The sequence below is a fragment of the Larkinella punicea genome, assembly GCF_003334855.1.
GTDB classification, from domain to species: Bacteria; Bacteroidota; Bacteroidia; order Cytophagales; family Spirosomataceae; genus Larkinella; species Larkinella punicea.
This window is the reverse complement of sequence record NZ_QOWE01000035.1, coordinates 1-92,702: the sequence shown is the minus strand read 5'-3', so window position 1 is coordinate 92,702 and position 92,702 is coordinate 1. Positions and strand designations below refer to the sequence as shown.

57 protein-coding genes, 1 pseudogene and 1 riboswitch are annotated in these 92,702 nt (G+C 52.6%); of the genes and pseudogenes, 19 read left to right on the top strand and 39 right to left on the bottom strand.

From position 1 onward, the window contains the following. Nucleotides 1-190 precede the first annotated feature (190 nt). Nucleotides 191-2,803: an ABC transporter permease gene (locus tag DUE52_RS30235; RefSeq protein WP_222930347.1), complete on the top strand. Its 2,613-nt coding sequence runs from the start codon at nt 191-193 to the stop codon at nt 2,801-2,803. Between the two features lie 175 nt (nt 2,804-2,978). Here DUE52_RS30235 and DUE52_RS30230 read toward each other — a convergent pair whose 3' ends face one another. The 3 genes from DUE52_RS30230 to DUE52_RS30220 all read right to left on the bottom strand — a co-directional run bounded on the left by DUE52_RS30230 (nt 2,979) and on the right by DUE52_RS30220 (nt 9,936). After that, on the bottom strand, nt 2,979-4,070 hold the full coding sequence (locus DUE52_RS30230) for a hybrid sensor histidine kinase/response regulator (RefSeq protein WP_114409875.1): 1,092 nt from the start codon (nt 4,068-4,070) through the stop codon (nt 2,979-2,981). A gap of 37 nt (nt 4,071-4,107) precedes the next feature. Beyond that, on the bottom strand, nt 4,108-7,416 hold the full coding sequence (locus tag DUE52_RS30225; RefSeq protein ID WP_114409874.1) for a PAS domain S-box protein: 3,309 nt from the start codon (nt 7,414-7,416) through the stop codon (nt 4,108-4,110). A gap of 120 nt (nt 7,417-7,536) precedes the next feature. Further along, on the bottom strand, nt 7,537-9,936 hold the full coding sequence (locus DUE52_RS30220) for an ABC transporter permease (RefSeq protein WP_114409873.1): 2,400 nt from the start codon (nt 9,934-9,936) through the stop codon (nt 7,537-7,539). A 73-nt stretch (nt 9,937-10,009) separates the two neighbouring features. Between DUE52_RS30220 and DUE52_RS30215 the strand changes: the two genes are divergently transcribed. Beyond that, the gene (locus DUE52_RS30215; RefSeq protein WP_114409872.1) at nt 10,010-10,453 is read left to right on the top strand and encodes a hypothetical protein; all 444 of its coding nucleotides are present in this window, start codon (nt 10,010-10,012) and stop codon (nt 10,451-10,453) included. A 56-nt stretch (nt 10,454-10,509) separates the two neighbouring features. On the opposite strand, the gene DUE52_RS33040 is transcribed toward DUE52_RS30215, so the two are convergent. Then, nucleotides 10,510-11,397 (bottom strand): ABC transporter permease, encoded by an 888-nt coding sequence (locus tag DUE52_RS33040; protein ID WP_310587839.1) that lies wholly within the window; start codon nt 11,395-11,397, stop codon nt 10,510-10,512. A 49-nt stretch (nt 11,398-11,446) separates the two neighbouring features. Between DUE52_RS33040 and DUE52_RS33035 the strand changes: the two genes are divergently transcribed. Next, a complete protein-coding gene (locus DUE52_RS33035; protein WP_310587838.1) occupies nt 11,447-11,656 on the top strand; it encodes a hypothetical protein in 210 nt (69 codons plus the stop codon). Nucleotides 11,657-11,712: 56 nt separating this feature from the next. Here DUE52_RS33035 and DUE52_RS33030 read toward each other — a convergent pair whose 3' ends face one another. The 8 genes from DUE52_RS33030 to DUE52_RS30180 all read right to left on the bottom strand — a co-directional run bounded on the left by DUE52_RS33030 (nt 11,713) and on the right by DUE52_RS30180 (nt 26,390). Continuing rightward, complete coding sequence (locus DUE52_RS33030; protein WP_310587837.1) at nt 11,713-12,048, bottom strand: ABC transporter permease; 336 nt, start codon at nt 12,046-12,048, stop codon at nt 11,713-11,715. Between the two features lie 15 nt (nt 12,049-12,063). Then, nucleotides 12,064-12,255 (bottom strand): hypothetical protein, encoded by a 192-nt coding sequence (locus DUE52_RS33025; RefSeq protein WP_310587836.1) that lies wholly within the window; start codon nt 12,253-12,255, stop codon nt 12,064-12,066. Nucleotides 12,256-12,383: 128 nt separating this feature from the next. Next, nucleotides 12,384-15,023, bottom strand: coding sequence for an FtsX-like permease family protein (locus tag DUE52_RS30205; protein ID WP_222930346.1), 2,640 nt, complete (start codon nt 15,021-15,023; stop codon nt 12,384-12,386). 111 nt (nt 15,024-15,134) lie between these two features. Further along, on the bottom strand, nt 15,135-17,741 hold the full coding sequence (locus tag DUE52_RS30200) for a permease prefix domain 2-containing transporter (RefSeq protein WP_222930345.1): 2,607 nt from the start codon (nt 17,739-17,741) through the stop codon (nt 15,135-15,137). A gap of 115 nt (nt 17,742-17,856) precedes the next feature. Next, nucleotides 17,857-20,502 carry an ABC transporter permease gene (locus DUE52_RS30195; RefSeq protein WP_114409871.1) on the bottom strand — a complete coding sequence of 882 codons (2,646 nt, stop codon included), beginning with the start codon at nt 20,500-20,502 and terminating at the stop codon, nt 17,857-17,859. Between the two features lie 84 nt (nt 20,503-20,586). After that, a complete protein-coding gene (locus tag DUE52_RS30190) occupies nt 20,587-23,193 on the bottom strand; it encodes an ABC transporter permease (RefSeq protein WP_222930344.1) in 2,607 nt (868 codons plus the stop codon). A gap of 130 nt (nt 23,194-23,323) precedes the next feature. After that, nucleotides 23,324-25,963, bottom strand: a complete 2,640-nt coding sequence (locus DUE52_RS30185; protein ID WP_222930343.1) for a permease prefix domain 2-containing transporter — start codon at nt 25,961-25,963, stop codon at nt 23,324-23,326. Nucleotides 25,964-26,051: 88 nt separating this feature from the next. After that, nucleotides 26,052-26,390: a PadR family transcriptional regulator gene (locus DUE52_RS30180; RefSeq protein WP_114409870.1), complete on the bottom strand. Its 339-nt coding sequence runs from the start codon at nt 26,388-26,390 to the stop codon at nt 26,052-26,054. A 215-nt stretch (nt 26,391-26,605) separates the two neighbouring features. Between DUE52_RS30180 and DUE52_RS30175 the strand changes: the two genes are divergently transcribed. Then, entirely contained in the window at nt 26,606-27,847 is a 1,242-nt protein-coding gene (locus DUE52_RS30175; RefSeq protein ID WP_165841064.1) for an alpha/beta hydrolase family protein, read from the top strand. Here DUE52_RS30175 and treF read toward each other — a convergent pair. Further along, entirely contained in the window at nt 27,844-29,418 is a 1,575-nt protein-coding gene (gene treF, locus DUE52_RS30170) for an alpha,alpha-trehalase TreF (protein WP_114409868.1), read from the bottom strand. The two genes, DUE52_RS30175 and treF, sit on opposite strands and share 4 nt — an antisense overlap. Before the next feature lie 118 nt (nt 29,419-29,536). On the opposite strand from treF, the gene DUE52_RS30165 reads away from it, so the two are divergent. Continuing rightward, a complete protein-coding gene (locus DUE52_RS30165) occupies nt 29,537-30,007 on the top strand; it encodes a hypothetical protein (RefSeq protein WP_114409867.1) in 471 nt (156 codons plus the stop codon). A 107-nt stretch (nt 30,008-30,114) separates the two neighbouring features. Here the strand turns inward: DUE52_RS30165 and DUE52_RS30160 are convergent, their stop codons facing one another. From DUE52_RS30160 to DUE52_RS30145, 4 genes are all read right to left on the bottom strand, one after another. Further along, on the bottom strand, nt 30,115-31,248 hold the full coding sequence (locus DUE52_RS30160) for a mannonate dehydratase (protein WP_114409866.1): 1,134 nt from the start codon (nt 31,246-31,248) through the stop codon (nt 30,115-30,117). A gap of 135 nt (nt 31,249-31,383) precedes the next feature. Continuing rightward, nucleotides 31,384-33,747 (bottom strand): ABC transporter permease, encoded by a 2,364-nt coding sequence (locus tag DUE52_RS30155; RefSeq protein WP_114409865.1) that lies wholly within the window; start codon nt 33,745-33,747, stop codon nt 31,384-31,386. An 87-nt stretch (nt 33,748-33,834) separates the two neighbouring features. Continuing rightward, on the bottom strand, nt 33,835-36,243 hold the full coding sequence (locus tag DUE52_RS30150; RefSeq protein ID WP_114409864.1) for an ABC transporter permease: 2,409 nt from the start codon (nt 36,241-36,243) through the stop codon (nt 33,835-33,837). A gap of 125 nt (nt 36,244-36,368) precedes the next feature. Beyond that, complete coding sequence (locus DUE52_RS30145) at nt 36,369-38,750, bottom strand: ABC transporter permease (protein WP_114409863.1); 2,382 nt, start codon at nt 38,748-38,750, stop codon at nt 36,369-36,371. 54 nt (nt 38,751-38,804) lie between these two features. On the opposite strand from DUE52_RS30145, the gene DUE52_RS30140 reads away from it, so the two are divergent. Both DUE52_RS30140 and DUE52_RS30135 read left to right on the top strand, forming a co-directional pair. Next, nucleotides 38,805-39,254: a hypothetical protein gene (locus tag DUE52_RS30140; protein WP_114409862.1), complete on the top strand. Its 450-nt coding sequence runs from the start codon at nt 38,805-38,807 to the stop codon at nt 39,252-39,254. Nucleotides 39,255-39,288: 34 nt separating this feature from the next. Next, nucleotides 39,289-39,732, top strand: a complete 444-nt coding sequence (locus DUE52_RS30135) for a Uma2 family endonuclease (RefSeq protein WP_114409861.1) — start codon at nt 39,289-39,291, stop codon at nt 39,730-39,732. 91 nt (nt 39,733-39,823) lie between these two features. Here the strand turns inward: DUE52_RS30135 and DUE52_RS30130 are convergent, their stop codons facing one another. The 4 genes from DUE52_RS30130 to DUE52_RS30115 all read right to left on the bottom strand — a co-directional run bounded on the left by DUE52_RS30130 (nt 39,824) and on the right by DUE52_RS30115 (nt 50,098). Beyond that, nucleotides 39,824-42,241: an ABC transporter permease gene (locus tag DUE52_RS30130; RefSeq protein ID WP_114409860.1), complete on the bottom strand. Its 2,418-nt coding sequence runs from the start codon at nt 42,239-42,241 to the stop codon at nt 39,824-39,826. 104 nt (nt 42,242-42,345) lie between these two features. Then, the gene (locus DUE52_RS30125) at nt 42,346-44,700 is read right to left on the bottom strand and encodes an ABC transporter permease (protein WP_114409859.1); all 2,355 of its coding nucleotides are present in this window, start codon (nt 44,698-44,700) and stop codon (nt 42,346-42,348) included. A 430-nt stretch (nt 44,701-45,130) separates the two neighbouring features. After that, nucleotides 45,131-47,509: an ABC transporter permease gene (locus DUE52_RS30120; RefSeq protein ID WP_114409858.1), complete on the bottom strand. Its 2,379-nt coding sequence runs from the start codon at nt 47,507-47,509 to the stop codon at nt 45,131-45,133. Between the two features lie 150 nt (nt 47,510-47,659). Continuing rightward, nucleotides 47,660-50,098, bottom strand: a complete 2,439-nt coding sequence (locus tag DUE52_RS30115) for an ABC transporter permease (protein WP_114409857.1) — start codon at nt 50,096-50,098, stop codon at nt 47,660-47,662. Nucleotides 50,099-50,375: 277 nt separating this feature from the next. Between DUE52_RS30115 and DUE52_RS30105 the strand changes: the two genes are divergently transcribed. Both DUE52_RS30105 and nhaD read left to right on the top strand, forming a co-directional pair. Beyond that, nucleotides 50,376-51,677, top strand: coding sequence for a M20/M25/M40 family metallo-hydrolase (locus DUE52_RS30105; protein ID WP_114409855.1), 1,302 nt, complete (start codon nt 50,376-50,378; stop codon nt 51,675-51,677). Between the two features lie 90 nt (nt 51,678-51,767). Then, complete coding sequence (gene nhaD / locus DUE52_RS30100) at nt 51,768-53,063, top strand: sodium:proton antiporter NhaD (protein ID WP_114409854.1); 1,296 nt, start codon at nt 51,768-51,770, stop codon at nt 53,061-53,063. Between the two features lies 1 nt (nt 53,064). Here the strand turns inward: nhaD and tenA are convergent, their stop codons facing one another. From tenA to thiM, 4 genes are all read right to left on the bottom strand, one after another. Beyond that, complete coding sequence (tenA, locus tag DUE52_RS30095; RefSeq protein ID WP_114409853.1) at nt 53,065-53,715, bottom strand: thiaminase II; 651 nt, start codon at nt 53,713-53,715, stop codon at nt 53,065-53,067. Next, the gene (thiD, locus tag DUE52_RS30090) at nt 53,712-54,533 is read right to left on the bottom strand and encodes a bifunctional hydroxymethylpyrimidine kinase/phosphomethylpyrimidine kinase (protein WP_114409852.1); all 822 of its coding nucleotides are present in this window, start codon (nt 54,531-54,533) and stop codon (nt 53,712-53,714) included. Before thiD ends, tenA begins: the two co-directional genes overlap by 4 nt. Beyond that, complete coding sequence (gene thiE / locus DUE52_RS30085) at nt 54,530-55,156, bottom strand: thiamine phosphate synthase (RefSeq protein WP_114409851.1); 627 nt, start codon at nt 55,154-55,156, stop codon at nt 54,530-54,532. Before thiE ends, thiD begins: the two co-directional genes overlap by 4 nt. Before the next feature lie 103 nt (nt 55,157-55,259). Continuing rightward, nucleotides 55,260-56,048: a hydroxyethylthiazole kinase gene (thiM, locus tag DUE52_RS30080; protein WP_114409850.1), complete on the bottom strand. Its 789-nt coding sequence runs from the start codon at nt 56,046-56,048 to the stop codon at nt 55,260-55,262. 84 nt (nt 56,049-56,132) lie between these two features. Then, nucleotides 56,133-56,225: riboswitch (TPP riboswitch) on the bottom strand. A 132-nt stretch (nt 56,226-56,357) separates the two neighbouring features. Here thiM and DUE52_RS30075 point away from each other — a divergent pair. Continuing rightward, the gene (locus DUE52_RS30075) at nt 56,358-56,837 is read left to right on the top strand and encodes a Uma2 family endonuclease (RefSeq protein WP_165841063.1); all 480 of its coding nucleotides are present in this window, start codon (nt 56,358-56,360) and stop codon (nt 56,835-56,837) included. A gap of 421 nt (nt 56,838-57,258) precedes the next feature. On the opposite strand, the gene DUE52_RS30070 is transcribed toward DUE52_RS30075, so the two are convergent. The 3 genes from DUE52_RS30070 to DUE52_RS30060 form a co-directional block, all read right to left on the bottom strand. After that, entirely contained in the window at nt 57,259-59,724 is a 2,466-nt protein-coding gene (locus DUE52_RS30070) for an ABC transporter permease (protein ID WP_114409848.1), read from the bottom strand. A 171-nt stretch (nt 59,725-59,895) separates the two neighbouring features. Next, nucleotides 59,896-60,504, bottom strand: coding sequence for a hypothetical protein (locus DUE52_RS30065; RefSeq protein WP_114409847.1), 609 nt, complete (start codon nt 60,502-60,504; stop codon nt 59,896-59,898). 71 nt (nt 60,505-60,575) lie between these two features. Next, complete coding sequence (locus tag DUE52_RS30060; protein ID WP_114409846.1) at nt 60,576-62,930, bottom strand: ABC transporter permease; 2,355 nt, start codon at nt 62,928-62,930, stop codon at nt 60,576-60,578. A gap of 38 nt (nt 62,931-62,968) precedes the next feature. On the opposite strand from DUE52_RS30060, the gene DUE52_RS30055 reads away from it, so the two are divergent. After that, complete coding sequence (locus DUE52_RS30055) at nt 62,969-63,427, top strand: PDDEXK family nuclease (protein WP_114409845.1); 459 nt, start codon at nt 62,969-62,971, stop codon at nt 63,425-63,427. Between the two features lie 48 nt (nt 63,428-63,475). Here the strand turns inward: DUE52_RS30055 and DUE52_RS30050 are convergent, their stop codons facing one another. Both DUE52_RS30050 and DUE52_RS30045 read right to left on the bottom strand, forming a co-directional pair. Then, entirely contained in the window at nt 63,476-65,869 is a 2,394-nt protein-coding gene (locus DUE52_RS30050) for an ABC transporter permease (protein WP_114409844.1), read from the bottom strand. 85 nt (nt 65,870-65,954) lie between these two features. Further along, a complete protein-coding gene (locus tag DUE52_RS30045; protein ID WP_114409843.1) occupies nt 65,955-66,155 on the bottom strand; it encodes a hypothetical protein in 201 nt (66 codons plus the stop codon). Nucleotides 66,156-66,817: 662 nt separating this feature from the next. Here DUE52_RS30045 and DUE52_RS30040 point away from each other — a divergent pair. From DUE52_RS30040 to DUE52_RS30020, 5 genes are all read left to right on the top strand, one after another. Continuing rightward, the gene (locus tag DUE52_RS30040; RefSeq protein ID WP_229312361.1) at nt 66,818-69,997 is read left to right on the top strand and encodes a SusC/RagA family TonB-linked outer membrane protein; all 3,180 of its coding nucleotides are present in this window, start codon (nt 66,818-66,820) and stop codon (nt 69,995-69,997) included. Nucleotides 69,998-70,019: 22 nt separating this feature from the next. Then, nucleotides 70,020-71,870: a RagB/SusD family nutrient uptake outer membrane protein gene (locus DUE52_RS30035; RefSeq protein ID WP_114409841.1), complete on the top strand. Its 1,851-nt coding sequence runs from the start codon at nt 70,020-70,022 to the stop codon at nt 71,868-71,870. Nucleotides 71,871-72,094: 224 nt separating this feature from the next. Beyond that, nucleotides 72,095-75,463 carry a VCBS repeat-containing protein gene (locus DUE52_RS30030; protein ID WP_114409840.1) on the top strand — a complete coding sequence of 1,123 codons (3,369 nt, stop codon included), beginning with the start codon at nt 72,095-72,097 and terminating at the stop codon, nt 75,461-75,463. Nucleotides 75,464-75,572: 109 nt separating this feature from the next. Next, nucleotides 75,573-76,868 (top strand): vanadium-dependent haloperoxidase, encoded by a 1,296-nt coding sequence (locus DUE52_RS30025; RefSeq protein WP_114409839.1) that lies wholly within the window; start codon nt 75,573-75,575, stop codon nt 76,866-76,868. Nucleotides 76,869-76,920: 52 nt separating this feature from the next. After that, nucleotides 76,921-78,030, top strand: coding sequence for a DUF5700 domain-containing putative Zn-dependent protease (locus DUE52_RS30020; protein WP_114409838.1), 1,110 nt, complete (start codon nt 76,921-76,923; stop codon nt 78,028-78,030). Between the two features lie 13 nt (nt 78,031-78,043). Here DUE52_RS30020 and DUE52_RS30015 read toward each other — a convergent pair whose 3' ends face one another. Next, nucleotides 78,044-79,267 (bottom strand): cation:proton antiporter, encoded by a 1,224-nt coding sequence (locus tag DUE52_RS30015; RefSeq protein ID WP_114409837.1) that lies wholly within the window; start codon nt 79,265-79,267, stop codon nt 78,044-78,046. 168 nt (nt 79,268-79,435) lie between these two features. Next, nucleotides 79,436-79,660 (bottom strand): hypothetical protein, encoded by a 225-nt coding sequence (locus DUE52_RS30010; protein ID WP_114409836.1) that lies wholly within the window; start codon nt 79,658-79,660, stop codon nt 79,436-79,438. A 330-nt stretch (nt 79,661-79,990) separates the two neighbouring features. Here DUE52_RS30010 and DUE52_RS30005 point away from each other — a divergent pair, with 330 nt between their 5' ends. Continuing rightward, the gene (locus DUE52_RS30005) at nt 79,991-80,191 is read left to right on the top strand and encodes a hypothetical protein (RefSeq protein ID WP_114409835.1); all 201 of its coding nucleotides are present in this window, start codon (nt 79,991-79,993) and stop codon (nt 80,189-80,191) included. Here the strand turns inward: DUE52_RS30005 and DUE52_RS30000 are convergent. The 7 genes and pseudogenes from DUE52_RS30000 to DUE52_RS29965 all read right to left on the bottom strand — a co-directional run bounded on the left by DUE52_RS30000 (nt 80,188) and on the right by DUE52_RS29965 (nt 88,205). Continuing rightward, nucleotides 80,188-80,745, bottom strand: coding sequence for a cupin domain-containing protein (locus DUE52_RS30000; protein WP_114409834.1), 558 nt, complete (start codon nt 80,743-80,745; stop codon nt 80,188-80,190). The genes DUE52_RS30005 and DUE52_RS30000 overlap by 4 nt on opposite strands. A gap of 37 nt (nt 80,746-80,782) precedes the next feature. Beyond that, nucleotides 80,783-82,123, bottom strand: a complete 1,341-nt coding sequence (locus tag DUE52_RS29995) for a hypothetical protein (protein WP_165841062.1) — start codon at nt 82,121-82,123, stop codon at nt 80,783-80,785. A gap of 193 nt (nt 82,124-82,316) precedes the next feature. Beyond that, a pseudogene (locus tag DUE52_RS33160) lies at nt 82,317-83,017 on the bottom strand (RloB family protein). Then, nucleotides 82,998-84,314, bottom strand: coding sequence for an AAA family ATPase (locus DUE52_RS29980; protein WP_114409830.1), 1,317 nt, complete (start codon nt 84,312-84,314; stop codon nt 82,998-83,000). The pseudogene DUE52_RS33160 and the gene DUE52_RS29980 overlap by 20 nt, the downstream one beginning before the upstream one ends. A gap of 82 nt (nt 84,315-84,396) precedes the next feature. Next, nucleotides 84,397-85,719, bottom strand: coding sequence for a sugar MFS transporter (locus DUE52_RS29975; protein ID WP_114409829.1), 1,323 nt, complete (start codon nt 85,717-85,719; stop codon nt 84,397-84,399). A 50-nt stretch (nt 85,720-85,769) separates the two neighbouring features. Next, nucleotides 85,770-87,122, bottom strand: coding sequence for a Gfo/Idh/MocA family protein (locus DUE52_RS29970; RefSeq protein WP_114409828.1), 1,353 nt, complete (start codon nt 87,120-87,122; stop codon nt 85,770-85,772). A 63-nt stretch (nt 87,123-87,185) separates the two neighbouring features. Further along, nucleotides 87,186-88,205, bottom strand: a complete 1,020-nt coding sequence (locus DUE52_RS29965; RefSeq protein ID WP_114409827.1) for a Gfo/Idh/MocA family protein — start codon at nt 88,203-88,205, stop codon at nt 87,186-87,188. A gap of 107 nt (nt 88,206-88,312) precedes the next feature. On the opposite strand from DUE52_RS29965, the gene DUE52_RS29960 reads away from it, so the two are divergent. Continuing rightward, the gene (locus DUE52_RS29960) at nt 88,313-90,562 is read left to right on the top strand and encodes a monovalent cation:proton antiporter family protein (protein WP_114409826.1); all 2,250 of its coding nucleotides are present in this window, start codon (nt 88,313-88,315) and stop codon (nt 90,560-90,562) included. A 141-nt stretch (nt 90,563-90,703) separates the two neighbouring features. Then, entirely contained in the window at nt 90,704-92,476 is a 1,773-nt protein-coding gene (locus DUE52_RS29955) for an ABC transporter ATP-binding protein (RefSeq protein ID WP_114409825.1), read from the top strand. Nucleotides 92,477-92,702 lie beyond the last annotated feature (226 nt).

Sequence of the window (92,702 nt, the reverse complement as noted above, 5' to 3'; positions counted from 1 at the left end):
TTTTTCAAAGAACTACAAGCCAACGTCATTCTGGAAGTCCTCGACTTACCCAACGGCGTTGAGCTACTCAGAAAATACTTAGCACACCAAGCCCGAAGGAGTTAAACCAATCCTTCGTACAGTACTGGTTATGAATTAAAAATGCATCAGCCAACCCTTCATTCTTAACTCATAACTCTTAACTAAAACTATGAAGCCAACCCAGCCATCGCACCATCATCCACCCCGCTGGGCTTCCACTCTGCTCGACTGGCTGGGTGATCCCAACACCGTGGAGGAGGTGCAGGGTGATTTGCTGGAACTCTACGATTACTGGGTCGAAACCGTGGGGGTGCGAAAAGCGCGCTGGCGGTATGCCCTGAGTGTTTTAAAGTTGCTGCGGCCGTTGGCCAAAGCAAAAAAAGCCGATTCCTCACCCTTTTTTCTGAATCCCGATATGATCCGGAATTATGTTAAAATCTCTCTGCGAAATCTCATTCGCAACCAAGCCTTTTCGGCCATCAACATCGCCGGGCTGGCTCTCGGCATGGCTTCCAGTCTGCTGATTTTCCTCTGGATTCAGGATGAACTTCGTATTGGAACGCACTATCCCAACGCGGCTCACTTATACCGCGTGATGGAGCACGAAATTACGGATGGCCAAATTGTTACCGATGATAATACGCCCGGCATTCTGGCCGATGAACTCAAAAAACAGTTTCCGGAGGTAGTTTATGCGGCCGGTTTCTCCGGAGGAGAGGACCACGTTCTATCGGTGGGCGACAAAGTAGCCAGACAGTCGGGGTGCTTTGTCGGAACCGACTGGTTAACGATGTATAGTATCCCATTGGTCGCGGGTTCGGTCAAAACGGCTCTCAATTCGCCCACGAGTCTGGTCATCTCGAAAAAGCTGGCCGAAATTTATTTCGGTAATGCGCAGGCAGCCTTGGGTAAGTCCATCCGATTCGATAACAGGAACGACTACCAGGTGACGGCGGTTTTCGAAAATCAGCCAGCCCACTCGCCCGATCAGTACGATTTTCTGCTAAACTGGGAGGGCTACCTGAAACGGGAACCCTGGCTCAACAAGTGGGACAATTATGGACCCGGAACCCGCCTGCAACTCCGCGCCGATGCTGACCCCAATCGGTTAAATGCAAAGCTGAAAACGTTCCTGAAAGGCCGGAACAAAGACATTGGGCCGAATTTTAACATTGAAATGTTTCTGCAACCGGAGACGGAAGCGTTCCTGTATTCCAACTTCAAAAACGGCCACCGCGATGGCGGACGCATCGATTATGTGCGGCTTTTTATCATCGTGGCGGTTTTTGTGCTGTTTATTGCGTGCATCAACTTCATGAATCTGGCCACGGCGCGGTCGGTCAAGCGGGCGCGGGAGGTCGGCGTCCGGAAAGTGGTGGGCGCCGAACGGTCGTCGCTGATCGGGCAGTTTATGGGCGAAGCCATGCTGTTGACAACGCTCTCGCTCGGGCTGGCGGTTGGGCTGGTGATGCTGGTCTTGCCGGTATTCAACCAACTGACGGAGAAACACCTCGCCCTGCCGGTCGATCAACCGGTATTCTGGGCCGCGTTGGTGGGGCTGTTGATCGGAACCGGCGGGGTGGCCGGGAGCTATCCAGCCCTGTTTCTGTCGTCGCTCAATCCCGTGCGTGTTCTCAAAGGAGCCTTGCGGTTTGGGGCCAGCGCGCAATTATTCCGGCGTGGGCTGGTGGTTTTCCAGTTTGTGCTGTCGATGCTGCTGATTAGTGGAACGGTGGTTATTTATCAGCAACTCCGGTACATACAGACAAAAAATCTGGGCTACGACCGCGAGAATCTGATCAGCATTCCCAGCGAGGGTGAGATCGCCCAAAAATTTATGCTGTTTAAAGCGGAATTGCTTCAATCGCCCGGCATTCAGGCCGTTTCGAGCATGCAGACGAATCCGTTATACAATGGAAACACGACGGAAAGCGTCAGTTGGACCGGGAAAGACCCGAGTGCGGTTATTTCGTTCAACAACACCGCCGTTGGCTATGATTTTGCGAAGACCCTGAACGTTAAATTCATTCGTGGACGCGATTTCTCACCCGATTTCAGGACTGATTCAACCAATTACCTCATCAATGAAGCCGCAGCCCGGCGCATGGGCTACAAAGATCCGGTGGGGCAGCCGCTGACGTTCTGGAACAAACCGGGGAAGATCGTGGGCCTGATCGAAAACTTTCATTTCAACTCCCTGCACGACCCCATCAAACCGCTCATCATTCGTCTGGCGAACCGTCCTTTCGGAAACATTCTGATCCGAACCCAGCCCGGCCAGACCAAACAGGCACTGGCCAGTATCGAGGCTCTTTACCAGAAACTGAACCCCAAATTTCCGTTTACCTACTCGTTTGTCGATACCGAGTATGAGAAGCTCTACAGAAGCGAAACCGTCGTGGGGACGCTATCCACCCTTTTTGCGGTATTGGCTATTTTCATCGCCTGCCTCGGTCTGTTTGGTTTAGCCGCCTTTATGGCCGAGCAACGCACGAAGGAAATTGGCGTTCGGAAGGTACTCGGCGCATCGGTTTCCAGCATCGTAACGCTGCTCTCACAGGATTTTCTGAAACTGGTTCTGATTGCCATCGTCATCGCGTCGCCCCTGGCCTGGTATGCCATGAACCGGTGGCTCCAGGGTTTTGCTTACAAAATCGACATCGACTGGTGGGTTTTTGCCCTGACCGGCTTGCTCTCGGTGGGCATTGCGTTGCTAACCGTCAGCTTCCAAAGCATCAAAGCGGCATTGATGAATCCGGTGAAAAGTCTGCGAAGTGAATGAAAATCAAGGGAATAGAAAATAACGAATATTGAACACTGAATATTGAATAACGAAGGCTGGACGTCGGCGAAGCCTCTTCGTTATTCAATATTCAGTGTTCGTTATTACATTTTGATCAGATGGGTGGCTCTAGCCGTTTCTTATTCGTTATTCAATATTCAGTGTTCGTCATTCCCTATCCATTATTAACCCCCTGAAAAACAGCCGTTACCGACGTCTCTCCCGTTGGCAGGCTTTCGATTTCGAGGGCATTTCCCGTTGCTTCCAGCAGTTTTTTGACGATGGCAAGGCCCAACCCGGAGCCTTGCTGTTCGTAGCTTTTGCGGTCGAACTGGACGTACGGCGCAATGCGGGCGATGTCTTCCGGTTTGAACGGTTGTCCACGGTTTACAATCGTCAATCGGTAGGAATCGCCCTCCCGGCGACCCGTGATCCGAATGGGGTTTGACCCATCCGAAAACTTGTGGGCATTGTCGATCAACTCATCCAGCACAATCCGCAGACCGGTTTCTGAAATAGAGATCGGAGCCCCTGCCATCTCGATCTGACATTGAATAGGCTGATCGTGTCGCTCATTAACCGTGCGGATGTGATGATTTACCACAGCAGAATCCAGCCGTGACATCCCCTTGATAAACTGGATGGACGCCGGATTTTCCTGAAGGTCTTCCATAAGCCGCAGGTTGTCCAGAGAACGTTTCAGCCGCAGCCCACAGGTTTTGATCATGCCCAGCATCGACAGGCTATCTTCCTGATCGAATTCGTTGTAATGCTCCATCAGCAACGTAACGAACCCGAGAATACCGCTCAGGGGCGTATTGTATTCATGATTGGACATCCGGGTGATGGTCCGGCGGAGTTCTCCCAACCGGCTTTGCAGATCGGATTCCCGCAGTGCCTCGCGCTGGAGACGGCTTTCGATGGCCAGCAGCAGGCTCTCCAGCGTAAACGGTTTGGTCAGGTAATCATCAGCCCCCGAGATCATACCCCGGCGCACATCGGCTTCCTCCGTTTTGGCCGTCAGAAAAATGAAGGGAACCGTTGCCAGTGACCGGTTGCTCCGAATGGCTTCCAGCACCTGGTATCCATCCATCTCCGGCATCATGATGTCGCACAGGATGAGGTCAGGCTGTGATACCATCGCCAGGCTAATGCCCTCCCGCCCATTGGGAGCCGATTCCACGTCGTAGCCTTTCAGACTCAGTAAGGTGGTTACATTGTCCCGAATCGGGGTTTCATCTTCAATCAGTACGATTCGCGTAGCCATAAGGGGTGGATTTTTAAGTAGGATGAACAGGCCGTGATTACGCCGGTGGACTGGAAGGACTGATGGGTTCGATGGGCAAACTAATGGTAAATGTTGATCCTGCCGTTTCCTGACTTTCGACGGTGAGCGTTCCCCCGTGAAGCTCCACAAACTGACGGGCAATCACCAGACCGAGTCCGGTGCCCTGAATGCTGGCCGTATTGCTGGCCCGGAAAAAGGTTTGGAAGAGAGAAGAAAGTTCGTTAGCCGGAATGCCGATGCCTTCATCGGTGACCTGAATGACCAACGTCTGCTGCTCAAACCGGATCGTCAGACCGGGGTTGGCTTTTGAAAACTTAAAGGCATTGGACAGTAAATTGACCAAAACGTGGGTCATCAGTTTTTCATCCAGATAGGCGCGGGACGACGGCCCGACCAGCGAAACACGGACGGTTCGACCGTCGGGCTGGTGGCTGAAATGACTGCCGATGATCTGCTGACACAACGCCAGCACATCGACCCACTGGGGATTGAAAGCCACTTTGCCCGATTCAATTTTGCCGATGGTGAGCATATCCGAGAGCAAACCGGTATAGTTCAAAACCTGCTGCTGAATCACCTCCAGGTATTTTTTGATGGCCGGTTTGGCGGTTTCCGGCGGTTGTTCCAGATACAGATGAATCAAATCGACACTGGTCTGGATCGTGGCCAGTGGTGTCCGGAACTCGTGCGATGCCGTCGAAACGACCTGCGACTTTAGCTTGCTGAGTTCCTGTTCGCGGGCCAGCGATTGTTGCAACACCAGTTCCTTTTCTTTCTGGCTGGTGATGTCGTTGGCAATCCCGATATACCGAACCGGCATGCCCTGGTTGTCTTTCATGACAAACGTCCGGATCAGAAGCCACCGGATCGCCTGGTGTGTGCCTTTCACCCGGCATTGAACCGTCACTTCCTGCCCCTGCCGGTATTTTTCAAATTCGACCAGCGTTGCGGCCCGGTCTTCTTCCAGAATCGTGTCCAGAAAAGAGTGCTCATCCTTGAGCGCATTCTGGCGCACAATCCCAAACACGCGTTCGTACGCCGGATTGATATACAGCAACCTGAACGGCTCCACCGAGTGAATCCAGAAGACCTCATCTACATTTTCGGCAATCTCGCGAAACCGTTGTTCGCTCTCCCGCAGGGCATCTTCGGCCAGTTTCCGTTGGGTAATGTCCCGGGCCGACCCATACACCAGCTTGTCGATTCCAATAGCATTCCACTCGATGATTCGGTAGGTACCGTCTTTTTTGCGAAACCGGTTAATCTGGTTGCGAACCGGCCGGTGCAGAATGCCCGTCAGCAGGTGTTGAAAAACGAACTTCTGTTCGTCGGGATGCAGCAAATGCAAAAACGGAATGGCCATCAGTTCGGCTTCCGTATACCCCAGTGCAACCTGAAAAGCCTGGTTAATTTTCGATATGTTTCCCTGGCTATCGGAGATGCAGTGCATGTCCAGCGCCCCCACGAAGAAGGTATTCAGCTCCCGGTTTTTCTGTTTCAGTTTTTCTTCAGCCTCCTTGAGCAACGAAATATCCGTCGCCATGCCCACATACCCCGTAATCTTCCCTTCTTCATTCTGCAACGTGCTGGTGGTCAACAAAACCGGAACCCGCTTTCCCCCTTTGCCCTCAATCAGGCATTCGGTCTGAAAATAGCCCTGTTCCTGCAGGATCGGCTGAATCAGAAAAGTAGGCGGGGCACTGGGCAATTCGGCCTGGTAGGTCAGAATGGGAACCGAGGCTTCGGAAATGTCAAACCGTGTCTGGGGATGTCGGCCAATGAGTTCGTCGGCCCGGTAGCCCGACACCTGTTCAACGGCCGGATTCGCCGTCAGAACCACGCCCTGCGTATCAGTTGAGATGATGGCCTGCCCGGCATTTTTGAGAATGGCATTTTGCAATGCCAGAAGTTGGCCGAGTTCCCGGGTCCGCTCCGCCACCCGCTGTTCAAGTTGTTCGGTATGCTGCTGAAGTCGTTCATTCAGGTATTGCTGGTAGATAACGATGGCTAGCTGGCTGGCCACCTCGCCGGCAATCTGGCAGTATTCTTCCGTAAAAAACCGGGGGGTGTGCGACAGCAGCACAAAAGCGCCGATGTATTGCTGCTGGCTGAACAGCGGAATAACGAGCAGCGACCGAAACCCCCGTTTATACAGGTTCAGTTCGGGTGGAATGCCTACGAAATCCGGTTGCAGGTGATCCAGCAGCCAGGATTGCCCACTCAGCAACGGTTCGACTTTAAACAGATGAATGGGTAATCCGGAAGCCGTCCGGGTGGCCATTTCATTGCCAACCAGCCAACTTTCGGCCTGCGCCAGGCCCGTTGCCTCGTTAAACCGGAAAACCACCAGTTGCTCGCACGGCACCAGTTCCCGGACGTGCAGAAGGGCGGCTGCTTCCGGTCCCTGTTCGGTCAAACTCTGGTTGAGTAAGGCCCGCTCAATGGCCTGAAACCCCTGAAGGCGCTGGTTTGTCCGGGTTAAAGCCTGATTGATCCGGTGCAGTTGCTCATTTTTCTGGTGCAGCAGATCGGCCTGCTCCCGCAACGCCTGCTGCTGCTTTTGCAGGGGTGTATTGTCCAGATACGTCAGCAACACCCCGTCGCCGATCCGGGTCAGATGGCCTTCTACCCACAAATCCAGCCCATCGGCCTGGTAATGCGCTTCGTAGTGTTTGGGAATCCCGGTTTGTAACACGTCCACGAGTCGCCCGAAGGACCCCTGTTCACGGGCCGAAGGGAAAATATCAAGTATGCTGCGGTTGATCAGTTGCTCAACGGAAAGACCCACCGTCCGGGCGTTGACGGGATTGGTTAAGGCATACCGAAAGTCCGTGATGTCATCAGCCTCGTTCCGAACCGGGTGAAACAACGCCAAACCGGCCGGTAAATGCTCGACAATCGTTTGCAGCAACTGGGTTTGTTGCTCCAGAGCCAGTTGGGCTTGTTTGGATGCAGTAATATCGAGGGCGGTGATGATGATCCCTTCGTATTTTTTGCTCACCGTCACATCCACCCACTTAACGCCGTTGCCAATCGGGTGTTGCCGTTCAAAGCGCTGGGTAATGCCGGTTTCCCAGGCCTGGACATACCGGCTGAACACCCCCGTATCGACGAAACTGGGGAATACCTGGAGCATAGTCATCTGGCTAAACTCACCGGGACTTAATGCGGCCATGTTCAGAGCGGCACGATTTCCCCAGATGTAGCGAAAGTCCGCGACCTGGTTGTTTTGAACAACAGGCTGGCAATACAATACCGCAACCGGAATAACCTCCTGAAAGCTCTCTAATTGTTGAGCCCGAAAGGTTTCATTGTGAAAAATCATACACGCTGAGTACCCCGTATATAGATCAACAGGAGCTTTGCCTACAAAGGGGTAAGTACCTGATTACGGCAAAAATTGAGCCAGATCGCAGGCCCTTTCCGTAATCCTTGCGTGCTCATTTCATTCGGAACGCAGCGACTTCACGGGATTCCTGAAAGCGGCTTTGACGGACTCGTAGGACACCGTGAGCAGGGTGATGCCCGCGGTCAGCAGAGCGGCCAGCGCAAAAATCCACCAACTCAGCTCGATCCGGTATTCATAGCCCCGGAGCCAGTGGGTCATGAGCCACCAGCCCAACGGAGCGGCCACCAGAAAGCCCAGCAAAACCAGCTTGCCAAACTCCCGGCCAAACAGCCACAGAAGCTGGGCCTGGGTGGCTCCAAGCACTTTCCGAACCCCGATTTCCTTTGTTTTCGATTCGGCCATGAACGCCACCAAACCGTAGACACCCAGACAGCCAATCAGAATGGCCACCAGCGAAAAGACCTGAATCAACCCCAGCAGAATCCGTTCGGTCAGATAAAACTCATTCACCAGATCGTCCACAAAAACCGCTTTGAAAACGTTTTCGGGAAACTGCCCATTCCAGGCTTTCTCAACCGCCTGAACCGTAGCGGGCCGGTTGCCCGGAGCCACTTTCAGGGCGGCTATGGCAAAATCCGTATGCAAATTGAGCAGGGCCGTGGGTGGCACACTGCCGTGGACTTTGCCGATCTGAAAATCATTCAACACGCCCACCACGATTTGGCTTCTCCCAAAAACCGTGAGCCGTTTGCCCAGGATAGCCGCAGGGGTCGGAAGCCCCAGTTGTTTGATCATGGCCTGATTCACCAGCACTTCGTTGTTCGTCGAATCGTTGGTGCGGAAGTTCCGCCCCGCTACCAGCTTCAGGTCGAACAGCGGAACGTAGTCTTTGTCGCCCACTTTCACATTGACCGGAAACTTCTCCGGTTCCGGATGACTGTCGTAAGTAAACGGAACCGGGGGCCGACGGTACGAAGCGGGGGGATCGCCCGCCAGCGCCACCTGCTCAACGCCGGGGAGCTGAGCCAGTTGTTCGCGCAGGGTCTGTTGCTTCAGCGGGTTGGTAGTCGGCACCGGAACCGTTAGCACCGATTCTTTCGTAAAACCCAGATCGGCCTGCTGCATGTGCTGCACCTGCCTCGTCATGACAATGGCCCCAATCACGAAAAGTTGCGTAATGAAAAACTGAACGACCACCAGACCGCGCCGAACCGAAACGCCACCGACCTGCTGCGTCGTCAGCCGCCCGCGCAACGCCATCACCGGATTGAACCGCGACAGAATCAGGGCCGGGTAGAAACCGGCCAACAGAATAACCGCCAGAATCAGACCGCCAAACCACCACAACGCGTCGGGCCGAAACACATTCAGCACCGAGAGATCTGCGTTTAGTTTGTCCAAAGCCGTGTTCAACAGGGGCAGGTTGAGTTCGGTCAACAGCAGGGCCAGCCCGACTGCCGCCAGCACCACCAGGGTGGTTTCGGTCAGAAACTGGCCGATCAACTGCCCGCGCGTGCTCCCGATGGCTTTCCGAACGCCCACTTCTTTCGACCGTTTGATGGCGCGGGCCGTGGCGACGTTGACGAAATTGATGCAGGCAGCTCCAACCAGAAAGCCGCCCAGGATGATCAGCGCATAGAGAATTGGGCGCGGGGCATGACCGCCGTATTGCGGATTGTGGTTCAGGTCGCTCAGGGGCAGGGCTCGAAAATCAAGCCGTTTCGCTTCCGGCCCGGCCAGGTACTTCCGGCGAATGGCCGGAAAGGCCCGGGTCAACTGGGCAACAGAGGCTCCTTCCCGAAGCGTTACAAAGCACAGGGCAGCGGGCGCACTCCAGCGTTGCATGGCGTGTAAATCGCCCGTTAACACGGGGAAAGTTGCGTAGGAAACCAGCATCTCCAGGGGCAGCTTGGTATTGGACGGCGGGTTTTTAATGACGCCCGTAACGGTTAGATCCGTCTGGTTATCAAACCGCAGTGTGCGGCCAATGGGGTCGGCGTTGTCGAAATATTTGTGGGCATAACGTTCCGATAAAACAACCGTGTTCGGCGCGTTCAGGGCGGTTTTCGGACTCCCCTTCACCCATTCCACCCCAAATACCTCAAAATACTGCGGTTCGACAAAACCGATGTTGCGCGACTCTTCGAACTTCTTGGCCAGACCGCCTTTTCCGTCCGGTATCCCGATGATTTTCCGGAACGCCAGTTCCAGGCGGACGACGGTTTCCACAAACGGATAATCCCGGCGCAGCACATCGCCCAGCGGCCGGGGTGTGGCATCGCTCGGAACCACATGATCGTGCCGGATGTCTGTCACGACCCAGTAGGTTCGGTCGGCTTTGGCGTGATACCGGTCGAAGCTGAATAGCCAGTCGACCAGCAGAAAAATCATCAGGCCACTCGCCAGACCGACGGCTAATCCAACCGTACTGATGGCGCTCGAAAGCCGGTTGCGCCAGAGGTTCCGCAGGGAAATGAGGAGGTAATTGCTGAGCATAGTTGGGTTTAGAATATAGGATAACTGCTATTCACCTGGATTTATAGTAAATTTGTTTAAACCCACGAGCACTATGTATATCTCCACCACTTCCCATCTTCCTTTCGTTGGTGAAGAAATGGCCATTTATGGCCCGAAAGCGCACCAACGGATCATTTCAAAACTAAATTCCGGCTTGGGCCCGCTTTACTACCGCGAAGGTCGGATCACGCTGGAACCCTTACCGGAAACCATGCTCAATGAAGGAGAAGCCAGCCCCGTTCCCGACCTGATTTTGTACGATAACGAGACCCGTCAAACACCGATTATTATTGAGATTTGTCATACGGAAGGACTTAAAAAAGACCTCAAAAAAGTGGTTCTACTTACGAACGAAGACAATTATGGCATTCTTGAAAGTTTCGTTTACGACTACACTGCCCGGCAATGGTTTCGGTATCGCAAAGGTGATGAAAGCGTCGTCTATTCCTCGTCGTTTTCGGAGATACTTCAACTGGATTTGAATAGCTTTCTGTAGTTAAGAGTTAAGAGTTGCTCTGCCTCTTTAACTCTTTATTCTTAACTCTTAACTACTCATTCGGAACGCAGTGAGGCAACCGGATTCATCAAAGCCGCTTTAATCGCCTGATAACTGACCTTCAATACCGTAAGCCCCAACGCGCCCAAACCGGCAGCGATAAATATCCACCCGGATAGCTCCGTCCGGTATTCGTATTTCTGCAACCACTCGTCCAGAAAATAGTACGCGATGGGCGCCGAAATCAGGCCGGAGATGATGACCAATACGACAAAATCTTTTGATAATAATCCCCAGAGATTCGCGACCGACGCGCCCAAAACCTTGCGAATACCGATTTCTTTGGTTCGTTGTTCGGCGATAAAAGACGCCAACCCAAACAGACCCAGACAGGAAATAAAAATAGCCAGCGCGGTAATAAAAGAAGCCAGTTTCCCAATGCGCTCTTCGGCAGCAAACTTGAGTGCAAACTCGGCATCGACAAAATCATAGTTAAAAGGCGCCGTGGGGCTGTATTTTTTAACGACCGCTTCAATCGCTGTCAGAGCCGCATTCGCACTGGAACCGGGATTGATGCGGATCGTCACAAAATTACCGGCCCGTCTGGGGATAAAATAGATCGTTTGTTTGACCGGTTCGTAGGGCGACGACATGAGCATATCTTTCACCACCCCGATGACTTTAAAACGCCGGTCGTTCCATTGAACGGTTTCGCCAACCGGGTGTTTCAGTCCCATAAACCGGGCGGCCGTTTCGTTCAGTACAAATCCGGACGAATCGCTGGCGAAGGCCCGGGAAAAATCCCGTCCGTCGACAAACTGCCAGCCAACCGTTTTTCCGAAGTCGTGGGAGACGCCAACGGTTGCAAAATCGGCCTGCAAACCAGGGCTTTTACCGGCCCAGGTAAAACCGGTATTGTTCGACCAGACGTCAAAGCCAGACAAACTGAATGCGACCACCCGCACTAACGCCGTTGATCCATTCTGAATACAGATGCCAGCGGCTCATGGGATGCAGGAAAATTTCGGGTTTGAACTTCAGATCTTCCTTGTCGCCCAGATCGGTTTTAATCGTTTTTATTTTCCCGGAAACACGGGCCAGATCGGCCTTGTCGGCAAGCTGGACGAAAATCTGAAACGAGTTATTGCCCCATTCATGCTGATCCTGCGCGGCTTTTACCCAATCCGTCGAGGCTACTTATAAATCCCAGGGAGCCACAAACCGCAGTGGCTGAAAGTCGGTATTGTCCGGCAAATCTTCTAAACTCCGGTGACTTTTACGTCCAGTTTATTGTCGATTTTCACCAGTTTATTCATCGGATCTCCATCGCCGAAAAGCGCTTTGGCGGTCGATTCAGACAGCAGAATGGAAGCCGGTTCTTTCAAACCCGCCTGCGTACCTTTCAGCATTTTTAACGACAACACTTCCGGCGCTTCCGGCGACATGAAATTACCGGTTTTGGTGAATTTGGCATCGCCAAACGTCAGAACATGCCGGGTGGTCCACGACGATAACAGAATGTGCTTAAATTCACTTCCGTAGTGGGTACGCAGGGCAGCAGCCAGCGGAATCGGAACGCCCTGCCCGGTTTTCACCTCACTGTTGAGAGTCTACTGGTGCATGACCTGCGCAATCCGGTTGTAGTTTTTATGGGATGTATTGAACGACAGTTCGTCATGCATCCACAACCCAATCAGCATGGCAATGGCCATTCCCACCGCCAGTCCGCCAATGTTGATGACGGAATATCCCTTGTTGTTAACCAGGTTTCGAACAGCGATTTTCAGGTAATTTCGAATCATAAGGCAGAACGGTTAGGACAATTATTGAAGGGGTCAAAAACGAATATTGAATATTGAACACTGAATAACGAATAATGAAAGGTCGCCAGCGGGATTACTTCGTTATTCAGTGTTCAATATTTCATTTTTCATTCGCTTCGCAATGACTTCACCGGATTCATCAAAGCGGCTTTGATGCTCTGGAAACTGATCGTTAGCACGGCCACTGAAACCGCCAAACCAGCCGTCAAAACGAGCATCCACCATTCCATAGCAATCGAGTAGGCAAATCCTTCCAGCCACCGGCTCATCGCCCACCAAGCCAGCGGTGAAGCCAGCAACGTTGCGATGATCACCAGGCGGAGAAAGTCTTTGGACAGCAGAAGAACCACGCCCGAAACCGTTGCGCCCAATACCTTGCGAATCCCGACTTCTTTGATGCGCAGTTGAGCCGCGTAGGCCGATAAACCAAACAGGCCCAGACAGGAAATAAAAATCGCAAAAACCGCAAAAACCGTCAGCACATGGCCCACGCGCTGTTCTGAATCATAAAGCCGGGCCAGTTTTTCGTCCAGAAAAGTGTAGCTAAACAGGCTTTTGGGCGATAAACGAGCCAGGGTCGCTTGCGCAAACTGGACCGTTTCGGGCAATTTGTCACCTTTTATTTTCAGTAAAAAGTAGTTGGCCTGACCAGGATGCTGAACAATCACCAGCGGTTCGACGGCGCTATGCAGGGAAGCAAAATGAAAATCATTGACAACGCCCACAATCTCGCCTGTATCTCCCAGTGAAACCATTTTCTGCCCAATCGGCGACTGTAATTTAAGCGCTTTCACAGCCGCTTCGTTCAGAATATAAGGGAAGTGAGCACTTCCGGTTTGCCGCCCGAAATTGCTACCGGTTTTCAGTCCGATTTTCAGCACCGGAAGCATGTGTTCGTCGGCCCACATAAACCGCATCTGACTGGCATCGTCGGCTTTTGCTAGCGGGGTGAGCATATCGGTACTAAACCGGTCGCCGGGCAGAACCGAAATCAGGGCGACATCTGTGATGGCCGAGTTTTGTCGCAACTCATTTTGAATTGTAGACACTTTTTCGTGCATTTCCTGTCCATAAAGTTTTACGGCTACGACCTGTTCCTGATCGAAGCCCAGCTTCTTGTTCTGGAAAAACTGCATTTGCCGGTACACCACGATGGTACTAAAAATCATGAATACCGAAACGGCAAACTGAAAGACGATCAACCCTTTGCGCACCAGCGTCACCGACGAAACCGTACTTTTCTTGCCTTTCAGGGACGTAACCGGCTCGAAACTTGAGATGAACCACGCGGGATACAGGCCGGCAACCAGGCTGATCAATCCGGCCAGCAGCAGCATAATAACGACGTTTGCCGGGTTGAACAACTGCCCAAACTGAAGGTTTTTAGCCGTGAGCGTGTTGTAAAACGGAATCGCCAGCCGGAACAGCAGGAGTGCCAGAACCGCAGCCGTCAGCGTCAGCAGGAACGATTCGCCCAGAAACTGTTTCACCAATTGTCCTTTTCGCGCGCCCAGCACTTTCCGTACACCGACTTCCTTCATCCGGTTAAAGGCCTGCGCCGTTGCCATGTTGATGAAGTTGACCGACGCCACCAGCAAAATAAACAGAGCCGCCACCGCAAACACATACACGTACAGAATGTCGCTGTTGGGTCCCATTTCCTTTTCCAGCTTCGAACGCAGGTGAATGTCCGTAATGGGCTGAAGGTGCGTCTTCCGGGTCGTCAGAATGTCTTTCCGGGTTTCGCCCGCTACCTCATAGAATTTCACCATAAACGCCGGTATCCGCGCTTCCACTTCCGACAGCGAGGCATTGCGGTTCAGCAATACGTAGTTATAAAATCCCGACCAGCTCCGGTTTTCCAGCGATCCTTTATCGGCAAAGCTATAGTAAGTGGACATGGAAATCAGGTAGTCGAATTGCAGGTGGGTCGGAAACGAAAAGTCGCTGATCACCCCCGTCACGGTCAACGGGCGTTTGTCCAGATTATCCTGAATCACTTTGCCCAGCGGTTCGTCGTCGCCGAAGTATTTTTTGGCCGTTGCTTCGGTCAGCACAATCGCATCGACCTGTTTCAAAGCCGTTTGCGGATCTCCTTTGGCAAACGCCAGGTCAAACACCTCGACCACCGTCGAGTCGGCATAAAAACCGCGTTTCTCTTCAAACTGCCGAAGTTCACCGCCCGACGGTGCGTAACTGAATACCCGATCCGGATAGTGACGGTGGAACCGCGCCAGGGTCTGAATAGCGGGAATTTGCTGCTTCATTTCCACCCCGATGATGGGCGATGTAGCGGCCCAGATCCGGCTTTTCTCACCGATATTCTCCGTGGTAATCCGGAAAATCCGGTCGGCTTTCGTAAAACCTTTGTCGTAGCTCAGTTCCTCCTTGACGTGGAGAATAATGAGCAAACCGCACGCCAGCCCCAGTGCCAGTCCAGTGATGGTAAGCGTGCTGTTCAGCCGATAGCGAAGCAGGTTTCGCCAGGCGATTTTGAAGTAATTCCGGATCATCATCGGGTTCGTTAATGAGGTTGTTGAATCGTCGCTCGATTTTCTTTTTAGGGCAAACTGGATGACAAACCCCAGCACATCCCACCAATACCGTCCTCTTGCCCGCCGTTGGCCGATGCGTTTCACCTGATACGCAAACTCCTCCTGCAAATCGCCCTGAATCTCCTCCAGGTGGTGGGGAGAGCAGAAAAATTTGAGAAGCTGGTCGGCGAGTTTTGGGGGAGCAGGTATCACTTCAAACTTTTTAATTTAAAATGTTAAATGATGAATATTGAATATAAAAGGATGATCACAGCCTACCTACTTTGACATTCATCATTTGAAATTTATTATTTAAAATTCTTTTCATTCGCTTCTCAGACTCTTCACCGGATTCATTAAAGCCGCTTTCACGGCCTGATAACCGACTGTTAATAAAGTAATTACTATAATCGACAATCCGGCGATGATGAATACCCCCAGCTCCAAATCGACATGGTAAGCAAAGTTGTGTAGCCATTGATTGAGTGCCCAGCCGATGACCGGAAAAGCGATCACCAGCGCAATCAGCAACAGCTTCAGGAAATCCATCGACAACATCAGGGCAACGTTGCCCACCGTGGCGCCCACCACTTTCCGAATGCCGATTTCCTTCTGCCGCCGTTGGGCCGTAAAAGCCGCCAGGCCGAACAGACCCAGACAGGAAATGAGGATGGTGAGTCCGGCAAAATACCGTGACAGGACGCCGATCCGGCGCTCGGCGGCATAAAGCGTCTGGTAGTTTTCGTCCAGAAACTGGTAGTCAAAAACGAGTCCCTGGTGATGGGCTTCGAATACCTTCTGAATGCGCGCAATCGTCTGTTGTTCCGTGCCGCCCTGCATCTTCACCATGATGTTGGGCATGACCGGATAGACCTGGAAAAAGCACGGTTTCACGGTTTCGTACAGCGATTCGAAGTTGAAATTTTTGACCACGCCCACAATCTGCCGCTCCCGATCCCAAAATTTGACGATTTTGCCAATCGGATCTTTTAATCCCATGCTTTTAATGGCCGCTTCGTTGAAAATAATTTCATTGTACGAACCCGGATTATTGGAAAAACCGCGCCCATCTTTCAGTTCCATGCCGAGGGTTTCGATGAAGTTATAACCCACTTCCAGATTGGAAAACTCGATGTCTTTACCCCGTGGTTTTCCCGGCCATTGAAAACCGGAAATCGCCCCGTGGTCGCCGGTCAGGTTGTGGTAATAACTCGACGCGTTGACCACGCCCGGAATCGTTTTGATTTCCGCCAGAAAGCCCTCTGCCGATTTCAGCTTGACGGAATCCATTTCCAGCGGAATTTCGAAATGAATGATGTTTTCCCGGTTATAGCCCAGATTTTTGGTCTGGATGTAGTCGATCTGCCGATACACCACCAGAACCGAGACGATAAACAGAATCGAAACCGTGAATTGAAAAACCACCAGGCCTTTTCTGACCAGCAACTCGCCGACCGATGTTTTGAGTTTGCCTTTCAGAACCGCCGTCGGATTGAAACCGGAAAGATACAAAGCTGGGTAACTCCCCGCGATTAAACCGGTCAATACGGTAATGCCAACAATCGACAGAAGCATCGTGCCGTCAAACTCCAGACGGATGTTTTTGCCGGTAATGAAATTGAATTGTGGAAGCAACAGAATCAGGAGAAAAATCGCTACGACCAGCGACAAAAAAGCCATTAAAAGGGATTCGCCCAGGTATTGAAAAACCAGCGAACTGCGCAGGGCACCCACCACTTTTTTGATGCCTACTTCTTTGATTCGCCCCGACGCTTTTGCCGTCGACAAATTCATAAAATTGATGCAGGCAATGAGCAGAATGAAGACCGCGATGATCGAAAACAGCTTCACATAGGTAATCCGTCCGCCAGCTTGTTTGCCATTTTCAAACTGCCCGTGGAGGTATTTATCGGAATACTGAATGGTGAATAACTGAGCCGTCTGTTTTTTATCTTTAGATTGTAAATAATTCCTGATTTTGGCATTGAACCGATCCAGATCCGTGCCTTTTCTGACGATCAGGAACGTGCTGGGATCACTATTTCCCCAGGATTCCATGCCGGGGCGTTTGACCACGAACACGTTGAAGTTGAACAGTATATCAAACGGTTCGGTCGAGTTGGCCGGGCTGTTGGCGAAAACACCACCCACGCGGTAGGTTCCGCTGAATTCCTCGTGATCCCATTTGACGGCCTTGCCAAGCACATCTTTCGTAGTACCAAACAGTTTTATAGCCAGTTCCTCGGAAAGTGCAACGGTATTGTTATCCGAAAAAATGCTGTTTTTATCTCCCTGAAGAAACGGACAGGTAAAGACATTAAAATAATCCTTCCCAACAAACTGCCCACCCGCTTTTAGCCGGGTTTCGCCCACAGAAATGATCCCTTTACTGGAAAACCAGGACGCCGGAACGACGGTTACCGCATGCTCCACTTCGGGCATTTCGGCCGCCAGCGCATCCGCCAGCAAACCGGGCGTATGGTTGATGGTGTTCACGTCATCTTCGTGAAAATGATTGGCCATGACCTGAAAAAGCTGCTCATCTTTTTCGTTGTATTTATCCATGCGTAATTCATCCTTTACCCACAAATAAATCAGCAATGTACAGGCTAAACCGGTGGATAAACCGACCAGATTAAGCGCCGTAAACTGACGGTCTTTCGTCAAATTTCGCCAGGCAATTTTGAAATGATTCCGGAACATAATCGGGTTCGTTCGATGCGTTGTTGAATTTTCTTTTGACATTCTTTTACTCGCAAACGATAGCACAAATCCCAGCACATCCCACCAATACCGCCACCGGGCTCGCCGTTCGCCGATGCGTTTCACCTGATACGCAAACTCCTCCTGCAAATCGCCCTGAATCTCCTCCAGGTGGTGGGGAGAGCAGAAGAATTTGAGAAGCTGGTCGGCGAGTTTTGGGGGATTCATCGTTTTTTTAAAGTTGATAGGAACGCGGATGAAACGGATTCGGACGGATCAAAACGGATTTTAATCGGTGCAAATCTGTTCAATCCGCTCAATCCGTGTTGCCATCACCTCTTCGTTATTCGCTTTTCAAACTCTTCACCGGATTTACCAAGGCCGCTTTGATGCTCTGGAAACTGACCGTGAGCAGCGCAACGGCCGCAGCCAGCAAACCGGCCAGCCCGAAAACCCACCATTCCAGATCGATCCGATAGGCAAAATCCGCCAGCCACTCATTCATCGCATACCAGCCAAGGGGTGTGGCAATCAGGATGGCGACGAACACCAACCGCAGAAAGTCTTTGGAAAGCAGTACCACGATGCTGGCAATGGATGCACCCAGCACCTTGCGAACGCCGATTTCCTTGGTGCGCTGGAGGGTGGTAAAAGCGGCCAGCCCGAACAGGCCCAGGCAGGCGATAAAAACCGCCAGCCCCGCGAAAATGCCAAACAGTTCTCCAATCCGCTGTTCGGACTCGTACATCTTGTTAAACCGCTCATCCAGAAATGAATACGAGAAAGGTGTATCGGTTTCGGCTTTCCAGTTTTGCTCCAACGTTTTGAGCAAAGCGGGGACGTTGTCGGTGCGGATTCGCAAGGCCATCTGGTACTGGTCTCCGCCGTAATACATGATCAGGGGCGCAATGTGCTGGTGCATGGATTCGAAGTGAAAATCTTTCGTTACCCCGACCACCGTGTAGGTTTGCCGGTCGCCCGGACTGCCGTCGCCCACGGTTGTAATGCGCTGCCCAACCGGGTTTTTCCAGCCAAACTGCCGGACGGCGGCTTCGTTCACCAGTACTCCAGCACTGTCGCCCGAAAACGCTTTGGAGAAGTTGCGGCCCAATGCCACCCCAATGCCCAGCGTGGGCAGATACTGCTCGTCAATCCGGTAGGTTTTCAGCCGGAAAGGCACCGTTTCCGTGGGTGCGTTCACATCCCGAAAACCGTCGACGCCGTTGTTGGAACGGCCCGCCGGCAGATAACCCGCCAGACTGGCACTGACGATTTGTGATTGCTTTGCCAGTTCGTTTCTGAATGTCTTCAGCTTATCGCCCAGTACGTACGTATCGTGCAGAATCAGCACCTGTTCTTTGTCGAAACCGACTTTTTTATTCTGGATAAACCGCAGTTGCCGATAGACGACCAGCGTTCCGATGATCATGCCGATGGAAACGACGAACTGCACCGTAACGAGGGTATTCCGTAACCAGCCGCTGCGCACCCCGGACACGAGTTTGCCTTTCAGCACACTAACCGGGTTGAACGACGACAGGAAAAAAGCCGGATAGCTGCCCGCCAGCAGCCCAACCAGCAAACTGCCCATCAGGGTATAGCCAATCATGCGGGCATTCAACAGCGTACCCAGATCGAACGCTTTATTAGCCAGTTGATTGAACGTCGGCAGCGCAACAACCACCAAAACACCAGCCACCACGAGCGCCAGAAACGTGATCAGCACCGATTCGGACAGGAATTGGCGAATCAACTGCTGCTGCACCGAACCCAGCACCTTGCGAATGCCGACCTCCCTGGCCCGGTTGGCCGACCCGGCCGTCGAGAGGTTCATGAAATTGATGCAGGCCAGCAGCAGAATAAAAACCGCAATGGCCGAAAAAATATAGACGTATTTGGGATCGCTGTTGGCTTCGAGTTCGTTTTCCCAATTGGGTCCCAGGTGAATGTCGGTGACGGGCTGAAACCGGAACCCCATCCGGTCGCCTTTCCGGAGGTATTCGTCGTAGGTCATGCCCAGAAACTCCGGCACCTCCGGCCCCATATATTTGCGAACAATGGTTGGGCTTTGGGCCGCCAGTTGCGCCACCGAATAGCCTTCCCGCAGCAACAGGTACGTATGCGACCCGCTGGCCAGCCACTTTTCCCCCTGTCGAATCGAGCGGTATGAGCCGAAGAAGTCGTAGTGAAAGTGGCTATTGGAAGGCACATCCCGGCAAACCCCGGTGACCCGAAAAAGACCCTTGGTGCCCATCGTCAGGCTTTTGCCCACCGGATTCTGATCGCCAAAATACTTCCGGGCGGTCGATTCGGTGAGGACGACGGTATTGGGTTCGGTCAACACCGTCTTTACGTTCCCTTTCAGCAGCGGAATCGAAAAAACCGCGAAGAAATTGGAATCAGCAAACACCACCCGTTCTTCCTTAAACCGTTCGTTGCCGTATTTGACCACAAACGTCCCTTCGCTTTCCAGCCGCGTGAAAGCTTCGACGCCCGGATAATCGCGCAACATAGCGGACCCCGCCAGCGCGGGGGCATACGCCATGTTCATTTCCTTGCCGCCAAGGCGGATGTGCATCGTCATGCGAAAAATCCGGTCGGCTTTCGCGTTGTAGCGGTCGTAACTCAGTTCATGTTGCACAAACAGTACAATGAGCAGGCAGGTGGCCAGACCGACGGCCAGACCAACGATGTTGATGGCCGAAAACGCCTTTTTCCGCCAGAGATTCCGCCAGGCAATTTTGAAGTAATTCTGAATCATCGTCGGGTTTGCTAGATGCGTTGTTGAATACTCAATTGACTTTCTTTTAAGCGCAAACGATAGAATAAATCCCAGCACATCCCACCAATACCGTCCTCTCGCCCGGCGTTCGCCCACCCGCCGAAGCTGGTATTGAAACTCCTCGTGCAAATCGCCCTGCACCTCCTCCAGCCGGTGGGGAGAACAGAAAAATTGGAGGAGACGGTCGGCGAGTTGGGGCGGTTTCATATTTTTTAGTGAAGAGTGAAGAGTTAGGAGTGAAGAGCTTTTAAGCTTGTGTCAGCCAACTCATCACTCTTCACTCCTAATTCTTCATTCCGACCGAAGTGAGGTTACCGGATTCATCAAAGCGGCTTTGACGCTCTGGAAACTGACGGTCAGTAGCGCGATTACCACCGTCAGCAAGCCCGCCAGCGCGAAGACCCACCACGCGAGATCAATCTGATACGCAAAGCCTTGCAGCCAACGGTTCATGGCATACCAGGCAACGGGAAACGCGATGAGCATGGCGATGGCGACGGGTTTCAGGAAGTTGGCCGACAGCAGGGCCACGATGTTGGGAACCGATGCGCCCAGCACCTTGCGAACGCCAATTTCTTTCGTGCGCTGCTCGGCCATAAAAGCCGCCAGCCCAAACAAACCCAGGCACGAAATGAAAATGGCCAGAAAGGCAAAGGCATTGGCGAGTTGGCTGACCACCTGTTCGCTGTGGTATAATTTGGCGTATTCCAGATCTGAAAACTGGTAGGTAAACGGAAAATTGGGATTCAGTTCTTTGCAGATTTTTTCCAGACTGGTCAGCGCTTTCCGGGTTTTGCCGGCTTCGGTCCGAACCAGAATACTGCCCCACTTCTGCTGTTCGTCCAGCCGGACAATCAGCGGTTCGATGGCCTGGTGCATGGAATTGAAGTGGAAATCTTTCAAAACGCCGATGATTTTCCCCTCCCGGTTTCCCCACCACATCGACTTCCCGATCGGGTTTTTGTAGCCAATTTTCCGAACAGCCGCTTCATTGACGAGGTAGCTGGCCGAATCGGTGCCGAATGCGCGGGAAAAATCGCGCCCTTCGGCCAGTTTCAGGTTCATGGTTTTCAGGAAATCGAAACCCACCACGGCGTCGGCAAACGGCACCGACAGATTCGGCTCTTTGCCAACCCATTCTATATCGCCCCGGTGGTGGCCAATCAGGGTGGGGGATTCCTTCATCCTCGAAATGGTCAGGATGCCCGGCCGCTTCCCTGCTTCATCTTTGAACAGATTATATTTCTGAACCAAATCCCCTTCGATGGGAATGTAAAGCAGATTTTCGCGATCATACCCAATGTTTTTCGACTGGATATAGCCCATTTGGCGGTAGATCACGATCATGCCCACGATGAGAATCATGGAAAGCGAAAACTGAAAAACCACCAGGCTTTTCCGGAAAAACGTTGCGCCAAATCCCAGACGCGCCGACAGCATTCGTCCTTTCAAAGCCCGGATCGGATTCATGGACGATAGAAACAGGGCCGGATAACTCCCCGCTACCAGGCCGGTCAAAAGCAGGAGTCCGGCGAGACTGGCCCAGAAAACCGGCTGTCCGAACGGCAAAAACAGGCGCTTTCCGGTCAGTTCATTAAAGGCGGGCAAGAGAATGAGCACCAGCATTACCGCCAGCACCACCGCAAAAAACGTGAGCAGAATGGCCTCGCCCATAAACTGCCCGATCAAGGCGGAACGAACCGCCCCGACCACCTTCCGGACGCCCACTTCCTTCGCCCGTTTGGTGGAACGGGCCGTGGCCAGGTTCATGAAATTGATGCAGGCAATGAGCAGAATAAAAACCGCCACGACGCTAAAAAGCCGCACGTACTCAATCCGTCCGCCATCGACCTGACCGTTTTTAAAGGTGGCATGGAGGTACTTTTCGGGGTACGGCTGCAAGGCGAGTTCGGTATGCGATCCGGCGGTTTTCGTCGTATACTGGTAGATGAACTCTTTGATTTTGGCCTCAACTTTTGCGGGGTCGGCTCCCGGACGAAGTTGCACGAACGTGGATGGACTCGTATTGCTCCAGTTATGAACCCACTGATTTTCTTTCACATACGCTTTCCAGCTCCGCAAAAAATCAAATTGCTGCGACGAGTTGGCGGGCAGATCCTCGAAAACCGCCGTCACCATCAGGTCGTCCTGGTTCTGGTAACGAATCGTCTGGCCGACGGCATTCTCCGGTTTTCCAAAAAACAGTTCGGCCATCTTTCGCGAAATGGCAATGCCTTCCGGCGTGTTCAAGGCGGTTTCGGTCGTTCCCTGCACCAGCGGATAGCTGAACATGCTGAAAAAATCGGCACCCGCAAACGAACCATCGGCCTTGTTGATTTTCCCGGCCACTTCAAACGTGACCGTCCGGCTTTGCTCCAGACCGCTGGCCCGTTCCACTTCAGGTACCACGCGTTTTAATTCCTCCGCCAACAGGCCCTGCGTATAATAGGAGGCTTCCACCTTGCCGTCATAAAAACCGCGTTCGTAGACCTGAAAAAGCCGGTCGCCGTTGGCGTGAAAACCGTCGACGCTGCGTTCGTCCTGCACCCACAGCAGAATGAGCAGGCTGCACGCCATGCCGAGGGCCAGCCCGAGGATGTTGATGGCCGAAAAGGCTTTGTTGCGAACCAGATTCCGCCGGGCGATTTTAAAATAGTTACCGATCATCGTTGGATTCATCGTATGAGTTGTTGTTGGATATTTCGTTGACTTTCGTTTGATCGCAAATGGTTTCAGAAAGCCCAGGACGCCCCACCAATACCACCTCCTCGCTTTCTGTTTCCCTGCCCGCCGAAGCCGATACACAAACTCCTCATGCAAATCCCCCTGCACTTCCTCCAGCCGGTGGGGAGCACAGAAAAATTTGAGGAGACGGTCGGCGCATTGGGGCGGTTTCATAAGACTTATAATTTCAAATATTAAATTTCGAATGATGAATGATAAAGTGTTTCCGCACATTCACGACCTCCTCGATCATCAGACTTTTACATTCATCATTTGAAATTTATTATTTATTATTCCCTTTCTTTCACTCACTTTTCAAACTTTTCACCGGATTCATCAAAGCGGCTTTGACACTTTGGAAACTGACCGTTAGGGCCGCCACGATCACCGTCGCCAGCAAAGCGATTCCAAAAATGCCCGGCCCGATGTCGATCTTATAGGCAAAATCCTGCAACCAGTGCGTCATCACCCACCACGCCACCGGTGTTGCCACCACGAAGGCCACGGCAATCAGCCGGGCGAACTCCTTGCCAAACAGCCACAGGATATTACTGATGCTGGCTCCCAGCACCTTGCGGACGCCGATTTCCTTCGTTTTTTGATTCGCCATAAACAACACCAGTCCATATAGCCCCAGACAACCGATTACAACGGCGATTCCGGCGAAGAAATCGACCAGCTTGGCCATCGTTTGCTCCTGTACATAGTTTTCCTGCAATTGCTCATCGACGAATTGCGCGGTGAAATAACTGTCGGGATAGACCTGGTTATACTCTTTTTCCAGTTGGTGGATGACCCGCTCAAAGTTGCCGTTGTGTAACTGCAGACTGGCGTAATAATAACTGGTCGCCCGGGTGGTCATGTAGAGCGGAAAAATCCCACTTTTCAGATCGCGCTCATTGAAGTCTTTTACAACGCCCACGATTTCCAGTTTTCCGGATGTATGCAGGATTTTCCCCAGCACCTGGGCCGGATTACGAATGCCCAACTGCTTGACGAAGGTTTCATTGACCAGCGCTTCCCGCGACGTATCCGCGGGTTGAAGATTTCGCCCGGCCACCAGTTTCAACCCGTACAAATCGACATAAGCGGCATCGATATACTTTTGCTGGGGTGTAAACTTTTCCGGTTCGGGGCGGGTGTCGAATTTGATAAATGTCTGGCTGATCCAGCCCGTTTGGGGTGGGCCACTCATGGAATAACTCAATTTCTCAACCTCGGGAATGGCCATAGCCCGGTGGCGAAAATTTTCCATTTTGCCGACGTCCTGCTGGGGTGATGAAGGCAATCGAACCGTAAGAATGGCTTCTTGCCGGAAACCGAGGTCTTTCGTCTGGATGTACTGCAACTGATTGGCGACCACGACCATACCCACAATCAGCATCTGTGAAATAGCAAACTGGGTGACCACCAGACTCCGGCGTATGGAAAAACCACCCACCTGCCGGGAGGTGATCCGCCCGGCCAGGGCCAAGGCCGGTTTGAAGCCCGTCAGCACCAGAGCGGGATAAAAACCAGACAGGAAAATGACCCCAGTCACGATCAGTACCAACCAGCCAATGACGGATGGATCGTAATAGAAAGTAAACCGGAAAACACCGTGTAAATATTCCTGCGCCAACTGCTGACCAACCTGAAAAAAGAGGAGTGCAATGGCCGTGGCCGTGAGGGTTAACAAGGCGGTTTCGCCCATGAATTGCCAGAACAATTGGGGCCGCGTACTGCCCAGCACTTTCCGGACGCCCACTTCCCGGGAGCGATTCAGGGCCTGCGCCGTGGCCAGATTGACAAAGTTGATGCAGGCCGTGATGAGCAGAAAAATTCCGATGGCAAACAACGACCAAATTAAACCCGAACTCACGCCACCGGTTTCGGTCGAGAAGTGAATATCCCGCAGGGGCTGCATCGGAAACCGGGTATCCTTGACACCGTGCGGTTTGTACTTTTTCACAAAAGCCAGCATCTGCCGATCCCAGTCGGCTTTCGTAAAGTGGTTGTTCAGGCTCACAAAGCACTGAGTACCACTGTCGATGTTGTCAAAACCGTCGTTCAGCGGGCGGTCATGAAATTCGGGCAAACTGGCCCAGGATGCCATTAGGGAATAGGCAAAATCGGTGTTATCCCGGTAGTCTTTAAACACCCCAACAATTCGGGCATTCAAGGTTGCATTGATTTTAATGATTTTACCAAGTACCTGCGTCGTCCCAAAGTACCTGATGGCATTTTCAGCACTGAGAACCACCGTATTGGGTTGAGCCAGCCCGGTTGGTCCGCCAGCCAGCCACTCATAATCGAAGATTTTAAAATAGGAAGGCTGCACAAAGGCCCCCATTCTGTGAGCGTCTTTAAACTTTCGGTCGGGTTCATTGGCTACGGGAATGGCCACCAAAGGGTCCCGGTAAAGCTCGATCATCGCCAGATTTTCGATGTCCGGATGGTCATTCCGAAGGGCTTTTCCCAGTTCGTAAGGGACACCAGTTACGTTAAAATTGCCTTCAGGCGTAACAAACTCGGTTGTTACCCGGTAAATGGAAGCGTATTTCTGGTGGTGTGTATCGATGGTATGATGGTAGCGAACGAGCGAAAAAATCAGCAGCGCAGCACCAATGCCCAAAGCCAGCCCCGTAACATTGATCAAGGCGTAGGTCTGGTTTTTAATCAAATTCCGCCGGGCGATTTTGAAATAATTGCTAATCATGGTTGGGTTCATCGTATGAGTTGTTGAATACGCAGTTGATTTTCGTTTGATGGCGAACGGCCATCCAGCCGGGGGTTTCAGAAATCCCAGTACATCCCGCCAATACCGTATCCTGGCCCGCCGTTCACCGATCCTTTTCACCTGATAATCAAACTCCTCGTGCAAATCGCCCTGCACCTCCTCCAGCCGGTGGGGAGCGCAGAAAAATTGGAGGAGACGGTCAGCTAAACGGGGCGGTTTGGTCATAATGATGAATGATGCGTTATGAATGATGAACTGCGGAGAGAATTTCGTATGATTTATAATTCATCGTCCATAATTCATCATTTATTTCCTACAGGCTCGTGGCCGGTTTAAACGGATTCAGCAAACGCGCCCAGAAGCTGACGCGGACTTCCTGGATTTCCTGCAACGTCCGACGACCATAGGCCGTCACCGTAAACAGCCGTTTCCGTCGCCCCCCACGCTCGGCGGTAGGCTCGCCCATTTCCGATTTCAACATACCCTTATCTTCCAGCCGTTCCAGGGCCGCGTGGACCTGATTCAGCCGCACCGAACGACCGGTCTGCTCGCTGATTTCGTGGGTGATCGCAACGCCATACGCTCCGCCTTCCATGACGGCCACGGTTAGTAATACGATTTCTTCAAACTCGCCCAAGTAGCTGCGTTTCATCGCTGTCAATTAGTTCTATCTTTGCTGATCAAATGCCTTGCCAACTTCCAAAATCTGCCTTAGCAGCGATTTTAGGCGGATTGTAAGCGGGAAAGCTGTACGATTTCGGACAATCTCTGTCCGCTAGTGTACAGGGAGATAGATGGGCGCGGATGGGTAAAAACCGCCCCCAAATGCCTTACACTGGTTTCCGGTTCCTGAATCCGACTTTACCCATGAAACGCTTCCTTTTTCTGCTGCTCCTCAGCACAACCGCCGGGTTTGCCCAAAAGAAAACCCCGCCGGTCATCGATGCCCGCGTGATCAAAGTCGACTCGCTGCTGTGGGATCTCAAGGCACTGAGCAAGGCTCCGGCGGTGGAGTGGCTGAGCCAAACCGGACCAGTTCGCTCGCTTTTGTATAAAAGCGTCGATTACGAAGGCAAACCGACGCAGGTCTTTGCGTATTACTCCAATCCGGATTTGATCCGGGGAAAACCGGTCAGCAAGCGGAAATTTCCGGGCGTCGTGCTGATTCACGGCGGGGGCGGAAAAGCGTTTAAAGAATGGGTGGAAAAATGGGCCGCCGATGGCTACGCAGCCATCGCGATGGATCTGGCGGGGAAAGGAGAAGACGGAAAACGGCTCGCGCAGTCCGGACCCGATCAGGGCGAAGTCGATAAATTCTCGAAACTGGAAAAAGCCGCTTTGCGCGATCTATGGACGTACCAAGCTGTTTCGGGAGCCATTCTGGCGCATTCGCTGCTGCTGAGTTTTCCCGAAGTCGATGTCACCAGAACGGCGGTTACCGGCATCAGTTGGGGCGGTTATCTGACCTGCCTCGTCGCCAGTCTCGACAACCGGTTCAAGGCGGCCGCGCCGGTGTATGGCTGCGCGTATTACGACGAATCCGATGTTTTCAAAACCTCCATCCTCAAGCTTTCGCCAAGCGGTCAGCAGAAGTGGATGCGGTATTTCGATCCGTCTGTGTATTTGCCGTTTGCCAAACCGCAGTTTCTGTTCGTCAATGGCAACAAAGACCGGTTTTACAACGTCGTTCCCTACCACAAAACCTACAGCCTGATTCCTCCAAAGCAGCGGACGATGTGCCTGATCCCGGACATGAAACACGGCCACGAAGCGGGTTGGGAACCGCACGAAATCCGGTATTTCTTCGAGAGCATCCTCAACGATGGCGTTCCGCTGGCGGATGTCGGGCCGGTTTTAGCAACCGACTCGACCCTTCGTCTGTCCTACCAATCACCGGTTACGGTGTATACCGCCGAGTTTTATTATTCCAATGACACGACATCAGTGAACGAAAACCGGGTCTGGTCAAAGCAGAAAGCGACCCTCGATCGCAACGCCCGAACCGTGACCAGCCCCGTGCCGAAAGAAGGTTTCCAATACGGTTTTTTCTATCTGAAAGACCACCGGAATGTTTCGGTTTCGAGCCCGTTCCTGCTAAAAGGGAACTAGGATTTCCCGTTCGCCGGTCCCGTGCTGTCGCTGGCTTGTAAGGCTAAGTAAATTCCGTTGGTCCAGCCAAAACCGTCCTGGTTGGGGTATTCTCCCCCACCCGCCGGTAAATCGGTGTCCACGACATTGTACTTTTCCATCATTTTGCCGGTATTCCGGAACACCTTGTCATTGAGCGCCATCCAGCGTTTCCGGATTTCAGCGGCTGTCTGCGTAAACCCATAGCGCAACAGACCCTGGTGCGTGATCCATTGCAGCGGTGCCCAGCCATTCGGAGAATCCCATTGCTGCCCGCTTCGCTGAAGCGTTGAAACCACTCCGCCTTCTTTCAGAAAGCTTTTTTGGATATGCCCGTGAACCTGAGATGCCTGTTCGTCGGTCGCCAGCCCAAAGAACAACGGAAACAGAGCCGCCAGCGACCAGACCGGCGTTGGCTTGTGCAAAACGACGTTGTAATCCATGAAAAACTGACTTTTTTCGTCCCAGAGATACGTCATGATGGCTTTCCGCCGGGTCTCGGCTTTTTGCCTGAAATGCTCATACGGTTCCTGGAACGAACTCTGGAGATAGGCGTCCGACAGGGTTATTTCCAGGTCATACATCAGGCAGTTCAGATCCACCGGAATAATATCCGTGGTGTGAATGGTGGCCAGGCGCTCCGGATCGCCAAACCAGCGGCAACTGAAATCCCAGCCGGATTCGCAAGCCGCCCGGATGTGTCGGTACAACGTTCCGGGTGCAACGCCGTAGGGTGCCGCTTCGCGGGCCAGCTCCACATCTTCCCGGTAGGATTCGGGGCGGGGGGCGGAGAGGTCATCCCAATAGCGGTTTAGGATACTGCCATCGGGCAACACCACCACGCGCCGGAAAGCGCCTTCGTGATCGTCGAGCCGAAAGTAGCCATCCATCCAGTAATTGTATTCTTTCTGCATGTGGGGCAGGTAGCGAACGAGGACGTCCGGGCCGTCGATTTCGGAAAGCAGCCGGACCATCAGGGCAAAAAACGGCGGTTGCGACCGGGTCAGGTAATAACTCCGGTTGGCATTCGGAATGTGACCGTAGGTATCGATCAGATGGGCGAAATTAGCGACCATGTGCCGGATCATTTCGTTTTCGCCCGACACCCGCAGCCCCAGCATGGTAAAGTAACTATCCCAGTAATAGAGCCCCCGAAAACGCCCGCCGGGAACGATGTAGGGTTTCGGAACCGGTAACATGGAACAGAACGATTCTGACTGTCGCTTGAAAAGCGGCCACATCCGGTTCAGATGCACGGCTGTCGGCAGCGACTGGTCACTGACGTGGTTGGTTTCCAGGGTTTTCGGCAGGTGAAAATAGGCATGAACAAAGTCTTCTAACCGAAATCCATCCCGGTGTTTCTCAATTTCGTACTGGCTCAGGATTTCTTCCGGCGCCCGCCGGGGATAGCAGTCGGCAAAGGTGATGGAGTCGGCAAATACCGGCAGCATCTGCACATCATGAAACAAAGGGCCAAATAGTTGGTCGGGAGGTAATATGGCCGGTACTACGCTGTATATTTGGGGGGGAAGTTGGGGAGTCGTATCTGCCATAAAATCAAATTGCGTTTAGTAGTAAACCCAACACCATAGGGTTGGTTCACCAATTCCCGGAATAAGTCCCCTGTTTTCTCCTATACCTTTATTTGTTAAACCAGTCAGAAAAATCGTTATGTGGACCAATTCCCCACACTCCGGCAAGACCATTCAGGCGGTTTTGCTCCTCTTCTGGGCACTCTATTTCTCCCTCGTGCTGTGCAGCAACAGCACCGACGCCCTCAAAGCCCTCGGCCTGCTGCCGGCCAACTGGGTTTTTGCTTCAGGGAACTTCGCCTTGGTTCAAAAAGTGGTTGGGATTTATCATTCACCGGTCTGGCTCGCGGGCCTGTTTTACACCGGTGTTCTTGTCTGGCAGGCCGTTGGCGCGGTGCTGCTCTGGAGCGCGTTCGCGGCCACTGTCCAGCAAACATCACAGTATCAGGCGACTGCATACCGGGCGCTCACCGTTACGATCAGTTTGTGGGCGGCTTTCATCCTCGCCGATGAGTTCTTTCTGGCCTACGAGATGAGCGGTTTATCCGCCACCCATTTCAGCCTGCTCATCGCCGAAATCGGCACACTTTTAGTTTTTAGAAAGAATTAGGGCTTTCGCCCCTAAATCCCCTAAAGGGGACTTTTAGCATCCGGATTATTATGTGTCCAAGTCCCCTTTAGGGGATTTAGGGGCGAAAGCCCTAGAATAACTCATCATTAAGTTCTCCGCTTACTCACGGCTTCCATCAACCCCCGCGTGTAGCCCAGCGCATACAAGGTGCCGATGGTACTGTAACCGGGGTTCTGGTTGCTGTCGCCGTACATGGTCGGAACGTGATCGGGGCGAATCGGGCCTTTGAAACCGACCGCATAATAGGCTTTCATAGCCTGGTACATGTCGATAATGCCCTCATCGTGAAAGGTTTCCTCGAAGGCAAACTTGTCGCCCCGCACATTCCGGAAATGCACAAAATGGATTTTCTTCCGTTTCCCGAAGTAGTCGATGAGTGCTGGAATAGGGCTATCGTCGCCCATCAGCGCAAAATTGCCCTGACACATCGTAATGCCGTTGCTCGGACTGGGGTAGAGTTCCAGCAGTCGTTTGAACGAATCGACGGTATTCATGATGCGGGCGATGCCCCGAACACTGTCTACCTGCGGATCGTCGGGGTGCATGGCCAGTTTCATGCCGATTTTCTCCGCTTCCGGAATGACGGCTTTCAGGAAATAAGCCAGATTTTTCCAGAGCGTTTCCTTCGACACTTCGCCGTATTGCGTCAACGGCAGATTCTTGATGGCTTCGTAATCGAATGCCGTGACCAGCGCCCCTCCCCGACCGGGGCGGTCGTTCTGCGTGCGATACCAGCCAATCACCGGCATCCAGTTGTAGCAAATCGTATCGATCCCGACCTGTGTCAGGTTTTTCATCAGGGTAATAAAATTGGCAATTTCCTCATCCCGACCGGCCAGCCCCAGCTTGGTTTTTTCACCCAGTGCGGGCGGCCCTTCGATGACGCGTAGTTGCAGACCCACCTTGTCCCAGGCTTCCTTCACCGCCAAAACCGCCTTGTATTCCCAGGGCTTCACGTCTTTCAGGCCGACCATGCCGGGATTGATGCCGCCCACGGCCCCCAGCACCGCCATCTGCTTCGTCAGCGCGATTTTCTGTTCGTTCATCCCGCTGAAATACGCTTCGCAGAGCTGCATTCCGGCATCTTTCAGCACCGCCTTATCAACAGCCGGTTTTACCCCGACCCGTTGTTCAGACGCCTGAGCCGATGAGATTCCGCCTACTGTCAGGGCGGCCAGAGAGGTGCTTTTTTTGAGAAAGTCGCGACGTGAAGTTTCCATGTAAGCGAAAGAAAACCACGCCTGTTATTTACCTATACACCGAATGATGCGTTATGACGGGGCCGCCCGCGCGGTGATGAGCGATGAATTGTGTCAGCTCGTTCATCACCGCGCGGGCGGCCCCGTCATAACGCATCATTCGGTCTTAAGGCTCTTCACCGGATTCATCAAAGCGGCTTTGATGCTCTGGAAACTGATGGTAAAGAGCGCGATGGCGAGCGAAGCCAGAACGGCGACGACAAACATCCACCACTCGATTTCGATGCGGTTGGCGTATTTTTCCAGCCAGCTATTCATCGCCCACCAGGCCACCGGAAGCGCCACCACCGACGACAGCAACACCAGCAGCAGAAAATCTTTGGAGAGCATCAGCACGATGTTGACAATGCTGGCTCCCAGCACCTTCCGGATGCCGATTTCTTTCGTACGCTGCTCCGCCGTGAAAGCTGCCAACCCAAACAGTCCGAGACAGGAGATGAAAATGGCCAGAAACGCAAAGTAGTTCGAGAGCTTGCTGATGATGTTTTCGCTCTTGTAGTTGTTGCCAAATTCCTGATCCGTGAACTTGTATTCGAACGGATAGCGCGGATTAAATTTCCGGAAGGTTCTTTCCAGATTAGCAATGGCCTCTTTGGTGCGGCCGCCTTCGGTCCGCACCAGCACAACTCCGTCGAATTCATTCCGCTGCATGTGCAGAATGAGCGGTTCGATGGCGACGTGCAACGAGTTGATGTGGTAATCTTTCACCACGCCCACAATGATGCCCTTTCGACCCCAGAACGTCAGCTCCTGCCCCACCGGATTTTTGTAGCCAATCTTCCGGGCCGACGCTTCGTTGATGAGGTAGTTGGTGGTATCGGTGCCGTAATCCGGTGAGAATTCGCGCCCCTCTTTCAGCCGAACGCCCATCGCCTTGAGGTAGTCGTAATGCACGGCGGTCTGGTTGAACAAAATCCGTTGTGTGGTGTCTTTGCCCCGCCAGCCAACGCCGATGGTCGAGCTGCCGACCTCCAGCGGGTCGGCCCACGAAGCCGAAACCGCCTGGATACCCGGCTGGGTCAGCAATTCGCTGCGGAACGTCTGGTAGTTCTTTTTCAGATCACCTTCCAGCGGCATATACACCAGATTGCCCTTGTCGAACCCCAGGTTTTTGGTTTGGATGTACTGAATCTGCCGGTAAATGATGATCATTCCGACAATGAGAATGATCGACAGCGAAAACTGGAAAACCACCAGCCCCTTGCGGAAGATGGTCGCACTCGGTTTAAATTTCAGCACGCCTTTCAAGACCACCACCGGTTTCAGCGACGACAGGAACAAGGCTGGGTAACTGCCCGAAACCAAGCCGGTTATGAGGGTCAGGCCCAGCAAAACCAGCCAGAAAAACGGATCGGCAAACTGAAACGTCAGGTGTTTTTCCGTCAGCTCATTAAAAATGGGCAGCGTTAGCGCCACCACCAAAACCGCTACGAAAAGCGACAGCAACGAGATGAGCAGCGATTCGCCCACAAACTGCCCCATCAAAGACCCCCGCTCGGCGCCCACCACTTTCCGAACGCCCACTTCCTTCGCCCGCTTGACCGAACGCGCCGTGGCCAGGTTCATGAAGTTGATGCAGGCAATGACCAGAATAAAAACCGCCACGATGATAAACAACCGCACGTATTCGATCCGACCGCCGTCGGGCTGCCCATTTTTGAAATTGGAATGCAGATAAGCCTCGCTGTTTTTTTGCAGGAACAACTCGATATTATTGGTCTGCTTGTTGGTCTTCTGCTTGATGTAATCCTTGATTTTGGCCGATACTTTATCCGGATCGGCCTTTTTACTTAGCAGCACGAACGCCCGTGGTCCGTTGTTACCCCATTCTTTCACCCAGGCGTTGTATTTCACGAACCGTTCCCACGAAATCAGGTAATCGAATTTCAGGGAGCTGTTTTCCGGCACTTCCGCCATCACCCCCGTCACCATCATGTCGTCGGTATTGTCCACCCGGATCACTTTCCCGAGCGCATCCTGATGGGGGAAGTATTTCTGCGCCAGCTTTTCGGAGATCACAATACCGTCCGGACGCGCCAGGGCGGTTCGGGCGTCTCCCTGTATGAGCGGAAACGAGAAAATAGTCAGAAAATCGCCACTGGCAAACCGTCCTTTTTCTTTGCCAAAGGTGTTGCCGACCGTCAGCAGAATGTTTTGTTCCCACGTCATCATGGCGGCTTTCTCGACTTCCGGGAAATCCTTTTTCAGGTTTTCGGCCAGAATACCGGGTGTCGAGGGCGTTGTACTGACGTCCTGACCCGCCCAGGCCTGGTTTTCCATGACCCGATAAATCCGGTCGTCGTTCGTATGAAACCGGTCCATCGCGCGTTCGTCCTGCACCCACAGCAGAATAACCAGACTGCAGGCCATTCCGAGCGCCAGACCGAGGATGTTGATCAGCGAAAACGTTTTGTTGCGTTTGAGATTACGCCAGGCGATTTTCAGGTAGTTGCGGAACATAAACGGGGATGATTAGCGCAGAAAAACAGGAAAGCGATCTAAAGATGCAGAGCGACGGGCCTTCGTTGCATGGTGTACCCACGGACGTTATTCACTCTTCAAACTCTTCACCGGATTCGTCAAAGCCGCTTTCACCGACTGGAACGAAACCGTCAGCAGGGCGATCAAAACCGCCAATGCCCCCGCCAGCACAAAAACCCACCAATCGATGTTGATCCGGTAAGCAAAATCCTGCAACCACTGATGAATCGCATACCAGGCGATGGGTGAAGCAATCAGGATGGCGATGAACACCAGCTTCAGGAAATCCCGGGAAAGCAGCGCAATGATCCCCGCCACCGAAGCGCCCAGCACCTTGCGAATCCCGATCTCCTTGATGCGCCGTTCGGCCGAAAACGATGCCAGCCCGAACAGACCGAGACAGGAAATGATGATCGCCAGCGACGCCAGAATGCCGACAATTTCGCTCACCTGGCCATCGGCCCGGTAGAGTTCGGCAAAATGCTCATCCAGAAACGAGTAATCAAACGGCTGATCGGGTGCGAGTTTGGCCCAGACGGATTTGGCGTAGGCAATGGCTTCCGGAGCATTTTTACCGCTGATCCGGATCGATAGTTCGCTGTAGCCCCAATCCTTCTGGTCGAAAATGCAGAGCGTTTCGATTTTGTGGTGGAGCGAGTTGAAATTGAAATCCTTCGAAATTCCGACAATCCGTCCCAGCGAATCCATTCCGCTGAAGCCGAAATTCCGGCCGATCAGCGATTGCATCGTGGCTTTCGGCTGTTCTTTCAGCAGTTCTTTTGCCAGCGTTTCGTTGATGATATACGCCCGTCCGTTGTCGGTTTTGCTGTCTTTCAAAAAGTTGCGACCAGCGATAATCGGAATTTTATACAGCGTCAGGTAATCCGGATCGACAATCACCTGCGAGGTCGCCAAGTCACGAACCGGCCCGTCGCCGTGAAACTTGACCCCGGTTTGGTGCAGGTTATTCCCCAGCCGTTGTTGCGAACCCGTCACCGCCGTGATCAGCGAATTGGACAGAAGTTCCTGCTTAATGGCATCGTATTTCGGCTGCGTCGTGGAATTCAGCGGAATCACCATCACCTGATCGCGGGAAAAACCGGGGTCACGCTCCTGCATAAACCGCAGTTGCTTCACCACAAAAGCCGTGGCAATGATCAGAAAAACCGCCCCCGTAAACTGGCCGATCACCAGCATGTTGCGGAAGGACCCTTTGTTTTTACCGATTTCCAGACTGCCTTTCAACACCTTTGTGGGCTGATACGACGACAGAAAAAAGGCGGGATAACTGCCGGAAATGACACCGATTAAAATGGCAAAGGCGGTGAATGCAAGCAGAATCAACGGATTACTGAACAGTGCTAAATCCAATTCCCGCTGACTGAGTTCGGTGACGAAGGGCAGACAGAGTTTTACCAGCAGAACCGCAAAAACCAGAGCGATAGACGACAGCAGAATGGATTCGCCGATGAACTGAGCCGCCAGTTGCGTTCGCTCCGCCCCCACCGACTTCCGAATTCCGACTTCCTTCGCCCGGCCTGACGATTTGGCCGTCGACAGATTCATGAAATTGATGCAGGCAATCAGCAGCACGATCACCGCGATGACCAGAAAGATGTATGTATAATTCTTGTCGAACTTTTGAAAATTGAGGTAATCATGTGTGATTGCCATCGAATTATCGTGAACTTCGTTCAGGGGCTGAAGAAACAGTTCGTAATATTTCCAGCCCTCGCCGTTCATGTGCCGTTTGAGGAAAGCCGGAAATTTTTTCTCCAGGGCCGCAATGTCGGCATTGTTGGCTAGTTCCAGATACGTCACCAGCCAGTTGCCACCCCAGTTGTTCATGGCGTCGGCTTTAACAAACGAATTAAACGAGAATAAACCGTCGAACTGTAGGTGCGAGTTTTTGGGGGTATTTTCAAGAATACCGGTCACTTTAAAGCTAATCGTATCTGAATCATACCGCACGAGCGTTTTGCCGATCGGATTTTCGTTCCCGAAGAATTTAACCGCGCTTTCTTCCGTCAGCACCACACTGTTGGGACTCTTCAGGATAGTTTTTGCGTCACCCTGAAGCAGTTTATAGTCGAAGAGCTGCAAAAAGGACGAATCCGCCCACAGCATTTGGGGCATCACGATCTTTTTATCACCATAGGTTAGCCGCACCTCCTTATTGGGGCGAACCCGGACGAAACTGCGAATTTCGGGGTATTCTTGGGTCAGGGTCGGCCCCATCGGAAACATCGACAACGCCACGTTTTGCGGGGCCACCATGCCCGGAAATTTCTGCACTTCATCGAGCCGGTAGATGTTCTTTTTATGAATCCCGTCGAAACTCGTTTCGTACGTTACGAACAGCATAATCAGAATGCAGGCGGCCATTCCAATGGCCAGTCCGATGATGTTGATGGCTGAAAAAACCTTGTTTTTCCACAAATTCCGCCAGGCGATTTTGAGATAGTTTTGTAGCATAGTTTTTTTAGTTAAGAGTGAATGATTTTCGCTTTCTGCCCCTAAATCCCCTAAAGGGGACTTGGACGCAGCTTAATCTGGATGCAAAAAGTCCCCTTTAGGGGATTTAGGGGCAGAAAAGCTCTTCATTCCAAACGAAGTGACTTCACCGGATTCGTTAACGCGGCTTTCACCGACTGGACCGAAACCGTCAGCAGGGCAATCAGTCCGGCCAGACCACCGGCCAGCGCAAAAACCCACCAGTCGATGTCGATTTTGTATTGGTATTCCTGCAAAAACCGGCTCATGGCGTACCAGCCAATGGGTGCGGCAATCGCAAAAGCGACCAGCACCAGTTTCAGAAAGTCTTTCGACAATAGCGAAACGATGCTGGCAACGGTCGCACCCAACACCTTCCGGACGCCGATTTCCTTGGTCCGCTGCGTCACGACAAACGAGACCAGACCGAACAATCCCAGACAGCCGATCAAAATGCCAACAGCAGCAAAGAGCGTCAGGAAGTTGGTCAGTTTGCGTTCGTCGTCGTAGAAAGCCTGAATGTCCTGATCGAGGAATTTGGCTTCAAAATAATAGTTCGGGAAAACCGCTTTCCAGTGTTGTTCAATGTGTTGCAACGCATTGGCCTGCTGCTTCGGATCGATCCGGATACTGGCTTCCTGGAAATTCCAGTCGGCATACAGGAAAACGTGGGGGACAATGGACGACCGCAGGCTTTGCGAATGGTAATCTTTAACGACGCCCATCACCGTAAACGGCTGGTTGCCATCCAGGTTAATTCGTTCGCCAATCGCTTTTTCAGGATTTGCATACCCGAAATCCCGAGCGGCTTTTTCGTTGATTATCGCGACCGTGTTCGTATCGACGCGAGTCCACGACCGACCGGCGACCAGTGGAATTTTGAAAAAATGGAAGTAGTTCGTATCGACATATTGAAAGCGGAACGTCTGCTCGCCATTGGGCAGGTTGTGATGCTGAACGGTTCGCCACCACCAGTTGCGGTTGCTTGAGGGTGTGGTCAGGGCAAACGCCACATCCTTCACTTCGGGATGTTCCAGCAATTGCTGCCGGAACCGTTCGCGCAGAACCCCGTTGCCCCGCTCCGGCATGGTAACGGTTACAACCGCTTTCTTGTCAAAACCGAGATCGGTTTCGTAGAAATACCGGATTTGCTTGCTGCCGATCAACGTGCAGATCACCAGCACCTGAGCGATGACAAACTGCGTCACGACCAGCGACGAGCGCAACGAAAATCCTTTTGGATTGGCGACATAAAACCGCCCCCGCAACACCTTCACCGGCTGAAAACCGGACAACACCAATGCCGGATACAAACCCGCCAGAAGCGTAACGGCAACACCCAAGCCCAGCAGAAATGCAATGGCTCCGGCATCCCAAACGTTCGACTGCGCGACCTGCGTGTTGAGCAACTGGTCGGCGTAACGAATCAACTGCGTGGCCAGCAAACCGCCCAGACCGATGGCGGCAAAAACCAGGAAAGCGGTTTCTCCGAAAAATTGAATCATCAACTGTTTCCGGCTGCTGCCCAACACTTTCCGAACGGCAATTTCGCGGCTCCGCTGAACAGCCTGCACCGTGGCCAGGTTGACAAAGTTGATGCAGGCGATGATCACCAGAAACAGACCGATGGCGGCCAGTGTGTTGAGCATCCACTGCGGAATGACGTAATTGAACGGGTCGGGGTCGGTTTCCGTATTGCGATGCACCTCCGTAATCGGCAGAAGCTCGAATCCGGTCAGAGCAGAATGTTTCTGGTGTTGGAGAGCCAGTTTTTTGAGCATTGCTTCGATGGCAGAAGGCGAAACACCCGGTTTCAGAACAACGTAGCCGTGGTGCATCGAATCGCCCCCGCCCCAGTATTCTTCGTTGGTATACTCGTGCTCGATGCGTTTCAGCGTCTCGCGGGAAGCCAGCACCTGAAACTGAAACTCCGAGTTGACCGGCGCTTTGCGAATGATGCCCGACACCACCAGATCAGTCTGGTTATTAAACCGGATGGTTTTGCCCATCGGGTCGCTTTCGTTGAAAAACCGCCGGGCCGTCGGTTCGTCCAGCACCACCTGATAGGGCTGGCTGAGCGACTGTTTCGGCGAACCTTTCACCCATTCCACATCGATCATGTCCAGAAACCGGGGTGGCGCAAAAAAGAGGTGTTTGATGTTAAAAAGCTGTTGCCCGACCCGCAATCCGTTGGAACCGTGACCGTAGGCATTGGCCGCGTTTTCGACCCCCGGAATTTGCTCATTGAGCGCCTTGATGACGCCCTGCGGAACGGAGGTGCCCTTTTCGCCGTACTTATCGACCGCAATGAGCCGGTATAGCTGGTCGACTTTTTTGTGGTACGTGTCGAAGCTGTATTCAAACCGCACAATCCAGAACAACACGATGGCAACGCCCAGTCCCAGGGTCAGCCCGGTGAGGTTGATAAGGGCGTAATTCCGGTTGCGAATCAGGCTGCGCCAGGTGGTTTTGAGGTAATTGCGAAGCATGTGCTTTTTCGGTATGTTTGTTTAATCAAATCAGTCTATCTTCTCTGAATAGCCATGTATATCCCTCCACCACGCGCCAGCAAGTTTTTTGTCAATGAAGATGAGATGGGCGTCAATGCGCCGGTCATTCACCAACGTATCATTGCAAAATTGACTATAGGCTTGGGAAATTTGTACCACGGCAACCACAGTATTCCGTTAGAACCCTTGCCCGAAATGATGTTGGATTTTACCTACAGCAGTCCAACACCGGATGTTATTTTATTTGATAATGAAGCCGATCAAACCCGCATCATTATTGAAATCTGTCATACTAGTGGTTTAAAACATGACCTTGCCAAAACGATTCGATTAATCGACGAAGATGATTATGGCGTCCTTGAAGGCTTTGTTTACAATTACAAAACCGATCAGTGGTTCCGGTATCGCAAAGGCGATGGCGGACTAACCGAACCCTCCTCCTTCTCCGAAATCCTGCAACTTGATTTGAATAGCTTTTTATGACTTTCCCATCGTGATCCCTTAAAACCGTAATAGCATGTATTTTCCATCCACCAATCCTCTATCCAGCGTTCATGAAGATCAGGGTGTTTGGGCGCCTGTCGATCACCAACGCGTTATTGCCAAGCTGATGATGGGGCTGGGCGTGCTTTTTCACCGCGAAAAAACCATCCATCTGGAACCCCTCCCCGAAACGATGCTCGATGAAGGCAAAGCCAGCCTCGTACCGGATCTTTTACTACGCGACAATGAAACGGCTCAAACGCCAATCATTATCGAAGTATGTCATACCAACGGATTGCAAGGTGATCTGCATAAAGTTTTTCAGTTAATCGATCAGGGTTTTTACGGTATCCGCGAAGGATTCATTTACGATTACCGAACCGGCCAATGGTTCCGCTACCGCAAAGGCGACGGTGGCTTGACCGAAAATTCTTCCTTCTCCGAAATCCTGCAACTCGATTTGAATAGCTTTTTATAGTTAAGAATGGAGAGTTAAGAGTTAAAAGGAATGCGTCAGCCAACCGCGCGGGCAGGCCCGTCTTAACTCTTCATTCTTAACTCATCACTCTTCATTCTGCCCGCAGGCTTTTGACCGGATTCATCAAGGCCGCCCGGATGCTCTGGAAACTGACCGTCACCAACGCAATCGCAGTTGCCATCACACCCGCCAACGCAAACATCCACCACTCGATGTCAATTTTATACGCAAAATCCTGAAGCCACTGGTTTGTGAAATACCAGGCAATGGGTGCGGCAATCAGCAGGGCGATCAGCACCAGTTTCAGGAACTGGAACGAGAACAGCCCAAAAATGTGCGAAGTCGATGCGCCCAACGCTTTCCGAATGCCAACCTCCTTCGTCCGCGACTCCGCCATAAAAGCCACGACCCCGTATAAACCCAAACAGCCGATAAAAATGGCGATACCGGCCAGCAACCGGAACAAGGCATACAGGCGTTCCTCAGCCGCGTAGAAATCGGCGATGGTTTTGTCCAGGTAATCGTATTTAAACAGAAAATCCGGAAAAGTAGCCGCCCAGGCCGCTTCCACTTCCGCCAGCGTTTTGCTTACCTGCGCCGAATTACCCGACACTTTGATACCCAGACTTGAATAGGCATCCCGATGCGTAGTTAGAATGCACGGCTCGGTTTCCTGATGCAGCGAAAACGTGTTGAAATTTTTTATGACACCGACGATGGGCAGCCGCCGGCCGTTCAGCAGAACCGTTTTGCCCAAAATCTCGTTGGGACTCTTCATGCCCAGCTTCGTCATAAACCGCTCGTTGACCAGCACTTCCCGCATCGTGTCGGCGGGCAGGTTGATCCGCCCGGCCATCAGTTTCAGCCCATACGTCCGGACGTAGGACGTGTCGGAAGGGCGCATCACCACGCCGTACTCCTCATCTTTTTCGCGGTTTTCATAGCGAAAACCGGTCCACCAGTTGCCCCGGGCCGAAGGCGAGGAAATCCCGAAGCTCATTGAGCTGATGCCCGGCAAGCCCGTTAGCTTAGCCTGCAACGATTCCATTTTTCCCGGTTTTTTCTCCGGAATCGGAATCATCACGATGGCATCTTTCCGAAAACCGAGGTCGGCGTTCCGAAAATAATCCATCTGGTTGTAAACGATCACGGTACCAATGATGAGCGTTTGCGAAATCGTGAACTGGAGCACAATCAGCGTCCGGCGAAGCGTCAACTGCCCGCTACCCGAACCCCGAATTTTGCCTTTCAGGGCCAGAACCGGCTGATAACCCGACAAAACCAGGGCCGGATAGAAACCCGCCAAAACCGTGGTAAAGACCGCCAGCAGCAGTAAAAAGACGATTACGACCAGATCATTGAAGAGCGTCGTTTGGAGTTTAATGTTGAGTAAATCAGCCACCGACGCCAGGGAGAAATTGGCAATCAGCAAGGCCAGCAGAACGGCCAGGCCGGTCAGAAAACCGGTTTCGCCCAGAAACTGCCGCACCAACTGCATCCGCGAACTGCCCAAAACCTTCCGAACACCCACTTCTTTCGACCGGCGGATGGCCTGCGCTGTGGCCAGATTGACGAAATTGACACAGGCGGTTACCAGCAGAAAAAGCCCGATCAATGCCATCGCCCAGATCATGGATTTACTGATTGTTCGGCCGCTGTAGTTACTCATTTCGGTGCTGTAGTGAATTTCCGTCAGCGGTTGCAGTTCGAACCGCTGGTCTTCAGCATCTTCCGCACGCACGTATTTTCGGAGAAAAGGCACCAGCTTCTGTTCCATTTGGGCCGCTGACGTGTTTTCCGGTAACGTCAGATACAATTGTGCGCCCGTGTAGGAAGAGACCCAGTCGTCCCAGTTGGTGTTGGCCCCGTATTCTTTCAGCGAAGCAAACGAGATCAGCATTTTGAACGGGATGCTGCTCGTAACCGGCGGGTTTTGCACCACGCCGGACACCAGAACGGTCAGCTTATTATCGATTTTCAGCGTGCGCCCCATCGGATCGTCGTCTCCAAAATACTTGCGGGCCAGTTCTTCTGTCAACACCACCGTACCCGGGCGATTCAGCGCCGTGGCCGGGTTCCCACTGATCCACTGGTAGTCGAATAATCGAAAATATTCCGGCTCGGCAAAAGCAGCCACTCCGCCCGTTTCCTGAAAACGGCGCATCGTTCCTTTCTCCCGCCTGTCTTCAGCGGCAATCACGGGGTTTCGAACGTCATGAATAAACGTCAGTTGGTGTTTCAGATCTGGAAAATCGTTTCGCATCGCAGCCAAAAACGGCAGCGGTATTCCCACATTAAAACCGTCTTGCGGTGCCGTATAATGACTCACTAGCCGGTAGGTCCGATCGGCGTTGGCGTGGTGCCGGTCGAAACTCCGTTCGTACCGAATGACAATGAACAACAGCAGACAACACGCCAGACTGAGCGTCAGACCCACGACGTTGATCACGGAATAATTCCAGTTGCGCCGGAAAGCGCGGAAGGCGGTGGTGAAGTAACTTTTTAGCATTGTTGTTTGAGTGAAGAGTTATGAGTTATGAGTTATGAATGAAGAGTGAAGAGTTGGCTGACGCACCCTTAACTCTTCACTCATAACTCTTCACTCCTATCTGACTATTCCGAACGAAGTGAGGTTACCGGATTCATGCGGGCGGCTTTGATCGACTGGTAGCTCACGGTGAGGAAGGCGATGAAAACCGCCAGCACCCCAGCCGTCGCAAACAGCCACCACGACAGCTCGACCCGGTATTGAAACGTGTCCAGCCATTGTGAAATCGCCCACCACGCCAGCGGAGAGGCCAGCAGCAGCGCGACAAGAACCAGTTTCAGGAAGTCTTTTGAAACCAGTGAGACAATGCTGGATACCGACGCCCCCAGCACTTTCCGAACGCCAATTTCTTTCATCCGCTGCTCTGCCGTGAAAGCCGCCAGCGCAAACAGTCCCAGACAGGAAATCAGGATGGCGAGTGTTCCGAAGTAATTGATGAGTGTATTGACCTGCTGTTCACCGCGGTACAGTTTCTCGTAGGCATCATCCAGAAAATGATACTCAAACGGATAACTCGGATTGAATTCCCGCGTAACCCGTTCCAGTTCGTCGATGGCTTCGGTGGTTTTTCCTTTCTCCGTCCGCACCAGCAGATAGCTCGTATTACCCGGAATCAGGGTTAAAATCAGGGGCGTAATCGGACTGTGCAACGATTGCAGGTGGAAATCTTTCATCAACCCGATGATCGGGCCTTTGCCCATCCAGAAGCCGACCTGCTGGCCCACCGGATTCTTCATGCCCATCATTTTAGCGGCCGCTTCATTGATGATGTACGACGCCGAATCGGCTTTGCGGGCACTCGAAAAATCCCGGCCCTCCACGAGCTTAATATTCATGGTCTTGATAAAATCATAGCCCACAGACATGGTCGCTGCATTCGAATTCTGATCCGGTTTTTGACCCGGCCAGGTCAAATCGCCGGAGGTAGACTCAATATTGACGGGTAAGCTCATCGTTACCGAGGCCGAAGCAATCGACGGTGTGCGAATCAGTTCCTGTCGAAAGGCCTCCATTTTCGCATAGGTATCCCCTTCCAGCGGCACATACAGGACATTTTCGCGGTCAAGACCCAGATTCTTCGTGCGGATGTATTCCATCTGATGCGCCACGGCCAGCATACCGATGATCAGAAAAATCGATAACGTAAACTGAAAAATGACCAGCGTCCGGCGAAACAAAACCGCTCCGGAGCCAAATCGCAGCGTTCCTTTCAGAATGCGGATGGGTTGCAGCGACGACAGGAACAAAGCCGGATAACTGCCCGACACAAAGCCGGTGATCAGCACCAGAATCAGGATGCCCAGCCACAGCGTCGGGTCTGCCAGATTCAGCGTAAGGTGTTTGGAGAAAACGGCATTGAAGGTCGGCAAAACTACGCTCACGATGCTCAGGGCCAGAAAAACCGCCAGCAGGCTCGTCAGTACCGACTCACTCATGAACTGCCCGATCAGCGAAGACCGCAACGCGCCAACCACCTTCCGGACGCCCACTTCCTTCGCCCGCATGGCCGAGCGGGCCGTGGCCAGGTTCATGAAATTGACGCAGGCAATGAGCAGAATGAACAGGGCTACCAATGCAAAAATCCGCACATATTCGATCTTGCCCCCAACGGCCTTTCCATTCTCATACTTAGCATATAAATGCACATCCTTCATGGGCTGAAGCGTTGGCACAGGCACTTCCTTCCAGTCGGTATTGCGCCGGTAAATCCCCTTCATGCCGGCTTCCGCCTTGGCTGGTTCGGCCTTTGGGTCCAGCCGGACGAAGGTCATAAACGAGCTGTTGCCCCATTTTTTTTTCCAATCCTCCTCCTGCACATCGTAATTGATGATCCAGTCGAACTGAAAAGTCGAGTTGCCGGGCAAATCTTCAATAACAGCTCCAACGGTGTAATACGTTTTATTATCAAATTGCAGGCGTTTTCCGAGCACCTGGGTCGTGCCGAAAAACTTCTCAGCGACCCTCCGCGTAATAATAATCTGATCCAGCTTCGAGTGAGCCACCAGTGGACTCCCGACAACGGCGGGATAATCGAAAAGCAGAAAAAAGTCTTTCGTTGCATAAAACCCCTGTTGCTTCACCGATTTCTCGCCCACTTTCAGGAGTTTTTCTTCTGGAAACTGCACTTTGGCCGCGTAGAGCACTTCCGGCACATCGCGTTTCAAAACTTCAGCCAGCGGGCCCGGTGTGACGGTACTGGTATAGATGATACCCTGATCGGTATCAGTGCTATTGGTCCGTACGAAGAAGATGTTGTCGAGATGGGGTAAAAACCGGTCATAGCTCAACTCGTCATTGACCCAAAGACCAATCATCAGGCTGCACGACATGCCGAGAGCCAGGCCAAAAATGTTGATAAAGGAAAAGAGCTTGTTTTTTAGCAGGCTCCGCCAGGCAATTTTAAGGTAGCTCGTCAGCATCGGTTTCAGCAGAGTAGGAAGACGTATCTGTGCTTACTCCCAAATGGCATACCAGAATCAATAAAACACTCACTATCAATTTCTTACTGAAAAGCGAATAAAATAAAATGTCCGCAAACGGACGGTTTTCCGGCCATTTGCGGACAAGGGATTATTTCACACTGAACTCGACCCGGCGGTTTTTCGCCCGGCTATTTTCCATCTCAGAAGGCGGTCGAAACCGGTACCACAGAAAAAACAGAAAAAATCCCGTAAGGATGACCCATCATGTAGGTACGAAATGAACCGTCCCTACGGGACTCATACCTCCATTTAGACGGATATGGTGACTACAAAATGGCCCTTCCCGACGGGAAGGAGGGAAAACCGGGGATTCCACAGGAAGCTAAAAACGACTTCTTAACTCTTCACTCTTCACTCTTCACTCTTTTCATTCCGAACGAAGTGAGGTCACCGGATTCATCAAAGCCGCTTTGATGCTTTGGAACGAAACCGTCAGCAACGCAATCAGAATCGCCAGACCGCCTGCCAGCACAAATACCCAGACACTCAGGCTAATGCGGTAATCAAACTGCGAGAGCCAGTCGTTCAGGAAATAAGCCGCAACGGGCGACGCCAGCAGACAGGCGACGACGACCAGCCCGACAAACTCGCGGGACAACAACCCCCACAGGCTGGCAACACTGGCTCCCAGCACCTTGCGAATCCCGACCTCTTTGGTTCGTTGTTCGGCGAGAGAAGCCGCCAGCCCAAATAGCCCGAGGCAGGCAATGAAAACGGCCAGAATCGCAAACACGCCCGCCAGTTTTCCGATCAGTTCTTCCTGCCTGAACTTGCGGTTGTAGGCATCGTCGACAAACTGGTAATCAAAGGGAAAAGCCGGGTTGAATTTCTGAAAAATGGGTTCGATCCGCGCCAGGGCTTCGGTCGTGCTGAGATTCGCAGCCAACCGGAAAATCACGTAACGTTCAAACGGACGACCAGTGATCAGAATCAGCGGATTGACGGGCGTGTACGGCGATTCGATGATCGAATTTTCGACCACGCCGACGATCCGCAGCTTCGTGCCGGGGTCCCAGACAAAGCTCAGTTCCTGATTCAAGGGATTTTTCAACCGCATGGCCTTCACGGCGGCTTCGTTCAGAATAGCCGACACCGAATCCGTGCCGGTGGCATAAAAATCGCGACCGGTTTTCAGTTTAATTCCCATCGTTTTCAGGTAATCCGGGGTAGCGGCAATCAGGTTGAGCCGCATGATTTCGTCGGGGGCTTTACCCGACCAGTCAACCCGGGTGTCGCCTGTGATGGTGGTGGCCGGACTCGACGCTTTCGTCACGCTTTCAACCGCGCCGGAACCCAGCAATGCATTCCGAACGGCCTCGTAATTCCGGTTCAGATCGTTGGTTAGCGAAACCGTTAGTAATCGATCAGGATTGTAGCCCACCGGGCGGTTTTTCGCGTATTGAATCTGCTGGTAGACCAGGATGGCACTGATGATGAACGCAATACAGCCTGTAAACTGAGCGACCACCAGCACTTTGCGCGGCCAGTTCGCGTTTCGTCCAACGCGAACACTGCCTTTCAACACCCGCACGGCATTGAACGACGACAGGTAAAAAGCCGGATAACTCCCCGCCAAAACGCCCGTCAGCAGCGTGAAGCCCAGCGACAGCAGCCAGAAACCGGGTTTAAGTCCCGGAAACGAGAGCTGTTTTTGGGTGATTTCGTTGAATACCGGCAGAAAAACCAGCGTCAGAATCAACGCCAGCACCAGTGCCAGACCGGCAATCAGCAACGATTCGCTCAGAAACTGACCGATGAGCTGCGACCGAAACGAGCCAACGGCCTTCCGGACGCCCACTTCTTTCGCCCGTTTTTCGGACCGGGCGGTGGCCAGGTTCATGAAATTGATGCAGGCAATCAGCAAAACCGCCAGACCGACGATGCCGAAAAGCCGCACGTACCGGATGAAACCGCCGGTGTTTTTGCCATTCTCGAACTCGCCGTATAAATGCCATTTTTCAACCGGGTGCAGGAAAGCCTCAAAAACCGATTCCGGGTTATGCCGCTTGATAAGACCCCGCAGTTTTTGGTCGACCTTCGCAGGATCTGCATTCGGATGCAGTTCGACCACATATTCAATGACGTTGTTGTTCCAGTTCGTGCGGCTGCTTTCAATCCAGGGCGCATTAGCTTCCAGGTGACTGAATGGCACCAGAAAATGAAAATCCCAGGCCGTATTGGTCGGCAGTTTTTTCAGGACACCGGTCACTTTCAGGTCAAACGCGTCGTTGAGCCGGACGGTTTTTCCCATTGGTTCCGTCTGGCCAAACAGGGCATCGGCGGTTTGTTCGGTCAAAACGATGGAGTTCGGTTCCTGCAAGGCCGTCGTCGGACTGCCCTGCAACAGGGGAAGATCGAATAGGTGGAAAAACGAATTTCCGACATTCTGGCCTTTGCGAATCAGTTTTTTATCTCCGACTTTCAAACCATCTTCCGGTCTCAAATTGGAGCTGAGCGTTTCGACCACCCGCCTGATTTCCGGAATTTCGGTTCGCAGCACATTTCCCAGCGGCAGAGCCCCGTTGGGCTGGGTGGTGGTTTCGCCGTTGGCGGTCCGGTTGAGCATAATCCGGTACAGATTCGCTTCGTTTTTATAAAACCGGTCGAAGGTCAGTTCGTCCCAGACCCAGATGCCGATCAGCATGGCGACGGTCATGCCGACCGCCAAACCCAGGATGTTGATCAAGCTGAACCCTTTGTTTTTACGCAGACTGCGCCAGGCGATTTTAAAGTAATTTTGTAGCATGAGTTGTTCGTCCTTGATGGCGCTTCAAGGTACGGACAACCCGCAAAACCGGGGCGTTAAAAAAAGTTAAGAGTGAAGAGTTAAGAATGAAGAGTTGGCTGACGCATACACAACTCTTCATTCTTAACTCTTCACTCTTAACTCTTCATTCTATTCCGAGCGGAGTGAGGAAACCGGATTCATCAAAGCCGCTTTGATGCTCTGGAACGAAATGGTTGCCAGCGCCACCAGCACAGCGGCTCCGCCCGCCAGCCCGAAGACCCACCATTCCAGATCGATTTTGTACTCGAAATTCTGCAACCACTGCCGGGTGGCATACCAGGCAATCGGTGAGGCAATCAGAAACGCGCCCAGCACCAGCTTCATGAAATCTTTCGACAGCAGCGTTACGATGCTGCCCACCGAAGCACCCAGCACTTTCCGGACACCGATTTCCTTCGTCCGTTGCTCGGTCATAAAAGTCGCCAGCCCGAACAGACCCAGACAGGCAATGAAAATGGCCAGTAGCGACGCCGAGACGAAGATCTTGCCGTATTGCTGTTCGGTCTGGTATTGCCGGTTGTAATTCTCGTCCACAAAAAAGAATTCGAACGGATTGCCGGGATAGGTGGCTTTGTAAAGCATCTCCAAAGCCGCCATCCGGGTCTGAATCTGATCCGTGCCTAGCTGGATGGTGAGCCAGTTGCCATACTGGCTGGGCATAAAAATGATCGGATCGATGGCTTCCCGAAGCGACTGGTGGTGGTAATCTTTCACGACACCCACAATTTCAAAGGCCTGCCCCCAGTTGATGATTTTCCCTACCGCGTCGGCAGCCGATGGGAAGCCCAGTTGCCGGGCTCCGGTCTCATTCACCATCAGTTTGCTGCTTTTCACGTAACCAGCCTCGCATTCGGTGGTCAGAAAATTCCGCCCGGCAGCCAGGGTAATGCCGTACGTTGTCAAATACCGGTGGTCGATGAAACCCATCGAATACACGATTTTGTCAGCCTCTGCCTGCGGATTTTGCTTGACAATACCGCTGGTTGAAAAATTGTAAAAATTCCCCGGTACGATTCCCGAACTGGAAAAATTTTTGATGGAAGGCAATTGCTCGAGTTCGTGTTGAAAAGCCGCCGTCCGCGCTTGAAACGACGCATCTTTCCCGACTTCCGGGCCGTGAATCACGACGCGTTGCTCCAAACTGACGCCAAGGCGCTGGTTTTGCATAAACTGCAACTGCCGGTACAGCACGAACGTGCAAATGATGAGCACCACCGACACGCTGAACTGAAAAACAACCAGTGATTTCCGCAGCGAGCCGCCTTTGGCACTGTTTCCAAACGCGCCTTTCAAGGTTTGAAGCGGCTGGAAAGAAGATAACGCAAAAGCCGTATAACCGCCCGATGCCAGCGCACCGAAAAGAAGCAAGCCCAAGCCGATTAACCAGAAGTTATTGGAAGTCAGAATATCCAGCGATAAATCTTTTTTGATTAATTCATTGAATACGGTTTGCAACCCGCTGATCAATAGAATCGCCAGACCGAAACCGAGCAAATTGAGCAGGAACGATTCGCCCAGAAACTGACCGATCAATTGCCGCTGTCCGGCCCCGACGACTTTCCGGACGCCCACTTCTTTCGCCCGTTTCAACGCTCCCGCCGTTGAGAGATTGACGTAGTTGAACCAGGCAATCGCCAGAATCAGCACGGCAATCCCGCCCAGCAAATAGACAAAAGTCAGTTTGCCGGTGGTCGGATACGGATCGCTGAGCGACGCGCCCAGGTGGATGTTCGCGGCCGGCTGTAACACCATCCGGTTCGCATCTTCGGGGCGGATTTTCTTTTTCAACCGATCGAATTTATCCTCCAGTTTTCGGGTATTCGTGCCTTCGGGCAATTGCAGATACGTCATCAGGTACGACCCGTCGAAACTGTCAAGCCGTGCCCAGTCGTTGCCGTTCAGGTTGGCCGGGTTCGCCAGCGTTTGCAGCGAAAACACCATGCCGAACTGCATATCCGAATTTTGGGGCATGTCGGCATACACCGCCGAAACCGTAAAAGGTGTTGTTCCGAACTGATTGTTCATCGTCACCAACTGACCCATCGCCTTCGTATCACCAAAATACTTGCGGGCGTAGGATTCGGACACGGCTACCGTATTGGGGCGGGTCAGCGCGGTGGCGGCATCGCCCTGAACGAGTGGAAACGTGAACATGGTGAAGAAGCTGGCATCGGCATAGGCGACGTCGGTTTCCCGGAAAGCTTTCGGCGACAGGCGGTTTTTCCCTTCAGAAGCCGAAACGATACCGGAAATCGAATTGTCGACCACCCGGCAATACGTTTTCACTTCGGGAAATTGCTGCTTCATCAGCGTTGCCACCGCCGGGGGCATATCCGGCCAGACCTCGCCAGCTTTGTTCTGCCACAACATCCGGTACAAAGTCGGCAGGTTGGTATGGAATTCGTTGACGCTTTTCTCAAAACTGATGTACTCCAGAATCAGCACAAAAGCGGCAATGCCGAGCGCCAGCCCGGCCATGTTGACGCCCGAAAAAACCTTGTTTTTCCAAAGGTTTCGAAACGCAATTTTGAAGTAGTTTTTGAGCATGGTCGTTTAGGTTTCTAAAATGGATGATTTATTCAGTCCAAACGCTGTACCAGAAAGAATAAACTCCTGACTATAAGATAATTACATTACAGATAAAAACCATTTTGTCCGCAAACGGACGACCTGTTTTCCGCTTTCGGACAAGCCTGTAAAAACGTATATGGCGACGTATAGAGGTACCCTTAACACAGCCGGTATTTGCAGCCAAAATGGCGATTTCTGGGTTAGAATTGCTATTTTTAGGCCATCTCCACGGTTTTCCTTCATCACAAAATCCATGACGCATCTTTTCAAAGCAGCGGTTTTTAGCTTCGTAATTATTTTCACCTCTTCGCATTCCCTCCACGCGCAGGAATCCGTTGCCGTCGAGAAACGCTACACGGATGAAATCAAAACCCTGGCGAATCGCCCGGCGGTAAAAGCGGTTTTTCAAACGTTTCAGGATCTGGAACCACAGACGAAGCAGGATCTGATTATGCTCACCGAAACCCCGGCTCCCCCTTTCAAGGAATCGGTGAAAGCCAAAAAATATGCCGCCATGCTGAAAGAAGCCGGCGTCGATTCGGTCTGGATCGATGAGATCGGCAACGTCATTGGCAAACGCAAAGGCCGCTCCGGCCAGAAAACCGTAGTGGTCGAAGCGCATCTGGACACGGTTTTTCCGGAAGGCACCGATGTCAAAGTAAAACAGAAAGGTGACACGCTCTACGCGCCCGGCGTTGGCGACGACACCCGGGGGTTGGTGGCCATTCTGGCGGTTTTGAAAGGATTGGAAAAAGCAAAGATCGAAACCGACGCGGATGTCTGGTTTGTCGGAGCCGTGGGCGAAGAAGGCCTGGGCGACTTGCGGGGTGTCAAGCATCTGTTCAAAACGAACGGTTCCAAAATCAATTCGTACATCGCCGTCGATGGCGACGGCATCAGCGAAATTGTCCATCGCGGACTGGGCTCCTACCGTTATCGGATCACGTTTAAAGGGCCGGGCGGGCATTCCTACGGCGCGTTCGGCATCGTGAATCCGCACAGTGCGCTCGGAAAAGCTATTTATTATTTCACCAACGACGCCGACCAGTTCACCCGGCAGGGCATCAAAACCACCTACAGCGTCAGCGTGATCGGCGGAGGCACGTCGGTGAATGCCATTCCGTTTGAGTCGTGGATGGAAATCGACATGCGTTCTGAAAGCCCCGAACGGCTCAAGGGCATCGATCAGTTGCTGCAAGCCGCCGTTCAGCGGGCGTTGAAAGAAGAAAATGGACTGAAACGAAGCGGCCCCGATCTGACGGTCGATGTGAAGAAAATCGGCGACCGTCCTTCCGGCAAAATCGAGCCGACGGTGCCGCTGGTGCAACGGGCGATGGCGGTTTCCAAACACCTCGGTGCCACGCCCCAACTGGATGTTTCCTCGACCAATGCCAATACGCCGATTTCGCTGGGGGTTCCCGCCGTAACGATTGGCAGCGGTGGCAAAGGTGGAAATGTCCACTCACTGAACGAATGGTGGCTGAACGATCAGGGCGTTCTGGGCCTGCAAAACGTACTGCTGGTGTTGCTGGCCGAAGCCGGTATTGCGAACTAACCGACGCATTCTAAGCTTAATCTAATCAACCAGTTTTACCCTAAATGCCCCGATTGCACTACCTTTGGGCCAGGCAAGTCCACTCGCTTCATGACAACACTCATTATAATCGTATTCGTAATTGGCTATATTTTAATTACGCTCGAACATCCCATCCGGCTGAACAAAACTGCTACAGCCCTCATTACCGGCGTGATTTGCTGGACCCTCTACATCCTGAATGTCCCGGAACCGGAGCCAGTTTTGGAGAGTCTGGGGCATCATCTTGCCGAAATTGCCCAGATCCTGTTCTTCCTGATGGGTGCCATGACCATTGTGGAGCTGATCGATATTCACGACGGCTTTTCCATCATCACCGACCGCATTGCCAGCCGAAATGCACGGGTGCTGCTCTGGCTGATTTGTGGGCTGACGTTCTTCCTGTCGGCCATGCTCGACAACCTGGCTTCGGCCATTGTGATGGTTTCGGTGACCCGAAAACTGGTGAAAGACCCGGAACAACGGCGGCTGATGGCCGGTATGATCATCATTTCTGCCAATGCCGGGGGCGCCTGGTCACCCATCGGCGACGTCACCACCACCATGCTCTGGATTGGCGGTCAGGTCACAACGATGAACATCATTACACAACTCTTTCTGCCCAGTTTGGTCTGTCTGCTGGTGCCGCTGGTGTGGCTGACTTTCACCATCAAACCGACCTCCGAAACCGAGATCGCCACGGCGAAGAAAGGCATCAGCCGACCCTACGTCACCCCGCTTCAACGGCGCGACCGGCGCGTCATGTTTGCCACCGGATTAACCGCCATCCTGTTTGTTCCGATCTTCAAAACCGTCACCCACCTCCCGCCCTACATGGCCATGATGCTGGCCCTGGGTGCCGTTTGGGTGGTTTCGGAGATTATTCATTCTGATAAAGATGAAGAACACCGCCAGCGATTCACGGCAGCTTATGCCCTCAGCAAAATCGACATTCCCAGTATTTTATTCTTTCTCGGCATTTTGCTGGCGGTCGGCGCCCTGCAATCCACTGAAATTCTTTCGAGTGTGGCTCTAGCGCTTGACGAAGCCGTCGGCGACCTTGATTTGATCGTAATGATTATCGGGGTTGCCTCGGCCATTGTCGACAACGTTCCGATTGTGGCGGCCGCGATGGGCATGTATGACATGACAACCTATCCGGCCGATGCCAAACTGTGGGAATTTCTGGCCTACTGCGCCGGAACGGGGGGCAGTCTGCTCGTCATTGGTTCAGCCGCCGGGGTAGCCGTTATGGGCATGGAAAAACTGGAATTCGGTTGGTATCTGCGCCGGATCAGCGGACTTGCCTTGCTGGGCTACGTCGCCGGTTCTTTGACCTACTTTGCCATTTACGGACTAACGCATTGATTCAGACCGGCCAGCTCTCCAAACGGTAGGCGCTATCCCAGAAACTATATTCCAATCGGGACGAGGTCAGGTAGGCTTCGACCATGCGGTTTCGGACGGTTTCGGAAGCCTGTTCGCCCAGACGGTCGCAGATGGCAAGTGCTTTGTTCACGGCCACGCCAAATTCTTCGCCAGCGTAGGCATCGATCCAGTTCTGGTAGGGATTGGGCGTGGTCTGGTTGGCGTAAATAAAATCCCCGACCCGTTTATAAATCCAGAAACAGGGCAACAGTGCGGCCACGGCAACTTCGTAGGACTCGAACGTGCTGGTAGCCAGCAGGTAATTCGTATACGCAAAACAGCCCGGTGCCTTGCCGCTGGTGAAGTCAATGTTGTATGCTGCGAAGTAACTTTCGTGCAGGGCGCGTTCTACCAGAATGGCGTTTTGGGCAAATTGCAGAAACTCCAGCAACTCCTCACGGGTCGAAGACCGCGTTCCGGCGACGGCCAGCGCTTTCGCAAAATCTGCCAGATAGAGTGAATCCTGGTAAATGTAAAACTTGAACGTTTCGACCGGTAACGTACCGGTTTTCAGTTCTTCATTAAAGGGATGCGCCTGTATTTTTTCGTACACCGGCAACGCGGCATTCCAGAGCTGTTCCGTGAATTTCATGATCGGATTACCATGGGTTTTGGAGAAAAGAAATGATTCAAAGGGCCGGAACCACGTCCGGTGGTGACGTCTTTTCCAGCCCAAATAGCCTCGGATATATACGCTTTCGCTAGTGAAACGGCCTCGGTCAGCGCGTATCCCAATGCCAGATGCGTGGCAATCGCCGACGAAAGCGTACACCCCGTCCCGTGGACATTCCTGCTTTCGATGTAGTCCGACTCAAAAACCTGCGTTGGTTCATCCCGAACCGCCAGCACATCATACAGCCGGGCCGCAACGAGGTGACCGCCTTTCAGCAAAACCGCCCGACAGCCCTGATCGATCAATTCTTCGGCTGCTTCCCGCATTTGCTCAACCGATTCGATCGTTTTTTTCAGCAGAATCCGGGCTTCGTCCAGATTGGGTGTAATCAGGGTAGCGCGCGGAAAAAGCTGGTTTTTCAGGACGTCAACGGTTTCGTCCAGAATCAGTTTCGCCCCGCTCGTGGCTACCATCACCGGATCAAAAACCACAAACGGCGGCTGAAACCGATCCAGAACGTCGGCAATGACCTCCACCACTTCGACGGTATTGATCATCCCGATTTTGACGGCGTCGATGGCGATATCCTCAAAAACCGCTTCCAGTTGTTCCCGCAGAAAAACCGCCGGAACCGCGTGAATCGCCCGAACGCCCTGCGTATTCTGGGCGGTCAGTGCCGTAATCGCCGAGGTTCCGTAGGCCCCCAATGCCGCAATCGTCTTTAAGTCGGCCTGAATGCCGGCCCCACCGCCACTGTCCGAACCCGCAATGGTCAACACCGTTGGGTAGCGTTTCATCGTTTTTTCATTCCGGTTTGTATCGTTTTCTTCAATTCAAAAGCCGCCGTCCGGGGCGATTCGGCACTACAAATCGCGGAAATAACCGCAATGCCGTCGGCTCCGTTTTCAATCGCTTCGGCGGTATTCAGCACATTCAACCCGCCGATGACCACCAGCGGATGGCGGCTGTTGGCCCGAACCCACTGCAAACCAGCCAGCCCCCACGGTTCGGCATGATCAGTTTTGGAAGGCGTTGCATACAACGGACTTAGCGCCAGATAGGAAAGATCCCAATCCTCGGCTTCTAGCACGTGCTCTTTCGTTTCGGCCGATAAACCGATGATTTTGCCGGGTGGCACCAGCGCACGTACGGTTTCATAGGGCATGTCGCTCTGCCCGATGTGAACACCGTCGGCATCACTGGCCAGGGCCACATCGACCCGGTCGTTGATAATCAGCGGAACATTATACGGTTGTAACAACGCCTTCAGGCGGATCGCCCGATCCACAAAAGCGCGCGTTTCGAGCGTTTTTTCGCGCAGTTGCACCATCGTCACCCCGCCTTTGACGGCTTCCTCAACGACCCAAAAGAGATCCCGGCCCAGGCAGGCGGTTTCGTCGGTTACTAAATAGAGTTGCATAGTTCCAGATGAAAGAGGTGAGACAAGAGAATAAAGACGAGGATTCCGACTGACCCGGTTTTCATGGTCTCTTGTCTCACATCTCTACTCTTTTTTCCGTTTCTTATCTAATCCGCGCCAATTCAACCAGTTTTTCGGGCGTCAATTCCGAAAGCGCATCCAGAAATGCGATCTGGAAACTACCGGGCGCGGTGGCTTTGCTGAAGGCCAGTTGCCCGCAAACGCCCATCGTTGTCGCAGCCGACACAGCCGCCAGAAACGAATCCGGCTGAACCGCGCAAAACGCGCCCACAATGGCCGAAGCCGAGCAGCCCATGCCCGTCACTTTGGTCATAAGCGGATGGCCGTTTTCTACGCACGCAACCCGGTCTTTCTGTACAATGACATCGATGGCACCGCTGACACTGACGACGCAGCCGAACCGCTCGCTGAGGGAATGGGCCGCTTCCAGACTGCTCATGGACGATACCGTACTGTCGACGCCTTTGGTCTGTCCACCTAAACCGGCCAGCGCCAGAATTTCGGACGCATTGCCGCGAATTACCGTCGGCGGAGCGGTTTCCAGCAGTTCGGACAAGACGGTATTCCGGTAGCCCGTCGCGCCCGCACCGACCGGGTCCAGCACAATCGGTTTTCCGAGGTCAGCGGCTTTTTTCATCGCCAGCTTCATGGCCTGCACCCAGGGTGCCGAGAGCGTCCCGATGTTGATAACCAGCGCGCCCGCAATGCCTGCCATTTCTTCCACTTCTTCGATGGCGTGGGCCATCACCGGCGACGCACCGACGGCCAGCAGCGCGTTGGCCGTGTAGTTCATCACCACGTAATTGGTGATGTTATGCACCAGCGGAGCCGTGGCCCGCAGGGCGTTCAAATCATGTTCGAGGGTATTCACAACGTACCGGGTTTTGACGTGAGCAAAAGCTGAATGGACGCGTGGGTGCGTTTCCCGGTATGGAAATCAAAAAGAAAGAAGCAAGTGTTCTTTCCAGCTTTTCCCTACGACAGTCTCAACTGTGTCAGGTTCGAAGGGTATTATCTCAGTCCGCACGGGACACCCCCAAAGCCATTCATGGCCGCTAAAGTAACGGTTTAAAGTCAGGGCCGAAAGTGATTTCCCGTTTTTCTCTTCGGTGGAGAGAAGGGTATATCGTATTTTTTGTTGAGCCGAAATAAGAGTATATTTGAAAAAACCTCAATGCGTATGGAAGCCGTTGCCGAACCACAACTTAGCAGTCAGGACCCTGAAGAGGAAAAAATGTCAAGCCGGAACCACTCTAAATTGCAAAGCCGACTGGCTTTCCTTTTGCTTTTAGCGTACCAGAAACAGTACGATGTGTTTACAGAATTAGATCTTGAATTCGCTTCTGGCAAAACCCGGCCTGACCTTTGCATTTTCCCTAAACGAACTTCGGATTGGCTGACTGATGAAATCGTTGTACAGGATGTTCCGCTCACCACGCTGGAGATTCTCTCTCCCGAGCAAAGTATGAACAGCCTGCTCGAACGCATCTACAAGAAGCATTTCCCTGCTGGTGTCAAAACCGTCTGGTTGATTGTACCGGCGCTACAGATTGTTTCCATTTTCTTGCCCAATCGGAAACAGATCAATTTTACGGAAGGGACGATTACCGATCCCGAAACTGGTATTCAGCTCCAGCTAGCCGAGATTTTTGAAGGATAAAGCAGGGGTATTGAGCTCAAGAATCCATTCAAATTAACCAAAAGCCCTGGAAGGGTGACCAGCGTTTCTATTGACAGGACAGGACTCCGGCCTTCACCAGGTTTCTACAAAATGGACCATCCCTACGGGACGATGAGGAAAGCGCAACCGCCCTACAGAAAGCCAAAAACAATTCCGTAAGGATAATCCATTTTGTAGAATCACCACACACAGAAAGCCAAAAACAATCCCGTAGGGATGATCCATTTTGTAGAAACCATGTGCATCGATAGTAGGATGAGTCCCGTAGGGATGATCCATTTTGTAGAATCTCCCTACACAGAAAATCAAAAGCAATCCCGACGGAATGGATGGCGTAACCGGGTCTAACGAATATCAAAACAACGGCTTAACCATTTTACCCAAACGGGCGACCCCGTCCTCATTCTGAACGCAATGACTTCACCGGATTCATCAAGGCCGTCCGAATGGAGTGATAACTGACCGCTGCCAGCGCGACGAAAACGCCCAAACCACCCGCGAGCGCAAAAATGGGCCAGTTCAGCGGAATGCGGTAGGCGAAACTATCCAGCCAGCGGTTCATCAGCCAGATCGATAGCGGAATGGCCAGACCAAAAGCCAGCCCCACCAGCGTGAGCGTCCGGCGGTTGAGCAGAACCCACAGTTGCCCCACGGTGGCGCCCATCACCTTCCGAATACCGACTTCCCGCATCCGGTTGATGGCCTGAATGCCCGCCAGCCCGAACAAACCCAAAGCCGCAATCAGCAACGCAATGCCGGTGGCGAGTTGGGTCAACGTCGTCCAGCGTTGGTAGTCGCGATACCGGGCTTGCAGATCCTGATCCAGAAAAGAATACTCAAAAGGTTGCCCGTCGGAAAGTTGCGGCCAGTCGCGGGCAATGCGGGCGACTTTGTCGGACAGATTGCCGGGCGTTAGTTTCAGGTAAAACACGCCCTGAAAGCCCAGATCCAGTTTGTAGTATGCGGGCTGAATGGCTTTCGTCAATGGTTCGATGTTGTGATCGTTCACGACGCCAATCACCGTCCGGCCATTCAAGGTCTCCAGCGGTTTGTTGAACGCCAGTTCCTGACCCAGCAACTTCGCCAGCGTTTCGTTGATCACCACCGCCTTGACGCTTTTCGCCGTATCGGACCGAAACGCTGGCGAAAAAATCCGGCCCTGTTTGAGTTTGATTCCCAGCAACGTAAAGAAGTTGTAATCGATTGCCTGCTGCAAAGCCCAGTATTTCTGTCCATTGATCGTGGTTCCGTTGCGGTTAAAACCGTCTTCGCCGTAACCACCGGCGCTGCTGGCGACGAGCAACACATCCGGGTTCGTCGACTGATACCGCAGCAACCGTTCATAAATCCGGGGGCCGCTGCCATCCTCAAACTGTTGCAGGTTTTTGACTTTGAGAACCAGTTCTTTCGTCAATCCCAGTTCCTTTTCCTGCACAAAACTCAACTGTTTATGCATCGTGATGGCCGCCGTCACCAGCACCAGCGACAACACAAACTGCATGCCCATCATCCCCTGAATCACCAGCGGATTGATTTTGTAAGTACGGTTTTGACCCAGAAACACGGTCGGACGGAAACGGGCGAACAGCAAAGCCGGATAAATTCCCGCGATTAAACTGACCGCCAATACCATGCTCAACAAGCCCAGCAAATTACCCGCCTGAAAAACATCGAAAACCGTCAGTGTCCGGTCGGTCAGGTTATTGAAAGTCGGCAGCAGCAGCAACGCCAGCAGCAGACTGATAACCGACGCCAGCCCGACGACCAGCACGGTTTCCAGCCAGAGCTGAACGGCCAACTGCTTTGGAGCCGCTCCCACCACTTTCCGAACGCCCACTTCCTGCAACCGCCCCGCCAGTTTCGACAGCGAAATGATGATGTAATTCAGACCGGCCACGAGCAGAATCAAGAGACTGATGGACGCCAGCAGGTATACATTTGTCGGCGAAACCGTGCGGTTCCAGCGTTCGTTGAAGGAAAAGTGCGTATCGGTCAGTGGGCGAACGGTGAGTAAAAACCGGTTATTGGTCAGGCGGTCTTTGTGTTCAGGAGACGCTGACTTTAACATATCACCGATCACTTCGTTGAAGAGTTTCGGCCCCAGACTGGCCAGTTTTGTCGTTACCTGCGTCAGCGAAGCCTCGGGACTCAGTTTGCCGAGCGTGTAGACATTGTTCGTGTTGTACCGTTGCTCGAGTTGCTTCGTATAATAGTCATCGCTTTCCAGCCGCACCACCAGTTCGGCGGTGAGTGCCGTGTTCGACGGCGGGTTTTGCATCACGCCCGATACCGTGTAGAATTTGCCATCGTACCGAATCGTCTTGCCAACCGGATTCTCATTCGCAAACAGTTTCTGATTCAGTCGTTCCGAAATCACCGCGTTGTGCAATCCGGCCAGCACCTGCTCCGGGCGACCCACCGTCAACGGAATCGAGAAAAACGTGAAGTAATTGGAATCCGCAAACAGAATGGCCTTTTCATACACCGCGTTCGTTCCGTATTTCACGATGCTTTCCTGAAGCCTAGCCATTCGAATAACATCCTGAAATTCTGGCATTTGTTGCTTGATTTCTACACCAAAAACCACCGGAAAGGTTAGACTCCGGTGTTCTTCGGCCGGGAAAAACGGCAGGTTGAGCGGGTGTTGTTTCGGCTTGCCTTCAAAGTCGAACAAGTCGGTCGATTCAAACCGGTAGATGCGATCAGCGTCGGCATGAAACCGGTCGAACGACCGCTCATGGCGCACGAAGGCGTAGGTCAGCAGGCCGAACGCCAAGGCAACGGACAAACCCGCCAAATGGATACTGGAATAAACCGGATCGCGCCGGAGACTGCGGAAAGCAACTTTGAGGTAGTTTTGAAGCATGGTTCAGGACGTTTTGACCCCTTTTGGGCCATTTTTCAATAGACAGATTGGGGTGGACGCGTGTTGCACCGTCGATTCGATTTCGACTGAAATAAAAAATCCCGGCTGAAGACGCGAGCCTTGAGTCGGGATTTTCAATCCATACCGGATCAGTTATTTATCGTTCACTGCTCACTTTCGCGCATTCGACAGGCCCAGCGTTCGCTCCGTTTCGGCAATGAGCTGCTGTTTTTCGGATTCGCTTTTACCCTGCAAGTTGATCGTCCGCTCGAAAACGTGTTCTTCGCCGTCGAGCTTGTATTCGTACTTCATCTTCAGGCGGTTATTTTCGGGATCTTCGATGAGGGTTTTGGTATACGGCGTTCCGTCCGGTGCCACAATCACGTTTTTCGGCAAATGACTATCCTCGTTTTTCGACCGGTTTCCGGAGGACGTGCTGGTTCCCCGTGCAGCAACCGCCACTTCGCCCGATTCATAGCGCGTTGGTCGGACACCACCCCGGGGGGCCGTCGGCGGTTTGGGGGCGCGGGGCGGACTGACCACGACATGCACGCCCAGTGAATCCTGAATCGAGCTGATCAATGCTTCTTTTTCCTCCTTGCTCATCCCCATCGCATCGAATTCCTGATCGTAGTGAATGTTGCGGCTGGGCTGTTCAACGTCGATCTTTATACGCAACGTTTTGCCATTGTCATTGATGCTCCGGCTGATCGACGAGCGTTCCTGGGCGACAGCCGCGACGCTGATTCCGAAGAGTGCGAGGGTAATTGCTGTTTTCATGTGTTTACTGTTTTAGGGAGAGTAACCTGAATCCGCACAATTTCACAGGTTACCCGGGCGGTTCAGGGTGTTCATTCTGATTTTAAACTGTTAACCGGATTCATTAATGCGGCATTGATGGACTGAAACGACACGGTCAACACGGCAATCAGTATGACCAGACCACCCGCTGCTGCGAAGAGCCATCCTTCCAATCCGACACGGTACGCGAAATCCTGCAACCAGCGATCCAGCGCATACCAGGCAACCGGAGCAGCAATAAAAAAGGCAATGAGAACTAACTTGAGAAAATCTTTGGAGAGCAATAACACCACGTTAACGACGGATGCGCCCAAAATCTTGCGTATCCCAATCTCTTTTGTTCGTTGCCCCGTTGTAAAGGTAACAAAACCGAATAGTCCTAAACAAGAAACCAGGATGGTTAATGTGGCGAAACCGTTAAAAACTGTTGCCAACACCCGATCTTTATAATATTGGGCCTCAAACGATTGGTCCAGAAATGCATAATCGAACGGATAGAGCGGGTAATGTTGCTGCCAGATGGTTTTCACCACCGGCAACTGATCGGCCCTCAGGTTCAGCATGACGCTGCTGGCCGGAACGGTATTGTAAACCAGCACCAAAGGTTCGATCAGGTTGTGCAGGGAGCGATAATGGAAATTCTTCACGACGCCGACGACCTTCCCCTTGTGGCCAAATCCGTCGATCGTCTCCCCAATGCCGTTCTTCCAACCCGCCAGTTTAACAAACGCTTCGTTGACGATGAATCCACCTTTCAAATCGGCTTTCGATTGCGACGACAGGTTGCGCCCTGCTTTCAGCTTCATATTCAGTAAGGGTAAAAACTGGTCATCCACAAATAGAAAATTGCTCATAAGTTCCCGTTTTCGTCCATTGCTCCGGAACGTAGTGGAAGCCATGGGCAACAGGCCCGACGGCTGTAAACCGGAGCCCAGCGTCACCGCGCCGACTTCACTGCGGTTTTTCAGACTGTTGGCAAAGGCAGTGGCACCCGCCCGCGCCGTCGAGTCGTCGGGCAAGTGAACGCTCAGAATTCGGTCTTTCGAAAAACCCAGATCTTTGGTTTGCAGGAAATTCATTTGCCGGCGAATCACCAGAACCCCGGCAATCATGCCGACGGCCAGTACAAACTGAAAAACGATCACGGATTTTCGAAACCACGCTCCTTTTCCGTAGCTGCCAATCCGGCCTCTCAGCACCTCGACCGGGCGATAATCAGACAACACAAAAGCCGGGTATAAACCGCCTGCCAGCGTGATCAGGAGCCAGATAAAACCGATCAGCGGTACGGCTTCTGATAAGACGATTGACAGGCGGATTTGTAACAGTTCATTGAAAAAAGAAAGGGCAAAATACACCAGCACCACGGCAATACCGACCGAAAAACCGCTTAATAACAACGATTCCAGCAGAAACTGCCGGATTAGCTGACCGCGTTGTGCGCCGTTGGCCTTCCGAATTCCGACTTCTTTGGCGCGTTCGGTGGCTTTGGCCGTCAGCAGATTGATGTAGTTCAGCAGCGCAATGGTCAGGACAAATACCGACAGAAAGGCGAACAGATACCCGTACTGCTTATTACCCTTGGGCGTATCGGCCATTTTGCCCTGGCTGTAATGGACGTCTTGCAACACCTCCGCCGGGAAGCTGAGCGAGTAGCCTTCCGCGCCCATTTTCTTCAGTTCGGGGTTAGCGTATTTATTCGCAAGCTGCGTCAGTTTTTTGCCAAAAACCGCCAGATTGGGTTCGTCCCGGAAAAGAACGTAGGTATAACACGGAAAATCATCTTCCACCCACGACCGGCTCCCGGTGAACACTTTGGACAGCAGGGCGCTCACGGGCAGATCGGTATTACTCGGCGCGTCGGCCATGACGCCGGTGACCTGAAAAAGTTGCTTGTTGAATTCGAGGGTTTTTCCCAGCACATCCGTCTTCCCGAAATACTTCTTCGCCAGCCGTTCGGTCAGAACCGCGCTGTTCGGATTTGCCAGCGCCGAAGCCGGATTTCCCGCCAGAAATGCATACGAGAACACCGAGAACACTTCGTTGTCGGCGTAATAGACATCCGGTTCTTTGAGCAGCTTATCCTCATGACGTATAACGGCATCAGTGGGCAGCAAACGCACGGCGGTTTCGACTTCCGGGTAATCGCGTTTCAGAGCTTCCGCCAGCGGAACCGGGCTGGACGCAATCGACAAAACCGACTCCGGCGTTTTCATATCGGTCGTTACGCGCACAATCCGGTGGGCGTTGGCGTGGTAGCCGTCATACGAAAACTCGTGGTCGACATACAGCGCCATCAGCAGACAGGCCGCCAGCCCGATGGCCAGCCCGCCGACGTTCAAACCGGTGTACAACTTGTTGCGCCAGAGGTTGCGCAGGGCGATTTTGAGGTAGTTGCGAAGCATCGGATATTGTGTTAAGTTTGATTAAAACACGACGAATTATGTATTTCCCACCAGTAACTCCTCCACCGGTTGTCAACGAAGATTGGGGTGTTTGGGCACCCGCTGACCACCAGCGAATTATCTCCAAATTAACCGTCGGACTGGGCATTCTTTTTTACCGCGAAAATGCCATTCATCTGGAACCCTTACCTGAAGTCATGCTCGATGATAGCAAGGCAAGTCCCGTTCCCGATGTTTCGCTTGTTAACAATGAGACCGATGAAACAGAGATCATCATTGAAATCAGCAAAACACAAGGCGTCAAAGGTGATCTTCAAAAAGTGATTCAGCTCATTGACAACGATTTGTATGGCATTCGGGAAGGCTTTGTCTATGATTACAAAGCCCTGCGCTGGTTCCGGTATCGCCGGGGCGATGGTGGCCTCACTGAAAACTCCGCTTTCTCCGAAATCCTGCAAATCGACCTGAATAGCTTTTTGACAGGAACACGGATTTGACGGATTGAACGGATTTTTCATCCATTTTATCCGTCAAAATCCGTGTTCCTATTCCGCACGCAAACTCTTCACCGGATTCGCCAAAGCCGCTCTAATACTTTGGAAGGAAACCGTCACCAGCGCGACCAAAACCGCCAGACCACCCGCCAGCGCGAACATCCACCACGCCAGACTGATTTTATAAGCAAAATCCTGCAACCACTGATTCATGGCGTATCCCGCAATGGGGCTGGCAATGGCCATCGCGACGATCACTAATTTCAAAAAGTCTTTCGAAAGTAGCGCAACAATGCCAGCCACCGACGCGCCCAGCACTTTCCGAATGCCGATTTCCTTCGTCCGCTGAACGACGACCAACGACACCAGACCGTATAAACCGAGTCCGCAAATCAGGATGGCGATGCCGGCAAAGGTGTTGACCAGCCGAAAAATCAGGTTCTCGGTTTCGTAAAACTGCGCCAGTTGCTCGTCCAGAAATTCGTATTCAAAAACCGCATCGGGATAAATTTCCTCCCAAGCTTTTTGAATGCGCTGAACGGTTTGCTGCGGATTTTGCCCCGAAATCCGGATGCCCATCCGCTGATACATTTTAAAGTAACTGGCAATAAAACAGGGCGCTATTTCGTCGCGCAACGACCGCAGGTGAAAATCCTTTACCACACCTACAATGGGTAACGCAACCGGCGACAGGTAATACTGCATTTTGCGGCCCAGCACTTGCTGCGGATCACGGATGTTCAGCTTCCGCAGAAGTGTTTCGTTGATGAGGTATTCGCGAATCGTATCACTTTCGGACAGGTTACGGCCCGCAACAAGTTGTAAGCCATACGTTTTGAGGTAATCGGCATCGGCCAGTCGTTCCCGAATCGGAAAATCCGTCCATTCGGCCTTGTCGCCAAATTTGAACGAACCCCCGTTCATAATCAGCGCGGAGGGTGGGCGGTGACTGGCACTGATTGATTTGATTTCGGGGTATTGAAGCAACTCATTTTTAAACGTTTCCCGCGACGCTTTCTGCGGATTGGGCAGATTCACCACCACGACATTGTCTTTCGTAAAACCCACATCGGTCGTCTGGATGTAACGAACCTGGGTGGCCACCACCAGCGAACCGATGATCAAAGCTTGGCAAATGACAAATTGCAGGACAATTAACGACTGCCGCACGGAATAACTGCCGCCGGATTTGGCCGACAACTTCCCTTTCAAAGCCGCCCAGGGGCTGAAACCCGACAAAACCGCTGCGGGATAACCACCCGCCAGCAGAATGACAACCAGAATGAGTAACGCGATAAAACCAAGTGTCAAACCGTCCAGATGCAGCGACAAACCGATATTGACCCACTGGTTGAAAACCGGCAGACTCAGCACCGCCATCAGAAGGGCCAAACTGGTAGCGGCCAGCACGATCAGCGCGGTTTCGAGCAAAAACTGCCGAACCAGTTGCCCCCGTGTACTGCCGAGCGTTTTGCGAATACCGACTTCCTTGCCCCGCCGGAGTACCTGCGCCGTTGCCAGATTGACGAAATTGATGCAGGCTGTCAGCACCAGAAACAGACCCACCAGACCCAGCGACCAGAGCAGCGACGGGCGGATAGCAGTGGCACCACCCATAATGCGTCGAACATCGAAATGACTCTCCCGGAGCGGCTGGAAATGAAATTGAAGGACGTTAGAACCCAAATGTTTTTTGACCAGAGCGGGCATGGCGGCTTCCAGACTGCCAACCAGTTGGGGATCTTTCAACGTCACAAAAAGCCGGTAATTGCTATTGAGCCAGCTCCAATCCGCCTGATTGAAGTCCGGGCTGAACGCCTTGAGTGTTGCGAGGGAAATAAAAAAACGAATATCGGTGTCGGTCGTTTTTGGTGGATCAGCCAGAACGCCGGTCACTTTAGCGTCGATTCCGGATTTCAGATTCAGCATCTGGCCCATCGGGTCGGCATCACCGAAATACTTTTTAGCCCACGATTCGGTCAAAACCACACTACCGGGCTCGCGTAGGGCGGTTTTGGGGTTGCCGCGTAGCCATTGATAGTCCAGAATAGCAAACAATTCCGGTTCGACAAAAGCCGTTCCTTTGTGTTCCATAAACCGGACGGTTTTTCCGTTTTTCTGATAACTGACGGTCAGTTCACGGTTCATGATCAGAAAAGCCGCCTGTTCGACCTGCGAAAAATCCGTTCGCAACGCCTGCGCCATCGGCAGCGGGGCTTCGGGATAATACTCGACGGAACCGTCGTCGAGGTGCATGTCGGTCACGACCCGGAAAATGCGGTCAAATTTGGTGTGGTGCCGGTCGGTGCTGAGGTGGTAGCGAACGAAGAGAAAGATGAGCAGTCCGCCGGCCATCCCGACGGACAACCCGAGGATGTTGAGCAGCGTATAACTCCGCTGCGTGGTTAAATTCCGCCAGGCAATTTTGAAGTAGTTCTGTAACATAAGCCCCGTTGGCAAGCCGGATTTGGTCGCCCTAAAGGTACTTCCTATCCCCTTTCAACCATCGTTCTGCCTTATAAACAGCCTGTTAAAAAAAGTTAATGCCCCGATAACTCGTAGGTGCAGCAGGTGTTAAAATATCGAATGTTGAATGTTGAATAACGAAGTGATTGACCCGGCTTTCGTTATTCAACATTCGATATCCATCATTAATAACCTGTTTTTCAGCACCTTGCACCATTTTGTAGAAACCTAACAAACCGCCCTGCAACGGCACACGGCCCGACATGCCGGATCAATCACCGTACGGTTGCGGATAACCAATTAAATTAGGATCATTTATCTTATTTGTCCGACATAATCCTGGAGAATCCGGGTCGACAGTCACCGGTGAGTGACTGATTTTTAACCGGTTTTGACTTCGTTTTGACTTTTATTGTTCCAATATTTTATTATTTATATTCTATTCTTAACTTAACGTTTGAATTACGATCCTCGCCCCCACGCAGGCGTTTTTCAATGTAAATTCGGCAGGCAATTCATTTTACCAAATTAGGTCGCTGTAACAGGTAACAGGATGGTATTTTTCTTCTCTATTCTGTTGCAAATTGACGAAATAATTCGGGGAATAATTTTTCCTTTGCATAATTCAATTGTTTCAAACCATCTCTATTAATTATGATAAACAATTACTACAATCATTCGGGGTTCCCCCCAGTTTAATTCATTTCCCAATCCTTTTTGACTAGCGCCCCCGGTTTTATCAGACACCGGGGGTCTTAGTGACACCTATAGTCTTCTTGCTGTCCACGCTTCCCTACACGTGAAAAAGTATTGCCTGTTCAATCTTACCAACTCTATTACTTACTTAATCTAATCCGTCTTATGCGTATGAAAAAGTCTACTCATCGGGTGCCTCCAAAAAACAGGTATCTATTGGTACTTTATCTAATGATTGCTTCTGTCACCCTTTCTTTTGCTCAAAACTCAACCATAAAAGGGAAGGTGACCGGTGGACAGGGAGACGCACTGCCTGGCGTGAGTATTGTGGTCAAAGGCACCACGCAGGGAACCACAACGGCCTCGGACGGTACGTATTCGCTCAACGTTCCGAACAAAAATGCGACGCTGGTATTTTCATTCATTGGCTATGTAAGCCAGGAATTAGCCATCGGCGGCCGGTCGGTGATCGATGTGAAGCTGGCTGATGACATCAGCACCCTGAACGAAGTCGTGGTTGTGGGGTATGGTGAGCAAAAGAAAGAAACCATTACGGGCGCAGTTGCTACCGTGAAAGGGACGGATCTGGTGAAATCACCCGCCATGAACATGAGTAACTCCATTGCGGGACGGATGCCGGGCGTTATTGCCACCAACTCCAGTGGCGAACCGGGTTATGACGGTTCAGCCATCCGCATCCGGGGTTCCAACACGTTGGGAAACAACGACGCCCTGATCGTTATCGACGGTGTTCCGGCCCGGGCCGGGGGTTTCGACCGGATCAATCCACAGGATGTCGAAAGTATTTCCGTCCTGAAAGATGCCGCAGCAGCCATTTATGGATCACGCGCGGCAAACGGCGTTATTCTGGTGACGACCAAGCGGGGCAAAACCGGCAAACCGGAATTGTCCTATAGCTTCAACCAGGGTTTTTCGCAGGCGACGGTTATTCCCAAAATGGCAACAGCCGCTGAATATGCCGAATTAAACAACGAGATCAACGTGTATAACCTGCCTCCGCAGTACTGGAAAGGTGCTTCGGATGCCTTCAAAACCACGGGCAGCTTTACCCGCCCCGACAACGGAGCGATTGCCAAAGCCGCCTTCACGCCCGACGACATCAAGAAGTTTAACGATGGCTCCGATCCGTGGGGACACCCCAACACCGACTGGTTCGGCGAAGCGCTGAAAACCTGGGCTCCTCAGGTGAAGCACACGCTCCAGTTGATTGGCGGCAGTGAAAACATCAAATACCTGGTGTCGGCCAACTACCAGAATCAGGACGGTTACTACAAAAACTCCGCAACGGGTTACAAACAGTATGACTTCCGCATGAATCTGGACGCCAAAGTCAACAAGTACGTCAATACCGTCGTGGGTGTGGTCGGTCGTCAGGAAAACCGGTTTTTCCCAACGGTGGGTGCCGGTGCCATTTTCCGGATGCTGATGCGGGGTTATCCCAACAAACCGGCATTCTGGCCGAACGGGCTGCCCGCTCCAGACATTGAAAACGGTCAGCAACCCGTTCTGGTTACGACGGATGCCACCGGCTATGACCGGGATACGCGGTATTATGTGCAAAGCAATGCCACCGTCAACGTTACCAACCCCTGGATTCCGGGTCTGAAATTCAGCGGTAGTATCGCGTTGGACAAATACATTCAGCAAGGCAAGAGATGGCAGACGCCCTGGTACGTCTATAGCTGGGATTACACGTCGTACGATGCCAACAAGCAACCCATCCTGAACCGGGTGGCAAAAGGTCCCGCTCAGGCAGAACTTAATCAATACACGAACGACCAGTTCAACTCGCTGCTGTCGGGTATTTTGACCTACGATCGCGTCATTGGTAAGGACCACGGCATCACCCTGCTGGCGGGTATCACGAAAGAAGCGTCGAACTCGGCCGGTTTCTCCGGTTTCCGGCGGTATTTTGCCTCCACAGCCATCGATCAGTTGTTTGCTGGTGGTAGTGCCGAGAAAAACAGCAATACGACGGCTGCCTGGGAACGGGCGCGGATGAGCTACTTCGGTCGGGCTGGGTATAATTACAAAGAAAAATACCTCGCCGAATTCCTGTGGCGGTATGATGGTTCATACATGTTCCCGAAAGAAAGCCGTTGGGGTTTCTTCCCCGGTGTATCGGCGGGCTGGCGTATTTCGGAAGAAAATTTCTTCAAAAATGCCATTCCGGCCATCAATTCTCTGAAACTGCGGGCATCGTGGGGCCAGTTGGGGAACGATCAGGTCTATTTCAACAACACCTTGCGTGAATACGATTACCTGCCTACGTATGCCTACGGTGACGCTGTCAATGCCAACTGGGGTTACGTAACGGGTGGTCAGGTTGCCCAAACGCTGTATGAAAACGGTGTTCCGAACACGACGCTCACCTGGGAAGTGGCCAACAACGCCGACATTGGTCTGGAAGGGTCTGCCCTGAACGGGAAGATTTTCTTCGAGTTCGACGTGTTCCAGAACAAGCGGTCCAACATCCTGTGGCGCAAGAGTGCTTCCATTCCGCAAACGACGGGGATGACGCTGCCGGCCACCAACATCGGGAAAGTAACCAACAAAGGCTACGAATTCCGGGTGGGTTACAACGGACAGGCGGGTGAATTGCGCTACAGCGTGAGTGTGAACGGCGGGTATGCCAAAAACGAAATTACGTTCTGGGACGAAACCCCCGGAGCACCCGAATGGCAGCGTTCGACCGGCAAACCCATTCCGAGCAACGTCAACGATCCGAACCAGCAGAACGGTACACTGATGTACCAATACGACGGCATCTTCTCGACACAGGCCGAAATCGATCAGAACACGGTGGATTACAGTGGTGTAGGAGCCAGCTTGCTGCGCCCCGGCGACATGAGACTGAAAGACATCAACAATGATAAGAAAATCAACGGTGACGACCGCGTTCGGGCCGACCGCAACAACCAACCCCGGTTCCAGGGCGGTTTCAACGGAACGATGTCCTACAAAGGCTTCGACTTCAGCATCCTGGTGCAGGCTTCGGCGGGTGGTCAGATCTTCCTGCAAACCGAGTCAGGCACGATCGGTAACTTCCTGAAATGGAGCTACGATAACCGCTGGACGGTGGACAACCCGAGCACGGAACATCCCCGCATCGTTGACCGCAGCAACCAGTATTTCTCCAACGGTACGAGCTACTGGTTGAAAAAAACCGACTATATCCGTCTGAAGAACGTCGAAATCGGATATACGTTACCGTCTCTGGTTTCCAGCAAAGTGGGGCTGAACAACCTGCGGGTTTATGTAAACGGACTGAACCTGGCGACGTATGCACCAGCCATGAAAGGTCTGTTCGATCCGGAATCGACCAGCGGCAGCGCGCAGTACTATCCGCAGGCTCGGGTACTTAACGCCGGTTTATCAGTCAGTTTTTAACTAAATGCTCAATCATTCTATTATGAACCATATCGTAAAATGCCTGTCGTCCAGTTTACTCGTGGGGATGACGATGGTAGCTTGCAACAGCGATTTTCTGGATACCAAGCCCCTCGATAAAGTGTCGGGGGATGCGGTCTGGTCGGATCAGAACCTGTCCGAAGCCTTTGTGACGGACGTTTACAACGGGATTCGGGACGGTGTTCTGGACCAGATGAGTTTCGATTGCCAGACCGACAACGCCCTTTACAGCTTTGGAAAGCAGGATGTCAACGAAGCCAACGTAAGTCCATCGAACCTGGGAACGGTTAAAAACACGATGGAATGGAGTGCCATGTACTCCCGGATTCGGGCGGCCAACATTGCGCTGGCCAACCTGGCCAAGCCCAAGTTTGACAATGCCACAGTGGCCGATCGGATGAAAGGTGAAATGTATTTCATGCGGGGCTATTTTTACAACCAACTGCTTCGTTATTATGGGGCGGTTCCGCTGATCAAATCGCCTTACACGCTGGATAACCCCGATTTTACCATCGCCCGGAATACGTACGAAGAGTGTGTAAACTCCATCGTGAGTGACCTGGATTCGGCCGCTATTCTGCTGAAAGGGAAAACCCTGACCAGTGGCCGCGCCACGATGGGTGCCGCTATGGCCCTGAAAGCCCGGGTGTTGCTGTATGCCGCCAGTGATCTGCACGACATTCCGACGGCGAAAGCCAAGTCGACCGTCATCGCCGGTTTCAACAAACCTGAACTGCTGGGATACGTTAGTGGCGACCGGATTGCCCGCTGGACGAAAGCCCGGGATGCCGCCAAAGCCGTAATCGATCTGAACCAGTATGGCTATAAACTGAACCTGACGGCACCGGTTCCTGCGGCCGAAGGCCAGCAGAACTACGTCAACATGTATCTGTCGCGCAACGGTGGTGAAGCCGATGGCATCTTCCTCAAATACTACATCCGGGCTTCGTTCGACGACTGGGGTTCGTGGTATCCGCGTAACAACATGCCAAACGGTTATCACGGCTGGACATCGAGTCAACCCACGCAACAACTGGTGGATAACTACGAGATGATGGACGGTACGAGGTTTGACTGGAAAAACCCGGCCCACGCGGCAACACCTTACGAAAACCGCGATCCGCGTTTCTACGCATCCATCTTGTATGATGGTGCCCAATGGAAGCCCCGTACGCCCGATGGAGCCGGTATTGATCCGGCCGGACAGATTCAAATGGGTGAGTATGAAGTAGGTAGCTCGGCTGCTCCCACCAAATACTCCGGTTTGGATACCCGCAACAGCTCCATCGAAAACTGGAACGGAACCTGGACGGGCTACGCGATCCGCAAATTTATGGATCCAGACCCGACACTTGTCGATCAGAACATCCGCCAGGAAGTACCATCAATTCAAATCCGGTTTACGGAAGTGGTCTTAAACTACGTCGAAGCCTGTCTGGCCCTGGGTCAGGAAGCCGAAGCCAAAACCTGGCTCAACAAAGTCCGGTTCCGGGTGGGTATGCCCGCCATTACCGAAACCGGGGCGGCCCTCGTCACCCGGTATCAGAACGAACGGAACATCGAAATGCTGTTTGAAGATCAGCGGTTCTACGATGTCCGGCGCTGGATGATTGCCCCGACGGCATTGGGAAAACAAGCCCAGATCATTGTCATCACCGGCAAACTGAAACCCGGCAAAACCGTGACGACGTATAAATACAGCAAAGACAACTATACGTATTCCTACAGCGTTCAGGACCTGGGAACCGGCAAGGAAAACCGGAAGTGGGCCGACAAAATCTACTTCCTGCCGATCAGTCGGGATGAGATCAACCGGAACAAGCAATTGGTGCAAAATCCCGGCTATCAATAGCATTGAGCGCTTTTCACAAGTCGATATCCCTCTGAATATACCTGGTGCCAACGCATAACCATGCGTTGGCACCAGTTTTTTTGATATTCATTCCCGCTTTTGCCACCAAAAAAAATCGGGATGAGTCAACCCGCCCCAATCAGGACAATGTAAAAAAACTCTGAACTATTGCACTCAATTGTCCTAACTTAGCTTTCCGTGCTTTTTCATTCATTCTTTCGTTTATGACGCTTTTTTTACGCGCTTTTTGGAGTGGTCTTATCATCGTGATGGTCTTTTTGTCGACGGGTTGCCAGAAAAAACCGGCTTCCACGGAGCAGACGGCCCCCGACACGGGACCTCCGCTGTTTACGCTGCTTTCCCCGGAGCAAACCGGCATTTCGTTCGTCAACACGCTAAACGAAGGGCTGAATACCAACGTGCTGATGTACGAATATTTTTACAACGGTGGCGGGGTTGCCGTTGGTGATCTGAACGGCGACGGCCTGGAAGATATTTATTTCAGCGGCAACATGGTTCCGAACCAGTTGTACCTCAACAAAGGCAATCTCAAATTTACCGATATCACCGCCACCGCGGGCGTGGCCGGACGCGAAGGGCCCTGGCGAACGGGCGTTACGATGGCCGATGTCAACGGCGACGGGCGACTTGATCTCTTTCTATCCTATTCGGGAAGTCTGCCACCCCAAAAACGGACACCCCAACTGTTTATCAACGACGGCCCCGATGCGCAGGGCATTCCCCGTTTTTCCGATCAAACCGCCAAATGGGGGCTGGACCGACCCGGCCAAACGACCCAGGGAACGTTTTTCGACTACGACCGCGATGGCGATCTGGACCTGTTTCTGCTCAATCACAACCCCCGGCTTTTGCCCATCCTCGACCCGGATGCCACGGCGGATCTGATGAAGAAAAAAAGCCCGGAAATCGGGGTGTGCCTGCTTCGGAATACCGGAACCCGTTTCGAGGATGTAACCGAACGGGCGGGTCTGCTCAATTCGGTGCTGAGCTACGGCCTGGGGTTGGGCGTCTCCGACCTGAATGGCGACGGCTGGCCCGATCTGTATGTTTCCAACGACTACAACGTTCCTGATTTTCTGTACCTCAACAACCGGAACGGGACATTCACAAACCAGTTGCAAACCGGCATCGGCCACATTTCCCATTTCTCGATGGGAAATGATGTTGCCGACATGAACAACGACGCCCGGCCCGATATTCTGACGCTCGACATGCTGCCCGAAGACAACCGGCGGCAGAAACTCCTGATGTCGCCCGACAATTACGAAAAGTTCGATCTGGCCGTCAATTCGGGATTTTATTACCAGCACATGCGGAACATGCTGCAATTGAATATTGGTACGGATGGCAAGAGAGGAACCGGCGGCATTCCCGAATTCAGTGAAGTGGGGCAGTTGTCCGGCATTTCCAACACCGACTGGAGTTGGGCTCCCCTCCTGGCCGACTACGACAACGACGGCTGGAAGGATCTTTTTGTTACCAACGGTTATCTGCGCGACTATACCAATCAGGATTTCCTGAAATACATGGGCGATTTTCTGCTCAACCGCAAGGTCATGCGCCAGGATTTGCTGGAACTGGTCTACAAAATACCGGCTTCCGATGTGATTAATTACGCCTTTAAAAACAATGGTGACCTCACCTTCACCGACGTCAGCCGGGCGTGGGGCATGAATCTGCCCTCGAACAGCAACGGCGCGGTGTATGCCGATCTCGACAACGATGGCGACTTGGATCTGGTCATCAACAACATCAACAAACCGGCTTTTGTTTACCGGAACGAAGCCGGTAGCCAACTCAAAAACCACTACCTGAACGTAAAACTGGACGGTATCGGGGCCAACCGCTTTGGACTGGGCGCTAAAGTGACCCTGTACCGGAACGGCCGGCAGCAGTATCTGGAGCAAATGCCGTCGCGCGGCTATCAGTCGAGCGTGTCGCCCATTCTGCATTTTGGGCTGGGAAAAGAATCAACCATCGACTCGCTGCGCATTGTGTGGCCGGGCGACAAACAACAACTGCTGACCAACGTCAAAGCCGATCAGGTGCTGATGGTTTCGGAAAAGGATGCCAAAATGTCCCGGCGGTCAACGCCCTCCGCTCCCGCTATTTTTACGGAAATGAAAACGCCGGTGGTGTATCCGCATCCGAAAAATACCGTCAATGATTTCAAACGGCAGCCGCTGCTGGTCAACCCGGCGTCGTTTGTGGGGCCGTGTCTGACCAAAGCCGATGTCAACGGCGACGGGCTGGAAGACGTCTTTGTGGGTGGTGGCAGCGGCCAGGCCGGGGCGGTTTTTCTCCAGCAAGCCAACCAGCAGTTTTTACAAAAAGCCCAACCCGCGCTGGATACCGACAAAGCCAGCGATGACGCCGATGCGGTTTTCTTCGATGCCAACGGCGACGGGTTGAAGGATTTGTACGTGTGCAGCGGTGGCTACGCGAATTTCATGCCCGACGACGCCTTGTTGCAGGATCGGCTTTATATAAATGATGGTAAGGGAAACTTTACCAAAAATCCGGCGGCATTGCCCGCCATGCGCACCAGCAAAAGCTGTGTTCGGGTGGCTGACCTCAACGGCGATGGCAAACCGGATTTGTTCGTGGGCGGGCGGGTGATTCCGGGCCGCTATCCCGAAACGCCCCCGAGTTTTATGTTGATCAACGACGGTAAGGGGAAATTTACCGACCAAACGGCGAGCCTGGCTCCCGATCTCCAGCGCATTGGCATGGTGACCGATGCGGCCTGGACCGACCTCAACGGCGATAAAAAACCGGAGCTGGTGGTGGTGGGCGAGTGGATGCCGGTAACGGTTTTCGGAAACGACGGCGGAAAATTTACGGATCAGACCAAGACCTATTTTGACAAGGAATACCGGGGCTGGTGGAATAAACTGCTGGTTGATGACCTGAATGGCGACGGCAAACCGGATCTGGTGGTGGGCAATCAGGGCCTGAACACACAGTGCAAAGCCAGTGACAAAGAACCCGCCGAACTGTTTTACAAGGACTTCGACGACAACGGTTCGGTCGATCCGATTCTGTGTTTCTACATTCAGGGCAAATCGTATCCTTACGTAACCCGCGACGAATTGCTGGATCAGCTCAGCATCATGCGAACGCGCTTCCCGGATTACAAAAGCTACGCCGACGCGACGATGAAGGATATTTTCACGGAAGAAGAGTTGAAAGACGTGGATCGGCTGGAAGCCAATCACCTGAAAACCACGTATTTTGAAAGTACGGCACAGGGAAAATGGCAGGAAAAGGCGTTGCCCGTCGAGGTGCAGGTCTCCCCGGTTTTTGCGCTCACTGCCTTCGATTACGACCACGACGGCAAGAAGGACCTGCTCCTGTGCGGCAACATCAGCCGGGCGCGGTTGCGGTTCGGGAAGTACGACGCCAACTACGGTGTTCTGCTGAAAGGCAACGGAAAAGGCCAGTTTTCGTATGTACCGCAACCCCAATCCGGATTTCTGCTCAAAGGCGATGTCCGGAGCGTGCTGCCGGTTGGAAATACGGTTTTAATTGGGATTAATCAGGTTGGGATAAAAGCGTATGGATTTAAATGAGCTGTATCGCGGAGTTTAGCAGAGAAAAAAAGAGTTAAGCGAAGTTTTAATTTTCTCTGCTAAACTCCTTTTTTCTCTGCTAAACTCTGTGAAATAATCTTTTGGTTCGATGAGAAATATCTTCCTTTTTTTACTAATCCTACTTGGGAGTTGCCAGACCGAAAAAACGCCGGAACTGGGCAATCGGGAGATCACCGGCGTCGTCGCCGAGATGACCGAGGTCATGATCCACGACGTAACCAATCCGCCCCTGGCCGCCCGGTTTTTCGCCTACGCCTGTCTGGCCGGTTACGAAGTGGTTGCCCAGAACGACAAAGGCTACCGGAGCATGCACGGCGTCCTGAACGGCTATCCGGCGATGGAAAAACCGAACGTTAGCGGGTATTCCACGCACCTCAGCGCGGTGCTGGCGATGCTCAAAACCGCCCAGAAAATGCAGCCTTCGGGCAAACGGCTGGAGAAGCTGGAAAAACAGTTGCTGGATTCGTGCCGAACCGTGGGGTTTTCCGACGAGGTGATCGAGCAGTCGGCAACGTATGCGCTGGAGGTGAGCAAACAGATGCTGAAATACGCCAAAGCCGACCAGTACAACCGGATCAGCAACTACCCGCGGTATACGCCCTCCGAAAAAGCCGGAAGCTGGTATCCGACCCCGCCAGGGTATTTTGCCCCGGTCGAACCGTATTTCAATACCGTCCGGCCGTTCACGCTGGACTCGGCGGCCCAGTTTAAACCCGTACCGCCAGCGGCTTATTCCACCGATAAAACATCGCCTTTTTACCAGATGCTCCTGCAAAACCAGAAGGAAGGCGGCAACAACCTGACGGAAGAACACCGGCAGATTGCAGCCTTCTGGGACTGCAACCCGTTTGCGCTCGAAAACAACGGCCACATGATGGTGGGTCTCAAAAAAATCTCCCCCGGCGCTCACTGGCTGGGCATTACCGGGATTGCGTGTGCCAAAGCGAAAAAGAGCTTCGCCGAATCGCTGAAAATTCATACGGCCGTAGCCATCGGATTAACGGACGGTTTTATCTGTTGCTGGGACGAAAAATACCGCAGCAACCGCGTTCGTCCCGAAACCGCCATTCGCAAACTCATCGATCCCGACTGGAAACCGTTTCTGCAAACGCCCCCGTTTCCCGAATACCTGAGCGGACATTCCACCATTTCGGCGGCTTCGGAAGTGATTCTGACGCACTATTTCGGCGATCATTTTGAGTATACCGATACCGTCGAAGAGCCGTATGGCCTGAAAGCCCGCACGTTCCGATCCTTCCGCGAAGCCGCTGTCGAAGCCGGACTGTCCCGGTTCTACGGCGGTATTCACTTCATGGACGCCATTGATCAGGGCAGGGCGCAGGGACTGAAAGTGGGCGAATGGGTGGTGAAGAAACTAAACTGAATGCTCACGGAATAGCTAATTCCAGCCGAATCATCTCACTAATTTTCTCCATATGATGAAGACCGTCGCGTTTATTTTGTTTTTACTGGTCAATCTGAAGTCTTTTGGTCAGGAAAGTAAAAAACCGTCTTCACAACCCGACATGGCCATTCAGCTCGATTTCGGGAGTGCGCAGGCGGTTACGAATCTACTGGCTAAAACGAAAACGACCGATGCCGAACTGGACGAAATTGCGAAACTCTACGGCAATCAGCAATTGATCCGAAAGGTCACCAGTTACAACAAAACGGGGACAGAGGCCGCTTTTAAACAAACCTTGCGGGAGATGGTGGAAACGGGAACCGTGAAAGGCAACGACCCGTTCGAGTGGAAAGCCGTGAAAGCCAAACTTCCGGAAATCAAGACCTTAGTCCGTCAACTGGAAACGAAAGCGTCGTTCATCGAGGATGTAAAAGCGCTCATTTCGCCGTATTCACCGGCTACGCTGCCCGTAAAAGCCCGGGCCTGTTTCCTGGTCGGCGGGGGTGCGCTGGGCTTCACCATTGGTGGCGACGACACCTTCAATGTGGCTTTGCAGAAAATTGGCGATGATTACGAAGGACTGGTTTATCTGGTCGCCCATGAACTTTATCATACCATTCAGCAGGTCGGCGAACGCCATCGCACGAACGGAAAAACCGCAGCGAATCCGCCGAAGCATATTGACAATGCCTATACGCTGCTGGCCAATCTGTGGTCCGAAGGCTCCGCCACTCTGGTCGGCGATTTTACAAAAATCAAACAACCCGGCGGTTTCTCAAAAGAGCAGCAGGAACAGTATGACCGCAACGGGCAGCGTTCGCGGCAGAATTTTGCGTTGTTCGAGAGCCTGCTGTTTTCTGCTTTTCACGATTCCACCGCCAACCTCAGTGAGCTTTACAACATCGGTTTTACGGTAGCCTTCGATGAAACCAGTTATTTTATGGGGTATCGAATGGCGAAAGTGATTGAGGAATACCGGGGTAAAGACGTTCTGGCCGGGTTAATCACCAAAGACCCCATCGAATTCTGTCAAATCTACCGGGCTATTTACACCCAGTTTCCGGACAAAAACATCATCCGGTTCAGCGGCTCGACCGAAGCCATTCTGACCCGGATGGAAGCCTGGAAGGATAAACTCTAACGCCAGGCGGTTCTTATTTCTTTTTGTCGAGCCATTTCATGACTGGCGTAGCCAGTATTCCGTGGACCACAATGGAAACGAGAACCACAAATCCGACGATGGCCCAAAGCCGCCCGGCTTCCGGGAAAGGGGCTTTCTCCAATCCAAAGGCAAGGTAGAAAAAGGATCCGATGCCCCGAATCCCAAAACCGGCAATGACCCACCGTTCGCGAAGCCTGGCTCTGGCACCCACCAGCGTCAGAATACCCATCAGGGGGCGAATCACCAGCAGAAGGCCCAATCCCAGCAAGGCATCTGCCCAGGTGAGCGGGGCCAGCAGACCCTGCCCTATCGCTCCACCAAAAAACAGAAGGACGACGACAATGAAAAGTCGTTCGACCTGATCCGAAAAATCGTGCATGTGCTGGTGGTATTCGTGGGTTCGTTCGTAGCTGCGGAGGGTGACGGCGGCAATGAAGACGGCCAGAAAACCGTATCCGTGTATTAATTCGGTGGCTCCGTAGGTGGTTAGGGTTACCGCCAAAACCACAAATCCGTAGACCGATGATTTGATGCTGATTTTTTCGGGCAACCGGAAAATGAAGACAGCCAGCAATTTTCCTGAAAGCCAACCCGCCAGCAAGCCGACGCCCAGCCGATAGACCACGTCCATGCCCAGCCAATCCCAAAACCGGTCTGTCAAAGGCACCTCGGACGGCAACAGGGCCATCGCTCCGTATACGAACGGGAAGGCCAGACCATCGTTCAGACCGGCTTCGCCCGTCAGCGCAAACCGGACATTGTCTTCACCGCCCTCGCCCGGATCGCCAACCTGCACATCGCCCGCCAGCACCGGATCCGTGGGTGCCAGTGAAGCCGCCAGCAACAGAGCCGAAGCCGGGGATAATGCCACACCGTACCAGCCTGCCACCGCCATGGCACCGATGGTGAGGATCATGGCCAGCGAGACCAGCCGAAGCGGTATTCGCCAGTTTTTTAGCGAAAACCGGCGATCGATCTTGAGTCCCGTCCCCGTCAGGGCTACAATGACGCATAATTCGCTCAGGTGGGTTGTTAAAGCCGGATACTGAAGCGGATCGGCAGATGGCAAAGGAAGTGGAAAAGCGTAGACCAACAGGCCTAAACCGACCAGAACGATAGGGTATGAAAGCGGATATTCTTTGAGAAAGGAAGGCAAGAAAGCAACGGCCAGCACAGCCACGCCCAGCACAACCAGCAACAAATTAATGGAAACCATAGGTAAATGACAGATTCCCGGCACCCAACGGGCACTCAGGAGCGGATGATTGGCCGACGTTCCGGTTTAATTCGGAAACGGCAACGTTACGCTGACTTAAACCCGATCCGCTCGTTGAATGTTATCACGCCATTTTTTCTACGCTTTCCTGACTTGCATTACTGCTGGTTAAACCCCCAGATAGAGGGCGGCTAATTGATCCAGTTGTTCCTGTTGGGTGGGCTTTTGGGCTGAAGATGGTAATTCCCACGTCACCTTAATGCCCGCGGCATTCTCGACAACGTCCGCGATTCGCTGCATCATCTGGTCCAGTTCAGCAGGTTTCATATTTTTTGCGTTCGCCAGGTTAGACGTCAATTGCTCCATTACCCCTTTTTCGAGTCGTGCTGTCATGCGAATGTTTGTTTGCAGATTGCGTTTGTACGTTGCGTAAATCAGAAGATAGAAAGGTCTTTAAACCGTATAGCGTCTCCTTCACCCGGCTTTTAACAGCTTTTATCCTCCTTAGCCTTATCGACAGGGAATTTCGCCGGAAGGTTGTCAGTAAAACCAAAAAATGAGTGCATGACACCACGATGTTCTCTTGTCCCAAATTTCTGTTTTTGACCGAAACCGGAAAAAAGTCCGGTCGGTGTCAGGAACTCCGACCGGAACCATACTAACTCTAACAAAGTATGCCCACTCTCCAGGCGAAAGAATGATCACCTATCCTGTAGTAAGACGTTGAATCTGAAAAAAGTAACTGTAGAAGGGAAAATAAACTTTCGGGCTTTGGAAATAGACTGGAGTCGTCGCTGGTTTAGAAGCCAGTTTGTCGCATCGCGACTAGTTTACATGCTACCGGCTGTCATCGCCCGCGTTATTGCGTTTGCGATTGGGCAGCCGGCTGATGTGGATGTAGATGAGTCAACCGCGCTGGGTTAACGCGGTTTCACGGCTTCGGGGGCATCGTTGAAATGTTCGTATTTATTCAGCAGCTTTCCGAGGGCATAGGTAATGGGAATCATCACTTTCCTGACAAATACGGGAATTTCCAGCATGTCGTATTCGCTGGCATAGCGGGTCAGCAGATAGGCGGCATCGAAGGCTTCCGGCTGGTTCTTGCCCGATTTGGCCTGGGCCGCGAAGATGGCCGAGAGAAAGAACACAATGGTATTGGCCGGCTTGATCCAGGCCTGGCACTGAAGTATTTCGGTCCCTGCGTTCCAGAACCGGTGGGGTTCACCGCGTTTAAACACGATGGACTCGCCTTCACCGGCATACTGCTCTTTTTGCCCCTGAATCTGGTAGCCAATTTTGCCTTTCACCACCGTAAAACCCTCATCCTGCAGCCAGTGTACGTGCATGGGCGGGCCACTGCCGGGCGTCACAAAGTTTTCTCCGAAGACCCGGTCGCCGTCGGGCTCCTGGGCCACGCCCAGAAAGACCAATTTTTCGCCGTTGCCGTTCTCAATCGTGTGGGGGTAGGTAATGTTCATGGTAGTTGGTATTTGTTGTTATAAAATGTGTTCTCAATTAGCGCGACCGTTTGACCCGGAAGAAGCCTTCAATGCGGGCCGTGCCGAGGTAACCTTTGGTGTCATTGTACATCCCCGCTTTCTGCATCTCGAACTTGCCGACGATGTAGTCGCCCGTCTTGCCGAACTGGTAGAAAGTCAGCGCACCCGGACTGGGGTAAAACACAGGGGGAACTGCGTAGAAATGTTTGTAGTATACCTTGCCATTATCATCCGACAGGTGGAACAGCGGACCCGACGCATCAACCGACCAGGGCATGGTCATGCCGGCCAGCGTAGTTACCAGACTTTCTTCGGTTTCCAGCGGTGGCTGGTTTGTGTGGATATTGACGCCCCAGTTGTTGCCCTCTGCCGTAACACCGCCAGTCATTTCCAGCAACCGTAACCCCTGATTACTCAGCATATGGGCATTCGCGAGCGTATGAATCCACTTGCCGCCGTTGATGCGGAAGGTAATGCCCTCCTCGCCAATGTAAATGTTCGACACCAGCCACAACGCTTTGAAGAGCTTCCCGTCGATGGTGGTCGGGCCTTTGAGTTTAATGCTCACCGCCACGGGGTTACGGGCGGGTACGGCTGAGGGGGCCTGATACGAAGCCTTCCAGATGGCCGGCGTCAGGGTGCCTGAACCGGCCAGGTTCCAGGTGCTTACATCCACCAGTTGAGTGGGTGACTGATAGGGTGCGGGTACTTCGGTATCGGTATCGAGCGGTATGAAGGCCCGGTCGTCCAGCACGATCACTTCAAGGCCCAGATTGCCACCCGGTTTCACAAATCCTACTTCCGGTAGTAATTTGGCCCGTTGCAGCATCGCCCAATCGCTGAAGTGGGTCGTTTCAACATGAACTGTATGGGCGACGGTATCCACTTTGCCTTTAGCCGCCAGCATCCAAACACCTTTGTCGTTTTGATACGCCAGCGCCAATGCTTCGGCTACCGTGCCGGACAAGGAAGTGGGGTCATACCGGACGCTGATGGTGACCGGTTTTTTAAAGGTTTTACCATGTGGTGAAAGCCGGAAGCCGCTGCCCAACGCCTGCGGACCGGTGCTGCCGATGGGTTGAATGCCGAAAGCTTGCGAAGTTTCTACGGCTCCGGCGGGCACAGTGATGGTCAACCGTTCGTCGCTGGAGGTAAGCTGGCCACCGGCCGGGCCAATGGTCACAGTGGTTGCCGTTCCTAACGGACTGCCCACCGGATACACTTTTCCAGGGCGTTGCTGCGGTGGGTCTGCGGTATAATCCGGTACACCGGGATTTATCATCTCCTGTTCGTGTTTGCAAGACGCGATTAAGAGGGTGAGCGCAAGGCTCATGAGGACAGGAATGGTTCGGTTCATGTTGTTAATATTTGTTGTTCGGTAACAAAGATCAACACCCAACCACGACCCTGAAACGCCGGTTGGGTTCAACCGGAAAAACGGGTCTTTGAAGCGTGTTTTTTCGATTGTCAGGTTTTAGAATAGATGCTGGCGGTTTGCTGAATGGGGGCATAGAAGGCTCAACCAGACATAAAGGCCCGTTTGAATCACCTTACCGGTATTTTAAAAACCGCTTGATCAGTTGATAAACCGTTGTGCAGGATTCGGATTTGGCTGGACTGATTCCGGCTTTTTTACATTGGCCATGAATCCGCCCAGCCCGGTTTACAGCCAGTTGGATTCGAGTTTCCCTTTTGACAGTATCGAAACCGTCTAAGGCATCAAAAAAGGCTGATGTGACGGTTTTATTTCCTTTTCCATCATACGAAGCTCCTAATGGGTTGATATACCCATTAATTCGGTTGTGGTAATCAGCCCGGGGCATTGGGCCACCTTTGTGATCTTCAAAATGGAGAATGAACCAATATTCGAAGGCTTGATTGGAATAGGCTACTTTAAAACCGGCGGCTTCGGCCTGAACAATAGCGTCGTTGAAATCCTGTCTGCTATGTCATCTTTATCAAAGACGCACCACACTTCATCGTACTTCTTCTGACTCGCTAAATAGCTGGCGTGCTTGACAACATTAACCGGTTGCTTCTTCCCACCATATGATTCGACGGTAGCAGAAGAAAGTCGAAAAGAATCAAAATACGATGGTTCGGTATTCTCCCCTTCGCAAACAATCAGGATAGTGGGTTTTGTCTGCCTGTTGGGAGCCGCTCGTTTTAAACTCGGTTCGCCCCGACGCCGGGCTTTGGCCGCATCCCGGTCTTCCCGCTGCGTGACAACTTTATCCTTTCGGTTCGACATCAGCCGTTTCGGTTGCCGGGTTGAAGAGTCGGGAGAAATTGCCTAAGTACGGAATGGCACCGTATTTCTCCTCAATGTAGTTCGCTTCAAAATTCTCATTGCGACGTACTTTGAAATCAGCTAAAGCGTAAAGTGTGGCCGCGCCGTAACGATCTTTTTCGGTAAACCAGACTTGATCGCGTCGGAAATTGTCCGATTCAAGCAGATTGGTGTCGTGCGTGTTAAAAATTAATTGAGCATTCTTGGGATTCTTCGTAGCTGAATGAAAAAGTTTTACTATAGCACTAACCAGGTTGGGATGCATTTTTGCATCTAACTCGTCAACGACAAACACAGAACCATTTTCCAAAACATTCAGAATTGGCCCTGCCAACGCAAAAAACTTTTGTGTGCCTGATGATTCGGCTTCTCTCATCGAAAACATGACACTACCAACGGCTTCCTTTGCTTCGTTGTATTTGGTATGAACAGTCTGTACATCATCCGACAAAACGTCACCTCCCATTTCCCAAATGTAATCTTGAAGTTTAGGTGATAAATCAGATGGTAAATTATAGGGGTCAAATTTCGCCAATGCAATATCCCGAATACTTAAGTCGGCTGCCTCAAGTAAGTTCAGTATCTTACGTTTATCAATCAAGTTCTTTATTTGTTGTATACTAAAGGTCTCATAACCTTTCTCATCCAAGCCGGAAATAATCCGTAGGTTATCAAACCAAGCAAAAATATGATTCGCTCGTTCGTCATTAAACTGCGCAGCTACTGATAGTAATAGTGCATTCTCACGAATATTTTTACCCTTAACAAGTTGGTTTACAAGCCCACTAAAGCTACGCTTATGAAGTTCAAAGTTTTGCTTTTCACGATAGTATAACTCAACCTCTTTCGTGTTTGGACGGTAATAAAGCCATTCTGAGACGATTTCGTATCGAGTAGCCTCAAAACCGTATCGATAAAGCACGTCATTATGGATAAATGTCACTTCAAATTCTGACGGTTCGTTTTCTGATGCGGTATTCAAGCGAAAAGGTTCTACGGGAATTTCATCACCTTTTTGGCTATCTTTCGAAGACACATGAATAAAGTTGCGCATGTGTCCCAACGCTTCGATTAGCTTACTCTTACCACTGGCATTAGCCCCATACACCACTGCGCTTTTCAGAAGTCGCAGGCCAAACTTAGGCACTTCAATAACGTTCTCTTCGTTGGTTTCTTTGTCGTAATTAGAGGCAATAAGGCTCAATTCTACTCGCTCGCGAAAGACTTTGTAATTGCGAATACTGAACTTAATGAGCATAATAAACAGTGTTTTTGTCAAGTTTATGACAAAGAAACGACGTATTTTAATAATAAGTACAAAATGCACCTGTTATTAGATTTTACACTCCCCACCGTCTTACACGATGCCCCCAAAACGCATAGTACACCAGATACAAATAACACGGAAACAACACCCAATACGCGAGTTTTACCCCGTACAAATCCGCAAAATAACCGTAGAAAAGCGGCATAATGGCATTGCCGCAGAGTCCCATAATCAGGATGGCCGCGCCCAGTTTGGTAAACCGCCCCAGACCGTCCAACGCCAGCGGCCAGATGCCCGCCCAAACCAGCGAATTGGCCAGACCCAGCAACACCACAAACCAGATTGAGCGGTCGGCCTGATGCCCCAGGATCGTAACCGGGCCGCTGGTGAAAATAATGAGCAGCGTCAAAACCGCCCCCAGCAACGTGCAAAACCGGAAAGCCGTCACCTGACTGATGATTTTCGGAATGAGCGAAATACCCAGAATATACCCGCAAATCGTGGTCATCAACGTATAGGCTGGAAAGGTCTTTGCTTCCAGCAGGCTGATTCCCATGGAGTTGGCGTAACCAATCACCGTATCGATGGCAATGACCTGACTGCCCACGTGCAGAAAAATCGCCACAGCACCCAGAATGAGGTGCGGAAATTGAAAAATCGAGGTTTTTCCGGAATTGGCAGCCGCCACATCGGCGGTTTCCTGCTCCGTATCAATTTCGGGCAAGGGCGAAAACCGCACCAGCAACCCCAGCCCGATCAGCACGACGCCCATCAGCGAATACGGCACGATCACCCGCCGAACCAGCTCATCCAGTGCGGCACTCCGCTCCATGGCCGACATCGTTGGCAGTTGCGCAAACAGATCGGTGTCGGTCGCCCGCAGAACCACGGCGGCAAACAGAATCGGGGCCAGAATACCGGCACCTTTGTTGCAGATGCCCATGATGCTGATCCGCTGGGCGGCCCGTTCCTGCGGTCCCAAAACCGTGATGTAGGGATTAGCCGCCGTTTGCAAAACCGCCAGTCCGACGCCGATCATGAACAGTCCCAGCAGAAAAATCTCGTAGGTTCGGGTCAAAGCGGCCGGTACGAAGATGAATGCACCCACCGCCATAATCCAGAAACCGATCATCATGCCCTTTTTAAAACCGGTGGCTTTGAGCAGGTACGACGACGGCACCGACATCACGAAATACGAGATGTAAAACGCGAACGTGACCAGATACGACTGAAAATTGGTGAGTTCGCACGCGATTTTGAAGTACGGAATCAGGATCGCATTGACCCAGGTTACAAAACCGAATATGAAAAATAACAGGCCGATGATCAGGATCGAAATAAGCGTGTCCCGTTTGCTTAACGAACTGACCTCGACAGCCGCCAGAGTTGCTTTCATCAATGTATTGGGTGAATGGGCGATTGGGTGATTGAGTGAACCAAAAACTTTTAAACCGTTGGCTCCCAGCCGGATTGGTAGTCGCGCTGCCAGTATTTTTTCATCAGGCCTTTGTTTTTGATGTGGCCGTTGCTGGGGTCGATGTTCAGGGTTTCGCCGGACCGGAGGGCGATGTTGCCCAACTGGCAAAGCAGCGTACTCTGGTGTCCGCCTTTGATTTCGGCAGCCAAAGCCGTGCCTTTCCGAATACCGTCGAAGAAGTTCTGAATGTGAATCGCATCCAGCGCCTGCGACGGATTCATGCGGTCGCGGGCGTCGATGACGAAGTCGTTTTTAACATCCTTGACCAGCTTGCTCTGCAAGTCATACACCTTGTAGGTATTCCCGCTTTCGATGACAACGGAACCGGTTTCACCGTAAAATTCGACGCCCACACTGTTGTCTTCAACCGTCCGCCCGTTGCAACTGCGCCCTTCCCAAACCATGCTGGTGTTGTTGTCGAATTCCAGCGTAATGATCTGGGTATCGGGCGTTTCCCAGTCATCCTTGTAGCGATACCGCCCCCCGGCGGAGGAAACCCGCGTCGGGTATTCGACGCCCAGGCCCCAGCGCATCAGGTCGATCATGTGGGTGCCGTTGTTGAGTGCTTCGCCCGTTCCCCAGTGCCAGAACCAGTGCCAGTTGTAATGCAGCAGGTTGTCTTTGAACGGTCGGCGCGGAGCCGGGCCCTGCCACAAATCGTAGTTCAGCCACGACGGAACGGCGGTTTCTTTCCCGACGCCAATCGACGCCCGGTTGTTGGTATACCAGCCCTTCGCAAAATACGGACGACCGATGATGCCGCCCTTCACTTCCTGAATCGCCTTCGCCACGTTGGGCCACGACCGGCGCTGGTTGCCCATTTGGACCACCCGTTTGTACTTTTCGGTGGCCGCCATCAACAATTCACCTTCGTTCGGATTGTGGCTACACGGTTTTTCGAGGTACACGTGCTTGCCGGCTTTGCAGCCCAGAATAGCCGCCGGTGCGTGCCAGTGGTCGGGCGCGGCCACCACCAGGGCTTCCAGATCCTTGTCTTCCAGAGCTTTGCGAAAATCGGGAGCGGCTTTCGGGCGGCTTTTTTGCAGGTCTTCCACCGTCGCAATGGCCTTGTCGGAAGCCCGGGAATCAACGTCGCAGATGTACAGCACCTCGCAGTTTTTCTGCAGCGCAAAATTGCTCGCCAACGCCAGCCCCCGCGAATTGACGCCCATCACGGCCACCTTGATTCGCTCGTTGGCTCCGAGAATGCTGGCGTAACTTTTGGCACTAAAACCGGGCAGAATTCCGCCCAGCGACAACGCGGCCGTGCCCGATACGGTTTTTTTGATAAACGCCCGGCGGGTTTTGTTCAATGATTGCATCTTTGATTTTGGGTTTAGTAATTGGTAATGCCCCCGGCCCGAAACGTCGGGCCGGGGCAAAAATTACACTTTCCGCAACACACTTTCCAGCGTCACGGTGGCTCCGCCCTGCCGTTTGCTTTCTTCGGCGGCTTCCATGAAGGCAAAAATTTCCAGTGTTTCGGCGGCACTGACCGGCGGTTTTCCGGTATTGAAAAAGGTTACGATTTGCACCAAAAGGGCTTTATAGCCTTCGTAGGGACCGAGAGGTGCGATGCCTTTTTCGCCGTACGCCGTGCCGCCATACCCGGTTTTCCCGGAACGGATTCCCCTGAAAGTCCCAATCCGATCATCATTCCAAATGCCGACAACCACGTCCGCATCCTTCGTGTGTGTCCGGCTCACCTGTTTGCAACCCGGCCCCATCACCGTGAAAAGCGTTTCGACGCCGTGAATACCGTACCAGAACAAATCGGGGTGGGTTTTCTCAATGGGCGACGGACTGTAGGTGTCGGCTCCCAGCACTTTCCCGACGGTTTTTCCCTGTGCGATGTCCTGCGCGCTGGTCATATAGCGGAGCGATGAGGCCGAAAAAACCGGCACACCGGCCTTTTTAGCGGCTTCAAAAATAGCCTTTGTATCGGCCAGCGAAGCCGCAATCGGTTTATCGATAAACACCCTCTTCCCGGCCTTGAACACTTTCAGCGCCTGCTCCAGATGCAACCGGCCGTCGTTGGTTTCCAGCAACACCACATCCACCTTGCGGAGCAGTTCGTCAATGGAACCGACGATTTCAACGCCCAGTTTTTTCACTTCTTCCGTATACCCTGCCACCCGGCTGACGCTCGATTCGATGTCGTTGCTGCCCTTCGGATAAGCCGCCACGACGCGGTAGCCGTCTAGTTCAGGACCGGCGGTCGGGCTGTTGAGTTCTTTGGTGAAAGCGGTGCTGTGCGAGGTGTCCAGACCGATGATGCCGACGCGTTTTCCCTCCGCCGACGGAGCCGGTTCAGGCATCGAAAAAAGGGTGTGCGACAGGCTGAGCGAGAGTCCCGTAGTGGCTGTCACACCCAGAAATTTTCTACGGTTAAGCAATTGATTCATCCGATTCGGGCTAAAAAGGTCGTATTATTGTAAGAATAGCAATTTTATTCGTTTTATCCGTCTGCTGTTTCAAGGGTGGATCGATAAAAATACGGTTTTTTCCAGATATGGCTCATTTACCAAACCTGATCATTGATCTGGCGATCATTTTGGGAACCGCAGCCGTAACGACGCTTCTTTTCAAATGGCTTAAACAACCCCTCGTTCTGGGTTATATTCTGGCCGGAGTGCTCGTAGGGCCAAAGTTTTCATTATTCCCGACCATTTCCGACCCGGCCACCATTCGCATCTGGGCCGACATTGGCGTCATTGTGCTGCTGTTCAGCCTCGGGCTTGAGTTTAACATCAAAAAGCTCGTCAAGGTCGGCGGCACGGCTTCCATGACGGGCGTGATCGAAATTTCAGCGATGGTTCTCCTCGGCTACCTCACTGGCATGTGCCTGGGCTGGTCGACGATGGACAGCATTTTTCTGGGTGGTATTGTCTGCATTTCTTCCACCACCATCATCATTCGGGCGTTCGATGAACTGGGTATCAAAACCCAGCAGTTTGCCGGTATTGTTTTCGGTATTCTGGTCATCGAAGACATCGTGGCGGTTTTGCTCCTCGTGCTGCTTTCTACCCTGGCCGTCAGCAAGCAGTTTTTCAGTGCCGAAATGCTGGTTGCCATCATGAAACTGGCGTTTTTTCTGGTCATCTGGTTTTTGGGCGGTATATTTCTCGTTCCCTCGCTGTTGCGAAGCGGCCGAAAATTCATCACCGACGAAACCCTGCTGATCATCTCGCTGGCGCTGTGTCTGCTCATGGTAGTTTTCGCGACGAGCGTCGGTTTTTCGCCCGCTTTGGGCGCTTTCATCATGGGTTCGATTCTGGCCGGAACCATTTACGCCGAACGCATCGAACACCTGCTGACCTCCATCAAGGATCTGTTCGGGGCGGTATTTTTTGTATCGGTCGGTATGTTGATCGACCCGGCCCTTCTGGTCGAATACGCCGGGCCGATTGCGATCGTTACCGTTGTCGTTATTCTCGGCAAATCCATTTTTGTTACCCTCGGTGCGCTGGTGGTGGGTCAGCCGCTGAAACAGTCGATCCAGACCGGGATGAGTCTGGCGCAGATCGGGGAGTTTTCGTTCATCATCGCCACACTGGGCCTCAATCTGAAAGTCACCAGCGGTTTTCTGTATCCCATTGCCGTTGCGGTTTCCGCCCTAACCGCCTTCACGACGCCTTATATGATCAAGGCATCCGGCCCGATCTGCACCTGGGTGGAAAGCAAACTGAGTCCGCGAACCAAACTCTTCCTGACGGCCTACAGTTCCGGGGCGCAAACCATCGGCAGTGTCAGTGACTGGTACCAACTGCTTCGCGAACACATTCAGATCATCATCGTCAACACCGCCGTCATTCTGGGCATCATTCTGCTCGCATCCCGCTGGCTGATGCCCCTGATTGCGGAGGAAATCATCGGCAGTCCGGGAGCCGATATTCTGACCGGTTTTCTGTCCATTCTGCTGATGGCCCCGTTCTTGTGGGCGCTGGTGCTGAAACGGATCAACCGACCGGTTTATACCCGGCTCTGGACCGAACGACGCGCGTATCGGGGGCCGTTGGTGACGCTGGCCATTGCCCGTGGCATCATCGGCTTGGGGCTTGTGCTGCTGTTGCTGCAACAATTTTTCTCCGTTAGCCTGCTGCTTTTCGTCGTCGTTGTGCTGACCGGAGGCTGGCTCGTGCTGGGCAAGCGGCTTCCGTTGATTTATGAGCTGATCGAAAAGCGGTTTCTGGTCAACCTCAATTCCCGCCAGATTTACCAGGAAAACCGCATGGGGCGGAATCTGCTGCCGTGGGATGCCCACCTTTCCTATTTCGAAGTCAATGCCGAATCGCCGGGTGTCGGCTCCACCCTCGCCGAACTGGCACTTCGCGAAAAATACGGCGTCAACGTCATTTCCATTGCGCGGGGCAGCGTGACGATGCTGGTGCCGGGCCGGAACGAACGCCTGTTCCCGGGTGATAAAATTGCCGTGATCGGCACCGACAAGCAACTGGAACATTTTATCAGCCTGATCGAACCGGCCAAAAAAGAGAAGGTTGAGGCTACGCCCGCGCAGGAAATTTCGCTCCAGAAAATTGCCGTCGATGAGTCGTTTCCGTACATCGATCAAAGCATTCGAAATTCCGGGATTCGGGAAAAAACCCAGGGTCTTATCGTGGGCATCGAACGCAAGGGAACGCGCATTTTAAATCCCGATTCAACGACCTTTTTCCTCCCGGGCGATGTTATCTGGTTGGCCGGTAACACAAAACTCATCAAGGAGTTTCAGCGGGAAAACCGCTTACGGACGTTTAAATAGTATAAGAGTCTGTTTCAAAATGATGCATTGCCGCTTTCCGTTTTGCCCCCAACCCCCTAAAGGGGGCTTTCAAATCCGGATGGTTTAGCCCCCTTTAGGGGGTTGGGGGCAAAACGGAAATCAAACCTCTTCTTTTACTTTATGAAATTACTGTACAGCTACTTACGCGGTTTCTGGCCACTCCTCATTCTGGCCTTGCTATTGGCCGCGATCAACCAGATTTTTTCGCTGCTTGATCCGTATATCTTCCGAAAAATCATCGATCAGTACGTCGTCAAACCGGGTTCGGCCATCCAGCGGCTGGACTTTGTCAGCTTCCTGAGCGATGGCGCCGGTTTATTGATTTTGCAGGCACTGGGCGTTGCGATGGTGAGCCGCATCGCCAAAAACTTCCAGGATTATTACGTCAACGTCATCACGCAGCGACTCGGCGCCCGGCTGTATTCCGACGGTTTGCGCCACTCTCTCGACCTGCCTTATCAGGTGTTTGAAGACCAGCGTTCGGGCGAAACGCTGGGGAAACTCCAGAAAGTGCGGACGGATGTGGAAAAACTTATCCAGTCGTTTGTCAACGTATTGTTCACATCGGTAGTCGGAATTATCTTCGTCATGTGGTACGCCAGCACGGTGTACTGGCCCATTGCACCCGCTTATTTTCTGACCATTCCGCTGCTCGGTTTCGTCAGTTCGCTGCTGAGTAAAAAAATCAAAGTTGTCCAGAAAAACATCGTGGCCGAAACCACGGCACTGGCCGGTTCCACCACCGAAAGTCTGCGCAACATCGAACTCGTGAAAAGCCTCGGGCTGGCCCAGCAGGAAACCGAACGGCTGAATGCAACCACCGAAAAAATCCTGCGGCTCGAACTCAAAAAAGTCCGGTACGTCCGTTCGCTGTCGTTTGTACAGGGCACATTCGTGAACTTACTGCGGAACGCGATCATGCTGATGATGCTGTTTCTGGTGGTGCAGCAACGCATTACAGTGGGCGAATTTTTCTCGCTATTTATTTACTCCTTCGCTATTTTCGGGCCGTTGCAGGAGTTAGGCAACATCATTAACATTTACCGGGAAACGGAAGCGTCACTGGCTAATTTCCAGCAGATTCTCGACACGCCCCGCGACGTCAAACCGGCCCATCCGATCCCGATCAAGAAGATTCAAACACTGGCGTTCGAGGACGTCCGTTTCAAACACTTATCCGCCGACAATCCGGCCCTCGACGGCATTTCGTTCGATGTCAAACTGGGGGAAACCATCGCGTTTGTCGGGCCGTCGGGTTCGGGAAAAACCACCTTGGTCAAGCTGCTGGTGGGTCTGTATCCCCCGCTGGCAGGCCGGATTCTGTACAACGACATTCCGAGTTCGGAAGTCGATCTGGACGAATTGCGCGAACAAATCGGTTTTGTAACGCAGGATACGCAGCTTTTTGCCGGGACCATTCGCGAAAACCTGCGCTTTGTAGCCCCGAATGCCACTGACGCCGAATGCCTCACGGCGCTCCGTCAGGCGGCCGCCGATACACTTTTGAGTCGCGCTCCACAGGGGCTCGATACCGTGATTGGGGAAGGCGGGGTGAAAGTTTCCGGGGGTGAAAAACAGCGGCTGAGCATCGCCCGCGCGTTGCTGCGCCGTCCAACCCTGCTGGTTTTCGACGAGGCCACGTCGGCCCTCGATTCACTGACGGAGGAGGAAATCGGCAAAACCGTCCGCCAGCTTTCGGGATCGCGGCAGCACATCACGATTCTGATTGCCCACCGCCTGAGCACGATTCTCCACGCTGACCGGATTTTTGTACTGGAAAAAGGCCACGTTGCCGAACAGGGCCGTCATGCGGATTTACTGTTGCAGAAAGGACTGTACTACGCCATGTGGCGGCAGCAAATTGGCGAACGCAAGGAAGTGGCCGTAGTGTAATCAAACGCGAACTATGAGATTCTTGGCCGCGTAGCGGACTGATGTTTCCGGGTCGCCGGTGCGATAGCAAAAAGGCGACCCGATTCCTCCCGCGTGCCGATCATACCTTTGTTCGACACCCTCTTTGATTACCATTAACCGAATTATCTTTGGTAGTCACTCGGCTAAGCGGTGGGGGATGGATAAAAACAGCAGTGCCTTAGGTGCTTCACACCGTTACCTATGT

Coding starts and splice junctions, on each gene's coding strand:
- DUE52_RS30235 (WP_222930347.1), top strand. CDS start 191: ATGAAGCCAACCCAGCCATCGCACCATCATCCACCCCGCTGGGCTTCC.
- DUE52_RS30230 (WP_114409875.1), bottom strand. CDS start 4,070: ATGGCTACGCGAATCGTACTGATTGAAGATGAAACCCCGATTCGGGAC.
- DUE52_RS30225 (WP_114409874.1), bottom strand. CDS start 7,416: ATGATTTTTCACAATGAAACCTTTCGGGCTCAACAATTAGAGAGCTTT.
- DUE52_RS30220 (WP_114409873.1), bottom strand. CDS start 9,936: ATGCTCAGCAATTACCTCCTCATTTCCCTGCGGAACCTCTGGCGCAAC.
- DUE52_RS30215 (WP_114409872.1), top strand. CDS start 10,010: ATGTATATCTCCACCACTTCCCATCTTCCTTTCGTTGGTGAAGAAATG.
- DUE52_RS33035 (WP_310587838.1), top strand. CDS start 11,447: ATGCCAGCGGCTCATGGGATGCAGGAAAATTTCGGGTTTGAACTTCAG.
- DUE52_RS33025 (WP_310587836.1), bottom strand. CDS start 12,255: ATGATTCGAAATTACCTGAAAATCGCTGTTCGAAACCTGGTTAACAAC.
- DUE52_RS30200 (WP_222930345.1), bottom strand. CDS start 17,741: ATGAATCCCCCAAAACTCGCCGACCAGCTTCTCAAATTCTTCTGCTCT.
- DUE52_RS30195 (WP_114409871.1), bottom strand. CDS start 20,502: ATGAAACCGCCCCAACTCGCCGACCGTCTCCTCCAATTTTTCTGTTCT.
- DUE52_RS30190 (WP_222930344.1), bottom strand. CDS start 23,193: ATGAAACCGCCCCAATGCGCCGACCGTCTCCTCAAATTTTTCTGTGCT.
- DUE52_RS30185 (WP_222930343.1), bottom strand. CDS start 25,963: ATGACCAAACCGCCCCGTTTAGCTGACCGTCTCCTCCAATTTTTCTGC.
- DUE52_RS30180 (WP_114409870.1), bottom strand. CDS start 26,390: ATGAAACGCAGCTACTTGGGCGAGTTTGAAGAAATCGTATTACTAACC.
- DUE52_RS30175 (WP_165841064.1), top strand. CDS start 26,606: ATGAAACGCTTCCTTTTTCTGCTGCTCCTCAGCACAACCGCCGGGTTT.
- treF (WP_114409868.1), bottom strand. CDS start 29,418: ATGGCAGATACGACTCCCCAACTTCCCCCCCAAATATACAGCGTAGTA.
- DUE52_RS30165 (WP_114409867.1), top strand. CDS start 29,537: ATGTGGACCAATTCCCCACACTCCGGCAAGACCATTCAGGCGGTTTTG.
- DUE52_RS30160 (WP_114409866.1), bottom strand. CDS start 31,248: ATGGAAACTTCACGTCGCGACTTTCTCAAAAAAAGCACCTCTCTGGCC.
- DUE52_RS30155 (WP_114409865.1), bottom strand. CDS start 33,747: ATGTTCCGCAACTACCTGAAAATCGCCTGGCGTAATCTCAAACGCAAC.
- DUE52_RS30150 (WP_114409864.1), bottom strand. CDS start 36,243: ATGCTACAAAACTATCTCAAAATCGCCTGGCGGAATTTGTGGAAAAAC.
- DUE52_RS30145 (WP_114409863.1), bottom strand. CDS start 38,750: ATGCTTCGCAATTACCTCAAAACCACCTGGCGCAGCCTGATTCGCAAC.
- DUE52_RS30140 (WP_114409862.1), top strand. CDS start 38,805: ATGTATATCCCTCCACCACGCGCCAGCAAGTTTTTTGTCAATGAAGAT.
- DUE52_RS30135 (WP_114409861.1), top strand. CDS start 39,289: ATGTATTTTCCATCCACCAATCCTCTATCCAGCGTTCATGAAGATCAG.
- DUE52_RS30130 (WP_114409860.1), bottom strand. CDS start 42,241: ATGCTAAAAAGTTACTTCACCACCGCCTTCCGCGCTTTCCGGCGCAAC.
- DUE52_RS30125 (WP_114409859.1), bottom strand. CDS start 44,700: ATGCTGACGAGCTACCTTAAAATTGCCTGGCGGAGCCTGCTAAAAAAC.
- DUE52_RS30120 (WP_114409858.1), bottom strand. CDS start 47,509: ATGCTACAAAATTACTTTAAAATCGCCTGGCGCAGTCTGCGTAAAAAC.
- DUE52_RS30115 (WP_114409857.1), bottom strand. CDS start 50,098: ATGCTCAAAAACTACTTCAAAATTGCGTTTCGAAACCTTTGGAAAAAC.
- DUE52_RS30105 (WP_114409855.1), top strand. CDS start 50,376: ATGACGCATCTTTTCAAAGCAGCGGTTTTTAGCTTCGTAATTATTTTC.
- nhaD (WP_114409854.1), top strand. CDS start 51,768: ATGACAACACTCATTATAATCGTATTCGTAATTGGCTATATTTTAATT.
- tenA (WP_114409853.1), bottom strand. CDS start 53,715: ATGAAATTCACGGAACAGCTCTGGAATGCCGCGTTGCCGGTGTACGAA.
- thiD (WP_114409852.1), bottom strand. CDS start 54,533: ATGAAACGCTACCCAACGGTGTTGACCATTGCGGGTTCGGACAGTGGC.
- thiE (WP_114409851.1), bottom strand. CDS start 55,156: ATGCAACTCTATTTAGTAACCGACGAAACCGCCTGCCTGGGCCGGGAT.
- DUE52_RS30075 (WP_165841063.1), top strand. CDS start 56,358: ATGGAAGCCGTTGCCGAACCACAACTTAGCAGTCAGGACCCTGAAGAG.
- DUE52_RS30070 (WP_114409848.1), bottom strand. CDS start 59,724: ATGCTTCAAAACTACCTCAAAGTTGCTTTCCGCAGTCTCCGGCGCGAT.
- DUE52_RS30065 (WP_114409847.1), bottom strand. CDS start 60,504: ATGAAAACAGCAATTACCCTCGCACTCTTCGGAATCAGCGTCGCGGCT.
- DUE52_RS30060 (WP_114409846.1), bottom strand. CDS start 62,930: ATGCTTCGCAACTACCTCAAAATCGCCCTGCGCAACCTCTGGCGCAAC.
- DUE52_RS30055 (WP_114409845.1), top strand. CDS start 62,969: ATGTATTTCCCACCAGTAACTCCTCCACCGGTTGTCAACGAAGATTGG.
- DUE52_RS30050 (WP_114409844.1), bottom strand. CDS start 65,869: ATGTTACAGAACTACTTCAAAATTGCCTGGCGGAATTTAACCACGCAG.
- DUE52_RS30045 (WP_114409843.1), bottom strand. CDS start 66,155: ATGTCGGGCCGTGTGCCGTTGCAGGGCGGTTTGTTAGGTTTCTACAAA.
- DUE52_RS30040 (WP_229312361.1), top strand. CDS start 66,818: ATGATTGCTTCTGTCACCCTTTCTTTTGCTCAAAACTCAACCATAAAA.
- DUE52_RS30035 (WP_114409841.1), top strand. CDS start 70,020: ATGAACCATATCGTAAAATGCCTGTCGTCCAGTTTACTCGTGGGGATG.
- DUE52_RS30030 (WP_114409840.1), top strand. CDS start 72,095: ATGACGCTTTTTTTACGCGCTTTTTGGAGTGGTCTTATCATCGTGATG.
- DUE52_RS30025 (WP_114409839.1), top strand. CDS start 75,573: ATGAGAAATATCTTCCTTTTTTTACTAATCCTACTTGGGAGTTGCCAG.
- DUE52_RS30020 (WP_114409838.1), top strand. CDS start 76,921: ATGATGAAGACCGTCGCGTTTATTTTGTTTTTACTGGTCAATCTGAAG.
- DUE52_RS30015 (WP_114409837.1), bottom strand. CDS start 79,267: ATGGTTTCCATTAATTTGTTGCTGGTTGTGCTGGGCGTGGCTGTGCTG.
- DUE52_RS30010 (WP_114409836.1), bottom strand. CDS start 79,660: ATGACAGCACGACTCGAAAAAGGGGTAATGGAGCAATTGACGTCTAAC.
- DUE52_RS30000 (WP_114409834.1), bottom strand. CDS start 80,745: ATGAACATTACCTACCCCCACACGATTGAGAACGGCAACGGCGAAAAA.
- DUE52_RS29995 (WP_165841062.1), bottom strand. CDS start 82,123: ATGAACCGAACCATTCCTGTCCTCATGAGCCTTGCGCTCACCCTCTTA.
- DUE52_RS29980 (WP_114409830.1), bottom strand. CDS start 84,314: ATGCTCATTAAGTTCAGTATTCGCAATTACAAAGTCTTTCGCGAGCGA.
- DUE52_RS29975 (WP_114409829.1), bottom strand. CDS start 85,719: ATGAAAGCAACTCTGGCGGCTGTCGAGGTCAGTTCGTTAAGCAAACGG.
- DUE52_RS29970 (WP_114409828.1), bottom strand. CDS start 87,122: ATGCAATCATTGAACAAAACCCGCCGGGCGTTTATCAAAAAAACCGTA.
- DUE52_RS29965 (WP_114409827.1), bottom strand. CDS start 88,205: ATGAATCAATTGCTTAACCGTAGAAAATTTCTGGGTGTGACAGCCACT.
- DUE52_RS29960 (WP_114409826.1), top strand. CDS start 88,313: ATGGCTCATTTACCAAACCTGATCATTGATCTGGCGATCATTTTGGGA.
- DUE52_RS29955 (WP_114409825.1), top strand. CDS start 90,704: ATGAAATTACTGTACAGCTACTTACGCGGTTTCTGGCCACTCCTCATT.